Genomic DNA, 103,750 nt, shown 5'->3' on the forward strand with positions numbered 1-103,750 from the left:
TCAGCGGCCTCGCCGGCAACGACACCCTGGACGGCGGGGCCGGTGCCGACACCCTGGCCGGCGGCGCCGGCAATGACACCTATATCGTCGACACCCTGACCGACCAAATTGTTGAGGCCGCTGGGGATGACAGCGACACCGTACAGGCCAGCGTGTCCTTCGTCTTGGCCACCGATCTCGAAAACCTGACCCTGACTGGCAGCGCCAACCTGAGCGGCACGGGCAATGCGGTGCACAACGTGCTCACGGGCAACAGCGGCGCCAACCTGCTCAGCGGCTTGGACGGCAACGACAGCCTGAACGGCGGCGCGGGCAGTGACACCCTGGACGGTGGTGTCGGCAATGACAGCCTGGTGGGTGGCGCGGGCGATGACACCTACATCGTCGACGCCGTCGGCGACAGCCTGGTCGAAGCCGCCAGCGAAGGCAACGACACCGTGCAAGCCAGCGTGAGTTTCACCCTGGGCGCCAACTTTGAAAATTTAGAGCTGCAAGGCTCTGCCAACCTGGATGGTTCGGGCAACAGCGCCGACAACCGCATCAGCGGCAACAGCGGCAAGAACATCCTCAGTGGCGGCAGCGGCGCCGACACCTTGGCCGGCGGCTTGGGCAACGACACCTACGTGGTGGACTCAACGCTGGACGTGATTCAAGAGGCCGAAGGCCAGGGCCAAGACACGGTGCTCAGCAGCGTGGCCTGGGTGCTGGCCGACGGGCTGGAGAACCTCACACTGACGGGCAGCAGCAACATCAACGGCGGCGGCAATGCCGCAGCCAATGTGCTGTTGGGCAATAGCGGCGCCAATGCGCTCAGCGGCGGCGCGGGCGACGACCAACTGGACGGCGGTGCCGGTGCCGACACCCTGACGGGCGGCAGTGGCGACGACAGCTACAGCGTTGACAACGCAGGCGATGTCATCACTGAGTCCACTGGCGAAGGTAACGACAGTGTGCAGAGTTCGGTCAGTTGGGCCTTGGGCGCCAACGTCGAGCATCTGACCCTCACCGGGGCCAGCGCCATTGACGGCACAGGCAATGCCTTGGCCAATCAATTGCTTGGCAATAGTGCCGCCAACACACTGGATGGCGGTGCTGGTGCTGACACCTTGAGTGGTGGCGCGGGTGACGACACCTATGTGGTCGATGACGCGGGCGATGTGGTGCAGGAGGCAGCCTCGCAAGGCCAAGACACGGTCATCGCCTCGATCAGCCTGAGCTTGGTCAATGACGTCGAAAGCCTCACCCTCACCGGCACGGCCAACCTCAACGCTACGGGCAACAGCGCCGCCAATGTGCTGACGGGCAACAGCGGCAACAACACCTTGGACGGCCTAGCCGGTGCGGACACCCTGATCGGTGGTCTGGGCAACGATGTGTACGTGGTGGACAACACGGGCGATGTGGTCACCGAAGCCGCCGCCCAAGGCACCGACACCGTGCAAGCCAGCGTCAGCTATAGCTTGGCTGCCAACGTCGAGAACCTCACCCTGACGGGCGCAGCGGCCATCAACGCGACGGGCAACACCCTGGGCAATGTGCTGATGGGCAACCAGGCCGCGAACACTTTGGACGGCGACAGCGGTGGCGACACCCTGCAAGGCGGGCTGGGCGACGACACCTATGTGGTGCACAGCCTGGCCGATGTCATCACCGAGAACGCCGACGAAGGCACTGACACCGTGCGCAGCAGCCTCAACTGGACGCTGGGAGCCACGCTGGAGAATCTGGTGCTCACCGGCACGTCCAACCTGTCGGGCACCGGCAATGCCGCGACCAACCAGATCACCGGCAACAGCGGCGCCAACCTATTGAGCGGCTTGGCCGGTAACGACACCCTCAGCGCTGGCGCGGGCAACGACACGCTGGACGGTGGCAGCGGCAACGACAGCCTGGTGGGCGGCGCTGGTGATGACCTGTATGTGCTGGATGCTGCTGGCGACAGCGTGCTTGAAGCCGCGAATGAGGGCAACGACACCGTGCAGGCCAGCGTCAGCCACAGCCTAGGCGCGAACGTCGAAAACCTGCAGCTGCAAGGCAACAGCAACCTGGATGGCACGGGCAACAGCGGCAACAACGTGCTGACCGGCAACCGAGGCGATAACCGATTGGACGGCGGCGCCGGAGCAGACACTCTGAGCGGTGGCCTGGGCAATGACACTTATGTGGTGGACAGCGCTGGCGACCAAATCGTCGAAGGCGCAGGCCAAGGCACTGACAGCGTGAAAGCCAGCGTCAGCTGGAACCTGGGCGCCAACTTGGAGAACCTGACCCTGACCGACAATGCCAATCTGCAGGGCCAGGGCAACACGCTGAACAACGTGCTGACCGGCAACAGCGGCAACAACGACCTGGTCGGGGGCGGCGGCGTAGACACCTTGCTCGGTGCAGAGGGCAATGACAGCCTGACCCTGGCCAGTGCAGGCAATATCGGCCAAGTCGATGGTGGCAGCGGTTATGACACCCTGACCCTGCTGACGCCAGAGTCCTCCATCGACCTGTCTGCCTGGGTGGGCCAGGTCAGCAATGTGGAGCAGATCCTGCTGAGCGATGGCACCGGTGCCGACAACGTGACGGTGGACCTCAACGCCCTGCTGGGTCTGACGGATGCCAACCACCACCTGAACATCGAGCTCGATTCGGGTGACAACCTGCTGTTGAACGGCGAGCACGACGACGGCACCGTCAGCGTGGACGGCAATGGCTACACCACCGTGCTCTACCAGGTCTATGCCGACGCCAGCCGCAGCACGGTGGCCAGCACCCTAGAGGTGCATTACCGGCCCGACCCGGGCGGGGGCGCCTGAGACTCCCTTCCCATGTCGAAATGCCCGTGGTTTTGGCCGTAGTTCACACGATGGCCCGATCTCAGCCCTTCTTAGACTGACAGAGCCCCGCTCTGCCCGCTTGCTGCGGGTGGGCGGGCCCTGTTGCTGATGTTGTGCTGATGGAGACCCCATGTTTCAGCCCCTGCTGCTTTTTGTCCGTGCCAACCGTCGCCACCTGCTGGCGATGGCGGTCGCCAGCGCGCTGATCAATGTGTTCTTCTTGGCCATGCCGCTGTTCACCATGTTGGTGTATGACAAGGCCATGGGCAATGCCATCCACGACACCCTTTGGGCCCTGTGCGTCGGCATGGGCCTGCTGCTGGGGCAAGAGCTGTTGCTGCGCCTGGCCCGAGTGCAGGTGGTGGAACATGCGGGCGCGCGCTGGGACATGTTCTTGGACGAACGCCTCTGCCGAGGCCTGCTGCAAGCCCCTCTGACCGAGCGCTTGGCGCCGGGCGAGGTGCTGTCGCGCTATCGCGAGGTGGGCCATGCCCGCGAGGTGCTCGGGTCCAGCATGATGCTGGCCCTGATCGACCTGCCCTTTGCGCTGCTGTTTCTGGGGGTTCTGGTGCTCATCGGCGGGCCGCTGGCCTGGGTGCCTGCGCTCTTTGCGCTGGGGGTTCTGGCCTTGGGCCTGGGCACCCAGGCGCTGGCCACCCGCTGCCAAAAGCCCATGGCCGAAGCCCAAAAACAGCGCTTGACCAGCATCATCGACGTGCTCTCCGCCCGCGAAGGCCTGATGGGCACCGGCGCCCAACGCCACTTCAAGCAGCGCTTTGGGCATGCGGCCAACCAAGCCGCCCGGCACGGCGCCCGTGTGCGCTGGTGGCAGCAGGTCGGGCAGCAAGCCACGCCCATTTGGCTGTCGCTGGCCACCGTGGCCCTGATGGCCTGGGGCGTGCTGCGGGTGGAAGAGCAGGCCTTGTCGGTCGGCGGGCTGATCGCCCTCAACCTGCTGGCCGGTCGCTTCTTGTCGATTGTCGTGGCCATCGCCCCACTGGCCCACCGGGGGCGGGAGTTCCAGCACAGCCTGCTGGCCTTGGCCGATGCCGTCCGCCTGTCCGCCACCCCCCCCGCCACAGAAGTGGCCCCCGCCACCGCGCTGGCCACTGAGGGCTTGCGGCTGGAAAATGTGGCCTTTCGCTATGCCCAGGCCCACCGCCCCACCTTGCAGGGCTTGAGCCTGCATCTGCCGGCCACCGGCCTGGTGGCCGTGCTGGGCAACTCTGGCGCGGGCAAGTCCAGCTTGCTCAAGGTGTTGGCCGGACTGATGGCCCCGCAAGAAGGGCGTTATCAGTTTGCGGGCCAACTCATCAGCAGCGACGCCGACCGCGACTGGCTGCGCCATCACCTGGCCTACAAATCGCAAGACCCCCACTGCCTGCCGGGCACTGTGCGGCAAATCGTCACCGACTGGGCCGACAACGTGGATGATGAGCCTGTGGTCGCCGCCTTGCGCTTGGCGGGCCTGGGGCCCCAACTTGAGCGCAATGAACTAGGCCTGAACACAGCCGTCGGCACCAATGGCGACGGATTGTCGGGGGGGCAGCGCCAAATGCTGGCCTTGGCGGCCGCCTTTTACAGCCCGGCCCCGGTGTTGCTGCTGGATGAGCCCACCTTGGGGCTGGACAGAGCCGCCCAAGCCAGCCTGATGGCCGGGCTGGTGGAGCTTTCCAAACAGCGCTTGGTCTGCGTGAGCACCCACGCCACCGAGCTGATTCGCTTGACACAAAGAGTGTTGGTGTTGGACCAAGGCCGCATCGTGCTTGACGGGCCTCCTGCACTGCTGCTAGAAGCCAAACCGGGCGCAGCCAAAGCGGCTCGCCCTACACCACAGTCACAAACACCGCCGTCACCACCCAAAGCCGTGGTGCACGAGCCCAAGGAGATCCTGCAATGAGGCCCATGCCCTCCACCGTCACGTCCATCCGCTCGCCACTGCCCTTTCGCCGCAGCTGGCTGGCCTTGAGCCTTGCCGCCTTAAGTTCTGCGTCAAGCAGCGCCTGGGACCTGAGCTTTGACATGGGCGACGGCCTGCCCCCTGTGTTCATACAGGCCTTCACACCGGGCGTTCAGGTGGCGGGCATGAGCAGCGGCCGCACCGTCTTGGCCACCCTGGCCGGGGCCCTGGCCAGCGCGGTGCAACCCCAGCGCCCGATCCAGATCCTGCAGCTGTCTGAACTGCTGAAGATCCCCGCGCAACTGCCCTTGGATGGTGTCAGCCAGCCCAGCAAGTCAATGACCCTGGAGCAGGCGATTGCCCTGGGCGTCCAAAACAGCCTGGAGGTGCAGGCCAATGCCGCCCGCGCCGACTCCTTTGCCCACACCAGCCGTGCCGCACGCGGCGCGCTGCTGCCCCACCTGGACGGCCGCGCCGCCGTGGGTCGAGGCCGCCTGGAAAGCGACGCACTCCAGCCACTGACCGACCGCCGCGAAGGCACGCTGACCCTGCGCCAGCCCTTGTTTGATGCGGGGGCCTACCTGGAGTGGCGCCGCCAAGGCCAGCTCTCCGACGCCGCCGCGCGCCAGTTGGACGCAGCCATGAACGACGCCGCGCTGGAGACGGCCTCGGCCTATCTGCAAGCCTTGCAGGCCCGCATGGTGATGGAGCTGAGCCGCGATTACGAACGTCTGCTGCAAGAGCTGCTGGATCACATCACCGCCCGCGCAGCTGGTGGTGGCGCCAGCGTGGCCGAGCGCGACCGCGTGCGTGCCCGTGCCGCCAATGCCCGGGCCCAGATTGCCGACAGCCGGGCCAACCTGAGCGCAGCCCTGCGCAACCTCAGCACGCTGACGGGCGTCAGCCCTGATGCGCTGGAGCTGAACATTGCCGCAAGCTTGGGGGCCCCCTCCACGTTGGACATGGCGGTGGACCGCGCCAACCAAGCCAACCCTGAACTGCTGGCGGCGCGCTTGGAAACGGACGCCGCCAAGCTCGAAACCCAGTCGCTCTACGGCCGCTTCTTGCCCCGCGTGGACCTGGAACTGAGCCACACCCGCAATGTGAACGGCTCGGGCACGCTGAGCTACCAACGTGACTCCAAGGCCATGGTGGTAGTGAATTGGTCGCTGCTCAATGGCTCGGCCGACTACTACCAGAGCCGTGCGGCCCAGGCGCGCCAGCAAGAAAAGCTGGCTCGGGCCAGTGATGTGCAGCGCAAGCTGCGTCAACAGTTTGACGGGGCCTATGCCAGCTTGGACGCGATTGCCGAACGCATTGGCGCGCTGCGTGAAGAGGTCGGCGCCAACACCTCGGTGGTGGAGGCCTTTCGCTCGCAACTGGGCGTGGGCAACCGCTCGCTGCTGGACGTGCTGGACGCCTGCCAGCGCCTGCACCAAAGCCGCCTGGATGTGGCCGGCCTGATGATGAGCGAGTTGCAAAACCACCTGAAGGTGGCCCACCTCACCGGACGACTGGCCGACAACACGCCAGACGCCCCCACCCAGCCCTGAGGAGCCGCACACACCATGGAATCGGGAAAAGGCGGCGGCAACTCCTACTGGCCAGGGTATGTGGACGCCCTGACCAATGTGATCATCGCCATGATCTTTGTGGTGGTGGTGCTGGCCATTGCGCTGTCTTTTGCAGCTCAGTTGATGGGCAAGCGTGTGGCCGACAAGATGATCAGTGAATACAAAGCGGCGGCTGCGGCTTCCGCAGCGTCCGCCGCAGCCGCGGGCCCCCAAGCCCAGGTCGCGGCCGCCTCGCCCGAAGTGCCCCCCGTACCAGAGTCCAAGCTCTTGGGCCGCACGGTCATCAATGTCAAGGGCAACGAGGCCGCCTCAGCCGCCAAGAGCCCGCAAGTCACACCGGCTCGCAATGTGCTGCAACTCAAGTACGTGCCCGGGGCCATCACTTTGGACGAAGCCGCCATCAAGGCTTTGGGCGAGGCCGTCAAAGCCCTGCCCGAATCTGCCCGCGACAAGCCTGTGGTGCTGGTGGCCACCGGCCCCTCTATGGTGCTCAGCGACAACCAACGCAATGCCTTCATGCGGCTGATGGACGTGCGCAACGCCCTGATTGCGCAGGGCTATCCGGCCACCAGCATCACCACCCGCATTGATGCCAACAGCGACGCCGCCGTGCCCATGGTCAGCGTTGCCTTCACGGAGAGCCCATGAGCGCCATCGCCACCGCCCAGCCCAGCGCCCTGGACGCCCTGTGCCGCCACTTTGAGCAAAGCCTGGGCCAGCACCGCCGCTTGCAGGTCTCGCGCAGCTTGATTTGGGGCGTGGCCCTCAGCACCGTGGCCCTCGGCGTGTGGATGGCCGTGGCCGAGGTCGACCGCGTCGTTCACACCCAGGGCCGCATCATTCCCTCGGGCAAGCAACAACTGGTGCAGCACTTGGAGGGCGGCATCGTCTCTAAGGTCTTTGTGAAAGAAGGCGACACGGTGCAGGCTGGTCAAAGCTTGATCGCCGTCTCTGACCTGCTGGCCAATTCCTCGCGCGGTGAAAAGCGCGCCCACCTGGAGGGCTTGCTGGCCCGCGCTGCCCGCCTGCAAGCCGAGGCCGAAGGCACGCGCTTTGCCGCGCCGACGGGGGTGGACGCCAACTCCCCCGCCATGAGCAATGAGCTGGACGCCTTCACGGCCCGGCAGGCCAAGCTGTCGCAAACACTGCGCGTGTTGGACGAGCAGATCACCCAGCGCCGCCAAGAGTTGGTCGAGCATGAGGTGCGCGCCAAGGGCTTGACGGGCGAGTTGGATGTGGCCCGACAACAGCTGAGCTTGGTGACGGCCATGCATGCCAAGAACGCCGCCTCGCAACTGGAGCTGTTGGAGGCCAAAGCCAAGCACGAGCGCCTCAGCACCCAGATCCGCGAGGCCGAAGCCGCCCTGCCCCGCCTGCGCGCCGGGGCCCAAGAGTTGCAAGCCCGCCATGCCGAGGTGGCAGCACAGTTCCGTAGCGAGGCCCGCAGCGGACTCTCCGACACCCGCATCGAGCTGGAGCGTTTGCAGCAAGAGCTGGGCGCCGAGGACGACCGGGTGCGCCGCACCGTCATCAACGCTCCCATGTCGGGCACCGTCAACAAGGTCTTCTTCAACACCGTGGGCGGGGTGGTCAAACCCGGTGACACCTTGATGGAGCTGACCCCCTCACAAAGCAATGTGGTGATCGAGGCCCGTGTCTCGCCCTCCGAGCGCGGCGCCATGCAAGTGGGCCAGCGCACGGTGGTCAAGGTGGCTGCCTTTGACTACACCACCTACGGCACCTTGGAGGGCAAGGTCACCGAGATCAGTGCCGACTCGCTGCCCGACGAGCGCGGTGAGCGCTACTTCCGCGTGGGCATCGACGTAGACCCCGCCAGTGCCCAACAGTTTGGCCAGGCCTTGACACCGGGCATGACGGTGATGGCTGATGCCGTCACCGGCCAGCGCACCGTCTTGCAGTATCTACTTTCGCCGATTCGGGGCTTGAACAGCACCGCCTTCAGGGACCGCAAATGATGGAACTCTCCACTTCCCCCAAGCCTGTGGTGGCTGCCGACAAAGGCAGTTTGAGCCGCGTCTACGCGGTGATGATTTGGTCGCCGATGTTGGCGGTGGTGGCCGGGGCGGCGGCGTTCTGGCACTTTGTGAGCTTTGCCTTCGTCTCCAACCCGGCGCTCAACGGCTTGATCTTTGCCGTCATGCTCTGGGGGGCCGTGACCATGCTCTTGCATGTGCGCGAAACCTACAAGGAAGACCGCGTCTTCTTCTCGGGGGTGGACTGGCTCAAGCGCGGCGTCTGGAGCGATGAGCCCCCGCCGCGACTGGGCCCCAAGGCCTATGTGCAGGGCATGCTGGAGCGGCTGGAAAAGCTGGGCTTGGGCCACCAGGTCTATGTGCAAAGTGCGGCCATGGAGCCTGAGCTGGAAGCCTTGGGCCACCACTTTGAAAAGAAGCAAGAGCTGTCGCAGTTTTTGGTGGGCTTGATGGTGGGCTTGGGCCTGTTGGGCACCTTCATCGGCCTGCTTGAAACCCTGATCGCCACTTCCGGCCTGATCGCCACCATTGCCAACGGCGTGGGCGGCTCGGGCGGCGGCGGTGGCATGGAAAGCGAGTTTGCCCGCATTGTGGGCGGCCTGCAAAAGCCGCTGGAGGCCATGGGCACGGCCTTCTCGGCGTCGATGTTCGGCTTGGTGGGCTCCATCATGCTGGGCTTCCAGATGATTGTGGTGCGCAAGACCGAGGCCGCCTTGATCGACAACATCCGTGAAGAGGTGCTGTCCCTGGCCGAGAAAACCAAGGTCAATGCCAATGTTGAGATCACCGAACGCTTTTTGGCCAACCTGCTGGCCGACGTGATGGAGCAGCACCGCAAGTCCGAAGAAAGCATGCTGCTGATCACCGACAAACTCACCGCCCTGTTGCCGCGCATTGAACAGGCCTCCGAGGTCAACAGCACCCTGGCGCGGGCCATGCTGAAGCAAGTGGAGGCTGCCGACAAAACCAGCGCCGTCTTGAGCCAGTTCACCCAGGCCGTGCCGCTGATGGCCCAAGTCGCCCAAGCCTCGCAAGCCGTGCATGCTGAAGTGCTTCAAACCCGCACCATGTTGGACGATATGGCGGCGCACCTGCCCGGCCAAGAAGACCTGAGCGCCAAGCTCTCGCTCAACCTGCGCGCCGTGCAAGAGATGGCGGCCAACTTGGGCAAGTCGCAATCTGCGCTGCGCGACCTGACCACCGAGGTTCGCCTGCAAGGTGACGTGGCCAAACGCCTGGACGCCACGCTCTGGAACTCTGAGAAGAACGCTCTCAAAACCATGCTGGACAAAGCCACATCATGACTGTCACCATTGCCAACCCCAACGCCACGCCCCTGGGCTTTATTGACGATGTGCTGACCGGGCGCATCACGCTGCCCATGGTGCCCCGGGTGGTGGAGCAGGTGCTACAAAGCTTGCGCCGCGACGACTTCAGCACCCATGATGTGGCCGAGCAAATTGCCCAAGACCCGGTGCTCTCTTCGCGGGTGCTGCGCTTGGCCAACTCGGGCTACTACGCTCGGGGACGACAGCTGAGCTCGATCGCCGAGGCCATCTCCATCATCGGGGTCAAAGCCTTGCAGACCTTGGTGGCCGTCAGCGGCTCCATGGCCGCCTTTGTGGACACGCCCGGGGTCAACCTGCGGCACTTTTGGCTGCGCGCTGTGATCACCGGCAATGCAGCCCGCCAATTGGCCGCGCGCAGTGGCAACAATCCCGATGCGGCCTATAGCGGCGGCCTGCTGCAAGGCATTGGCCACCTGATCTTGTGCCAATGCCACCCTGACAAAGCCCGCCAAGGCTTCTCGCCCTTTGTGAACGAGTGGGGCCTGAAGCTCGCCGCCCGTGAGGTCAGCGTATTTGGCATTGCCCACCCCGAGATCAGCGCCCTGTGGGTGGACAACCTGGGCATGCCCCAACTGGTGGCCGACGCCGTGCTGACCTCGCTCTACCCCGTTGAAGTGGCCGCCCCACCACTGGCGCGCATTTTGCGGCTGGCCTGCATCGTGGCCGACGCCGTGGCCGAAGGCCGCAGCCTGGACACGGCCCTGGCCGAGCTGGAGCCCAGCTTGGTGGACCAACTCGGTTTGAACGACTACGTCGGCAGCGAAGAGTTCTCCACCGACTTTGCCGAGCTGCAAACCCTGCCCGGCCCGCTATGAGCTCCCGCCGCACCTCACTGCCCAGGAGGCCTTCATGTCTGTGATCCGCTGGTCTTACGCCTGGGTCGTGCTGATGGCTGCGCTGTGCATGTCGGCCAATGCCCTCTGGTGCTTGTGGAGCCCGCATGACGACCGACTGGTGCTGCTGGGCGGTGTGCTGGCCATCGTGGCGGTATGCGGCGCGCTGACGGTGGGCGGGCTGATGCTGCTGGTGAGCCAAGCCAAGGCGCCGCTGCGGTCTTTCAAGACCCAGATCCGGGCGCTGAGTGACCGCCAGTTCATCGAGCTGCAAGAGCCCAAAGTCATCGAGTGGGTCACGCTTTCCAAAGCGCTGAATGTGATGGTGGCGCGGGTACAGATGATGTTGAGCGAGCGCGATGATGAGGTTGAGCGCATGAAGCGCAAAGCCGGCCAAGACGCCCTGACTCAGCTGGCCTCGCGCCAGCGCCTGATGGAAGTGATGGCCCAGGCAGTGCGCCATGAAGGCCCCGGCGGCGCTGTGGCCATCTTCCGACTGCAAGACCTGGACGGGCTGAACAAGCGCCTGGGTCGGCAACGCGCCGATGACCTGCTGGTGGCCGTGGCCACGGCGCTCAATGCCCGACTGCTGCTGGACAAGCAAGCCGCCGAAAGTGCCGTGCTGGCCCGGCTCAATGGCTCCGAATTTGGCCTGCTCTTGCCGGCCTATAGCGTAGAGCCCCTGGCGCATTTGCTGACCGCCATGTCCAACACCATGGCCCAGTTGAGCATTGATGGCTTGGCCGACATGCCCTTGGTGGTGCGCATTGGGGCCACCCTGTTTCGGGCGGGCGAAGAAACCTCTGACGTGTTGTTGCGGTCTGATGCCGCCGTCAGCCGGGCCGAGTTTGAACAAAAGGCCATGGTCATCAGCGAGCCTTCTCCCAAGCACCAAACCTTGGCCGTGGCGCAGTGGCGAGTGATCATTGAGTCGGCCTTGGACAACGGCCACCTGAGCCATGTGTTTTACCCAGTCACCAATCGTGAAGGTCAGGTCTTGCACCAAGAGGCCTTTTTGCGCCTCAAAGAGCCGCATGGCGTGGTGTATGAGGCGGGCGAGTTCTTGCCCCCTGCGGTGCGTTGTGGCCGCTCGATGGAATTGGATTTGCGCGCTGTGGCCTTGGGCTTGGCCCACATTGCCCAGCAGGGTCAGCCTGTGGCGGTGAACTGTGCGTTGCAATCCACGCAGCACCCCATGTTCATGCGCCGCCTGGACGAGATCCTGACCCAGCACGCCGCTCAAGCCCCCCTGCTGTGGGTGGAGGTACGCGACCCCGACGTAGCCGCCGTGGCCCTGCCCAGCCTGATGGGCCTGGGCCAACTGCTGCAGCGCCACGGCTGCCAGTTTGGTTTGGACAATATGGGCTGGTCCTATTCGCTGCGCCAAGCCATCAGCATTGAAGGCCTGCAGTACATCAAGCTGGCCTCCGACCTCTGCCGCGCCGCCTGCCAAAGCGTGCGCGCCCGCAGCCTGGTGGAAGTGATGGTGGCCTGGGCCAAACGCAGCCAGTGCGTGCTGGTCGCTTGCGGCCTTGAGGACGAGGCCCAACTCCAGGCACTGCAAGCCCTGGGCCTGCAGTACTTCAGCGGGCAAGCGGCCACCGAACTCAGCCAAGCCACTGCGCGTGCGGTGGCCGAGACCGCCGAGGCTTGACCTCCCCCTTCCACGGGCCCCCAAGGATGTTCAGGTGACCGCCTTCTTTGCGCAACTGCTGTCGGGCGACGTTCAACTGCCCACCATGCCCCGGGTGATCCGAGAGCTGTTGCAAGCGCTGCGCGACGAGAGCGCCAGCGTGTCGCAGGTGGCCGCCCAGGTGGCGCTGGACCCGGTGTTGACCTCGCGCGTTTTGCAGATGGCCAATTCGGCGCATTACGCCAGTGAGCGGCCACTGGCCTCGGTGCGAGACGCTGTGGCCGTGATGGGCCTGCGGGCCTTGGAGGGCGTGCTGCTGCTGCATGGCTCGGTGGGGGCCTTTGGCAACATCAAAGGCGTGGACCTGCCCGCCTTTTGGCGCCGTGCCGTCGTCACTGGCACCTGTGCACGGCAATGGGCCCGGCGCTGGGGTGCACCGGAAGACCAGGCCCAAAGCGCCGGCTTGTTGCAAGGCATGGGCCACATCATCTTGTGCCATTGCCTGCCCGAGCAAGCCCACCGCGCCTTTGGTGCCATGTCTAGCCAAATGGCCCTGTGCAGCAGCCAAGAGATGGCGCAGCGCGAACTCGACGCCTTTGGCGTGGCCCATCCTGAGGTCTCGGCGTGGTGGGCGGCGGAGATCGGCCTGCCCGACAGCGCGGTAGAGGCCATTGAGCATTCACTGCAGGCCCCCGACATGAAGGCCCCGGCCTTGACCCGCGCTCTGATGGCTGCTTGCCTGATGAACACCTTGTTGGAACGCGGTGTGACTGCCGATCAAGCCATGGTGGAGGTCGAGCAACTGTTTGCAGGTGAGACCCAGGAAGCGCCAGACCTGAGCGACTGAGGCCCATCGCACAGTGCGGACTCAAGTCTGACGGCCGTGTACCGAAAGCCATAGAGCCACGGGTATCTACATGTCCCTCAACCGCCTGCACGTTCACCGCCCACCTTCAAAGGGCTTCACCCTGATCGAGCTGATCACCGTGATCGTGATCCTCGGTGTGCTGGCCGCTACCGCCTTGCCCAAGTTCCTGAACTTCGGCAAAGAGGCGCGCGAGGCCGCCTTGCAGGGTTTGGCGGGAAGCCTCAGATCAGCCGCCAACTTGGGCCGCGCGAAGTGTGCGTTGGCAGTGAGCACTTGCAGCCTCACCGCTGGCGCCGGCAGCTTGCCCAATTACATCGATGGCGGCACCACCGTCTGGACCCACTATGGATGGCCCACGGCCATGGGGCGAATATTTGTGGACAACTGGGCAGGGTCCATCGACAACCTGATCAACCGGTCGGCGGAGTTTGAACGCATGCCCCATGTGCCGGGTAGTTGGGCGGGTGTCTACCAATTCAAAGGGGCACCAACCCCGGCCAATTGCAAGGTGACCTACCAGATGAATGGCACCTCAGACGCGCTCACCGTCGTGGTGGACAGCAGCGGTTGCTGATCACAGCAGCACGATGTCGTACTGCTCCGGGTTCATGCTGGGCTCGGCCGACAGCGAAATAGGCTTGCCGATGAAGGCGGAGAGATCGGCCAGGTGGGCGCTTTCTTCGTCCAGCAGCATCTCCACCACGGCGGGGCTGGCCACGACGCGGAAGTCTTTGGGGTCGAACTGCCGGGCCTCGCGCAGGATCTCTCGCAGGATGTCATAGCACACGCTGCGGGCTGTTTTGACTTGGCCACGGCCTTGGCAAGTGGGGCAGGGTTGGCACAGCATGTGGGCCAAAGACTCGCGCGTGCGCTTGCGCGTCATCTCCACCAAACCGAGCTGCGTGAAGCCACTGACGGTGGTGCGGGTGCGGTCGCGCGAGAGCTGTTTGCGGAACTCAGCCAGCACGGCGTGTTGGTGTTCTTCGCGCACCATGTCGATGAAGTCGGCAATGATGATGCCGCCCAGGTTGCGCAAGCGCAGTTGGCGGGCAATGGCGAGTGCGGCTTCGAGGTTGGTCTTGAAGATGGTGTCGTCAAAGTTGCGCGCACCCACGTAGCCGCCGGTGTTCACATCAATGGTGGTCAGGGCCTCGGTCTGGTCGATGATGAGGTAGCCGCCTGACTTCAAATCAACCCGGCGCGCCAAGGCGCGGGCGATTTCTTCTTCCACGCCATAGAGGTCAAAGATGGGCCGCTCGCCCTTGTAGTGCTCCAGCCGGGCAATCGAGGTGGGGGTGTAGGCCTCACCAAAGGCAGTCAACTGGTCGAACTGCATTTTGGAGTCGACGCGGATGTGCTGGGTTTGCTCATTGGCCAGGTCTCGCAGCACGCGCTCGGCCAGCGAGAGGTCTTGGTGCAGCAAGGTGCCAGCGGGTTGCTTCAGCCCGCCTTGTTTGATGCGGGCCCAGGTGCGGCGCAGGTAGGCAATGTCATCGGCCAGTTCTTGGTCGCTGGCTTCTTCGGCATTGGTGCGCAAGATAAAGCCACCGCCGCCGCCGTCTTCGGGCTTGCCCACCAGGGCTTGCATGCGGGCGCGCAGTTGCTCGCGGGCCTCGGGCGAGCCGATTTTTTGCGAGATGCCGATGTGGTTGTCTTGCGGCAAGAACACCAGCATGCGCCCGGCAATGCTGACCTGGGTAGAGAGCCGCGCGCCCTTGGTGCCTATCGGGTCTTTGATGACCTGCACCATCAGGGTCTGGCCTTCAAAGACCTGCTTCTCAATGGGTACCAGGGTTTGGCTCTCGCCGCGCACGCCGTGCGGTGTGGTGTGCAGGTCGGCCACATGCAAGAAGGCTGCGCGTTCTAGGCCAATGTCGATGAAGGCGCTTTGCATGCCGGGCAGCACCCGAGCCACCTTGCCCAAGTAGACATTGCCCACCAAGCCGCGCTCTAAGGTGCGTTCGATGTGCAGCTCTTGCACGGCCCCGTTTTCAATGATGGCGACGCGGGTCTCTTGAGGAGCCCAGTTGATCAGAATGTCGTGCATAGGTGCGCAGTGTTGCCAGTACCACTGCCTGCACTCATGTTGGCGTTAGGGCCATGCGCACACGTGCTTGCCGCAGCAGTTGGGTGGTCTCGTGGAGGGGCAAACCCATGATACCGGAGTAGCTGCCCTTGATCTGGGCGATCCACCCCCCAAAGGCGCTCTGCACCGCATAGGCGCCGGCCTTGCCAAAGGGCTCGCCGCTGGCCACATAGGCGGCAATGACCTCGGGCGGCAGCAGCGCCACCTGCACGGCAGAGCGCGACAGCGCCACGCGGGTGCGGCGCCCGTCGTAAACGGCCACCGCCGTCAGCACTTGGTGGGTGCGGCCCGACAAGGCCTCCAGCGTCTGGCGTGCCTGTTCGGCATCGGCGGGCTTGCCCAAGATGCGGGCGCCCAGCGCCACCGTGGTGTCCGAGCACAGCACCGGGGCCTGGGGCCAGCCCCGGCGCGCCAGGCGCTCGCGGGCCGCCAGCAGCTTGGCGCGGGTCACCCGCAACACATAGTCCTCGGGCGGCTCGCCGGGCTGCTCGGCCTCTAGGCGCTCGGCATCTTCGTTGTCGTCGGGCAGCAGCAGCTCATGGGCCACGCCCAATTGATCCAGCAGTTGCGCACGGCGCGGGCTTTGAGAGGCGAGGTAGAGATAGGGGTGCAGGCTCATGGCGGGTGCATTGTGCATGGCACACGCCCCTCATGTCGTTGAAAGCGCAGTTCAACCGATAGAGCGCCCAGCCGTGGCGGGCACGCGTTGAAATGGCAGACTCACATCTGGCCCGATGACCGACCTACCTCGCCTCTCCTACCCCGCCATGCGCACCCTGGCCGTGCGCGCTGCCCTGCGCTCGGCCTTGCTGCGCTGGGGCGCCTGGGTGTTGATGGCGCTGGGCTTGCTGGCCGCCGTGGGCAACACGCCTGAGGTGGCGCTGGCCGGGGTCGCCAGCCTGTTGGCCCCCCTGTGGTGGGCATCTGGGCAAGGCGGCTGGCGGGGCACTTTGCAATGGGCGGGTGTCAGCCTGCTGTATGCGCTGCTGGGCATGGCTTGGTTGCGGGCCTGGCGGCCTGCGCTGTGGCCGGCACATTGGCGCGATGTGGAAGCCACCTTGCCGCTGCCCGCCGCTGTGCTGCGCCGCAGCGACCAAGCCGTACTGCGCTGGGTGCTGGCGCCCTGGGCCGCGCTGCTGTGCACGGCCTGGGGCTTGCTGCTGTGGTGGCAGCCCGGCCCGGTGTGGGCCCAAGCCAGCCGAGCCGCCGTGGGTTTGCTTGCGGCACTGGGCACGAGCCTGCTGGTCGGCCAATGGGGCTTGAGCCGCTGGCGACACCCCACCGCGCCCAGGTGGAAAGGGGCTTGCAACGCACGCAGCGAGCGGCCTGCTTGGCGGCGCGTTCACCCCGTGTGGGCGTTGGTGCTGGCGCCGGTGTGGCGCGGCCAAGCGCCACAGAGCCGGTGGGTTTTGAGCACAGGCTTGCTGATGCCTGCGTTGGCGCTGGTGGCTCTGTGCGTAACGCATCGCTGGATCACCGCCTGGCTGTGCGCAGCCACCACCGTCGCACTCATTGGCACCAGCTTGGCGGTGCAACGCCTACAACGCGAAGGCGCCCGCCTGCAAGCCGCCAGCCTTCACCTGCCCTTGCCCCAAAGCCATCTGCAAGGCTGGCAACGCGCCCTGGCTTTGGGCCCTGTGCTGGGCTTGGTGCTGGGCTTGGCGGTGACCCTGTCGCTGTGTGCTCTACCGCTTCACCCATTGCCCACACTGGGCTTGGCCCTGAGCTTGGCCTGCGCTGGGGGCTTGGAAACCCACTGGCCGGTGAGAAAACCCGACCACCACGCCAGCCGCTGGCTCTTGATGCTGTGCATCTGCCTGGCATTTGCGAGCGAAATCAACCCTGCTTGAGACCCCCATGCCCACGCCTGTCTTGAACGTTACCCACTTGGTGTTTGGCTATGCCCATCGCCTCTTGTTTGCAGACTGGTCTTGCAGCTTTGAGCCTGGGCTGACCTGGGTGCAGGGTCCGAACGGCTGTGGCAAGTCCACCTTGCTGCGCCTGATGGGCGGGGCGCTGGCGCCACTCAAGGGCACGTTGAGTCTCTCGGGCTGCGACGCACAGAACGATCCGCTGGCCTACCGTCAGCAGGTGCTGTGGCTGGGGCCGGACCGCATTGCTTTTGACCACCTCACACCCTTGGAGTACGCCGGTTTCATGGCCGGGCTCTATCCAGGCTTTGACCGCCACGCCTTCGAGCAGCACTGGCAGGCCTTTGCGCTCGCGCCCCACCAGCATCAGCGCATTGCGGCACTCTCCACCGGCACCCAGCGCAAGCTGGCTTTGGCGGTGGCTCTGGCGGCCCAAACCCTAGCGCTGCTGCTGGATGAGCCTTTGTCAGGCTTGGACGCCGCTGCGCTCATCCACGCACAGCAGGTCTTGGCCGAGCGCGCGCAGTCTGCGAAGGGGGTCACGGTGGTGGCCAGCCATGAGGCGCTGCACGCGACCGAGGCCCGTGTGCTGAGCTTGTGAAGGTGTGCGGGGGCGGCTGAGCAGCCCGGCCGTCGGCGAGCGCGATGGCTCGCTATTCCCGGTGATAGGGATGGCCGTTGCGCAGGGTCCAGGCGCGGTAGAGCGCCTCGGCCAGCATCACGCGCACAAAGGCGTGGGGCAGGGTCAGGTCAGAGAGGCGCAGGGTCTCGTCGGCCGTGGCCTTGAGGCTGGGGTGCAGGCCGTCCGGCCCACCGATGAAGAAGGCCACATCGCGGCCATCACCCAGCCAAAACTCCATGCGCTCGGCCAATTGCACCGTGGTCATGCGGGTGCCGCGCTCGTCCAGCACCACCCGGCGCACGCCTTTGGGCACGGCGGTCTCTAGGCGCTGGGCTTCGGCGGCCATCATTTGCTCGGCCGAGCGTGAGCCGCGCGGCTCGGCTTTGACGGCCTTGAGCACCAAACGCGCTTCAGCGGGGAAGCGCTTGGCAAAGTCGTCATAAGCGGCGTCAGCCCAGGCGGGCTGACGCTGACCCACAGCGGCGAGGATGATCTGCATGAGGCGTTCTCGCGGACCGTGGGTTCAGGCTGAGGGCCTTGAGGGGCCTATCGCCGATCAGGCCTTGCGCTTGGGCGCCAGCTTGCCAGCCGTGACGGTGACGGCCTTGCGAGCAGCCGTCTTGGCCGGAGCTTTGGCCGCAGCTTTAGGAGCAGCCTTGGGCGCCGCTTTGGCGGCTGCCGACTTGGTGGCGGCAGGCCGGGCGGCGGGGCGCGCCGTGCCGGTCTTGGCAGCGACCTTGGCAGCAGCCGCCTTGAGCGGCGCCTTGGAGGCCGACTTGGTTACCTTCTTGCCGCTGGCCAGCACGACCACGGTGGTCACGGGCTCGGCGGCCTTGCGGCGGGTGGCCGGGGCCTTGGCGGCGGCCGTTTTGGCGGCAGCCGTGGTGCCCACGCTGACCTTGCGCGGTGCGCTGGGCTTGGCGGCCACTTTGGCGGCAGCCTTGGCCGGTGCGGCCTTGCCTGCGGCAGTCTTGGCAGCGGTTTTGCCCGCTGTCTTGCTGGCCGGGGCTGCCAGCGCCGCCTTGCCCGCAGCCGACTTGGCGGTGGACACAGCCTTACCCGGCTTGGCGGCTTTGGCGTTGAGTGTCTTGCGCGCCACTTTCTTGGCGGGCTTGGCGTCTTCCTCGTCGTCTTCAGCGTCTTCCGCCTTCACCAGGCCCTTGGTGACACCGAGCTTGACGTTGACGGGCTTGCCGCCCCAGATTTCTTCGAGGTTGTAATAGGCGCGGATGGCCGGCTGCATGATGTGCGCCACGGCCGCGCCGCAGTCCACAATGATCCACTCACCGTTATCTTCGCCCTCGGTGCGCAGGATCTGCAGGCCCCGGCCCTTGACCGTCTCGCGCACGCTGGAGGCCAGCGCTTTGGTCTGACGGTTGCTGGTGCCCGAGGCGATGATCACGCGCTCGAAGAGCGCCGAGAGGTGCTCGGTGTTGTAGACGACGATGTCTTGCGCCTTGACGTCTTCGAGAGCGTCGACGATAGCGCGTTGGAGTTTACGGATGTCCATTCAGGGTGTGCCCTGGTAAAGGTGGTGTTGGTCAATATAGCGCGCAACTCGGGTGCCGACCAGCGAATCCACCGGCTCGCCAGCCTTAACCCGCGCGCGGATCTGGGTTGAACTGATATCCAGCCTGGGCAAAGGCAGGGGCATGATGCGGTGCGGCAAACCTGCCAGCACCTCGGAAGGTTCGGGGCTTTGCCCCTCGCGGCCCGCCACGGCCAGGGTCACCGCAGCCAGCAATTCGGCCGCGCCATGCCAGGTGTGAAGCCGGGCATATTGGTCTTGGCCGATGATGAGCACGATCTCCGCACCGGGGTGTTCAGCCTGCAATTGTCTGACAGTCACCAAGGTGTAGCTGGGGCCGCTGCGTTGGATCTCGCGCTCATCGAGCACAAAGCCGGGCTCCCCCGCGATCAACTCGGCCACCATGGCCGCCCGGTGCGGGCCGTGCGAGACCTCTTGGCCGGCCTTTTGCCAAGGCTGGCCAGCGGGCATCCACAAGACCTGGGCCAGGCCCAAGCGCTCAAAAGCCAAGCGAGCCAGGGCCAGGTGCGCCAGATGCGGCGGGTTGAAGCTGCCACCGAACAAGCCAATCGGCTGCACGGGGCCGTCCTCCAGCCCCGTCTCGGGTGCCAGCCCCAGTGACTCTGTCATGCGTCAGGGGCCCAGGCCGCCCAATCACGGGGCCGCAGAAAGTCGGTGTAGAGCCGGGCCTCTGGCGTGCCGGGCTCTGGCGCCCATTGGTAGCGCCACTTCACCTCGGGCGGCATGGACATCAAAATGGCCTCGGTGCGCCCGCCCGACTGCAGGCCAAACAAAGTGCCGCGGTCGAACACCAGGTTGAACTCGACATAGCGGCCGCGCCGATAGGCTTGGAAGTCACGCTCGCGCTCGCCATAGGGCGTGTCGCGGCGCGCTTCAGCAATGGGCACCCAAGCGTCCAAGAAGGCGTCGCCCACGGCGCGGGTCATGGCAAAGCTGCCCTCGGTGCCCAGCTCCGCAAAGTCATCAAAGAACACGCCGCCAATGCCGCGCGGCTCCTGGCGATGTTTCAAGAAGAAGTACTCGTCGCACCAGGTCTTGAAGCGCGGGAACAGGCCCTCGCCAAACGGTGCCAAGGCGGCCTGGCAGGTGCGGTGGAAGTGAGCGGCGTCTTCTTCTTGGCCGTAGTAGGGCGTGAGGTCCATGCCGCCGCCAAACCACAGCACAGGCTCACGGCCTGCGGGCTTGGCCAAGAAGCAGCGTACGTTCATGTGCACGGTGGGCACATAGGGGTTGCGCGGATGAAAGACCAGGGACACGCCCATGGCTTCAAAGGGCGCCCCCGCCAACTCGGGCCGGTGTTGGGTGGCCGAGGGCGGCATGGCGGGGCCGCGCACATGGCTGAAGTTGCAGCCGCCGCGCTCCAGCAGGCCGCCGTTTTCGACCAGGCGGGTGATGCCATCGCCTTGCAGGCGCTCTTCGGGGCCACGCGTCCAGGCGTCGGTCACAAAGGGCGTGCCGTCCAGGGCTTCAGCCCGGCTGACGATGCGCTCTTGCAGGCCCAAGAAATAAGCGCGCAGCGCAGAAGAATCAAAACTCACATCAGCCTCGCAAAGTCAGGCGGGTTCATTTGAATCGCACCGGCCCCGCCAACTCGGGCCGCTTGCCTTGCACATCGGCGTAGTAGGCGGCGATGAGCGGCAGGTCGATGTCGGGGTTGCCACACAGGCGCAAGAAGTGATCAACGCCCACGCGCTTGCGCTTGAAGTCAAACACCACCAAGCCCACCGGCACCTGAGCTTGCACCGCCACTTGGTAGAAGCCGGACTTCCAGTAGGGCACATAGCTGCGTGTGCCTTCGGGGGTGACGGCCAACCACAGGCGTTGGTCTTGGGCCTTGGCCGCCAGAAAGCGGTCGACCATGGAGCCGACCATGCCGTTGGCGCTGCTGCGGTCCACCGGCAGGCCGCCGAGCCAGCGCAGCCAAGCGCCCAACAAGGGCACTCTGAACAGGCTGTCTTTGGCCCAGAAGTTGGCCTGCATGCCCGAGCCCCACTTCAGCAGCACAGCGATCACAAAATCCCAGTTGGAGGTGTGCGGGTAGCCCAGGAACACCCCTTGTTGGCTGGGCAGACCTGTCCAGACCAACTCCCAGCCCGCGAGCTTGAGCACGGCGCGCGCCAAACCCACCCCCTTGGTCTGAAAGGGCCGCTCCGTCAACCACGGCGAAACCGCCACGGCCTGCTCGGTACCGGCTGAGGCAGCGCGATCAGCGCTTGATGATGGCGCGGTGTCCAATGTCTGTGCGCCACTGCGCCCCGTTGAATTGAATGGGGGCCAGCGCGGCATAAGCATGCTGCTGGGCGGCTTTGACACTGTCGCCCAAGGCGGTCACACACAACACGCGGCCGCCGCTGACGGCGAGTACGCCGTCTTGCAGCGTGGTGCCTGCATGAAACACCATGGTGTCTTCAGTACCTGCCGCTTGGGTCGGTAAGCCCGTGATGACATCGCCCTTGCGCGGCGCGGCAGGGTAGCCCGCAGCAGCCATCACCACGCCCAGCGCCACGCGGCGGTCCCATTGCAGCTCGACCTGGTCCAGCGTGCCGTCGGTGGCGTGCAGCAGCACGTCCACCAAGTCGCTCTTCAAGCGCATCAAGATGGGCTGGGTTTCGGGGTCGCCCATGCGGGTGTTGAACTCCAGGGTCTTGACCTGGCCTTCGGGCGAGATCATCAAACCGGCATAGAGGAAGCCCGTGAAGGGCACGCCGTCTTTGGCCATGCCGGCGATGGTGGGCAAGATGATCTCTTGCATGGCCCGCGCATGCACATTGGGCGTGACCACCGGAGCGGGGGAATAAGCTCCCATGCCGCCGGTGTTGGGGCCGGTGTCGCCGTCGCCAATACGCTTGTGGTCTTGGCTGGTGGCCAAGGGCAGCACGTTCTTGCCGTCGCACAGCACGATGAAGCTGGCTTCTTCGCCCTGCAAAAATTCTTCGATCACCACCCGCGCGCCGCCCGCGTTGTGCACCACGCCCAAGGTGTTGTCTTCCAGCATGAAGCGCACGGCCTCATGGGCTTCGTCCAGGCTCATGGCCACGACCACGCCCTTGCCCGCAGCCAGGCCATCGGCCTTGACCACGATGGGTGCGCCGATCTTGTCGATGTAGGCATGGGCCTCAGCCGGATCAGAGAAGGTGCCGTAGGCCGCGGTCGGGATGCCGTGGCGCTCCATGAAGGCTTTGGCAAAGGCCTTGGAGCTTTCAAGCTGGGCGGCCGCCTTGGTGGGGCCAAAGATGCGCAGGCCCCGAGCCCGGAAGATGTCGACCACGCCTTGCGACAGCGGCGCTTCGGGGCCGACCACCGTCAGGGCGACTTTGTTCTCGACCGCAAAGTCGGCCAGCAGGTGCGGGTCGGTGAGGGCCAGGTTGCTCAGGCGCTTGTCCAGCGCGGTGCCACCGTTGCCCGGCGCCACATAAACATGCTGGACTTTGTCGCTGGCAGCGAGCTTCCAGGCCAGGGCGTGCTCACGGCCGCCACTGCCGATGACAAGAACATTCATGCGGGTTGACTCACTCGTCGATCTCTGCGTTGTGGAACACATCCTGGACATCGTCCAAGTCTTCAATCACGTCCAAGAGCTTTTGCATGCGAGCCGCGTCGTCGCCGGTCAAGGCAATCGTGTTCTCGGCGCGCATGGTGACTTCGGCGATTTCGGCCGCGAGCCCGGCCGACTCAAGCGCCTTTTTCACCGCCTCAAAGTCGGATGGTGCGCACAGCACTTCAATGGAGCCATCGTCGCCGGTGACCACGTCTTCGGCGCCGGCTTCCAGGGCCACTTCCATGACCTTGTCTTCCGAGGTGCCGGGCGCAAACACCAACTGGCCGCAGTGCTTGAACTGGAAGGCCACCGAGCCTTCGGTGCCCAGGTTGCCGCCGTGCTTGCTGAAGGCGTGGCGCACTTCGGCCACGGTGCGGACGCGGTTGTCCGTCATGCAATCCACAATGATGGCGGCGCCACCAATGCCATAGCCTTCGTAGCGAATTTCCTCGTAGGTCACGCCGTCGAGGTTGCCCGTGGCCTTGTCCACATTGCGCTTGATGTTGTCGGCCGGCATATTGGCCGCCTTGGCTTTGTCAATGGCCAAACGCAAACGTGGGTTCATGGCCACATCGCCGCCACCTTGGCGGGCGGCGACGATGATTTCACGGGTGATGCGGGTCCAGACCTTGCCGCGCTTTTCGTCTTGGCGGCCTTTGCGGTGTTGGATATTGGCCCATTTGGAATGCCCTGCCATGGCGTTTTTCTCCTGCCAGCGCCCGGGGGCCTGGCGATGCAGTGTTCTTGGATAGACTTCGATTTTCTCATTCTTTCAGCCTGGAGACTGCTTGTGGCCGATCCGATCCTTGTCGCCCAGCATGGCGATGTCGCCTGCCATCTCTTGCCGCAACTGGCCAACCGCCATGGCCTGATCACCGGGGCCACGGGCACCGGCAAGACCATTTCGCTGCAAAACCTGGCCGAGAACTTCTCCAAGCTGGGCGTGCCGGTGTTCCTGGCGGACGTCAAGGGCGACCTGACCGGCATCTCGCAGCGTGGCAGCATCTCTGAAAAGCTGGCCGGCATCCTCAAAGAGCGCGGCCTGCCCACCCCCGAGCCCGTGGCCTGCCCCACCACCTTGTGGGACGTGTTCGGCGAAGCCGGCCACCCGGTGCGCGCCACCATCTCCGACATGGGGCCGCTGCTGCTGGCCCGCATGCTGGCCCTGAACGAAACCCAGGCCGGCGTGTTGAGCCTGGTATTCAAGGTGGCCGACGACAACGGCCTGCTGCTGCTGGACCTCAAAGACCTGCGCGCCATGCTGCAGTACGTGGGCGACAACAGCAGCCAGTTCACCACCGAGTACGGCAACATCAGCCCGGCCAGCGTTGGTGCCATCCAGCGCGGCTTGTTGCAGATCGAAGAGCAAGGCGGCGACAAGTTCTTTGGCGAGCCCATGCTCAACATCGCCGACTTCATGCAAACGGTTCAAGGCCAGGGTGTGATCAACATCCTGACGGCCGACAAGCTGATGAACGCGCCGCGCCTCTACGCCACCTTCTTGCTGTGGATGCTGTCGGAGCTGTTCGAGACCCTGCCCGAGGTCGGCGACCTGGACAAGCCCAAGCTGGTGTTCTTCTTTGACGAAGCCCACCTGCTGTTCAAAGATGCCCCGGCCGCCCTGGTCGAGCGCATTGAGCTGGTGGTGCGCCTGGTGCGCTCCAAGGGCGTGGGTGTCTACTTTGTGACGCAAAACCCGCTGGACGTGCCCGACACGGTGCTCGGCCAGTTGGGCAACCGCGTGCAGCATGCGCTGCGGGCCTTCACGCCGCGCGACCAAAAGGCCGTCAAGAGCGCGGCCGAAACCATGCGCGCCAACCCTGGCCTGGACATTGCCACCGTCATCACCGAGTTGGGCGTGGGCGAAGCCCTGATCAGCTTCTTGGACGCCAAGGGCCGCCCCAGCGTGACGGAGCGCGTGTTTGTGCTGCCCCCGGGCAGCCAGATCGGCCCCATCACCGCCGCCCAGCGCCAGCAATTGATCCAAGAGTCGCTGGTGGCCGGCGTCTACGAAAAGACACTCGACCGCGAATCAGCCTACGAAAAGCTCAAGGGTGGTGCGACCACGAGCGCCGGCGCCAGCGGCGGCCTGGCCCAAGAGGCAGCCAATGCCACCAAGGGCGGCATGATGGACGCCGCCAAGGGTGCCGCCGACGAAGCCAGCGGCGGCCTGATGGGCGGCTTGAGCGACCTGCTGTTTGGCTCCACCGGCCCGCGCGGCGGCCAGCGCGACGGCCTGGCCCAGATGGCGGCCAAATCCGCCATTCGCACCATGGGCACGGCCGTGGGCCGCGAGATCATCCGCGGCGTGCTGGGCGGCATTTTGGGCGGCGGCAGCAAGCGGCGTTAAGGCGCTTGGCGCCTGATCGGGCCAGGGTGGCGCCAGCGGGCGGCCATTGATCGCAGCGCGGGTGCGCTGCGGCAGAGGCCTGTGGCACCATCGCCCCGATGCTGCCTGACCCCCGCTCCACCCACCCACTGGGCTTCTGGCCCGACTTCATCAAGGGCCTGCCGGCCACCCAAGCCTTGTGCTTGGTGGTGGCCGTGGTGCTGACCCTGCTGGGCACACCGTGGTGGCCTGCGGCGCTGTATTCGCTGCTGATCGGCAACCTCTGCGCCCTGTTCATCAACCTGGGCTTGCGCGGCATCAGCCTCTACCGGGTGCGGCGCGGGCACACCGCCCATGAGGGCTGGCCCAATGCACTGACCACCGGCGTGGTGATCGTGGTCAGCGTGCTGGGCGGCATGCTCATGGGCTCACGGGTGGGCGACTTGCTGCTGGGCCACCACACCGACTGGTTCAACCCCAATCTGCACACCTGGGCGGTGATCTTTGCCATCTCCTTGCTGCCCTCGATGGCGGGCACGTGGTTGTTTCGCAGCCGCGCTCGGCTGGCCGCCGCGCAGGCTGAAGCCGAGCAAGCCCTGCGCCACGCCACTGAAGCCAAGCTGCGCCTGCTGGAAAGCCAGTTGGAGCCGCACATGCTTTTCAACACCCTGGCCAATCTGCGCGCCTTGATCGGGCTGGACCCGCCCCAGGCCCAGCACATGCTGGACCGACTCATCGACTACCTGCGCGCCACTCTCAACGCCAGCCGCAGCCCGGCGCACCCGGTGTCGGCCGAGTTTGCCCGGCTGCAAGACTATTTGGCCTTGATGCAGATCCGCATGGGATCACGGCTGACGGTGGAGTTTGAGCTGGCCCCCGACGACGCCGCCCTGCCCATGCCGCCCTTGCTCTTGCAGCCCTTGGTGGAGAACGCCATCAAGCATGGCCTGGAGCCGCATCGCCCGGGCGGGCTGCTGCGGGTGTCGGCCCACCGCGAGGACGGGCTGCTGCGCTTGCGCGTCGAAGACTCAGGCGCGGGCCTGGCTGCAGCGCGCCCCCCCGAACCCGGTTCAGGCTTTGGCCTGACCCAAATTCGCGAACGCCTGGCCACCCTGCACGGCGCCGCCGCCCACTTCAGCCTGCAGCCGCGTGACGGTGGCGGCACTGTGGCCCAGATTGACCTCCCCATCACCCCGACATGACGCACACCGCCCTGATTGCCGAAGACGAGCCGCTGCTCGCCCGTGCCTTGCAAGCCGAATTGGCCCGGGCTTGGCCCGAATTGCGCCTGGTGGCCCTGGCCCAAGATGGCGACGAGGCCGTCAGCTTGGCGCTGCAGCACTTGCCCACGGTGTTGTGGCTGGACATTCGCATGCCAGGGCGCGACGGCCTGGACGCCGCCCAAGCCATCGTGGAGGACTGGCCGCAAGGCCATGCGCTGCCGCTGATCGTCTTTGTGACCGCCTACGACCACTATGCCCTGCAAGCCTTTGAGCGCGCGGCGGCAGACTATCTGCTCAAGCCGGTGCAGCCTGAGCGCTTGCAGGCCTGCTGCCAGCGTCTGCAGGCCCGCTTAGCCGGGCCAGAGGCGGCCGCCAACGCGAGCACCGGGCCAACATGCCCGCCAACCGAGGACGCCGCCCTGCTGGCCCGCCTGCGCGACTTGCTCAGCCCTGCACCCACCCCAGAAAGGCTGCAGGTGTTGCAGGTTTCACAAGGTGCACACATTACCCTGGTACCCGTAGACGAGGTGATTTACTTCGAGGCCGCTGACAAATATGTGCGCGTCATGACAGCGGCGAAGGAGCATCTGATCCGTTTGTCGCTGCGGGAGCTGTTAAGTCAGTTAGATCCACAACAGTTTTGGCAAATTCATCGGGGCACGGTCGTGCAGTGGCGCGAAGTGGCGCAAGCCTTGCGCGATGAGACCGGCAAGATCACGCTTTGCCTGCATCGGCGCCCAGAGCGCTTGGCGGTGAGCCGGGTCTACGCGGGGCGCTTCAAAGCGCTCTGAGCCGGGGTTACAACTGGGTCTTTGGGCCGCGAGAGCCCACTCAACCGCTCAGCACCGGGCAGGCACCGCTCGTCGACCCAAGCCCTTGAAGCTCTCATTCAGCAGAGCTTAACTGGCGCATTCGAACAAAAATCTGAAGTTAACTCGCGGTGATTGGAAATTAGATTCAATGCACTCGGTTGCGAGAGTAATTTTTATATCGCTACTCCTGCTAAATATTTACGCTTTGCCACACAAATAACCCTCCATCTGGAATCAGGGCTTTCGATAATCTATGTGGGCCTGCCAATGGGCGGGCCACAGCGATACGGAGTCAATCATGGGGTGGTCAAAGTCTGCAGTTCTCAAGGGAGTGCGTTGGACCGTGGGCATTGCGAGCTGCGGCATGTTGGCGTGGGCGGTCGCCCAAAGCCAAGTCAAGTCGCCGCTGGGCAGCTACCTAGAGATCAACGGGCAGGTGATTGCGCCCAGTACCTCCAAGGCCATCAACAGCACCTTCGACCTCGAACCCTTTGACACGGTGCGGTGGACCACCTCGTTCAACACCCGCATTGCCAGCCCCTTTGAGTCAGAAGGCCTGCTGACGCTGCCCCCAGGCCACTCCTGGGTGGCAGGCTCGGTGCGCAAACCGGCCAATACCACCTTGCAATGGCAAGTCAACGGCAACTGGACAGAAACCGAGCCCGCCAACGGCGCGTCTGTGACCGCCGTCAAGTGGATGTTGAGCTACAAGTTCAAAGGCTCCACCAGCACCGTCAACAAAGCCGTGAACTTCAGCGGCACGGGCGACGGCTATCGCATCATCCCTTACAGCGACGGACTGTTCGTGGTCAACCACCACAACTACGGCACCGTGCTCAAGTGCCGTAGCGCCACAGATGGCCAGACCTGCAAGGGCTGGAACGCCAACGGCTACGCCTTGAACGGCAGCAATGGTGCTGCCTTGACGCAGTCAGGGCCTTACTACACACCCAACCTGCCTATTGAGGCCCTGAACTACAACACCGGTGAGTTGTTTGTGGGCGTCGATGGCCCCTCGGGCCCGACCATCGTTTGCACTGACCTCGACACCATCACCTCTTGCGGATCCTGGGTGTTGGGTGGTACGGCCGGCCCCGGCAACACCATGGGCCTGACCTCGGTGGGTGACCAGTACTTTGTCATCACCAGCAGCAGCACGGTGTGGTGCTTCGACATCAACACCCGCAACACTTGCGGGTCCACCAACTACCCCGGCGCCTGGTTTTCCGGTGCTGGCGGAACGACTTCGGTAACCCTGGGCAACAAGCTTTACTTCGCCAACAACACGGGTCGGGTGTTCTGCCACGACCCGGCGATCAAGAGCACTTGCGCGGGTTGGTCCAACACAGGCCTCACCATCGGTGGCAACGGCATCTACCCCTACCTAGAAGCCAATGGCACGCCCAAAGGGGTGTGCACCATGAACAGCAGCACCTGTGCGGCCATCAATGGCACGACCTTTCTCTCACACCCCAACTTTCAGAGCTTTGTCACCACGTATGGCTTGTTCCCTGCGGTGTTCGCGGGCTACCACTATCACAACCTCTCCGCCATCATCGGCACCAAGATCTATGGCGCCAAAACCAGTCAAGCGGGCTGCTATGACTTTGCGACCAACAGCATGTGCGGCACATGGACTATCGGTTCCCTCTACCCCTACTCCTCGATCATTGACCCGACGCGGCCCAATTGTTTGATGATCATTGGTGACGATGCCAATGCCGCCATCTTTGACCCTAGTACACCAGCGGGCGGTGAGTGCAAGAACGGCATTCCGGCCAAGCTGCCCGACTTCGTGTTCAACCCGATCGCAGACTACTTCCAGTGCGACGGCAGCCGCGCCAATGTCACCAAGTGGGGCAAGCTGCGCTTGAGCCCAAGCCTGCCCTGGGGCGGCGCCAACGGCCTGGACCGCGTAACGGCCACCCTCAAAGACGGCAATGGCAACCAGTTGCCAGACGCGCTGAGGCCCGTGCGCAATTTCGCCACAAACAGCTATCAGCTGGACATCTCAGACATCAAGTACGCAGATTACCCCGTGCTCAAGATCGGTCTCGAACTGCACAGCCCCTCGCTGCTTCCTGCCACGGCCGTGTTTGGCATTGACCTGACCTACGAGGGCGACCCCATCCAAGTGTGTGTGGCCACCAAAGCCCCGGGTGCGCCCGACTGCCAAACGGGCGCAACTGTGGTGCTGAAGAGCCGCGCCATTGACCAAGTGGGCGAAGGCTTCTCTGAAGAGCAAACGGCGACCAAGATCATGTCTCCCGGCGGCCTGACCACCGGCTGCGCGGCCTTCCCCTCGTCCACCACTGCACGCTTGAACAACACCACTTTGGGCCCACGCGACCCTCGCACCCAAATCGTGCAAGGGCGTTGGTCTTTGCAGTACTTCAGTGGCGACCTCTGGGCCTTTAACGTGAACCAGAGCGGCCAGCTCATCGGCAGCCCCTTCCAGTCCGCGCAAAGCAGCACCTTGGTGCCATCGCAGCGCAAGATTTTCACTGCGCAACCCACGGACAATGTCCAGACGAAGGCCGTGACCGACCTGAACTGGGCCAATCTGGCGGATGTGCAGCGCGAGGTTCTGAACCTGGACCACAACGGTGTGAGGGACAACCAAGGTGTGGCGCGGCTGAGTTATCTGCGCGGCACCGATGCCGGAGCGTTCCGAGGCCGCAATGGCTTCACCTTAGGCCCGGTCATCAATTCGGCCCCGGTCATCTTGCCCAACTGGGCCTCCGAGTCGCGCCCTGAAGCCAACTTCCCCGGCTTCTCCGACTACCGCAAGACCCTGCCGCGCGCCTTTCCCTTGGCCATATACGGCGGCAATGATGGTGCTCTGCATGCCTACGAAACCAAGGGCGAATCACTGAGCGAGGCTTGGACGTTTGTGCCCGACGTGATGTTGCGCCGAGCCGCGCATTACAGCGACCTCAACCCCGCCGAGATCCGCAGCAAGCCCTATTTTGTGGACAACGTGCCCATCGTCGGCCACACCAACATCCGTTCTGAAGCCAACCCAGACTGGCGCGCCGTGGCCGTCATTCTCTATGGCCGCGGGGCCCGGGCCATCACCGCCTTGGATGTCAGCCAAACCGACTTGAAGCAAGGCAGTGGCGTGCTTTTCGAGTACACCAACACCAGCGCGCCAGACCTCAAGGACCTGGGCTACATCATCAGCCAACCCGACACTGGCGCTGGCATCAGCTCTGCGCAACTGGTCAAGTTGGCCGACAAGCGCAGCGCTGTGTTGGTGGGCAATGGCATTGAAAGCAATGATGGCAAGTCCGGCACGCCCGCCGATAGCGGCACGGGCACGCCGGTGCTCTACGCCTTCTACCTCGACAAGGCCGATGCCGCCACCAAGTACCGCGCTTGGTCTATCGGCGACAAGAACGTGTGGTCCGGCATTGAGACCGAACCCGAGGTGGCCTTTGACAACGGCCTGAGCACACCCACACCCGTGGACATCGACCACAACGGCACCATCGATGTGGTTTACGCCGGTGACTTGAAGGGCAATTTGTGGCGCTTCGACGTGAGCACGCCCAGCGCCGTGAAGGCCACTCGCCTGTTCAAGACCGATGTGAACCAGCCCATCACCCAGGCCCCCTTTGTCAGTGTGAACACGCTGGCCAAGAACTGTGGGGCAGACAATGCCCCAGCCAACGCCAAGCGCTGCTGGCAGGTGGTGTTCTCGACTGGCGCGGCCATCTCCCCGCTGATCGGCTCACCCAATGTGTCCACTCAGTCGATTTACGGCATCCTGGACAAGGGCAAGGGGCGATCCGTGGAATTGGGCAACCTCACCACCATCAACTACGAGACCAACCGCGTGATCAACGGCGTGGAGTACCGCGCCTTGAAGCCGACCACCGTGAACTACAACAACGACGCGGTCTTGGGCTGGCGCGCGAACCTGCAGGCCTTTGAGCACGGCGTGGGCGCACCGCGCGTGCAACCCACGGGCTTGGTCATGTTCTCGTCGGTGCGACCGACCACGCCGAACCAGGCCACCAACATTTGCATTGGCCCGCGCTCTTGGCTCAATGAGCTGGACCCGCTGCACGGCTACAGCCCCATCGTCGCTTTTGACACCAATGGCGACGGCAATATCGACGGCCAAGACCGCTTTGATCCCAACTCCAGCAACCCCATCTCGCCCACGAGCATGGCGGTCAGTGGCTCGCAGTTTGGCCCGCCGACCATTCTGCGGTCAGCGTCCACGCAGTCCCAGCAGATGTCCTTGCTGCTGCCCAGCTTGGGCCAAGACACCGGGCAGTCCAATTCTTGGTCGGGTGGCAATAGCGGTGGGGGCGGCAGCCCTGCCCCCGGCTCCAACAGCAAAGCCCTGACCCATTCCAACAAGGCTAATCTGGGTCGCATGACCTGGCGCGAAAAGTACTGACCGAAAGGTACAGCCCGTTCACGCCCTGGGCTGGCCATTGGCGCCCCCTACAGACGCCTCGTCGCACACCCCGCGACGAGGCGTTTGCTTTGGCGCACCATGCAGGCACTGACTGATTGATTGATTGATTGATTCACCTCACCCCAGGAGCCCGCCATGACCACCACAACCTCCACCGACCTCTACGCCCAAGCTGAAGACCGGGTGAACCGCAAGATCGGCCTGATGACCCATGCGGCCGTCTATGTGCTGGTCAATCTGGGCCTCTATGTTCTGGCCCAGCAGCGCGACGCGCACTGGAACCTCTTTCCCCTGCTGGGCTGGGGCGTGGGCCTGTTCTTTCACGCCCTGGGCACCTGGCTGAGCCTGAGCCGCGACGGCTGGCGCCAACGCATGGTGGACGCCGAAGCCGCCAAGCTGCGCAGCCCACGCTGAGAGCCGCCTAGACGCTGGGCAGCGCACCTGCGGGCACAGGGGCGCTGGCTACAATCAGCGCTCACTTCAAAGACCGCCGGGCCACCCCCGGCACGCCTCCTATGAGCGACCATCGCCCCACCGACGCTGCGGCCAAGCCCGCCCCTGCCAATTTCTTGCGCGCCATCATCGAGCGCGACCAGCAGGCTGGCACCTACGAGCAGCGTCGCTTTGCGGGCAGCCCGGGCGATGCCGCCCACCATGAAGCCGGTGGCATCGACCCCGCGCGCGTGCGCCTGCGCTTTCCGCCTGAACCCAACGGTTACCTGCACATTGGCCATGCCAAAAGCATTTGCCTGAACGTGGGCCTGGCGCGCGACTTTGGTGGGGTGTGCCACCTGCGCTTTGACGACACCAACCCCGAGAAAGAAGAACAAGAGTACGTGGACGCCATCGAAGAGATGGGCCGTTGGCTGGGATGGGACTGGAACTTCAATGGCACCGCCCACAAGTTCTACGCCAGCAACTACTTCGACTTCATGTACCAAGCGGCCGAGCTGCTGATCGAGCGCGGCCTGGCCTATGTCGACGAGCAAACGCCCGAGCAAATGCGCGCCAACCGGGGCGACTTTGGCAAACCCGGCGTGGACAGCCCCTTCCGGGGCCGCACCCCGGCCGAGAACCTGGCGCGCTTTCGCGAGATGCGCGACGGCGTGCACCCAGACGGCGCCATGGTGCTGCGGGCCAAGATCGACATGGCCGCGCCTAACATCAACCTGCGTGACCCGGCGCTCTACCGCATTCGCCGCGCCACCCACCACAACACCGGCGACAAATGGTGCATCTACCCGATGTACACCTACGCCCACCCGATTGAAGACGCGCTAGAGCGCATCAGCCACAGCATTTGCACGCTGGAGTTTGAAGACCAGCGCCCCTTCTACGACTGGGTGCTGGAGCGCCTGACTGAAACCGTGACCCTGCCCGACGGCCGCCAAGTGGGTGGCCTGCTGCAGCACCCGCTGCCCAAGCAATATGAGTTTGGCCGCCTGAACCTGAGCTACGTGATCACCAGCAAGCGCAAGCTCAAACAACTGGTGGACGAAGGCCATGTCAACGGCTGGGACGACCCCCGCATGCCCACCCTGGCCGGCCTGCGCCGCCGGGGCTACACGCCCGAGGCCATCCGCAAGCTGGCCGACGACAGCGGTGCCAGCAAACACAATATCTGGCTCGACTACTCGGTGCTTGAAGGCTGCCTGCGCGACGACCTGGAGCAAAAAGCCCACCGCGGCATGGCCGTGCTGGACCCGGTCAAGCTGGTGCTGAGCAACTGGGCCGAAGTCTTCGGCTCAGACGCCTACACCGAAGACTGCAGCCAACCCGCCCTGCCCCACTCGGCCATTGCCGAAGGCCAAACCCCGCCGCCCGACCGCGCCTTCAATATCGGCAAAGAGGTCTGGATCGAGCGCGAAGACTTTGAAGAAACCCCGCCCAAGGGCTACAAGCGACTCTTCCCGGGCAACCTGGTGCGCCTCAAAGGCGGCTATGTGGTGGAGTGCACCGGCTGCAGCCGCGACGCCAGCGGCCAAGTCACCGAAGTGCTGGCCAAGGTCATTGCCAACACCAAGAGCGGCACCCCGGGTGCGGACAGTGTCAAGGCCAAAGCCGCCATCACCTGGGTGGCCGTGGCCGACGGCGTGCCCGCCGAAGTGCGACTCTACGACCGCCTCTTCAGCGAAGCCCAGCCCGACGCCGGTGGCAAAGACTTCTTGGAAGCGCTGAACCCGAACAGCCTCAAAGTCATCACCGCCATCGTCGAGCCCTCCCTCGCCGCGGCCCAACCCGACCAGAAGTTCCAGTTCGAGCGCCACGGCTACTTTGTGGCCGACCGCAAGGACCACGGCGTGGGCGGCAAGGTGGTGTTCAACCGGGTGACGGGGTTGAAGGATTCGTGGGGGAAGTGAGCCTCGTGCGCCAACTTCGCCCCCGCTACACTCCACCTCATGCACCCTGCCATCGCCATCCACCAAAGCTCTATTGCTGAGCTATGCCAACGCTTCCGCATTCAGCGCTTGGAGGTGTTTGGCTCTGCAGCGCGGGGGTCGGACTTTGACCCAGCTCTCAGCGATGCGGATTTCTTGGTGGAATTCGAACCCGAGACACCGCCTGACCTACGGCGCTTCTTCGGCGCCAAGTTGGCGCTTGAGGCCTTGTTGGGCCGCAGCGTAGATTTGGTAGAGCCAAGCGCTGTACGCAACCCCTACGTGTTGGCCAGCATCAATCAAAGCCGCGAACCGGTTTATGCAGCGTGATCCCCGGGCATTTTTGTGGGATGCGCGGGAGGCTGCGCGGGACATCCAATGCTTCACACAGGGCATGAACGTAGACGCCTTTGTCGCTAGGGTCTGTTGACATATAAATCCTGCCCGCGCAGGAGTGTCCAAGGGCGCTGGAGTAGGCGCGATCCGCAGCCCGGGCTGGTGCCCGGGCAAGGAGGGCAACGCCCGCCAGCGCCCTTGGACGCACTGCCCTGAGGGTGAGTCCTACAGGCCACGCCATTCGTTGTTGCGCCGCTTGCCCGCACAGAGGTGCGGGCGGCGCAGCGCGCCTAGACTGGCATGGCCTGTAGGGCTCACGCGGGTAGGATTTATAGGTCAACAGACCCTAAACATTGCCTGGGCCGATGTCGTGATGGTCATGGAGCAAAAGCACAAGTCTCGGCTCATGGCTGACTTCTCTGAAGCGCTGCGCCACAAGCCGCTGCATGTTCTCGACATTCCCGACGAGTACGCCTATATGGACGCTGAGCTGGTGGAGATGCTGGAACAGTCCGTCACCGGCCTGCTTGGGCTAGAGTGAGCCAAGCTCTGGCCCCGTCGAACCCTCATCAATTTAGGATTTTTCCCGTGGGAACTCGCTACGGCTTTATCGCCGTCACTTCAGACCTTGACCCATTGGTCAGCGCCTTTACCGAGGTTTGGCCGAGGTACGAACTGACAGAAAGTGCCACGCTGGCTTCTGTGGACGACTATCTGTTGTGGCAGAAGCAGCATACGAAGTTCGTTTCCGCCAATGACTGGTCGCCTCAGAACACTGGAATTGAGGTGTATGGCTGCTTGCAAGACGGTGCTTGGGCGGTGCTGCTGGACAGCTCCTATGTACTTTGCGCCGACGATGCTGCGCTCGCTCGCTTGAGTGTCAAATTCGGTCAATGCCTTTCATTCGTCGTTGATTCAGGCAGCACCACGGCCAGCTTCATGTGCTTTGAAAACGGTGCGTTGGTACGCAGCATCGACAGCGTCGAAGGTCACATCCGCCTGGCCGGAGTTCCCGTTCCGGAAGAAGCCGGATTGAACATGAACGCATACGGCGCCCAAGACGCTGAAGTGTTGCAACGAAAGCTCGGTTTGCGCGTCGTGACAGAGATGCTTTCAACAACGGTGTTGGCGATGGCTGTCACCGACCGTACGGACTTTGGCGGCACGCTCGGGCCAAGCCAGGCACGTGAACAGGCTCTGCCCGACAACAAGCCTTGGTGGAAACTCTGGTAGGTGGGCTTGTCCATCTACCGTGGATCAACAAGAGCCTGTGCCGCCCCCTCTCCAGTGAGATTGAGGCAGACTGACGCTGGTCTATCTCGGCCAAACTCCAGGAGCCACCTCATACCATGACGTTTCAGATCACCCCCCAAATGGCTTGGCTCATCCTCCTCCTTGCGGGCCTGCTGGAGGTCGTCTGGTCGGTCAGCATGAAGGCTTCTGAGGGCTTCAGCAGGCACCTCTACACCACCATCACCTTGATCGCCGCCTGGCTCAGCTTTTGGCTGCTGGGCTTGGCCATGCGCCAGTTGCCGCTGGGCACCGCCTATGCCGTGTGGGTGGGCATTGGCACCGTGGGGGCCGCCTTGCTGGGGGGCTTGTTTTTTGGCGAGCAACTCACCTTGCCCCGCTTAGCCTGCATTGGGTTGATCGTGGTGGGCGTGTTGGGATTGAAGTTGCTGGGCGGGGAAGCCACCAGCTAGGCTGCTCGCGCCCTATCACCGCCACACCCAAGATGCCCCACATGCCCACTTCAACAACGCTGCACGGCGCCTGCCACTGCGGCCGCTTGCGGCTGAGCTTTGACACAGCGGTGGACGTCAGCCGCTTCAACCCCAGGGCGTGTGATTGTTCGTTTTGCACCAAGCATGGCGCGGCCTACATCTCTGACCCCCAAGGGGCATTGCGCTTGAACGTGTCGGAGGCCGCCGCACTGCACCATTACACCCAAGGCTCTGGCAGCGCCAAGTTCATGCTTTGCAGCCATTGCGGCGTCTTGATGGGCGTGGTGGTTGAGCAAGGCGAGCAGGTGTTTGGCGCTGTCAACGCCAACTGCTTGGTCGAGCGTGCCTCTCTTGGGGCTTCGCAGCCTGCCTCGCCACAGGCGCTGAGCCCAGCCGAGCCGCAGCAGCGCTGGGCCGCGCTGTGGACGCCCAAGGTGCAGATCAGCCAGGGCTGAGTGGCTGGGCATTTCAGTGCAGCGGGGTACTCTCAAGAAAGCGTCGGGCCGCTCGAAGTTTTCTTGCGCCCCTTCGAGGGGGTGGGACGGGCTAAGTCCGGCCCTTGGAACTGGACAAGGTTCGAAACCGTGCCCACGCCCAACTCGACGCTTTGATGGTGTGAGCGTACTGGGGGCAGCATCCGAGCGGCGAGCAGAAAGACAGAGACTTCGCCAAGCGCAGCACCCCTCCGCCTCAGGGTACCGCCCTACCTCATGCGAAGGAAGTCGAATCCCCCCCCGCCTTCCCAGTCGACCTCAGGCGAAATTCCGCCAAGTTCACCCTCCACTACTTGACGTAGGCGAGCCGCCGCCACGCTGGAGGCGTGTTCGCCTGCTTCAATTCCGACGAAGCGCCGATTCATCTTGAGGGCAACAGCTCCGGTCGTTCCAGAACCGAAGTACGGGTCCAAGACCAAGTCCCCGGGGTTGCTTCCAATGTGAAGAATCCTCGCGAGAAGCGCTTCAGGCTTCGGCGTATCGAACAGGGGCTCGCCTGGAAAGAGCGCGTGGATGTGCTTCTTGGCGTGGTCATTAGTACCAACCTGGTCTGCAGTCCACAGCGTTTCAGGTGTCAGACCACGGTGGGAGCTTGACAAGAACTTCTTGAGCCTTGGCACGCCGTTTCCATTCTTGCCGAACCAGACGTTGCCTTGCGCAATCTCCAACTCCATGCGCTGCTGGTTGTAAACCCAGCACCTGCCATTCGGCGGATAGTGTTTGCGGCCGTTGGGTGCGGTAACTACGTAGAACTGAGAGGCAACCGCGTGACCGGCCTGCACGTTGGCAGATACCGACTGCCAAGGACCTCTTGGGTCATCGTCATGATTGACGTAGCGCCCTTTCATATCTTCGGTCAAGGTCAATCCGTTCCGAACCTGACTGAACTTGCGCGGGTTCTTGGCATAAACAAGAACGTACTCATGGTTGTTGGAGAACACCTTTCGGTTCTCCCGAGTGGTGCGCTGTTGCCAGATGACGGTCGTGACAAAGCTTTCGCGCCCAATGACTCGGTCCACTGCCACTTTCAGGTAGTGGAGTTCATGGTCGTCGATGGAAATCCAAACGCTCCCGTCGTCACTAAGCAGTTCCCAAACTCGCCGCACCCGCGCACTGACATCCCTCAGCCACTCTTCGTGTTCTGCGTCATCGTTGTAATGCGTAAAGCGCTCTCCAGTCCGATAAGGCGGGTCCATGTAGGCACACTTAACCCGGCCGCCAATGGACTGCCCGAGCAGGGACAAAACGTCGAGATTTTCCCCATGGACCAGGAAATTTCCGGTGCCGACTGGTCCATGGGATAGGCTCTTGACACGACCGAGCCGTCGCGGAAGGACCTGGCCCATCGGGGCCGCCTGGTGGCTGAAATGCTCTAAAACACTTCGCGGTGAGAGGTCGTCCATGCGATACCTTACGATACTAAGCTTTACGCGCTCGCCCTCCGTGCCTTCCAACGAACCACCGCAACTGCAGCTCGAGCTCCGCGAAGGGGCGGAAGCAACGCCATCCGATGCACTCGAAGCGGTCGTTTTCAGGCCTATTCACTACCTTGGCAGCAAGCTTAGGCTGGCCTCAGCCATTGCTGATGCGCTTGATAGTGCAGATGCTACCCGAGGAACCGTGCTTGACCTATTCGCCGGCTCCGGGACGACGGCATTGGCCCTCGCAGGACACCGCCGCGTGATTGCTTCGGACATCCAAGAGTACTCTCGCGTCATTTGCAGCGCCCTCCTGGCAAGCCGGTCGGCCGACTCGGACATCGTTTCAACGTTCGCTGCCCGTCTGCAAGCGGGTTCACCACGACTCGACGCGTTGCGACAAGCCGTGGAGCCTTTGGTTCAGTTCGAGCGCGACGCCTTGCACGCCGCGAAACACGGCGAAACGGACGCCATCTGCTTGGTGCTGGAGCATGGCTCCATCCTTGCTGCAGAACGCGGGGTAGCCAGCGGTTCATCGGAACTGCAGAGCCGGTTGAAAGAGGTCGCGAAACGTATGAAGCTAGCCGGCTTGGCCGGCTCGCCCCTTGCGACCACCGTTCGTTACTTCGGAGGAGCCTATTTTTCTTACGCCCAAGCTGTCGAACTTGACTGCCTCGCAGCACTTGCGTACGAGGCTATGCCTTCTGCGCTCACCGATGTTTTCACTGCTGCGCTTCTGAGCACAGCAAGCGACACCGTCAACACGGTCGGAAAGCAATTCGCCCAGCCAATTCGACCGAGGAACAAGCAGGGAGTAGTGAAGCAGCACCTTCTGGCGAAGATTGACCGCGACCGCCACCTAGACGTGCGGACAAAGTACATGACCTGGCTGCAGCGATACGCGCTTCACCGCACACGAGGAACTGGGCACGTCGTGGCAAGGGCCGATTATCGCGAAGCGCTCACTCAATTCGCCGGACAGTACTCAGTGGTCTATGCGGATCCCCCCTACACCCGAGACCACTACAGTCGCTTCTATCACGTGCTCGAAACCATGGCTCGGCGAGACAACCCGTCGATAGCCCGCAGCCCCGGTTCATCCGACGATGAGTTAAGCCGAGGCCTGTATCGAGACGACCGGCATCAGTCGCCGTTCTGCATACGAAGTCAGGCGCCCGGGGCATTCCGCGACTTGTTCCGTCTCGCTTCGCAGACGGGCGCCCAGATGGTGGTCTCCTACTCGCCGTTCCAATCAGGCGCGCATCCCAGGCTAATGCAAATTGATGCGCTTCTCAGCCTAGCTCGCGACTTCTACAAGTCCGTAGAGCTGGAAAGCGTCGACGGCGTCAGCCACAGCAAGCTCAACCACTCCAGTTTGAATTTCGACATGCCTCCGGAGGCCGAGGTCCTTATCGTCTGCAGACTCAGACGGTGAGTCGACGCCAAAGTGGTGCCAGGGGCCACTCCGCAAGCACCTTGGCGGCAGGAAATACGATTCGCTTCAGGGTGCCCCCGCCAACCAGTGCCGAACGGGCAAGCAGATTCACCATTTCTTGATGGCCCGCATGGTTCGGCATGAGCAGCATGTAGACGAAGGTTCGAGCCCCCACCTTCGCGAAAACCCCGATTGGTCGGCCATCCGCTGGGTACGCCAGTCCGGATGCGGCCTCCAACTCAAAACGGTAGTTCTTACTTTGGACTGCTACGGCAGGGCGAACCTCTTGGAATCCGAGCGTTCCATCCGCGCGCAAGTGGAAGAAGTATGCGCGTCGTTTAACCGTTCGAGACGCACCGAAAAAGCCGAAAAAGGTAGCTTGGTCGAAATTTGCTTGCCCCCACCGGTTGCTTGCGCGAGGAATCTCTGCGACAAGTATTTCGGTTGCTGGCCCGATAGTCGGCAATTCATCCGCAGGCTGACCCGCTGGCGGTTCGGCCAATTCACATTCCCGAGCCACTACTGGCGCTTCTTGCGGTGGCTCTTCTCCGCCTTCGCCCGGCGTTGTGATATTGGCTTCTGTCATTGCGCGTCGGCGGGCTGCGTTGCGCTCCAAAAGAGCCACGACACGACCATCTTCGGGTTCAAGCTGGCACTCGGCGGTCAGCGCGAGGTATTCATCCCAGCGCGAACGCAAGTCAGCCATCGCAGGCGCATCCAAATGCTCGACGGCAAAAGCTTCGATGTTCCAGCGCAGACCACCGGCCGTGAGGTTACCCGAGCCGGTGACAAGCAGTCCGCCGTTGCCTGAATCAAACCACGCCACCTTTGGGTGGAAGATGGAGCGGGGATGCGAGGGCACGAAGACGCGCGCACCAATGCTCGGATGTTCCCTTCTAACCGTGGACAGCGCGTCAATGGCTGCTGTATCAGTAATGGCATCCACGCCCACGAGCAGATCGAACCGACCTCGCGCAAGGAAATCCTTGAAGATTTCATCTTTCAATAGCAGTTGCACGCCTCCAGCTGAGAGGAATGCGAACGCGCCGCCACCAATAGTCGCATCTCGGCAGGCATCTAGGAGTACGTCAACCAAATAGTCGCTGTCGGGATTGGTCGGGTCTTGGATTTGAAGCGGCATCTTCCCTCCTGCAGATATTGAGGGCTCCATCTCACCACATTGGCAGGCCTGAAAGTCAACGACAACCTCCGGTGCCCGGTGGCCCGCTACCTGGTCCGGATCTCAGTAGTGATATCTGAGCTGCGCAATCAACAGACTGCCATCCTCGACCTTGTAGACCATGCGGTGCTCGTCCGTGATGCGTCGGGACCAAAAACCCGACAAGGCGTGCTTTAGTGGCTCGGGTTTGCCCACGCCCTCAAAAGGTTGGCGTTGGGTTTCGCGGATCAGCTTGTTGATGCGATCCACCATGCGCCGGTCTTGCTTTTGCCAAAAGAGGTAATCCTCCCAAGCTTCATCCGCAAACACCAGCGTCATGGCACCAAGTCTCGCGGCGTGCCTTGGCCTGCCGACAGTTGCGCAGCGGCGGACAGCAAGCGCTTGGCATTGGCCGGGTTCCGCAACAGATAAGCGGTTTCTTCCAGCGCTTGGTAGTCCTCTAAAGAGAGCATGACCACCGACTGCTCGCCATTGCGCGTGATGATCAAGGCCTCGTGGTCATTGCAGACACGGTCCATGGTCGATGCCAGATTGGCGCGGGCGGCAGAGTAGGTGATGGCGTCCATCTGAAAGCTCCGTAGTTGTACCAATAACTGTACAACATGTACCCGAGGCTGTCGAGGCCTTGCCCCCACGCATCCACCATTCGCGCCCCTGGACCACCACTCGCGCCGCCCTTCCCCCGCTCGTCGCACAGCGGCTGCGCCCACACGCGCATCGGTTCACAGTCCGCTCATTCCGTTTCCAAATCATTCGGGTCTAGGCGCGAAGCCGAAGACAGTGCTGTCGCACGGCGAGGCGAAGCAACAACGACACGGTTGATTTGGAAGCGGAATCACCCCCACTCACTGGAGACTGACATGACCCGTTCAAAGCCCCTGATTCGACATTTCTTGGCCACCCTGACTCTCGCCGCTCTGGCCACGGGCGCGGCCCATGCCCAAGGCAGCTTGCCCGCAGGCTGTGGCCTGCAGTTGGAGATCAAGCGGGTGGCGGCGAACCAAGGCCCGGTGATGGTGGCCGTGTATGAAAGCGAAGCGCAGTTCATGAAAGAGGCGGGCGTGGCCGTGGCTGCGCAGGCCAAGGGCGAGACCTTGAGTCTGTCGCTGTGCAATCTCAGCGGTGAGGAGGTGGCGGTGATGATCTACCAAGACCTGGACCGCAACGGCAAGCTCAATACCAACTTCATGGGCATCCCCAGCGAGCCTTATGGTGCCTCGGGCGAGCCCAGCTTTGGCCCCCCGAGCTGGGCCAAGGCCAAGGTGCGGGCCGACGGCCGCAGCATCAGCATCACCCTCAACTGAACAGGGGCCATGACCATGACGCACTACCCCCTCCAACGCCGTGATTGGCTGCGCCTGATGGGCGCTGCCACCGCCACCGGCCTGGCCGCGCCTTGGGCGCTGGCCGCCAACGAGAGCGCAGCCTCGCGCTTTGCCCAGAAGGTCCAACAGAACCCGACCCTGACGCCGCTGCAAGGAATGCCCGAGCACGGCCCTGAAGCGTTGCGCTGCGATGCACTGACGGTGGAAGGCCGCTGGCCCGAGGCCTTGAAGGGGCGCTTTCATCGCAACGGCCCGGCCCTGTTCGAGCGCAACGGCCAGCGCTATCACCACTGGTTTGACGGCGACGGCATGGTGCAGCAGTTCAGCCTGAACGGCCGCCAAATCAGCCACCACGGGCGCTTTGTCAACACGCGCAAGCTGCAGGCCGAGCGGGCTGCGGGCCGCTTTGTGACGGCGGCGTTTGGCACCCCCATCAAGCTGGAAGTGCCCGTCACCGGGCCTGACAGCGTGAACGCGGCCAACACCAGCGTCATCGAGCACGGCGGCAAGCTGCTGGCCCTGTGGGAAGGCGGCTCGGCCTATGAGCTGGGCGTGGCCGACCTCAGCACGCGTGGCCCCGTGGCCTGGCAAAAAGACTGGGCCGGTGTGCCCTTCTCGGCCCACCCCAAGCTAGACCCTCAAGGTGTGCTGTGGAACATCGGCACCTGGGCCGACAAGATCGCCACCTACCAGATTGGCGCCGACGGCCAACTGCAACGCGGCCAGATCGCGACCCTGCCCTGGGCCATGGGCATGGTGCACGACATGGCCGTGACCCAGCGCTTTTTTGTGGTGCCGCTGCCGCCGCTGCGCATGGACATCGCCGCTGTCAGCCAAGGTGTGCCACTGGAGCAAGCCTTTGCCTGGCAAGCACAGCAGCCCCTGCGCATTTGGGTGGCGCCCAAAGACGATATTCAAAAGGCCCGGGTGTTTGAGTTGCCCTCTGAGTTCATCTTCCATGTGGGCAACGCCTATGAAGTGGGCGAGGAGATCGTGCTGAGCTATGTGGCCAACCCCAATGCCGACGTGTTGACGCGCAACATCCCCGCCATGATGCGCGGTGAGGCCCGGCCCACGGCCGCCGTGGGCGCGGCTTCAGTGGTGGTGCGCCTGAACCTGCGCACAGGCCAGGCCAGCCGAGTGGCGGGCACAGACCAATCCGAGTTCCCCCGCATTCACCCACGCCTGAACGGCCTGCGCCACCGCTGGCAGCTCACCGCATCCGCCTGGCGGCCACGCAGCGGCGTGAACAACAGCTTCTTCCACGGCCTGGCCCTGACGGACCAAGACAGCGGCCGCACCGAGCGCTATGACTTTGGCGAACACGCCATCGTGGAAGAGCACCTGTGGATCGCCAAACCAGGGGCCAGCGACGAGCGCGACGCCTGGCTGCTGGGCACGCACTTTGACACCCGCGCTAAGGTCACCAAGCTGAGTGTGTTTGACGCCCGCAGCTTGGCCGATGGCCCCCTGGCCGTGGCCTCATTGCCCTATTGGCTGCCGCTGGGGTTTCATGGGAATTTTCAAGAGGTGTGATGAGCGGGGTTGGGGACTTAGCGACGGCAGCTCTAGTGCCGCCCCCTGACCCAGGTGCTGGAGGAAGCCGGCCATGAATTGCCGCCAGGCAGGCTCTTGACTCTCCTGCATAAGTATCTACTTGAGTAAAGTGGACGCGAGGTTCTTACGTTTTGTCATCATGTTGGACGCCAAGCGCGCCCACCAATGCTTGAATATCTGTGCGGCTCCCGGCAGCGAATCGCATGTACCCCAAAGATCGCTCGTAGTAGAGGCCGAAGTGCCTACCGTCCCACTCAAGTTGACCTTCAATAAAGTCTTCTTGTGGTGCTTCTGGAGGCAGAATCCACTGGATGCCACCTCCGAGCAGATTGTTCATCTGGCTGAAGGCTGCTCGAAAGGAGTAGTCATCAAACGGCAAGCAGACCCAAAGTACCAAGCAAGTGACGGACCCCTTGTCTTCGATCTCCGCGGAACGCAGTAGCTCGATCCTTCGGTACTCAACGCAGAGTTAACTGGGCGAAGACAAATGGCTGCTTTGCCCGCGAGGTGCAGAATAAGCAGCAAACGAAGCGCAGGCAAGATGACCAGCAGTTGGGGCGCAGGTTGAAAGACCAGTGCCCTCACTGGATTTCTGCATTTGAGTTGCTGGATACGCCCAGGCGCCTCAGCAATGTTGTTTGACTAAGCCGACTCTCGGTGACGTGCCTAGGGTACTTGTGCGAAGCAGACGGGCTGTCCGGCCGGGCACGGTGAATACCCTTCTCAAAAAACAAGAAGACTGCCCTCTCGAGGCTACTTGATAGGTCAATGAAATCCTGTCTGATCAATGTCGCAAATTCAGGGTAGCGTTCAGAAGGGACGTCAGCTAGATGAAGGTGCAGCGTGATCAAGTAGTCCTGAACAAGCGCGACCTCTCGCTTGGCACCGGTCGTAAGCCACGAAGAGCCAACCACTTGCTCCTCCGTGAAATGGGTGAACCAGGCCTCAAAGGCCTCTTTCGACTGGAGAACGTTTGGGCCACGTTCAACTTCGCCGGATTGATCGAATCGACCAGAGGAAACCATGACCCGCATTTCTTGGGCCAAAGATAGAACGCACTCATGCGCCGCGATCTGGCGATCAACAAGCTTCGATCGGAGCTGATAGTTCAACTCGCGGCGTTTCAGAATCAGCGATGCGACAAACGAAAGCACACCGCCGCCGAGCGCGCCGAGCAAGCCGAAGATTGCGCTTGCATTCGTGTTGAGGAACTGCTCAAGTGCTGGAGACATTTGCTTTCTGACGAGTACCGAGGCTGACCATAGCCCTATTCTCGCCAGTCCGTGACTTTCTCGATGTTGTGGATCATGCAATACCGGTTTCAGTACGTGCGGGCCAAGGCTTGACACCGGTGGGCCAAACGTGTCGTGCGCTTGTTGTAACCAAGTTTGGAGAAGACTGGATCACCGAGCCAATCCATTGGCCGTGGAGCTGCCTTCCTCGGGGAAAGTCAATCGCTTAACTTGATTTTTCTGGGGTCAGCTGGATATATCACCCCGGGCAAATAGCGACAGAACTGGCACTCCGCGCCAATGGCACCCGTTGTCGGCTCATCTTCAACGTTCCAAATGGTGCTTGACTCAAAAGGAAGTCCCTGTGAGGGTTAGGCAACATTGCGGCTAGGTCCGTGTGAGTGAAGTCTTGCCTCAATCGACCTTTCAATCAGTTTGTGCAACGGCTCTCCCTTTGCTTGCAGTTCTTTCCACCCTTCGGACTGCATCCTCCAGTCTTCGGCCTCGTGGCCAGCCTCATTCGACGTCAAGGCACTCCAAAGGATCGGAAGCATCTCTGAAAACTGTTGCTTGAGCGCAGGAGGCAGGAAAAGGCCTTGAGATGCGACATAGGTCTGCAGTTCACTAACTGCCTTCTTCGCCCGCCCCATACGATGCCAGAAGATCTGAGACTGATATATCTTGTCGCGGTCTCTGGAGTCGGCGCCTCGAACTCGCGTCTTCTGTGATTCCAAAAGCTCGGAGTCTTTCAGAAATTCCTCGAGCTGATCATCCGCCATTCGGCTGACAGCAGGAAACTGCTGCAATGGTGAAATGACCCAGCCAGTCAGGGAGTACGCCTCATTGAGCTTATGCCACGCGTCGGGTAGAACGGTGAACTCTCTGTCTTGAAGCTTGAGCGCACCACTGAGGACCGATTCAACTTCGACTTTCATACGATGAAGTTCCTTGGCCTGTTCGTGCTTGAACGCTTCAAGCCGTTCGGCGAATCTTGCTTCTATCCAGCCTTTGCCAAGGTACTGGAACAAGAGAAACGCAACGGCCGCGCTCCCCCCGCCGTAAACAACGACTTCTCCGAGAAAGCGTAGGACTTGGTCAACAGCGTTCATTGAGGCGCCTAAAAATAGCGTCTATCTGCCGCGCCACGCAGGCCGGAGACCACACAGTCGCTGGTCGGGGCAGATAAATCAGGTTTGGATGAACCCATGGACTCTGTCACGCTACTCATCCCCCTCAACACCGCCTGTGCTTCAGCGCCGGCAACTGCGTCCGCACCTCCGCAATGCGCTCATGGCTGATGTCGGCCAGGACCACGCCGGGGCCTTCGGCTTGTTGGGCGAGGATCTGGCCCCAGGGGTCGATGACCATGCTTTGGCCCCAGGTGCGGCGGCCATTGTCGTGTTGGCCGCCTTGGCCGATGGCCAGCACATAGCATTGGTTCTCTACCGCGCGGGCGCGCAGCAGCAGCTCCCAGTGGGCTTGGCCGGTGGTGTAGGTAAAAGCGGCGGGCACCACCAGCACGTCGCAGGGCGGGTTCATCAGGCTGCGAAAGTGCTCGGGAAAGCGCAGGTCGTAGCAGATCGACAAGCCAAGGCGGAAGCCTTCGGCCTCAAAGGCCTGGGCTTGCGTGCCTGCCTCCAGCACGCGGCCTTCGTCATAGCTCTCGCGGCCGTTGTCAAAGGCGAAGAGGTGGATCTTGTCGTAGCGGGCCACTTGCTGGCCCTGCGGGTTCCACACCAGGGTGGTGTTGCGCACGCGGTTGGGCACTTCGGCATGCAGCGGCAGGGTGCCGCCGATCAGCCACACGCCGTGGTCACGTGCCGCCTGGGCCAAGGCCTGCTGGAGCGGGCCGCTGCCTTCGGCTTCGGCGTGGGTCAGCTTGTCTTCATCGCGCCGGCCCATCAGGCAAAAATATTCGGGCAGTGCCACCAGCTTGGCCCCGGCCGCAGCGGCCTGGGCGATGAGTTGAACAGCGTCGGCGAGGTTGCGGTCCACATCGGGCGTGGAGACCATTTGCAGAGCAGCGATTTTCATGGCTGCCAGCATACCAAGTTAGCGTGCGCCGGACGCCGCCCCCGACGCCGCACCCTGCGGCGCGGACGCCGGGCTGTCCAGCCAAGCGGGCAGGCCTTCGCCGGACTTGCGCTCGACGGCGTCTACCGTGGGCTCGCTCCAGGTGCCGCCGATGGTGAATTCGCGGGTACCGGCCTCGCGCAGCGGTTTGCGGAAGAGGTATTGAGCGATGAAGGTGCCCAGCCCCACAGCCGGGTTGACGGCGGCATAGGCCAAGGACGCACCGCCAGCGTTGATGTCGGGCACCACGAACATGCGGGCCTTGAGCGTCTCTTTTTGCAGGTGGCTGCTGCCCTCTAGCAAGACCTGGGCTTGCACGCCTTGGATGCGCAGGTTGCCGGTGCGGGCAATGCCGTTGGCCACTTTGACCTCGGCGTTCACGGTGTCGAAGCTGAAGCCTTGGTCAAACACGTCCCGGAAATCCAGCGTTAAGCGGCGGGGCAGAGACTGCAGGCTCAAGATACCGAGCAGGCGCGCGGCACCGGGCTCGGCCCGCAAGAACTGGCCTGCGCCCACATCGAGCTGGAACTGGCCACTCAGGTGCTCCCAGGGCATGTCAAGGGGTGAGCCGGGCCAGCGCAAGCTGCCTTCGATCTTGCCCTTGCCACCGCGCACCACTTTGCCCGCGCCCAAGCGCTCTAGCAGCGCCCCGGCGTCCTGCAGTTCGGCTTTGAGGTCCAGCGCCATCTGGGCTTGGGGGCCGCCTGTCCACACACCGCTGCCCACCAGGGTGGCCTCGGGCTGGGTCAGGGCTAGGCGCTGCAGGCGCCATTCACCGCCGCTGCTGCGCTCGCGGGCTTCAATCTCTAGGCGGCCCAGTTTTTTGCCGCGCATCTCAAATTGCTCCACGCGCAGGTCCAGGGCTGGCACGTGGGCAGGCAGGCCTTCCGCCTCGGCCGCAGGTGCGGCCTGGGGGTCGGCCGCAGGAAGGCTGAGGTGGGCCAGCTTGGCGGCGACTTTGGTGACTTCGCCATTGCGGGCCAAATGCCATTCAAGCTGCCCGCGCGCTTGTTCGCTGCGCACTTGGCCCCGCCACACTTGCCCGTCGGCTCGCAACTGGCGCTGCAGTTGCATGTCCACGTCCGTCCAATGCCGCTGCGCGGCCAGCAGGTCTTGGATGCGCACTTGCACCGTGCCGGGCAGGTAGGCCGTGGCCTCGTCCTCCACCGCCGGGCCTGCTGCCGATGCGCTAGTCGGCCCAGGGGTGGCTAACAGGGGCACCAAGGCTTGCTGCCAAGCTTCAAGGTGGGCCTGCGGCACCTGGACTTCGGCGCTCACGCCACTCTCCGGCAACTTGAGGGGGGCCGACGCCGCCGCACCCACCACCCAGGCACCGCGCAGCACCTTGGCGCGGCCATTGGGCCATTCGCGCTGCACTTGGCCACGCAGTCTTTCGCTCAAATCAACCGTTAAGGTCTCGCGTGCAGCGGTTGTTCCGCTGGTGGCCACGCCGCGGCTGTTGACCTTCAGGGGCCAGCTCTCGGCTGCGGCTTTGCGCAGCGGCTCGGGCAGCGCCAGCGCCAAGCCGGTCAGCGTGCTGTTCAGTTCAAACGCGGTGCCTTCGCGGCCCACATCGAGCGTGAGGCTGTAGGGTGCATCGCCGCGCATCACAGCGGCGAGTTTGGCGGGCAAGCTGAGCTGGGGCGTTTGGGCCAGGCCTTCGGCGCTGAAGCGGCCTCGCACCTCAAAGCGCAGGCGGCCGTCCGGGGCACTGCCGCCTTCCACCGTGGCGTCTCCGCCGGCCACGCGCACACTCGTCTGGCTCAGCGTGAGCTGCTGCTCGGTGAACGCCACTTGGCCTTTGGCCTGTGACAGCAAGGGCAGGTCGGGCTTGAGGCTGATCTCATGGCCGGTCAGGGTCAAGCCGCCTTTGACAGTGGTGTTTTCAGGCCGGTCCAGCGGCACGCGCAGCGCCAGTTGCAAGGCGGCGTCACCGGTGGCGGTGGTGTCGTTCAGGGCCTTTTGCGTCCAGCCATTCACCGGTGACTCGCGCACAAAGCGCAGCGCTTCGTTCAAGGGGCCGGTGATGCTGCCGCCGATCTCCAGCACCGGGGTGTGGACCAGGTCGGCAATGCGGCCATCCACGCCGCCCAAGCTCAGGCCCCACACGCGGCCGCGCGCGCCCTTGATGGCCATGGAGGTGCGGTCAAACACCAGCTCGCCGCTGACTTGGCTCAAGGCCGGCCAGGCTGATTGGGGCTGGCCAGGCTCTGGCGGCACATAGACAAAGTCCACGCCCCTCACTTGCCCGGCGATGCGGAAATCGCCCTCGCCCGAGCGCGGGTAAGGGAATTCCCAGAGGTCGCCCTTGACCTTGAAGTCCACGCCATGCACGGTGCCTGAGCGCACGGCCTGGGCCACGTAGTCTCGGGTGTGCTGGGGGATGCCCAAGGGCAGGTAGCGAGCCACTTTGGTGGCCTGGCCTTGGTGGATGCGGCCTTGCAGCTCCAGCAGCCCGGGCAGGCGCTTGCCCGTGCCAAATCCCTCGCCGGGGCCGGTGTGCCAGCGGGCCTGCAGCTCGCCTTGGGCGTCAGCGTTGGCAAACTGGGCGTCTTGCACGCGCAGCTCCACCGCCGCCGGTGCGGGGGGCTGCCCGGCCACCGCCGCCCCCGGTTTGATGGCCCAGACCAAGCGGGTAGAAAAGCGCTGCAGCGGCACCACCGGCTCTTCAAACACACCGGGGAAGATCAACTGCCCGTTGCGCATGGTCAGCTTGGCTTCGCCGCCAGTCTCATTGGCGTCCAGCTCCACATCGGCCAGGCGCCAGCCAGGGCGGCCCACGCTGCCACCGCCGGGGGCGGGCTGGGCGGCAATGGATAAGCCCGCGCCCTTGGCCTGCAAACGGTAGTGGGCCGGGGCCTCTGCCGCGCCTTGCCAGCTCAGGCGCAGGCCCTCGATGCGGCCCTCCGGTTGGGTTTCTTCCAGGCCCTGGCGCACATCGGCGGGCAGGGGCAGGCGCGCGGCCAAGCGGGCCAGCAGGGCCACATCCAGCCGGTCGGCTTCCAGGCGGCCACCAGTCACGGGTTGATCTGACAGCCAATCAGCCTGCTCAGCTTGGGCTTGATCCAAGAACAAGGCCACCCGCCCGTCGGGCCAATGCTCGCCCTCGGCGGTGGTGAAGCGCAGGCGCTCGGCGGCGGCCTCCACGCCTTTGTCGGTGCGGGCGGCGGTCAGGCGGCCCACCACCTCGCTCAGGCCCAGCGGCGCCAGGGCCGGGGCCAGGCGCATCTCCACCTCGTCCAGCGCCACGTCCAGGGCCAGTTGGCGCCAGCGGCCCCGGTTCATGTCCAGCCAGAGGCGCAGCGCGCCATTGCCCTCGCGCAGGTCAAAGGGCAGGTTGACATAGCGGCGCAGGCTGGCCACGTCGGCCAGGGGCAGGTCGGCATAGACGGTGCCCGACCAGCGCCGCCAGTCGCCCGCGCGGCTGAACAAGGGCTGGGTAAAGCGGCCACGCAGGCTGAAGCGCTGGCCCCACTCCGCAGGCGGCGTGCCGTCCAGGCGGATCTCATGCTCGCGCAGGCCATTGCGCACCACCAGGTCGGCTTGGGTCAGCTCCAGCGGCGGGGCCATGCGCTTTTCATCGACCCAGCGCACGGTGGCGTCGCGGATCACAAACTCGCGCTGCTGAAAGAACCAATCAGCGGCGGTGTGCTCCGGCACGGCGGCTTGGGCAGCCGCGTCCATTTGCAGGCCGCCCACATGCAGGCGGCCCAAGGCGTCCCGGCGCACTTCCAGCTGCGCACCCGAGAGATGCAACTGCGCAAAGATCAGCTTGAAGGCGAACAGGCTCTTGGGCGAAAGGGCGGCATCCACCCGGGGCAGGCGCAGGGTCTCGCGGCCTTGGGTGTCGCTGAGCACCACATCCGTCAGCCGCAAGGCCGGCACCCAGCTGCTGGAGGCCGCCTCGATGTGCCCAATGCGCACCGTGGCGCCCAATGCCTGGCTGGCCTGGGCTTCGATCTGGGGCCGCCATTGGTCAGCCTGCGGCAGAATCCCCCAGTGCAATGTCAGCCACCCCAGCAGCAGCACACCCCAAGCGCCCAGCACGAGCACAATCAAGGTGCGCAAGGCGGTACGCACAAAGCGCAAGGTGGCAAGACGGCGGATAAGCGGCACAGGCGGCAGGGAACAAGACTATGAGTTTGGCAATACGGCTCACCAGCCCTTGTGGGGGGGCAGGCCACCAGTGCGTCGCCCGTGCGCGGCACGTTGCCCCCGCCAAGCCCAGCCAATCTAGCACAGCCCTTTGTGCTTTCTATGGCGTGTTTGAGTCAACCTATGTCTAGCCTGCCGCATCCAGCACACGCCTTGGCCGAGCACAGCCGCTTTGTACAACGGGTTCGCCGCCGTTATGACCCCGAGCTGAGCCTGCTGCCCCCCGGCGTGCCCGACGCCGCCACCATCACCGCCCTGGTGCAACGCCTGCAAACCGAAGGCCGCGCCTTGCCCGCTGCGCTGCGGGTGGCCCGCCAGTTGGTGATGGAGCGCCTAGTGGTGCTGGATGTGGAGCAGCAAGCCCCGCTGACGGACATCACCCACACCATGACGTTTTTGGCCGAGGCCACGCTGGAGCTGGCCCTGGCCCAAGCCCGGGCCGAGGCCGACGAGCGCCACGGCGCCCCGCACACCGAAGACGGCCAGCCCATCGACTTTTGGATCGTGGGCATGGGCAAGCTGGGTGCTAGGGAGCTGAATGTCTCGTCCGACATTGACCTGATCTATGTCTATGAAGAGCAGGGCCAGACGGACGGCCCCCAGCCCGTCAGCGCCCATGAGTACTTCAGCGTGGTGGCCAAAAAGCTGTATGCGCTGATTGGCGATGTCACCGAAGACGGCTTTGTCTTCCGGGTGGACTTGGCGCTGCGGCCCAATGGCAACTCCGGCCCGCCGGTGGTCAGCTTGGCCATGCTGGAAGAATACTTTTTGGTGCAGGGCCGAGAGTGGGAGCGCTTTGCCTGGCTCAAGAGCCGGGTGGTGGCGCCGCGCGAGGGCGTCACCAGCGGCCGGGCGCTGCAACTGCGCTCGCTGGTCACGCCTTTTGTCTACCGCAAATACCTGGACTACGGGGTGTTTGAGGGCCTGCGCCAACTGCACCAAAAGATCCGCGACGAGGCCCAGCGCCGCGCCGCCGGCCGCCCCGAGCGGGCCAATGACGTGAAGCTTTCGCGCGGCGGCATCCGCGAGATCGAGTTCATCGTGCAATTGCTGCAGGTGGCGCGCGGGGGCCAGTTCCCCGAGATCCGCACCCGCTCCACCCAAAAGGCCTTGGCCAAGCTGGCCGCCGGTGGCCTGATGCGGGCCGACACCGCCCTGCGCCTGAGTGACGCCTATGCCTTTTTGCGCCAGGTGGAGCACCGCATTCAATACCTGGACGACCAGCAAACCCACCTGCTGCCCACGGCGGATACCGACCTGGCCTGGATGGCGGCCAGCTTGGCCATGGTGTGCAATGCCGAGACCTGCCAGCTGATGGACAAGCTCTGCGAGGTGCGCGAGCTGGTGGCCACCGAGTTTGACGCCCTGCTGCATGACGGCCGAGCCCCGGCGGCCAGCCCCAGCGGCGGCTGCAAGGGCTGCGGCACCGCGCCCCTGGCCCTGGACAACGAAGCCCTGCTGGACAAACTGCCGCCCGAGCTGGCCGAGCGCGTGCGCCCCTTTGCCCTGCACCCCCGCGTGCAACAACTGCGCGACGAAGCCCGGATGCGCTTGGGCAAGCTGGTGCTGCGGGCGGCCCAATGCGCCGAAGAGGGCCACTGCACCCTGGCCGCGACCCAGCGTTTCATCGACTGGCTGGAGCCCCTGCTGCGCCGCGAAAGCTATATCGCCCTGCTGGTAGAACGCCCCGAAGTGCTGCGCCGCCTGCTGCGCCTGCTGGGCCTGGCCCGCTGGCCCATGCGCTACCTGATGCTGCACCCCGGCGTGATCGACGAGCTGGCCGACGAGCGCCAAATGGCCGACCGCTTTGACCGCGCCGCCTTTGTGGCCGACCTGCAAGACCGCCACGCCGCCTGGGTGCGCTCGGGCGAGGCGGATGAAGGCGCGCTGCTGGACACCCTGCGCCGCGCCCACCATGCCGAGGTCTTCCGCACCTTGGTGCGCGATGTGGAGCAGCGCATCACCGTGGAGCAAGTGGCCGACGACCTCTCGGCCCTGGCCGACGCCGTGCTGCAAACCGGCCTGCAATGGGCCTGGGGCCACCTCAAACAGCGCCACCGCGAGGAGCCGCAGTTTGCCGTCATCGCCTACGGCAAGCTGGGCGGCTTGGAGCTGGGCTATGGCTCGGACCTGGACGTGGTGTTCTTGTATGACGATGCCGACGAGCCCGACCCCGACCGCGCCCAAGAGGTCTATGCCGCTTTTGTGCGCAAGCTGGTCAACTGGCTGACCCTGCGCACCTCGGCCGGCGAGCTGTTCGACATCGACACCGCCCTGCGCCCCAACGGCAACTCAGGCCTGCTGGTGACCTCCATCACCTCGTTTGAAAATTACCAGCGCGGCCGTGGCAGCAACACCGCCTGGACCTGGGAGCACCAGGCCATCACCCGGGCCCGCTGCTGCGCCGGGCCTGCGGCCCTGGCCCAGCGCTTTGAAGCCACCCGCCGCGCCGTGATGGCCGCCCCGCGCGATGCAGACGCCTTGCGCCAAGAGATCAGCGCCATGCGCGAAAAGGTGCGCCAAGCCCACCCCACCCGCGAAGGCCGCTTTGACGTGAAGCACAGCGACGGCGGCATGATGGACGCCGAGTTTGCCGTGCAATATCTGGTGCTGACCCACAGCGCCAGCGTCTCGCCCCTGCAAGACAACGCCGGCAACATCGCCCTGCTGCAACGCGCCGACGCCGCAGGCCTGCTGCCCGCAGGCACGGGCCAAGCGGCGGCCAACGCCTACCGCGAAATGCGCCGCGCCCAACACCGCGCCCGCCTGGACGAACAAGCCACCGTGTTTGAACCCGACTTCATGGCCGCCGAGCGCGAAGCCATTCGGGCGGTGTGGCGGGCGGTGTTTGGGGCCACGGTCTGAGCCTGGGCCGCACGCCCTCGCACGGCCGCCTGCTGTGGCTGCTGATCTGCCTGTGCGCCGCGCTGGGCAGCTTGGCGCTGCGCGAATCTGCGCCCGGCACCTGGGACTGGCAACCCGCCCTGGCCCTGCAGCAGCCCTGGCGCAGCGTCACCGGCGCGCTGGTGCATTGGACCCCGCAGCACTTGGGGCTGAACCTCATGGGCGCGGCCCTGGTGGGCCTGTTGGGCTGGCGCAGCGGGGTGACGCTGCGCGACAGCCTGGCCTGGCTGCTGAGCTGGCCGCTGACGCAATGGGGCTTGATGCTGCAACCCGAGCTGCTGCACTACGGTGGCCTCTCGGGCGTGCTGCACGGTGGCGCGGCCATTGCCGCTTGGCGCTTGAGCCAACAAACCGATGTGCGCCAGCGCTGGGTCGGGCGGCTGCTGGGCGCGGGTTTGGTGCTCAAATGCCTGAGTGAGGCGCCGTGGCAAGGCGCCCTGCAGCGCGTGGAGGGCTTTGACTTTGCGCTGGCCCCGCTGGCCCACAGCAGCGGTGTGCTCAGTGCAGGCTTGATGCTGCTGCTGCTGAACTTGCCTTCTGTGCTTTCTTCTTTGTTTGCTTCATCCCATGACCGACCGCCGCGCTCATCTTGATCTCTTCGCCATGGTCTGCTTGGTGGGCTGCGCTGCACTCTGGGGCTTGAACCAAACCGCCACCAAGATCGCGCTGGCCGAGATCCCGCCGCTGCTTCAAGCGGGCGTGCGATCGCTCTGCGCCGCCGTGCTGCTGGCGGGCTGGATCATTTACAAAAAGCTAGACCTGGCCCCCGGCGAAGGCCACTGGGCCTACACCTGGCGCGGTGGCTTGTTGACGGGCTGCTTGTTTGCCGCCGAGTTCGCCTGCATCTTCATCGGGCTGCAATACACCACGGCGTCGCGCATGGTGGTGTTTGTGTATTTTTCGCCCCTGGTCGTGGCTGCGGCCATGCCCTTGGTGGCCCCGCAAGAAAAGCTGCATGCTCGCCAAGTGCTGGGCTTGTTGGGCGCCTTCGCCGGTTTGGTATGGGCGTTTTCTGAGGGCTTCCACACCCCCACCGTGGGCGACAAGCAATGGCTGGGTGACGCTTTAGGCGCCTGCGCCGCCGTGCTGTGGGCCGGCACCACCTTGAGCATCCGTGGCAGCCGCTTGGCCACTGCGCTGCCCGAGCAGACGCTGATGTATCAGTTAGTCGTTTCGGGCGTGGCCCTGGCCGGGGCCGGCTGGCTCAGCGGCGAGCTGTGGCCCGCCCAAATCAGCGCCCTGGCCTGGGGCTCCCTGGCCTTTCAAATCGTCATCGTCACCTTTGCCAGCTACCTGCTGTGGTTCTGGCTGATCCGCCACTACGCCGCCGCCACCATCTCCGCCTTCACCCTGCTCACCCCCGTCTTTGGCCTGCTGTTCGGCGTCTGGCTGCTGAACGACCCCCTGACCGACCGCCTGCTGCTGGCGCTGGTGGCGGTGGCGGGGGGGATTGGGTTGGTGAGTTGGCCGAGAAGGGCTTGACCGAATGCACGGGTCGCCAGCCCAGCGCTTAGACTGATGGACAAAAGGGACACGTATCCCACTCAATAAGGACCCGGAGGAGCTAATGATGTTGGTTCAGAAACTCAGCATAGGTGTCGCCTTGTTGTGCAGCTTGGCTGCACCCACCACGGCCCAAGAACTCCCCAAGTGGCTGGTCGAGGCCAAGGCTCGCGAGGCCAAGTTGGGCGATTTGACGGAGGTATCAAGTACCGATGGCTGGCTCAAAACCAAGGTGCCCGGCAGCGTGGCCAGCAAGGTCACCTTGGACGACGAGGCCTATCAGATCGGCATTCAGCTCGATGGAAGCGTTCAGGTGAGTTGTGAGGTGCTGAAGGGAACAAAGGATATCGCCAGGCTGATGTCCAGAACATCCGAAATCACCTTCGAAGCGCTTCAAAAGCTGCACGGCACCATCGAGTTCAAAGCCATCGAAGCTGCAGATGCTGGCGCACTGGAGGGCATCCCGTTCATGACCCAACAGTGGATCTACCGAGCGAACCTCAACGGGGAAAAGAAGGTTGGGGGATTGAAGCAGTTTGTGGCCTCACTCGATCAAGCGGTTGTCTATTGCGCGCACGATGAGCTGGGGTTCGCCAAGACCTTCGACACAGTGTCCAAGGCACTGACCCGACATCTGACGATCCAAGGAGAGCAGGTGCCGAAGACCCACTTCCGAGATGTCAGCGTCATGAGCCTGGACGACACGCGCGTGGGTGTAGCCACTACAACCATGGCCAAAGACGCTGACGGTGACACCAAGGTGGTCACCGTGTCAGCCATGGTGATACAGACTGCTCCGGGCAAGCTGGTCACGCAAGATAAATATCGCGTCGAGTGGGTTCGTCCTGATGGCTCTTTGATCAACGCGCTCGAGTCCAAAGCGAGCAATGGTGAGTTGAGCGCAGAGGTTGCGCTCAAGCGGACGGATGGACGCTGGAAAGTCAGCGGCTCTCTTGCAGGCAAAGAGATTGAGGCGGAGTTGCCCTCTGCGCCCCGTTCTTTCTTGGAGATGGCCCGAGACCGCCGCCAGCTCATGGCCCAGGCCAACCCTGAAGGGGCCAAGACGGAAGCCATGGCCTGGATGTCGCCGGACTTCACTCGTTTGGTGTCCGTGCGTGCGACTTTGCTCAAACCTGTTGGCAGCACAGGTTTCGGCTCGCGTGAGGAGCTCAGTGGCCTCGTGATGGAGGCCGTGCTGGACAAGAGCACGGGCACGCTGATCAGCGCCAAGATGCCCATCGCCGCAAGGCAGCTTTCCGTCGACCGCGTCTTCTTGCAGGGCGAGTTCTGATGACTGCAGCGGCTCGTGGTCGCCTCTGGCGAACAGCCCTGGCCACGTTGGTACTGGCGATGCTGGTGATGCCAGTGCCGCTGTCGGCACAGTCCTTGGCGGCTGTTCCGGTCGAGGCTCTTGCCGAGCCCAATGGTGCTTCAACGTCGCCCAAGCCCCGAGTCAGGGTGTTTGCCCAAGACGCGCCCGGCTTGGCGCGCATGTGGGGGCAGGCAGACGGCCAGAGTGGGTCGAATGGCTACGTGGAGCTTGAATTGATGCTCGGCACCCACCCGAGCTTGGATGAGCCTTCAGCGGCGGCGTTATCGGCGAGCTTCATCGTGGACTTCAACGATGCCGCCGTACAGAGACTCCGTCATCAGCTCCTGACCGACCTTGGATCGCGAGTACCCACTGGCGATGATGTCGTTCGCTTTGTTGCGAGATCCATGCGCGGTGATTACGCCAGCAGTTCGCCGTATGCCTCCAAAGTCGCGCGCTCGCTGCAAGGTGACTGCACCGAGTATTCCTTGCTCACAGCCGCGCTGGCAAGGTCCGTGCAGATTCCCGCAAGAATCGTGAACGGTCTGGCCTTGGTGTACGTCGAAGAGCGTTGGCAGGCCTATGGTCACGCCTGGGTACAGACTTTCGAAGCGGGGCAATGGGTGGTGCGCGACAGTGCTTTGGCAGACCTCCCTGGCCCGGCCTTCTATGTGCCGGCTTTCTCATTCAGCGACGAAGGCCCTGGCTACCAACTCGACCAGATGCGACACATTGGCCGGATGCCTAGCCGCGTACAGATCATTGATCTAGGCCGCGCGGGCGGCATGCCCAATCGAGACTGAAGCCCAGAGCATGCCCGGGTTCACCCACACCCTGAGCGAAGGCCTGCTGTGGTTGACGCATCTAGTGTTGCCCATCAGTTGGATGCGTCTGAATGTGGACGACCCGAGGCGCTTGGAGATCACCAGCAGTCGCGGCCATGTGGTGGTAGACAGCTACCGAAGGGTCATCACCCGCCGAGGTCGGGTGATGACCCACTTCGACGAAATCAAGTTCATTGTGCTGAGCAAGGAGCGGCGCGGCGAGTACGGCATTGTGTGGGCCGTTCGTCTGCACAGGGGGCCGTTTGTACACATCAAGCTGGGCACCTGCGAAGATGACTTGGACGCGGGTCTGATCGCCGCACGCATCTCCAAGGCACTGGATGTGCCGGTGAAGTACTGGTGAGCCAGAGCCTACCTTTGGAATAGCGTTGATATGGTCAACATCCCCACTCCCGCTTTCTTCGTCGATCTAGAACACCGCCGCACCCAGGCTTTGGTGGCGCGCGACATGGCCACTGTGGAGCGCCTGCATGCTCTCGACTATGAGCTGATCACGCCCGGAGGAGTGGTGTTCAGCCGCGAGCGCTATCTGGCGGCCATTGCTGAAGGGCCGTTCTACACGGCCTGGGAGATGGGCGAGGTGCGCGTGCAGGCGACGGCCGAGATGGCGGTGCTGCGTTATCAAGCCCGCCTACACTTTCCGTCGGGCAAGGTCGTGCACTGCTGGCATACCGACAGCTATGCGCTGCTCAGCGGCCAATGGCAAGCGGTGTGGTCGCAGGCCACGTCCATTTCGACGCCCACGTCTTGAGGATTTGCATGGCTACTGTGCGCTCAGGGCATCAGCCCGTGTTGTTGATCGTGGATGTGCAAGTCGGCGTGATGGCTGAGGCTTGGCACGCTGAGCGCGTCATCGCCAACGTGCAAACGGCTGTGGCCCGAGCGCGCGCGGCCCAGGTGCCGGTGCTGTGGGTGCAGCATGGAGATGCTGAGATGCCGAGGGACTCAGCCGCGTGGCAGTGGGTGCCCGGCCTCGGGCCGCAAGGCGATGAGGTGTTGATCCACAAAGCCTTCAACTCGGCTTTTGAGCAGACGCCGCTGGAGCAAGCCTTGGCGCAGTGTGGGGCCACACATCTGTTCCTCGCCGGAGCCTCCACCAACTGGTGCATCCGAGCCACCGCCTATGCAGCCCTGGAGCGCGGCTACGACCTGACCCTGGTGCAAGACGCCCACACCACGCAGAGCATTCCTTTGGGTAAAGACAAGGTCATCGCCGCCGGAGACATCGTGCGCGAGTTGAACATCGTCATGAAGTGGCTGAGCTATCCAGGCCGACGCAACGCAGTGGCCAAGGCAGACGCCTTGGATTTCAACGCAGCAGGTGCCACCCCTGGCTGAGGCCCCCCACGTTCCCGACGCTAGAGACTCCACGGCTGCTGTTGCGCGAGGTGGTGGAGGCCGATGTCCCGGCCCTGTTTGCTATTCACAGCGACCCCAGGCGGGGCGCCTGAGTCAGCACTCCGCGCAGCCCGCTGCGCTTCACCTAGGCGACAGTCGCACCCAGATCGCTGTGGGACACTGCCCGCTCTTCGTGTTGCTTGAGGAGCTTTGCCATGATCACGCTGTGTGGATTTGCGATGTCCAACTACTACAACAAGATCAAGCTGGTCTTGCTGGAGAAGGGCATTCCCTTCACGGAGGAGTTGGTGATGACCAACAGCAAGGACGAGGCGGTGCTGTCGGCCTCTCCGCTGGGCAAGATTCCCTTCATCCGAACCCCCGACGGCGTGCTGTGCGAAAGCAGCGTGATTGCTGAATACTTGGAAGAGCTGCAGCCTCAGCCCAGCCTGCTGCCGGGCAGCGCGTTGCAGCGCGGCAAGGTGCGCGAGCTCAGCACTTTTGTGGACCTGCACCTGGAGCTGGTGGTGCGCGAGCTGTATGCCCAAGCGTTTTTTGGCGGCACGGTCAGCGAAGGCACGCAAGCCCGCGTCAAGCGCCAACTCGAGAAGAACATTCCCGCCTTCAAGCGCTTGGCCCACTTCAGCCCCTATGTCGCGGGCGACACCTTCACGCTGGCCGACTGCGCCGCTTATGTGAGCCTGCCCTTGGTGGCCATGGCCACCAAGGCGGTGCTGGGGCAAGACATGCTGGCTGAGGCCGGCGTGGATTGGAAGGGCTACGTCAAGCTTTTGGGCGAGCGGCCTAGCGTGCAGCGCGTGGCCGCAGACCGCAAAGCGGCGCAAGACGCGCAGATGGCGGCCATCAAGGCGAAGGCGGCTGCGGGCGGCTGAGCCAGCGCTGCATCAAGGCCTCTAGGGGGCCTGTTGAGTAGCGGGTCAGCCACCAACCGGCTCCCGCAACTTGGACTGCATAGATCGCGGCGGCGACGCCCAGGGTCTGCGCCAACGTGAGCTGGCCCACCCAACCCAGGCCGTAGCCGGTGAAGAGCAGGGCGCAGATCAGGGACTGGCTCAAGTAGAGCGTCAGGCTCATGCGGCCGGCCTGGGCCAAGGGCTGTAGCCAGCGCTGAGCCCCCGGATGGTCCCAGGCGCGCACCATCAGCCATAGATAGGCGGCGCTGAGCATGGGGCCTAAGGCCACCAGGGCCCAAACACCGACAAGCTGGCTTTGCCCGTCAGTGGCCACCATGCCGCGCGCATAGAGCCACGCGCCGAGGACGCCGAGGCCCCACAAGAACAACCCCCGGCTGACAGACCAGGTGCCGACGCGAGCCCTGAGGTCTCCAGATTGCGCTGCAGCACTGCCCAACAGCATCCACATCAAGGTGCTGGGCACCTGGAGCAGCAGCAAAGAGGGCAGGGCTTCTGCCCAGTCTGTCAGGCGCTGCTGGTGCATGGGCCAGCCGCCCACCTGCAGGGCCTGCTGGGCTGCTTGGGCTTGGGCCAGGGCTTGCTCCAAGCCCGAGCTGCCGAAGGCGCTGGCAGCCTCACCACCCAGCGTGAGGACCACGGGTAGGGTGCCGTACACCACGGTCAGCAACAACCACAGGCTGAAGGCCACTTTCAAGCGCCGGGCCACCGCCCAGCCGCGCCAGCGCAGCACCAGTGCGCCCAGCACACCATAGGTCAGCAGCACGTCCCCAGGGAAGAGCAGCGCCGCATGCGCCACACCCAGTGCGATCAGCGCCCACTGACGACGTTTGGCCTTGGATACCGATGTGGGTGTCTTCTCCTGGCCCAACTGCAGCACCAAGCTGTAACCAAACAAGAAAGAGAACAGGGGGTAGAACTTGCCCTCAAAGAGCAGGCTGATCAGCCAGCGACAGGCCACATCCCAATCGCCCACAAAGCTGGGCTCTGGCAGGCCGCGCCATTGGTAGGCCGATGAAAACCATTGGATGTTGACCACCAAGATGCCACCCAAGGCCAAGCCTCGCAGTGCATCCAGACCCCATTGGCGGGGGGGCGCTGCGGGCAAAACAGGGGGAGCGGGCTCGTTCATGGTGGGTCGGGCAGTGCGCAGATTCCACATGGTCGCACGACCGAGAAAGGAAATTTATGAACGGACACTGGACAAAATGAACCGTTTGGTTCTACATTTGAACTTATCAGTTCATTTGCAGACGACGGGATCAGAGATTCTTTGTCAGCAATGTGCAACTTGTCACATTTTGGAGAAGCGAGCAATGGAACTTCAGGGTAGAAACGCGGTCACACCCATGTGGGTTGGGTTTCAGCGTTCCGGCGCTGGCCCCAGTTCCAACAGTCTGACTGCTGGAACTGTCTTCCTTGAACTGCGTGGCGAGCCAGGTGATCTGGCACTCCGGGAGCGACTCTCCTCCTCCCTCCCTCCTCTTTGCGCCCCGGAGGCCACGCAGTTCCTTTCTATTCCGCGCCCAGCATGGGTGGCCCTTCCTACCGGAGGCCACCATGCTTGACGCACACCGCCGTGTCGCCATCGTCGGCTCAGGCATCTCTGGCCTGGGCGTGGCCTGGGCCGTGCGCCAGCAGGCGCCCAACACCGAGGTCGTGCTGTTTGAAGCAGGCGCTCACTTTGGGGGGCACGCCCATACTGTCGATGTCACCCTGCCTGGCCCTCAAGGGCCGGTGACGCATGGCGTCGACGTCGGCTTTCTGGTGTTCAACGAGCGCACCTACCCCCGGCTGATCCAACTGTTTGCCGACCTGGGCGTGCCCACGGCGGCGTCGGACATGTCCTTCTCGGTGCAAGCCCCGGCCGGTGGGCTGGAGTGGAGCGGCTCAAATTTGAACAGCGTGTTTGCCCAGCGCAGCAATCTGTTCAAGCCGCGCTTTTGGCACATGCTGCGCGACATCATGCGCTTCAACAGCCTGACAACGGCCCTGGCCGAGTCGGGTGAAGACGCAGCCATGGCCGAGCCCATCGAGGCCTTTTTGCAGCGCCACCGCTTTGGCCAAGCCTTCCAGCAAGGCTATCTGCTGCCCATGATTGCCTGCATCTGGTCCTGCCCCACCGAGCAAATGCTGCGCTTCCCCGTGGGCACCTTGATCCGCTTCTGCCACAACCACGGTCTGCTGCAGGTGCAAAACCGCCCGCAGTGGTTCACCGTGGCCGGGGGCTCGCGGGAGTATGTGCGCCGCATCATTGCCTCCGTGCCCGACGCACGGCTCAACTGCCCCGTGCATTCCGTGCGCCGCTTGCCGCCAGGCCAAGGCCAAGCCGGTGTGGCCGTGACGAGTGCGCGCGGCACCGAGGTGTTTGACGACGTGGTGTTGGCCTGCCATGCACCGCAAGCTCTGGCCTTGCTGACCGACGCCACCGCGCAAGAACGCGAGGTGCTGGGCGGCTTGCGCACCCAGCCCAACCGCGCCGTGCTGCACACCGACACCCAGCTGCTGCCCAAACGCGAGCTGGCCTGGGCCGCTTGGAACTACGAGCGCGGCCAGACGCCTGACCAAGAAGGCCGGCAAGTCTGCCTGCACTACCTGATCAACAAGCTGCAGCCCTTGCCGTGGCAGCAGCCCGTCGTCGTCAGCCTGAACCCCGTGCGCGAGCCGGCCCCAGAGACCGTACTGGCCGAGTTTGATGTGGCCCACCCGGTGTTTGACCTGGCCGCCATTGCCGCCCAAGCCCAAGTGCCCAGCCTGCAAGGCCAGTCGCATGTGTGGTTCAGCGGCGCCTGGACGCGCTACGGCTTCCATGAAGACGGCTTGCGTGCCTCCCAATTGGTGGCTGAAGGGCTGCTGAAGCAGTGGTCTGAACAGGCCGCACCCCGGGCCAGCGCATGAGCACCCCAGGCCGCATGCCCGTGAAAGCCCTGCTGGGCTGGGGCGAGGTCTTGCACACCCGACTGCGGCCGGTGCGGCATGCCTTTCGCTACCCGACCTTTTTTGTGATGCTGCCCATGCGGGCCTGGCGTGCGCAGGGCGAGCAGCTCAGCGCGCTGGCGCGCAACCGCAGCGCCTGGATCAGCTTTCATGACACCGACCATGGCGACGGCGGGCCTGACAGCCTGGCTTGGCTGGAGCAGTTGCTGGCCCGCGAGGGCATTGACGATGCCGATGGCGAAATCTGGCTGCAATGCTTTCCGCGCGTGCTGGGCTATGCCTTCAAGCCGGTGAGTTTTTGGTACTGCCATGCGGCCGACGGTGGCTTGCGGGCCATCGTCGCCGAGGTGCATAACACTTTTGGTGAGCGGCACAGCTATCTGCTGCATGGCGAGAGCCTGGGCTTTGGCCGGGAGATGAGCGCCCGCAAGGTGTTCCATGTCTCGCCCTTTTGCCAGGTGGAGGGCGGCTATCGCTTTGCCTTCATGCGTACCGACGTGCGCGCCAGCCAACGGCCCGAGCCACGCTGCGTGGTGCGCATCACCCATGACGACGCCCAAGGCCCGCTGGTCATCACCAGCATGAGCGGCGTGCTGCAACCGCTCACCGCCGCCGCCTTGCGCCAAGCCGTGCTGGCCATGCCGCTGCTGAGCTTAGGCATCACCGCCCGCATCCATTGGCAAGCGCTGCGCCTGTGGCTCAAGCGCGTGCCCTTTTTCAGCAAACCCGCGCCGCCGACCTCTGCCGTCACGCACATGCAGCAGGCCGCTCTTTCCACGACACACCCTTCAGTGACATCGTCATGAACACTGCCACCCAAACCAGCGCCCTTCGCGGTGGCGCTCTGCCCACGCGCATTCCCCCAGCCGCCAAGCAGGTCTTGCGCCTGCTGCAGCGGCTCTCCATCGGCACCTTGGACTTGCAAGGCCCCGATGGCGAGCAGTGGCACTTTGGCAGCGGCGCCGAAGACCAACCCCGCGCCGCCCTGCGCCTGGCCGATTGGAGTGTGTGCAGCGCCGTGATGAAGTCCGGCGATGTCGGCTTTGGCGAGGCCTATATCGACGGCCAATGGAGCACGCCCGACCTGGCCGCGCTGCTGCGCCTGTTCTTGGCCAACCGCGAGGCCCTGGAGACCGCGCTCTACGGCAGTTGGTGGGGCTCGCTGCTGCACCGGGTGCGCCACCTGCTGCGCCGCAACTCCAAGTCCGGCAGCCGCCGCAACATCCACGCGCACTACGACCTGGGCAACCCGTTCTACCGCCTGTGGTTGGACGAGACCATGAACTACTCGTCGGCCTGGTTTCAGGGCGATCACACCCGGCCCATGGCCGAGGCCCAAACCGCCAAGATGCAGCGTGCCTTGGACGAGTGCCGCCTGCAGCCCGGCCAGCGCGTGCTGGAGATTGGCTGCGGCTGGGGCGCGGTGGCTGAATTGGCCACCCAGAGCCCTGGCGTTCACCTGACCGGCGTGACGCTGTCCACCGAACAACTGGCCTTTGCCCAAGCCCGCTTGGCCGCCACCAGCCACGGCGAGCGCGCCGACCTGCGCTTGCAAGACTACCGCGACATTCCTGAAAGAGACTTCGACGCCGTGGTGTCGATAGAGATGTTCGAAGCCGTGGGCCGCGAGTACTGGCCGCAGTTCTTCGAGGCCGTGCGCAGCAAGCTCAAGGTGGGCGGCAAGGCCTGTATTCAGACCATCACCATCCGCGACGACCTGTTCGAGCGCTATGTGCGCGGCACCGACTTCATCCAGCAATACATCTTCCCCGGCGGCCTGCTGCCTTGCCCCAAAGCCTTCCGCGAAGCGGCCCAACAAGCCGGTTTGAAGGTGGTCAACGAGCTGTCCTTCGGCCCCGACTATGCCGAGACCCTGCGCCGCTGGCGGCATGACTTCTTGGCCCAAGAAGCGCCACTGCTGCAAATGGGCTATGACGCACGCTTCCAGCGCCTGTGGGAGTTTTACCTGGCCTACTGCGAAGCCGCCTTTGATGCGGGCTCCACCAGCGTCATGCAGTTCACCTTGAGCCGCGAGGCCGCCTGATGTCCGCCACGCCGCGCCATCGTCGTTGGGTCAGTGCCGGGCTGATGTTGGGCCTGATGCTCAGCGTCTTGCTGGGCGGCTTGCTGCTGTCGCCCCTGGGCGCTCGGGCGCAAGACAAGGCCGCCACCCCCGCAGAAGTGCGCCAACTCTGGCCCACGCCGCATCTGCAAGGGCAGGCGCGGCTGCGCTTCATCGGCCTGCACATCTATGACATCCGGCTGTGGCTGCAAGAACCGCTACGCGGCAGCGCCTGGGGCCAACAGCCGCTGGCCCTGGAGATTGCCTACGCCCGCAACCTGGACGGCGTGAAGATCGCCGAGCGCTCGCTGACGGAAATGAAACGCGGCGGCGCCGTAGACGAGGCCACCGCCGCGCGCTGGCTGGCCGAGATGAAGCGCATCTTCCCCGACGTCAAAGCCGGCGACCGCATCACCGGGGTGTACCAGCCAGGCCTTGCGGCTGCGTTTTTGCACAACGGCCGCCCGCTGGGTGAGGTGCGCGACACCCGCTTTGCGCAAGCCTTTTTCGGCATCTGGCTGGCACCGCACAGCTCCGAGCCCCAGATGCGCGAGCAACTGCTGGGTGCGCCATGAGCAAACCTGGTGTGGCCGCGCTGAAGCCTGGCCTCCAAGCCGCTGATGCCCCGCTGCCACTGAGCGGTGGGCAGGGCGTGGCCTACGGCGCGCTGGGCCTGCCGCTGGCTTTTGTGGCCCTGCCTTTGACCGTCCACCTGCCCGAGCACTACGCCCGCGAGCTGGGCGTGCCCCTGGCCACCGTGGGCGCACTGCTGCTGGCCGTGCGCGCCACCGACGCGGTCTCTGACCCTTGGCTCGGCCGCTGGGCCGACAACCTGCTGCGCCAAGCAAAGCCGCTGAAGCTGAGCTTGGTCTTGCTGGTGGCCGCCGCGCTGCTGGCCTTCAGCCTCTGGGGCTTGTTCAGCCCACCTGCGGTGCTGCTGGCCGCCAGTGCGCAAGGCGACACAGCGGGCCTGCTGGGCTGGGCCGCTGGCCTGCTGCTGGTGGCGTATCTGGCCTATAGCTTTTTGACCGTGCTGCACCAAGCCTGGGGCACTGGCCTGGGTGCGTCTGAGCCTGCGCAAGCGCGGGTGGTGGCCTGGCGCGAGGGCGCGGCACTCTTGGGCGTGGTGGTGGCCAGCATCTTGCCCAGCGTGTGGGGTGTGGGCGCCTTGGGGCCGGTGGTGGCCGTGCTGCTGCTGCTGGCACTGGGTGGCCTGTGGTGGGCGCCACGCCCGCAGACCGTGGCTTTGCTGAGGCAGCCCCGTGCGCTGTGGTCCCCCTGGCGCGACGCCCGCTTTCGGCGCTTGCTACTGGTCTATCTGGTCAACGGGGTGGCCAGTGCCATTCCGGCCACGCTGCTGCTGTTCTATCTGCGTGACCGGCTGCAGGCCCCCGAGGCTCAAGCCATGAGCCTGGCGCTGTACTTCTGCGCCGCCGCGCTCTCTTTGCCGCTGTGGGTCAAGCTGGTCAGCCGCATTGGCTTGGCGCAGGGCTGGCTCTTGGGCATGGGGCTGGCCATCGTGGCCTTCATCGGCGCCTCGGTGCTGGGCCCGGGCGATGTGGCGCTGTTTGGCCTGATCTGCGTGGCCAGCGGTTTGGCGCTGGGGGCCGACATCACCGCTGCCCCCGCGCTGCTGGCGCGCCTGAAGGGCCAGGCCGCCACCGAGGCCGAAGACGCCGGTTTGCGCTTTGGCTGGTGGAACCTGGTCACCAAGCTCAACCTCGCGCTGGCGGCCGGGGTGGCCCTGCCGCTGCTGCAGTGGTGGGGCTATCAGCCCGGCGTGGTCAGCGCCCAAGGTGCCACGGCCCTGGCCCTGATGTACGGGCTGCTGCCCTGCTTGCTGAAGGCCTGCGCCGCAGGCCTGCTCTACCTGCTTTGGATTCGCAAGGAATGACCATGTCCATCACCACCAGCCGTCGCTTCACGCTGGGCTTGGCCAGCCTGCCCCTGCTGGTGGCGGGCTGTGCCTCTCCCACCCCGGCCGACTACGCCAGCCAAACCCCAGTACTGGATTTACGACGTTACTTTGACGGCCCGCTCACGGCGCACGGCATCTTCACCGACCGCTCGGGCAAGGTCGTCAAGCGCTTCACCGTGGCGCTCAAAGGCAGCTGGAACGGCGCCCAAGGTGTGCTCGAAGAAGACTTTGTCTACAGCGATGGCGAAACCCAGCGCCGCGTCTGGCGCCTGACCGACCTGGGCGGTGGCCGCTGGGAAGGCCGCGCCGACGACGTGGTGGGCGTGGCCCAAGGCCAAGCCTCAGGCAATGCGCTGAACTGGCGCTACACCCTGGCCCTGCCGGTAGACGGCAAGGTCTGGGAAGTTCAATTTGATGACTGGATGTTCCTGGTGGACCAAAAAGTCATGCTCAACCGAGCCCGCATGAGCAAGTTCGGCGTCACGCTGGGGGAAGTCACCCTCAGCTTCACCAAGCCCTGATCAGCATCCGCTGCCCTTCATCGATCTTCACCTGGCGCACATCATGCCCATGAACCCCAAACTCACCGACTGGCGAGGCCGCGTGGTGTGGCTGGTCGGGGCCTCCACCGGCATTGGCCGTTCGGTGGCCAGCAGCCTGCATGCGCGTGGGGCCACGGTGATCGTCTCGGCCCGCCAAGTGGCAGCGCTGCAAGCCTTTGAAGCGGCTCACCCTGGCGCCCAAGGCCTGGTGCTGGATGTCACCGACCGCGCCGCCACCCAAGCCGCGGCAGACCAGGTGGTGCAGCAACATGGCGGCCTGGACCTGGTGCTGTTTTGCGCCGGCACCTACACCCCGATGTCTGCACGCCAACTCAACTTGGACGTGGCCTTGCGCCACGAAGCCGTGAACGTGGGTGGCGCCTGGCATGTTCTGGGCGCGGTGATGCCCACCTTGCTGGCGCAGGCCGCCCAAGGCCGCGGCGGCCACCTCAGCCTGGTGGCCAGTGTGGCGGGCTACCGGGCCTTGCCCAATGCCTTGGCGTACGGGCCCACCAAAGCGGCCCTGATCCACATGGCCGAGTCCCTACACCTGGAGTTAAGCCCCTTGGGCTTGGGCATCTCGGTCATCAACCCCGGTTTTGTGGACACGCCGCTCACCGCCCAAAACGGCTTTCGCATGCCCGCGCTCATCACCCCCGAAGAGGCGGCCAGCGAGATGCTCAAAGGCTGGGCCCGTGGCGACTTTGAGGTGCACTTCCCGCGCCGCTTCACGCTCTTGCTCAAGGCGCTGCGCATGTTCCCCCAAGCCCTTTACGAAAGCCTGGTCCGCCGCGCGACCGGGCACTGATTGCCATCGCACCCATGCCCACCTCCCATCGCCCCCGCACAGTGCTCAGCACCCGGCCGCACAGCGATCCTCGGGTCGAGCGCGTGCTGCAGTTCTACGAGAACCTGCAAGCCTCTGACCTGTCCACGCTGGACCGCGTCTACGACGAGCAATCCAGTTTCAAAGACCCGTTCAATGAGGTGCAGGGCATCCCCGCCATCCGCCACATCTTTGCCCATATGTTCGAGGCCTTGCAGGCGCCCCGATTTGTGATGCTGGACGTGATGGCCGAAGGTGATCAATGCATGCTGACCTGGGACTTCCACTTTGGCCGTGGCGGCAAGCTGTGGCTCATCCACGGCGCCAGCCACCTGCGCTTTGGCGCGGATGGTCGCGTCAGCCTGCACCGCGACTACTGGGACGCCGCCGAAGAGCTGTACGAAAAGCTGCCCGTGGTGGGCGCGCTGATGCGCTGGCTCAAGCGGCAAGCCGGGTCTTAGCCTGGGTGTGAGCCTCGCCTGGCGACACACCCAGGCTACTCAGAACAAGCTCGGCCCACTGTGCAGCGGCCGTGCTTCAAACACTTCTACCGGCGCCAAGCCCACCAGGCTGCTGGCCACCGCCACCGTGCCCTGCAGCCAAGGCGCCCAAGCCTCGGGCTCCAGCACCACCACCGAGCGCTTGTCTTGCTGGTCAGCCGGCAACTTGGGGTCGGGCTTGTGCATGCGGCTCATCAGCGGGTGCGCGTCGGCATTGAGCGTGAGCATGGTGTAGCTGTCGATCAACTCGCCACTCTGCGGGTCCGTCCAGCGCGACCATAAGCCCGCCAAGCCCCAGGGCTGCCCATCCGCCCTGGCAAAGCGCCACCACACATTGCGGCCGGTCTCCCAGCAGGGCTCCTCAAAGCTCCAGGCCGGGATGATGCAGCGCTGGCCGCGTGCCCAAGGCTGCTTGTAGCTGGCCTTTTGAGCAAGCTCCTCAAACCTGGCGTTATTGGTCGAGTAGGCCAGCCTGGCCGTCTTGGCGAACCAGGGGATCAAGCCCCACTGGCCCAACACCATCTCCGCGCCTTGCCCGTCGGCAGCTTGGCGCACAAAGGGCCCCAGCGCACGCGGGTAGACCTCTGCCTCCGCCCAAGGCTGGCCGCCGGACTTCAAATGCCAGGTGCGTTCAATCTCGGCAGCGGCGGGGGAGACGTAGCGATTGCACATGGCATGGTCCTGAAAGTGGCGGCCTCACTGCCCCGCCACCTGCCGCCGATATTCGCGCGGCGAGCGGCCCGTGACGCGGGCAAACACGCGGCTGAACAGCGAGGGGTCTTGGTAGCCGAGGGTGTAGGCAATGGAAGCCACCTGAAGATGAGTAAAGGCCAGGTGGCGGCGCGCCTCGCGCACGATGCGGGCGTCGATGAGGTGGGAGGCGGGCGCCCCGGTGGCCGAGCGCACCACCCGGCTCAGGTGGGTGGGGCTGACGGCCAGGGCGCGGGCGTAATCCGACACCCGCCAGTGCTCCTTAAAGTGCGCCTCGAGCAAACTTTCAAAGCGCTGCAGCAGGTTCGATTCAGCACTGTGGGCTTGCGGGCCAGCCTGCGCACTGGCCACCCTGGCGGCCCGGCCCAACAGCGTGGCGCACAGGCCGCGCAGCACCAGCGAGCGGGCAGGATGGGCCGGGTGGGCCGCACCAAACTCGGCGGCCAGCGGGCGCAGGGTCTGGGCTTGCAGGGCGGCGTCGGCCTCGCCCACCCAGGGCTGGGCCAGGGCACGGCGCACTTCGGGCTCGCCTTTGAGCAGCTCATCGACGGTGGTGTCGGCCAAGGTCACCACCAGGCCGTCTGAGCCGGGCTCAAAGGTGAAGGCATGCACCACGCCCAGGGGCACATTGACCAAGGCGCCGGGAGCCAGCGCCAGCTCGGCGTCGTCCAGCCGGGTCATGCCCCGCCCCTGGCTGAGCCACAAAAGCTGGTGCAGGCGGGCGTGGCGGCGCGGGGCCAGCTCCCAGGCGTGCAGCACCGAGCGCTCGGCAATGGTCTCGCAGTGCATCACGTCGGGGGCGGCGTCCACCTCGCCATAGAGGCCGTAGTGGCGCACAAGGTCGCTGGGGGCGGTCATGTTCGAATCGTACCGGTTTAGGCGGGATTCAGCCATTCCGCACCAAGCCCTCGCTCCATACGATGCGCAGCATGAAGGGCTGCCGCTTCGAGCTGCCCCCATCCACCGGAGCGAGACACCATCATGAAGACCAGCGTTTGCATCATCGGCGGCGGCCCTTCGGGGCTGATGCTTTCTCAGCTGCTGCACCTCAAGGGCATTGACACCATCGTGCTGGAGCGCCAGAGCCGCGAATACGTGCTCAGCCGTATCCGCGCCGGTGTGTTGGAGCACGGCTTTGCCAAACTGATGCGCGAGGCCCAATGCGGCGAGCGCATGGACCGCGAGGGCGAGATCCACGAGGGCTTCTTCATTGCCCACGATGGACGCATGGACCGCGTGGACATCCACCAACACAGCGGTGGCAGCTCGGTGGTGGTCTATGGCCAAACCGAGTTGACGCGCGACCTGTATGAGGCCCGCGACCGCATGAAGGGCGTGGTCATCCACAACGCTGAAGACGTGCAGCCGCACGAGCTCAAGAGCGACCAGCCCTATGTGACCTACCGCCAAGGCGACGAGATCATCCGCATTGACTGCGACTACGTGATCGGCGCCGACGGCTTTCATGGTGTCAGCCGCAAATCCATTCCCAAGGGCGTGCTGCGCGAATATGAAAAGGTCTACCCCTTTGGCTGGCTGGGCGTGCTGTCGCGCACCAAGCCGGTGTCACCCGAGCTGATTTATGCCAAGCATGAGCGCGGCTTTGCGCTGTGCTCGCTGCGCTCTCAGGTCTTGAGCCGCTACTACCTGCAAGTGCCGCTCAGCGACAAGGTCGAAGACTGGTCTGACGAGGCCTTCTGGGCCGAGCTGAAGCGCCGCCTGCCCAGCAGCGTGGCCGAGGCCCTGGTCACCGGCCCGTCGATTGAAAAGTCCATCGCCCCGCTGCGATCCTTCGTCGCTGAACCCATGCGTTACGGCAACCTGTTCCTAGCCGGTGACGCCGCCCACATCGTGCCGCCCACCGGCGCCCGGGGCCTGAACAGCGCCGCCTCTGACATCTATTACCTCTATCACGCGCTGGTGGCGCACTACCAGCACGGCGACGACAGCGGCCTGGAAAACTACTCCGCCAAAGCCCTGGCCCGCGTCTGGAAGGCCCAGCGCTTCTCATGGTGGATGACCAGCATGCTGCACACCTTCCCCGACAGCGGGGGCTACGACCAGAAACTGCAAGAGACCGAGCTGGCTTATCTGTTCTCGTCCGAGCGGGCGCTGGGGACGCTGGCGGAGAACTATGTGGGGTTGCCGTTTTAGGCGAGGGGCTACCCGGCCCGAGATGACGCCGTCGTAGGCCTAGGCGGTAGCGCATTCAGCGGCGATGAATGCGTTGATCCGTGCCCGTCAGGCGGTGAATTACTCAATCAATCAGTCAATCAATCGCAATGCTGCGAGCCGCGTAGCGATCTGGGGCATCGGTGATCGCTCGAACCAGGGCCATGGTGGCGTCCTCATCGCCGCTGGCCTGGGCAAACTCTTCAGGCGTGAGCGGGATGTTCAGCTCGAACATGCCGGTGCCGCCGCACACCACGGACAGCACAGGGCCGATGTCTGAGTCGTACAAGGTGTAGGACCAGGGCTGCTGCTTGAGGATGGATTTGTTAACCATGTTCAGCTTGGTGATGTTTGACGGGCTTCTTGGTATTGCCAAAGCCAGACGGTCTGCTCAGAACGGAAATCATCTTTTCGGCTTGGGTAGGTAGCTATGCGGCTCCGAGTTGACTCAGAAATCTACTCAGGACAGCTTTAACAGGAGCTGACCCGTGGGCCGAAAGGCGTCTTAGCCGCTCAATGGAATCCAAAGTCAAATGAACTTCGTCCTTTGAGCGCAGGCTATCAGCAGCGGCGACGACAACGTCGTCGTTTTGTGACGCCAAGAACTCAACAAGAACGTCCCTCGAAACTGGATGACTGACCAACTCCAACACTTCAGCACACCTAATCTTCCAGGGATCGGCTCTCGATAGGCATTGCTCCTTCAACTCCATCCAATCCTGCTGGGCAAACTTGCAAAGCATGCGAGATGCGATGCCTGTTCCTTCGTCATACCAATAATCGGCAAGGAACTCAAGGTTCAGATAGTCATCAAATTCTCTAAACATGACTTGTTCCTTATCACGGCTTGGGAGGCTTCGGTGTCAAGCCAAAAGTGTCCAAGGAAGTAAAGGCACCACCAGTTGGATAGGCGGCAGCAACCCGGTTGCCAATCTTGATGAGGTCTATACACCCCATTCACCGAGCCCTGGTGCAGCGTCGAACCGTCTAACAGTCGTGTAGCAACAGCATTTTGGGGCGCGCCGACAGTTTAGTCGGCGCCCTCACGCACCCAAAAACCTCCTCACCAAGCTCACCCAAAACGCACTCCCCACCGCGATGTTGTCGTCGTTGAAGTCGTAGCCGGGATGGTGGACCATGCAGCCGCCGCCGCCCAGGCGCTGGTCTAGGGCGTCGCCGGTGCCGATGAGCACGTAGCTGCCGGGCACGCGCTCGAGCATGAAGGCAAAGTCTTCGCTGCCGGTCAGGGGTGGGCCTTGCAGGGTGACTTTGTCGGCGCCCACCAGCGCCAGCGCCACCTCGCGTGCCAAGGCGGTTTGCGCGGCGTCGTTGACCAGCACGGCGTAGCCGCTGCGCCAGGCCACGTCGGCATGCAGGCCAAAGCTGTGGGCCTGCGATTGGGCTAAGGCTTTGATGCGGCCCTCCAGCAGGCTGCGCACGTCGCGGTCTAGGGCGCACACGCTCAGCTCCAGGGTGGCGGTGGCGGGGATGACGTTGTTGGCTTTGCCGGCGTTCAGCGCGCCCACGGTCACCACGGCGGCCTGCAGCGGGTCCACATTGCGCGAGACCACGGTTTGCAGGGCCATCACCAGGCTGGCAGCGGCCACCACCGGGTCGGCGGCGTGCTGGGGCATGGCGCCGTGGCCGCCCACGCCGGTGAGGGTAATGGTGGCGTAGTCGGACGAGGCCATGGCGGCCCCTTCGCGCAGCACCAAGTGGCCTTGCGGCACGCCGGGCATGTTGTGCATGGCAAAGACGGCGTCGCAGGGATAACGATCAAATAAGCCATCAGCCATCATGCGCAGCGCGCCGCCACCGCCTTCTTCGGCCGGCTGAAAGATCAGGTGCAGAGTACCGTCAAAGCTGGCGTCGGTGGCCAGGGTGTGGGCCGCCGCCAGCAGCATGGCGGTGTGGCCGTCGTGGCCGCAGGCGTGCATCAGGCCGGGGTGTTGGCTGGCCCACGCCACACCGCTCTCTTCTTGGATGGGCAGGGCGTCCATGTCGGCGCGCAGGCCCAGGCGGCGGGTGCTGCGGCCCCGCACCAGGGTGCCCACCACGCCGGTGCCGCCCACACCCCGCTCCACCGTGTAGCCCCAGTCGCTGAGCTTGGCGGCCAGCAGGGCAGCCGTGCGGTGCTCCTCAAAGGCCAGCTCGGGGTGGGCGTGAATGTCGCGCCGCAGTTGGATGAACTCGCCCACGCGGGGCGACAGGGCTTCACGCAGATAACTCATGGCGGGCCTCCATGACAGAGCGGCTCACAAAAGCCAGTGCGGCGGTTCTGGCTAGCCTGGCCGACGCAGACAGTACGCACGGTACGGCAAGGCGGCCGAACGACGCCAGAAGGCTTTTGGGTGACGCTCATTGGGCTTGCAGGTTGATCTGCTTGGCAATGGCGCGGTAACGCGCGGTCTCAGCCTCAAAGAACTTGGCCGACTCCGCCAGGCTCATGGGGGCCGAAGGCTGCTGGGTTTGGGCCGCCAGTTGGGTGCGCACGGCGGGGTCTTGCAATGATTTGGTGATGGCCGCATGCAGGCGTTGCACCACGTCTTCGGGGGTGTTCTTGGGCACCATATAGCCCGTCCAGATCTTGTAGGAGAAGTTCTTCAAGGCCTGGCCCTCGCTGGCGGTGGGCACTTGCTTGAGCAGCTCCGAGCGCTGGGCACCCAACTGGCCAATCACCTTCATGCGGCCTTGCTCGGCCAGCGCGCCCATGGCGGCGCTGTAGACCAGCACGGCAAAGTCCACTTGCCCGCCGCCCAGGTCTTGCAGCAGGGGCGCGTTGCCTTTGTAGGGCACATGCGCCAGCTTGATGCCGGTGCTGTGCTGCACTTGTTCCAAGATCAGGTGATAGAGCGAGCCAATGCCCACGCTGCCATAGGTCAAGGGTTTGTCGCCCGACTTGCGGGCCAGCGCGATCAGCTCGTCCACGCTGTTGACGGGCAGGTCTTTGCGGGTGACAAACACCATCACCGCGTCGGCCACCGGGTGGACCAGGCGGAAGTCTTCGGTCTTGAGCTTGACGGCCGCATTGGCCAGCGGCGCCAGGATCACCTCATTGGGCGAGCCCTGGAAGACATAGTGGCCATCGGCCGGAGCCGCCAGCACTTTTTGCGCTGCCAGTGCGCCGCTGACGCCGCCTAGGTTTTCCACCAGCACCTGCTGGCCCAGTTCTTTGCCCAGGGGCGTGTTGAAGATGCGGGCAATGGCGTCTGAGGGCCCGCCTGCCGGGTAGGGCACCATCAAATTGACCGGCTTGCTCGGGTAGGTCTGAGCCTGAGCCAATGGGCTGAGCAGCGCGCCCACCAGGGCGGCCAGCACGAAGGGGACGGTGAGCTTGGACATGGGCACTCCTTGAGACGCGGGCCGCGTGGGCCACAGGCAAACGGTGTGTCAATGTAGGAGCGGGTCCAACCCAAGTCCAATGCATATTGTTTTCCATTACGATGAGTTTGACGTTCACTCTTTCAGGGCTTGGGTCATGACGCTGGTGCAGTTGAAACACCTCATCTCGCTGGCAGAGACAGGCTCGTTCAGCAAGTCAGCCGGCTTGCTGTTCCTGACCCAGCCGGCGCTCAGCCGCAGCATCCGCAGCCTGGAGCAAGAGTTGGGTCAGCCCTTGTTTGACCGTGTAGGCCGCCACAGCGAGCTGACCCCGTTTGGCCAAGAGGCGCTGGCCCGCGCCCGCGAGCTGGTGCAAGCGGCTGATGAGCTGCGCCGGGCAGGCCAACGCCAGCCGGGCGAGCTGCAGGGGCGCTTGCGGGTGGGCATGGGCTCCGGCCCTGGTGCCATGCTGATGACGCCGCTGCTGCAAAAGGCGGCCCAAGACTGCCCCGGTTTGCAGGTGGAGGTGGCGCGGGCCGGCACCGACCTCTTGGTTCAGGCTTTACGGGCGCGCAGCTTGGACGCGCTGGTGGTGGATGCCCGCTCGCTGCGCCCAGCGCCTGACCTGCACACCCAGCAGGTGTGCGCCATGCGCGGGGCCTTCATGGTGCGGCGCGGCCACCCGCTGAGCAAGCGCCGTCGCGCCCTGAGCTTTGCCGACGTTCAAGCCTTTGCGCTGGCGTCTACGCCGCTGTCGGATGAGGTCTGCCGCACCCTGGTTGAGCGCTACGGCCCCGAGGCCCACCCCAGCCACAGCGTGAGCCTGCGCTGCGACGAGATCCCAAGCCTGGTGGCCCTGGCCAGCCACAGCGACGCGGTGCTGCTGGCCATCCGTGCGGCAGCGCCCGAGCTGGTGGAGCTGACGCTGACACCGCCCCTGGACAGCGAAGCCCGCTTTGCCCTCGTCACACTGGCCCGCCGCACCGAAGCGCCGGGCTTGGGGCTGGTGCGCGAGCTGATGAGCCGCTTGCTCCGGGATAATCCCTCATCCCCTACCCGGAGACCGACTTGAAAACCTACGACGTCGAGGTGCAACGCCTCAAAGCCATGCGGCATGACCACGGCATGATCGAGATCGCGGTGGATGCCCTGGTGCAGCCCCGCCCCCTGCGCGACGAAGGCACGCCCACCACCGTGGTGCGCATGCCGGTGGAGCACGCACGCTCTTTGCTGCTGCTGCTGAAGCAGCAGATCGCTGACCTGGACAAGCTCAACCCACGCAGCCGCCGCTCCGGCCGCTGCTGAGCCCGAGGCCTGCGCCATGTACACCCCCGCCCACTTTGCCCAAGGCGATATCGCCGCCTTGCACGCCTTGGTGCAAGCCCACCCCTTGGGCGTGCTGATCCACCACGGGCCGCAAGGGCTGGACGCCAACCACCTACCCTTTGACCTGGACCCGGCCACTGGGCCGCTGGGCACGCTGCACGCCCATGTGGCGCGCGCCAACCCGCTGTGGCAGGAATGCGCCGCAGGCGCCGATGTGCTGGTGGTGTTTCGCAGCGTGGCGGGCTATATCTCGCCCAACTGGTATCCCAGCAAGCACGTGGCACACCGCCAAGTGCCCACCTGGAACTACGAGGTGGTGCACGCCCATGGCCGCCTGACGGTGCGTGATGATGTGCGTTATGTGCGCGGCTTGGTGGCCCGCCTGACCCGCACCCACGAGGCCAGCCAGCCCCAACCCTGGAAGATGGGCGACGCCCCCAGCGACTACCTGGATGCGATGCTGGCCAATATCGTGGGGCTAGAGATTGCCATCACGCGGCTGGAGGGCAAGTCCAAGCTCAGCCAGAACAAAGATGCGCTGGATCGCTCCACCGCCGCAGCGGCGCTGGACGAGCGGGGCGAGGCGGGCTTGGCCCAGGCGATGCGCAAGACCTTGGATTCCTGACGGTCTTTGTTGCTGGCACTTGCTTATCTATCTGGTGATAGATAGACTTCCTCCCATCATGTCTTCACCTACTGTTGATCGCCGCTCCGAGGTGCTGGCCCATTCCCGGGCTTTGCTGCGCACGCGCGGCTTCAATGCCTTCAGCCACCGAGATCTGGCGGCCTTGGTGGGGGTCAAGTCGTCCTCCGTGCACTACTACTTTCCCTCGAAGGAAGACATCGGTCTGGCCTTGGTGGGGGAGTACCGCGCGGAGGTCATGGCCTTGTTGGCCTCGCTGGAGAGCCTACCTGTGGCACAGCGCCTGGACAGGTTTTCTCGCTTGTTCTCTGAGGCGGCGGCCAGCGGCGACCAGTGGTGTGTGGCCGGCATGCTGGCCAGCGACTTTGAGACCTTGGGCGAGACCTTGCAGGCCGAGGTGTGCCGCTTCTTCAATGAGGTGGAGGCTTGGTTGGCCGTGCAGGCGCGTCTGTTGCAGCCCCACCTCAAGCCCGCTGCGGCGCTGCGCCTGGGCAAGACGGCCATGGCCATGCTGGAGGGCGCCCTGTTGCTGGCCCGCAGCCAGGGCGAGCCTCAGCGCGTAGCCCATACAGCCGAATCGATGAAGCTTTTGCTGGGCGTTGATTGAGTCACCGCCAGGCGCCCATGCCTTCCCTTTTTTTGCCTTCATCATCTATCTATCGATAGATATCTTTTGCCTCTCGCATCAATATCCTTCCCCTCACCTGACTTAAGGAGTCATCCCATGTTGAAACGAATCACTGCAGCACTCGCCTTAACGGCTTTGGCTACCTTCGCACAGGCCCAAGACGGCCATGTCTTCAAGCTGGACCAAGTGGCCTGGCAACCCGCCGGCTTGAAGGGCGCTGAGATGGCCGTGCTGTGGGGCGACGAAGCCAAGGGCACAGCCGTTTGGGCCTTCCGTCTACAGCCGGGCGTCGCCATTCCTCCGCATCTCCACACCAAGGACTACTGGGGCTTCGCGATCCAAGGTCAATGGGCTCACATCGACGAGCATGGCCACACTGTCGTCACGGGGCAGGATGCGTACGTGCGCATCCGGGCCAACGAGCTGCACGCTGACCGCTGTGTTGGCCCACAGGCATGCATCAACATCATCCAGTTCGGCGGCGCTCGGGACATCGTCTTTCCAGAAGCCCCGAAGAAAGCACCTTGACGGGCCACGCCGTCTTTGAAGAGACCCCATCGTCTGACCCACTGGAGCAAGCCATGCCGATTGAACGGAACTTTGAGAACCAACACGTCGTGATCACTGGAGGCTCCAGTGGCATTGGCCTGTGCCTGGCCCAGGACTTGGCCCTCCGGGGCGCTCGCCTGACCCTGGTGGGGCGTGACGCCACCAAACTGGCCCAGGCGGCAGCGCAAGTCCAAGGCCCGGTCCAGGTGGCCAGTGTGGATGTGACCGACGAGCAGGCCGTGGCCGACTTCTTTGGCCAACTGAATCGGCTGGATCATCTGGTCACCGCCGCCGCCGGGACGGTGCGCGGCAACGTGGTGGACTTGCCCGTGACCCAGGCGCGGGCCTTGTTCGAGAGCAAGTACTGGGGCCAGTACCACTGCGCCAAATACGCTGCGCCGCGGCTGGCCGCACAGGGGTCCATGGTGCTGTTCTCGGGCTGGATCAGCCGCAAGCCCATGGCCGGGGTCTCGACCCTGGCGGCGGTCGACGCGGCCATCGAGGCGCTGGGCCGCACCCTGGCTCTGGAGTTAGCCCCGCACCGGGTCAACGTCGTCACGCCTGGCATGATCAACACCCCGCTCTGGAGCGCCCGCCTTGGGGCCACAGAGCAGAAGGCCCACTTCGACAAAGTCGGGCAATCGCTGCCGGTAGGCCGCGCTGGCACACCACAAGACGTGGCCCATGCCGTGCGCTTTCTGCTGGAGAACGGCTTCACCACCGGGGCGGTCATCGACGTCGATGGCGGACAGCGCTGAAACGGCGACAGCTTGAGGCGCAGGGGATCTCGGTGGAGCGCATCTGGGTGGACGAGTACACCGGCGGATGGTTCACGTTCTCTGCCCAGGCAGACGGCCAGCCGCCAGTTGTCGGCCCAGAGTGGCCCGGCGATCCTCGCCTCGATCTCCCGCCCTTTTGCGTCAACCCCATGACGACAAAGCAAATGACTACTTCTTGAGCGTCAGCTCATCGTGAATGCTGTGGACGCCCGGCACCGCACGAACCATCGCCATGGCCGCGTCAATCTGGCTCTGGGCGTCGACTTGACCGGTCAGACGAACGTCACCCTTGCTGGTGACCACGGCGATGTCGTAGGCCTTCAGGACCGGGTCCGTCACCAGAGCGGTCTTGACGCTGGTGGTCACCTCATCGTCTGACCGCTCTGGCGCGCTTTGCAGCACGGTAGAGGCATCGGGCGCTTTGTTGCAGCCCACCGTCAGCAACAGGGCAGTCGCTGCGGCGAGCACAGCGAACGAGCGAAGCAAGTGATTGAACATGGCTGATCCTCGAATGGAAGAATCAGCCCAGACTGCGCTGAGTGACGCGAGGCGTCTGTGCGGCGGCGAGCATTCACCATCGGCTCACTTTGTCGACGACACCGCTGAGGCTCAAGCTGCGTTGTGCTCTTGGGCTTCGATGAAGGCGTGCCGAAAACCCATGGGCGCCGAGATGCCGGCCAAGGGCGCATGGGCGGTTCCGGTGCCCGAAATGACCAAGGTGCCGAAGTCGAACATGCGGCCCAGCAAGCCTTGTTCAACCTGGATGCTTTCGACCTTGTTGAGGTTGATCTCTACCGTGCTGCGGCTGATGAAGCCATGTTTGACGATGACCCGCTTGGTGGTCACCGCCAGCTCGGTGGACTTGTAGCGCACATAGGCGATGCCCAGCAGCACCAGGCCCACGGCCACCGGCGTTAACAGCACGCCAAAAAAGATCAGGTGCCACATGGACCACAGGCTGATGTGGCCTTCATGCACGACCTGCTCGTCTTTGACCAGGGCGCCTTCGATATAGGACATGGGCGGGCTCTCTCGGCTTGCAAAGCGAGCGATTATGGTGCCGCCAATGGCTGGGCCGCCTAGGCCACCGAATGCAGGCCGACCTTATTGCCCTCGGTGTCCACAAAGTGCGCAAAGTAGCCAAAGTTGTTGCCGATCTCGGTCTTGGGCACCACCACCGTGCCGCCGGCCGCCACGGCCCGCGCCAGCATCGGGGCCAGGTCATCGCCACCGTTCAGGTAGACCAGTGTGCCGTTTTGCGCGGGCACACCGCCCTCGCCATACACGATGGCCCCACCCACAGACTCGTGGTCCGTGCCCAGCATGCCCATGGTCATCGGCCCCATCACCAAGGGCTCGATGTGAATGCCCAGCACCGCTTCGTAAAAGCGCTGCGCACGGGCGAAATCAGTGACGGGAATTTCAAACCAATTCAGGGCATGGGGCATGGGGGTCTCCTTTCCGGTTGAAGTCAAGGTGAGAATGATTCAGCCGATCAAGCAAGCAAGCCAGCGTAGACGGCAGCTACAGGCAAAACAAACATCAGAGCAAGCAAACCAAGGCAGCCACGACCCTGCGGTGGCGATTGACGAAGGTTGGTACGAGCATTTGACCGGTGCGCTTGTTGTTCCACGGTCCTCGGTTGATTGTTGCGCCACTGCTTGTGGCAGCCATCGCAAAACAGTCTTCTTGTCCCCTTCTCCCAGGCGGAGATTGTTCTGTTCGAGTGAAGAAACTCTCCCGAGCATCTGGTGCAAACATATCGAGCATTGCCTGGGCCGCGGGGCTTGAGTCGATCGGTGGCCCTTGACGACCGCTTGAGTGAAACCACAAGGGCGAGCAAGAGGACTGCGGCCAAGACACCACCCAAGATGAATGGCCAAGGTATGCTTTGAAGTGAGCTCATAGATCTGAAACTGGGCTACCTAGACGCGAGGCGACGGGAGGCATGATGTAGGTGACAGGTTTGGCGGAAAGCCCGACGCCAGCAGTGCTTCCAATATGTCGATCTCCCCGCCCAACCACTGCGAATTCGCCTCTTGCAGAGCGGACTTCTCGGGCTCCAACAAGGCAGGCCATTCAGGGTTGTAGGGAACAAATTCAGTCGTTGGATTCATGCGTGCTTGGTAGGCCAAGTCTCAAATCTACAGGGGGCCCTGTATCGATTAGCCCTCGGCTTGTGGCAGATATGACTTGAGCGCACTCTGAATCTGCGCCGCAAAGTTGTAAATGTCATCTGGCGATTCGAGGCTTACAACTTCCTCATCCTTCTTCTCGTTAAACAGCCCGAGCCGGAGCTTCTCGCGGTTGTTAAAGCGAAGTCGACAAATAGGCTTCCGGTTATTGTCATCAAGGAGGATCGCGCAGTAGCTCTGCGCATCACGCATGACGACACGCTTGGTTGGCACCAGTCCACGGACGATGGCGCGAACGATGTGGAAGCCTTCCAGTTCTTCCGAAGAAGTGACTATCTGCGGATCAACAGAAGGTGCAGCCGCATCAAGTTCTGCCTTCAGCTGCTGAATCGCTGGCGCAGGCTCCTGCAAGGAGATTGACTCAGGCGCCATCGCCCCCTTGAGTCGTTCGTTGATCTTCTCGCCCAAAAGTTGCTCGAAGGCGCGTCGCGTGATCAGCGTGAATTGATCGCGAATTGCGGGGGTAAACCGCTTGCTTCCGAGCAGTTCAGATGACACCAACCGGACAAAGTCTTCTGACGGACTCACCATCCATTCGTTAAGCCTAGTCTGAATGGCCCTGGTGTACTTAAGTTCATTGGCCGTAGTCAGGATCGTCTCAAGATCGAAAGCTGCCTTGGCAAACTTCTTCAGCTCCTCAACGTCTCGCTCCTTGAAATCAAGGATGTTGAACTCAAAGAACGGCTTCTCGTCCATTTTGTTCGGCTGCTCTAGGTCAGTGAAGAAGCGATAGACCAGGCCGTTTGTGAGAACGCCAAAACGCGCTTCCGTGACATGAAAATAACGGAAGAGTTGGCCAGCGTGATTGATGCTCAGGTCACCACCGGCCTTCTTGCACTCAAAAAGAATGATTGGCTTGCCATCCTTCAAGATCGCATAGTCGACTTTCTCACCCTTCTTAGTACCAACATCTGCCACCAATTCAGGTGTGACTTCAAGTGGATCGAACACGTTGTATCCGAGGATTTGGATCAACGGCATGATCATGGCGTTCTTTGTCGCCTCCTCAGTTTGAATGACTGATCGAGTATTGGCGATACGCGATGCAAGGATGCGAAGCTGATCAATGAAGTCCACGGTGTTGTCCCTTTTTTTGAGGTTCGCATTTGTATCACGGGATGTGGGAAGAGCACTAAAGCGGAGGTTCAACATGTAGCGTCTGTCTGGCGGAGCACCCCGAACGCCCGCCTAACAAACGGTCAAGGCAGAAACCCCGTCCAAGAAGAACCTTGTTGTATCGTTATCAGGCTTCTCAATGTGCATTTGGGGGGTTGTCCAGCCGCCGCCCAGCCACACAGCCCACTATGGCCAGCACGATGGGCTTCTGAATCGGTTCACCTCAGCACAGTGCGCGCTGAGACGTTGTGTTCAGGGCTCTCTAAACGCTGAACTTGAAGCCCCAGGCTCAAGGCTCCCCCTTCAACCTCGACCCATGCACCCAGCCGGTTTGGCCCTCGGGGGTGCGGACCAGCCACCAGCCGTCTTCTTCGCGCAGGCGCTCCAGGCTTTGGCCTTGGGGCAGGCGGGTGATGATGGCGCTGCGGGTGCCGGGTGCGGCGCGCAGGTTGCTGAAGCCGTCGGGGTCTTGAAGGATGGCGCGCAGTGCGGGAGAGACGCGCACGGCGGACGCTGCCTCAAAGCGAGGCGGGGTGATGCGCGGGGGTGCTGTGGGCGCTGGGGCGGCGCCCTGCGACGCAGGCGGTGCCGAGGAGGGACCGCCGCCAGCGATGGCGGGGCTGGTGGCACGCAGGGCCACGAACAGGCCGGTGGCTGCCGTTAAGACCGTGGCCAGGCCGGTCAAGATGCCGGGCAGTGAACCCCAGAAAGCATGCGCCGCGACGGCAGAGGGCCCATCGGCTTTCGCAGCCCGGGTGTCGGCGGATGGGGCGTCCTTCTCGGCGCTGTCGGCTTCGACGTCGGCAGGGGCATTGGCGTCGGGCTTGGGTGGGGTGGTGGGTGTGGGCATGGCACAGGCCTCCTCAGGCCAGAGTGATGGTGAGCGTGACCGTGGCACCCACTCGGGTCAGCAGGCCAGCGGGCGGCTCGGTGCGGCTGACGATGTGCTTGGCTTCCACCTCGGGCTTGGGGGCCTCACTCTGGAAGGCCAGCTGCAAGCCCATGGCCGAGAGGCGCGCACGCGCCTCGGGCAAGGCGAGGCCAGCCAGATCGGGCACCAAGCGCAGGTCTTCGGTGCCCGCAGGCGGGGGCACGGGCACGATCTTGAAGTTGAGCTTGGCACTGACCTGCGCGCTGTAGCCATAGCGGTTGGCAAAGCCCGCATCCACGGGGGTCACATAGGCGCGGCTGCGGCTGGCCAGCAAGGCGCCCCCGGTGGGGGCCAAGCCACGCAAGCCAGGGGCTGCAGAGGCAGCGCCGTTTTGGCTGGCCGAGTTGCCCAAGGTGAGCGAGACCGTCACCTCGCCAGTGGTCTCGGGCAGGCTGTAGAAGGTGGGCTGGTAGCCAATCTCACGCAGCATTTGCAAGCCAGCATCGCCTTGTTCGCTGTAGATGGCCAGGGTCTGGGCGAGTGAGCCTTCGTCCAAGGCGCGCTGGGCAGCGGCCACGCCTTCACCGACAGAGGCGATGACATCACCCAGGGGCGAAGCCACCACATCGGACACCAAGCTGGAAAGTGCTGAACTCATGACAATTCCTTATTGAGCAAAGACCACCAGCACGGTGCCACCGCGCACGGCTTGGCCACCGGCGGCTGGGGCTTGGCGCATGGCTTGGCCAGAGACAAAGCCTTCTTGCACGGTGCCTACCGCCGCTTCTAAGCGCAGCCCCAACGACTGCAAGACTTGACGCGCTGCGCCTTCGGTGAGGCGCGCCAGATTAGGCACGGGGACGTTCAAATCAGCCGCGCTCACCTCGGGGGCCAGCAGGCCAAAGTCCACCTCGTCCAGCACGTTGCTGGCATCGGGCTTGAGCAGGTCTTCAGCGCGGGGCAGTTGAAACTGCCCATCCGGCCCCAGCTTGCCGCGCAGCTTGATGCGCACATCGCCCAGGCGCATGCCGCTGTCTGTTTTGGCCATGCTGGCTTGGGCGCTGCTGAACTGGCTTTGCAGGTCTTGGGTCAGGCTATGCAGTTGCACGGTGTTGCCCAACACTGGGCGGATCTTGTTGGCCTCCAGCTCCTTGACGAGATCGAGGTTCCTTTTCTCTACGACCCCCTTCTGCTTGACCAAACTGTCGCGCTCTTCCTCCACCAAGTTCAGCCTTAACAGCACGCCGTCGCGGTCCTGGGTGATGCCGGTGAGGTCGAGGTCTTTGGTGGCAATCTGTTTGCGCAGGTCAATCACTGTCGGGTTGTTGTCCAGATCCACCCCCCGAATGGGCACCGTCACGGTATCGGCTAGGGTCACCCCAGGGCGGGTGATTGCCACGGTGTCGCGAAGCGGCGTGGTGGTGGCTCCCGTGGTGTGGAACAAAGGCCGTGCGGCGGCCGACACGCCCATCATCTGGGGCGAGACCACCGCTCTGAAGCGTCGATCCGCCGTGGCCGGCTGCAGCGGCACGGGCTGGGCCAAGGTGCTGAGCGTGCCGAAGTCGATGGACAGCAAGCCCGTGCGCGGCGCATAGCTGATGCGCCCACCCTCGGCCAGCACGCGCTGGGCGGGGGCAGCGGCCAAGGTCAGGCGCACTTGCGGTGCGGTGGCTTCATCCGACAGCGGCATCTCCACGCGGATGCGCAACTGGCCTTGGGCCTCGGTCTTGCCCTCGCCCATCACCACCCAGTCGGCGGCCTGCAGAGAGAAGCATTCCAGCTGCACCACGGTGCCCGCCAAGGGCTGGCCTTGCTCGGTCTGCAGCGTGGCAAAAATGTCGAGGGCTTTCATACGGTCACTACTCCTTGAGCCCTGACGGGGCCAATGCTGGCCACCACCATCAGCAAGGCGCCCGCGGGCAGCTCATCACCCAAGTCCAGCACCACCTGTGCCACGCCTTGTTCATTGGTCTGCACCACCGCCTGCTGCAGCCGAGTCTTGTTGAGCTGAGCCGGCCAGGTCAGGCCAGGGTTGAGCCGCTGGCTGGCGGCGGGGTCAATGTTCAGCTCAACGTCTTGTTGAGTGAGTCGCTCTCCAGCCGTATTGGCGGCCTCCAGCCACAAGGTCTGCTGCTTGGGCGCTTGGCGTGGCGGCAGGCTCAGGCGCAAGACCGGCAGCGGCAGGCCTTGCTGCGGCGGCACGGCCACCAAGCGGCCCTTGATGTGGCCGCTGACCTCGGTGCTTTGGCTGCCCTTGGTGGAAGGCGCCATCTTGGCCGTGAACGGCATGAGGCGGGCAATGGGGCGCCCGCCGGGCGAGGACTGCATCACCACCTTGACTTCCAAGTCAAAGTCCAGATAGGGCAGGTGATAGGTGGGCTGGGGCCGGCCATAGGCATCGACCGCAGGCACGGCGGAGAGCGCCTGCTGGGCCTCGCGCACGCCTTCGGCCAATGAGACCAGCATCTCTTCCATGGAATCGCCCACAAACTGGGCGGTAGCGGTGTCGCTCACACGGTGCTCCCTTCTTCTTGTCGGCGTTGTTGGCGGCGCTCTAGGGCGCGCTCGCGGCGAGCCTCGTCTTCGCGCTCTTGGGCTTTGTGGTCGGCACGGCGCTGTTGCAGCACTTGGCGCAGGCCGTCCATGCGTTCGCCCAGTTGGGCCACGCTGCCGGTGGCCACTTCCAGCAGGCGGTGGCGGCGCTGCTCGTAGCTTTGGGCTACACGGCTCAGGTCGGGGCCGCCAATGGCATCGCGGCGGCTTTGCCAATCGCGCTCAATGCGCTCGCCCGCAGCCAAGGCCTCACGGGCACGTTGGGAAACCTCTTGGACCTTGCGCTTGGGTTCGTCCAGCGCGCCGCGCAAGGGGGCCGTGACGCCCGAGAGCGCGTCGCGGGCTTGGGATTTGACGCGGGCGCGGTCCTCGGTGCTGAGGCCGGGCTGGCGGTCCAAGGCGTTGTCCAAGGCACGGTCGAGTTTGCGGCCGTCCAGCGCGTCGGTGCTGGCCAGGGCCTCGTCCACTTGGCGCAGAGCGCGCTGCGCGCCTTGGCGGGCGTCGCGCAGGCGGCTCCAGGCGGTGGGCGAGGTGGGCGTGCCGGGTTCGGTCACCTCAGCGGCCTCACGGCTGGGCGCACTGGCCAGACGACGGCTGCTCAGGGCCTCGCGCCCGGCCTCACGCTGGGCCAGCCATTGCTGGGCCTCGGCCCGCCGCTGGGCCGCTGGGGCCACGCTGTAGCGCGCTGCATCGCGGTCATCCCCCCCACCCACCAGGCCGCTCATGCGGCCTTCCAGGCGTTGGCGTTCGGCCATCAGTGCTTGCAGGCGGGGTGAGCTGGCGGCAGCCGGGGCCACGGCAGGCACACCGGGGACGGCAGCCACCGCGCCGGGCCTCAATGGGGACGCTGCGGATGCCGCCGCCACGCTGCGCGCCTGCTTGCGTTGAAGGTCTTGCCAGGTGGCCATGGTCGCGGGTCTCTCAGGGCACCGGCGCCGGAGCGGGCGCTGGCGCTGGCGCAGCGCTGCGCGCATTGATCATCTGGCGGATGCGCTCTTCCAACAAAGCAGGCGCAGGCAGCGGGACGATCTTGGTGCGCATCACCGAGCTGCCTTCAGCCGAGTACTGGTACTTGGAGGCGAAGCTGGCCGAGACGGAGCTGGCCGTCATGCCGCCACCAAACAGGAACCAGCCACCAGAGGCGGATACGCTGGCGGACTTGCGCTCTTGAGTGATCTCGCTGCTGGTGCTGATGGACATCTTCAGCTCGATCACCGTGTCCACATACTGATAGAAGGTGGGCGTGAAGCCCAGCTCCAACAGGCTGTATTCGGCGCCGTCCGAGAACTTGACCAGGTACTTGCGCTCGCCGTCGTCTTCGCTGCCGGGCAGCATGCTCTCGTCGTTTTCATCGACGGCATAGCCCGCCATCATCCGGGCGATCTTGAGCGAGACCATGTCCAGCTCGAACTGGGCCTCGGCAATGCCCACGCCCAGGCTTCTTACCATCTGCGGGAAGGGCACATTCAGCAGTTCGGTTCCTACGCTCATGGCGGTGGCTCCTCAGGGGGTATCAGATCAAGGAGCAGGGGCCGGCGCTGGCTTGGGCAGCTTATCGAGCCGACGCTTCTCCTCGGCATCCATCATGCGGCGGATGCGCTCTTCCAGAATGGGCGGCGGCGGCAGCGGGCTGAGCTTGGTGCGCAGCAGGCTGGAGCCCTCGGCGCTGTAGCCATATTTGGCCTGGTAGCTGGCATCAACCTGGCTGGTCTGCACCGTGTTGCGGCTGTTGTTGTTGGAGCTGCCGCCAAAGAAGCTCCAGATGCCGCCACCGCTGCTGCTCTTGCTGTTGGTTTCGGTGCGCAGGGTGTTGCTGCTCTTGGTGCCGTAGGTGGACTCGCGCGTGATCTTGATGGCGATCTTGACCTCGATGATGGTGTCCACAAACTGATAGAAGGTGGGTGTGAAGCCCAGCTCCAGCATGGACATGCGCACCGGCACGCGCACCTCGTCGGTGTCTTTGACGGCACCGCTGGCCTTCTTCAGGCGCGCCAAGGCGTCCGCCACATTGCCGCCCGACAAGGCGTCGTCGATCTTCAGGTAGGCCTCAGCCTCCTTGAGCGTCATCGTGTCGTAGCCAAAGAAGACGCGGCTGTCGTCAAAGGCCACCTCGCCTTCGTCGTTATAGACCGTCTTCAGGCCGCCCATCATCTCGGCCACCTGGATGGAGGACTCGTCGAGCTTGATCTGGGCTTCGGCGATGGCAAAGGCCATCTGGCGAATCATGTCCCCCATGGGGACGTTCAGTAGTTCTTGACCAATGGCCATGGTGTGCGCTCCTTTGAAAGGGACAGTGAGGGGTGAGGGAGATCAGGGGACAGGCTTGTCGGCCTGGCGTCGCAACAGCTCGATGAAGACATCCGGCGGCGGTAAGGACACCAGGCGTGCAGCGATGGAGCTGCTGCCCTCGGCCGAGACCGAGAACTTGCGCGCATAAGAGACATCCACGCTGGCGGCCACCATCACAAAGCCGGTGCCGCCCGAGACACTGGCGCCGACCTTGACCCCGACTTCGGTGCTCTCGTTCATGGAGAAGCTGAGTTTGGCTTCGACCGTCGCCTCGGTGAAGGCGTAGAAGGTGGGCGTGAAGCCCAGCGAGATCAGGTTGCGGGCCTCTCCGCCGATGTCCACCGTGACCTCAGACATCTCCTGGGCCAGCTTGACGGAGTTGGCGTCCAGCGCCGCCTGGGCTTGCGCAATGGAGATGCCCAGCTTCTCGATGATCTGCGGCAGCGGCGCAGACACGAGTGAGCGGGTGACTTCAACGGTCTCAGACATGGCGCATCACTCCTTGAGGAAGTCTTTGACCAAGGCCAAGAACTCCGGTGGCGCAGGGATGGACACCAGCCGTGCTGAGATGGCCGAGTTGCCGGTGACACTCTGCTCAAACTGACGGGAGCTTCGATAGTCCAGGCTCGCCCCCACTGCAATCGTGCGGTTGCCCGTGTTCTGGCTGGTGGTGTGCGTGGTGGTGCTGCGGCTGAACTGGCGCGTGACCGTCACGTCTTCGGTCGAGCTGAGTGTGATCTCGCGGTCTTCGGTGCTCACCAGTTCCAGCGCAAAGTTGTCCCCCGCCAGCGCCAGGTTGCAGACATGGCCGGTGGCCCAGGCCTTGACCTGCACCGTGGGGTGGGCGTTCACGTCCAGTGCCAAGTGGCGGGCATAAGCTTCGCCGCTGTGGGTGGCCAGGCCGTCGATGGCCGCACCGCTGAGCGGGAAGTCCACCCCACGGATCACCACCTTGCGGCCCCCGGCGCTGAGGTTGACCACCGCCGGGTCGCTGACATAGACCCAGCCATTGCCGGGGGTTGGCCCAGCGGTGTGGTCGGGCAGCACGGGCTTCAAGGTGTGGCTGTCATCGCCGTCCACAAACACATAGCGCTTGGGGTTGTCCACGAACACCAACTCCACCAAGCGGTGGGCTTCGTTCTGCTGGCCGTCGGGCGCGCCCTCTTGCGCCCAGCGTTGCTCACCGGTGCTAGTCACCGCTTGCAGTTGCGCGGCACTCACGCCTTGGGCCTGCAGATAGGCAATGGTGGCGGCCACGCGGCGGTTGCCCAGGCCCACGTTGTAGCTGCTGGGGCCAGAGCGGTCGGTGTAGCCCCGCACGCGCACGCTCAGGCCCGAGGCCTTGAGGAAGCGCGCCACGCGGCGCAGGCGCGCAGCGTCGGGCTGGTCGCGGATGAAGGAGCTGTCCAAGTCGAATTTGATGCCCGACAGCACCTGCCCGGCCTGCGTGACAAAGGCGTTGTAGCCCAGCGCATGGATCTTGGTGGCAATGTCTGCCGCATAGGCATCCAGCGTGGGCATCACGGCCGAGGTCACGACCACTCCCGCCTTGAGTTGAAACTCCTCCGGCGCGGCAGGCAGGGCCTCCACCTCAATGGCCCCCTGCTGCGCACCACCGGCCATGAAGGCCACCGCATTGGGGCTGGCCACGACTTGCTCGTGCGGGGGCTCCACCGTGGGGTTGACGGCCTGGGTGGGCGGCGTGACGGCCACGCGCGACACGCCAGTGGCCGCGTTGCCGCGCAAGGCCTGGGACAGTTGGCGAATGCGGTCTTGCGGGTTGGTGCCGGCCAAGGTCAGGTTCTGGCCATTGACCGTCAAGGCACCGGTGGTGCTGGTCTTGATGCTCAGCGCTGCGCTGCGGGTGTTGCGGCTGCTGCTGCTGCCGCTTTCGCTCTCGGCGCTGGTGTTGTCACTGCTGCCGTTGTTGCTGCTGTTGTCGCCAAAGTTGCCGTTGATGCTGAAGCCAAAGCCTTCGTCCTTGGCCACCCGCATGCTGAGCTGTAACGCGCAGCTCAGGTCCGCATGTTGGTAGTGATAGAAGGCCGGCATCAGGCCCAGGTCCAGCAGGGTGCGGCCGCCCAAGCCTTCGCGTGGCTGCACAAACTCACCCAGCTGGGCGATGGAGTTTTCGTCCAAGGCGCGTTGGGCCTCGGCAATGCCCAGGCCTAGGCGAGAGATGAAGTCCGCCACGCTGGCGTCGGCCAAGATCTCACCGGGTTTGAGTTTCTCTATGTCAGCCATGAGGGCGCTCCTTGACGTCGTTTACTGCGTTATTGAGGGGGTGAAGGCGGGCTCAGGCGAATGCGGCCTGGGGGTTCAGGCCTTTGGGCAAGGCGGCCGGGGCCACACGGGCCAAGGCCTCGTTGACGGCGCCGGGCCGCACCACAAAGTACTGGTGCCGCCGCTGCGCCTGCAGCACCTGGGCGGGGGTGCAGCTCAGGCCACGCGCCAGCCAGCCCTGCAGTTGCTCGGCCAAGGGCAGCACGCCCTTGCCGGCCAAGGCCGTGGCTTGATCCAGCGCCTGGCGGGCCGCAGGCACATCGCCTTGCTTCAGCAGCACAGCGCCCAGGCGCTCCAGCAGCGAGCCGTGGTCCTTGCGGTGCAAAGGGCTGTCCATGCCCAAGCCCTGGTAGTGGGCGTCGGCCTCTCTGCAAAAGTGCGCCACTTCATTCAACTGGCCGGTGTGCTCAAGGCTCTCCATCACGCATTGGCTGTAATGCCTGAAGAAGACCTCGGGGGCTTTGGCAGACACCGCCAAGCGGATGGCATCTCGGTAGAGCCGCAAGGCCTCGTCGTGGCGATGGGCCAGCGCGGCTTGCTTGCCCTTTTCAGCCATGGCAATGTGCATGGCATGCAAGGTGGGCTCAGCCATGGTGTTCCTCCAGGTAAGCGTCGCAGCCCAGGCCGTCCAGCAGCGCTTGCAACTGGCGCGCACGCGGGCGGCTGAGGGGCTCTGCGGTGTGGCAAGGCAGGGCGGGCAGGGGCTGGCCCGCAGGCCACGCGGCTTGCTGCACCAGCAGGCGCTGCGCGGCGGCCGGGTCGCTGGCCTGCGCCAGCTCCAGGGTGTAGCGTTTGAAGGTGCTCAAGTCCGCCTGTACGTTCAAGCCCACTCCAGCATAGGCGGCCATCAGCTCGGGCAGCTCGGCGTGGGGCACGTCCTCGTGCAGACCGATGGTCTGGACATCCAGCAAAGCGGCCAGCACATTCGGTACCATCTCAGCGGGCACACCCGCGCGCTCGGTCAGCAGGGCGGCCTGGGCCGGGCTGAAGGCTTGCAGGGGGCCATGCAGGCTCACGGTGTAGCGCAGAAAGGCGGTGTGGATCAGCCGCAAAGCGCCGGTGCGGCTATGGCGCTGCCACAGGGCCTGGGCCGTCTGGTGCGCCAGGTCAATGGCAATGATGCCTTCGCGGGCCAGCGGGGTGAGGCCCAGCTTGCGCACATCCTCCAGCACGCCACGCGCCACCATCTCGGCGCAGGGCAGCAGGTGCAGCGCGTAACGGCTGTCTTGAGGCAACACCGCCACCAGCTCCACCACGCCTTCTGGCAAGCTGGCCTTCAGGGCTTCGATGCTGGCCGCGCTGACACCCCCCAACACCACGCCGGGAGGCGTCAGCAAGGCCTCTTGCGCCGCCGAGACCGACAGGCCGGTGAAGCGCGCCAGGGCTTCGGCGGCCTCGGGCAGGCGGTGGGCATCCAGCACATGGGCGGCGGCATCCCACAGCGGAGGGGCATCGACCGCCTGCCCCTCAGGCACCGTCTGCACCTCCAGGCCGGTGGCATTGAGCAGCTCACACAGGCGCTCGGCCAATTCAGGTGCCACGCGCTGCAGCAAGGTGGCAGGGGCGCGATAGACACTGCGCACGACCGCCTCCACCGGCAGGCCCAAGCCCTTGCCGACGGCCGCCGCCAAGGCAGGGGTGGCGCGGCCTACAGAGCGGACCACCACATCACGCAGTGCGGTGCCAGGGGTTGCCACTGCCGATACAGACCCTACTGTCAAAGTGGCCGAAGTGCTCATGTCGAACCTCACCGTTGTCGAATGAGCTCAGTGTCTGCAGCATGCCCAAAGGTGCCCATGCCGCAGATGAGGGGGAGATCCCCCTAACAGCATGGGAAACTAGCCCTTCCCAGATCAAAGCCGCTTCGGAGCCTCGTGCATGCTGCGCCCCCACTTCAATCTTGTCCTGGTACTCATTGCCGCGTTGTTGTCTTCAGTGGCGCATACCGCCCTATCGGCTGAGCGTCGAGTCGGCATTGTTTTGCTGACACCCCATAACATCAGGATGACGGGTGTCGGGCTCACCGTTTTTTCCAACCGCTATGCCGAAACTGGGCAAACCGACAAGCGCATTCAGGAGGCGACCTTCAGCCTGCTTCGCAAAGAGCTTGAGTTGGAGCCTGGGACCTCAGTGCACCGCGTGGACGTGGCCGACGAGTGGGTGCGCCAGAACGGTCCTAAGGCCTATGAAGAGCGAAACCGCTTTTTCCCTTCTAAGTTCCTTGGCCTTGACGCGTCCATTGGAGATTTGTTGAAGACCTGCCAATGCACGGATCTCGTGCTGGTTTCGGATCTCATGCTCTTGGAGCATGCGGGCACCAACCAATCGGTCAGAGGCCCCAGCATTTGGGGCGGAGTGAGCGGCCAGTCCCAACTTGTGATTCCTCTCAATTTGATTCGGATTGATGCGGCTACTGCGGAGAAAGTGAACTCCACGCATATCACGTTGGTCAGTGACCGATTCAACTTTCAGTGGCCGGCAGGTGAGGCCAAGATCTTTCCCCTGGGACCCGAGGTTGTGGACAGTGCAGTTGCTGCACTGTTGCGCCGCGAAGAGGCTTTAAAGAAATGGGGGGTTTGGGGCGTTCGTGAAGGGTGGTTCAAGCTAGGGTTACGCCCTTCTTGCGCCCTGCCCGCCTACAAAGCGACCCGACCGACGCGCGGGTCGCGAAGCGACTTCGACTCACCCCCATCGGTCGCCCCAGGCGCTGATCCGCAAACCTGCCCCGTCAGCTACTGAGGCACACTGCCTCCTTTTTCCGAACTTGACACAGCGGCCCCAGCCGCTGTGCTGCTGAATGGACCTCCTCGCCCTTCAAAACACCTTGCGCCAGTTTGCCGCCGAGCGAGACTGGCAGCCGTTTCACACGCCCAAGAACCTGGCCATGGCGCTGGTGGTGGAAGCCGCCGAGCTGGTGGAGCTGTTTCAGTGGCTCACGCCTGAACAAAGTGCGTCGCTGAGCGACGATGCCGTCGTCCACGAAAAGGTGGGCGACGAGGTGGCTGATGTGCTGCTGTATTTGCTGCAACTGGCCGACCACACCCAGGTGGACTTGAAGCGTGCCGTGGGCCGCAAGCTGCAAAAGAACGCCCGCAAGTACCCGCCGGTGCGCCCCGGCCAAGTGGCAGGGCCTAGCCGCGAGGCGCCGCCTGAAACCCATGTGCTGGTGGACTATGAAAACGTGCAGCCTACCGAGGCTCAACTGCGTGAGCTGATCCCCACCGCCACCCATGTGTGGCTGTTCCACGGCCAACACCAAAAGGCCGCGCGCCTGAACTTTGCAGGCTTTGGGGATCACCTGACCCTGGTGCCCATCACCCACACCGGCAAGAACGCGCTGGACTTTCATCTCTCGTTCTACATGGGTTACATCGCCTCGCGCCACCCGGATGCGCACTTTGTGGTGCTCTCCAATGACAAGGGCTATGGCCCCATGCTGGCCCATGCCAGCGCGCTGGGTTTTGACGCGCAAGCGCTCGGCATGCCGCGTGGCAAGGCCGCAGCCAAGGTCGCCACCAAGACCCCGCGTGGCCGCAGCGCTCCTGCGAGCAAGGCGCGCGCGGAAGCCGCGCCATCTTCGGATGCCGCACCCAGCAGCCCGACGCCTGTGGCACCCAAGGCCCCGGCCAAGCCAGCCCGAAAGCCCGCCGTGAAGACGGCCCGGCAAACCGTTCGCCCTGCGCCAGAAGCCCCGGCACCCGCCGAGGAGCTTGTTGCAAAGCCCGCCGCCAAAAAGACCACGCGGCGCAAGACGGCCGCCATGGCGGAGCCCACCCCCACCCCGGTCGCCAAGCCGGGGCGCGAAAAGACCAAGGCCAACTCAGCCCCCAACACTGAAGCGGCGGCGCCCGCCAGCCCCGCGCCCAAGCGCTCAGCCAAGGCCGCGCCCAAAGTCCGAGCCGAAGATGCCGAGCCCAGCGCCGCCGCCCAGCGCAAGCTGCTGGCCACGCTGCGCCGCATGGGCGATAGCCTGCCCACCAAGCTGGCACCGCTGCAGCGCTATGTGGCCTCCACCCTGGGTGAGCAGTCCACGCCCGCGCAGGTGGACGCGCTGCTGCTGGCCTTGGCCCGTGCTGGGCACCTCAGCGTCAGCGCCAATGGCAGGGTGGAGTACGCTCTGTCATGACCCGCACGCAAGCGAATGCGGTCATGCTGACCGTGGCCGTGATCTGGGGCCTGGCCTTTGTGCCGCAGGCCTGGGGCATGGCCGACATGGGGCCGATGGCCTTTACCGGCCTGCGCTTTGCGCTGGGGGCGCTGGTGGTGGCCCCACTGGCCTGGCGCGAACACCGGCAAGCCGCTGCCAGCGAGGCAGCGTCACCGCAGCAAAACTTGCCCGGCGGCCTGTGGCTATGGACGTCTGCCCTGGGCGTGCTGATCTTTGCTGGGGCGGGCATGCAGCAGATGGGCTTGCTCAGCACCAGCGTCACCAACGCCGGCTTTTTGACCGGGCTGTATGTGCCCCTGGTGCCCATCTTGGGCTGGTGGTTCTTCAAGCGCGCACCGCACCCGGTGGTGTGGCCTGCGGCGCTGGGCTGCCTCTTGGGCACCTGGCTCTTGGCCGGGGCCAAGCAGGTCGAGATTGCTACGGGTGATTGGTGGGTGATTGCCAGTTGCATCCCCTGGGCCTTGCACATCACATTGGTGGGCTGGGTGGCCGAGCGCTGGAACGCCCCCTATCGCCTGGCCTGTGTGCAGTTCGCCATGTGCTCGGTCTTGGGCCTGGCGGCCACCTGGTGGCTAGAGCCGCTGAGCTGGGCCGCCATTCAAGCCGCCGCAGGCGCCATTGCCTACACGGGCCTCATCTCGGTAGGCGTGGGCTACACCGCCCAGGTGGTGGCCCAGCGCCACACGCACCCGGCCGATGCCGCCATCATCCTGTCCAGTGAAGCGGTGTTCGCCGCACTGTTTGGCGCCCTGCTGATGGGCGACCGCCTCAGCCTCATCGGCATGGCCGGATGCACACTGATCTTGGTGTGTATCGTGGCCGCGCAGTGGGTGCCGCTGGTGTGGCGGCGTGGGGCGAGTGTTTAGCGCGGAGGCCCGTATGCCTCATTCCATTGCCAAGTCATTCGTGCCTAGGCGCGAAGCCGAAGACAGTGCTGTAGCACGGAGAGGCGAAGCAACAACGACACGGATGACTTGGAAGTGGACTCAGCCGCGACGCTCGGGCTCGCGCATGTGCAAGAACTTGGTGTAGAGGTCGCGCGGCGGCGCCACCTCAATGCTCTTGAGCATCTGCCCCACATTGCCCCGGTGGTAGAAGCCATGGACCACGATATGGGTCAGCATCTCTTCGCGGCTCATGGTGCCGCCGTCGCCATCGGTGAAGCTGAAGTGGATGCGCTCGGCCAACTGCGCCGGGCTGAGTTGGGCCACGTAGGCCTCATACCAGCCATCGGTTTCTGCCACCTCAAACTGCAGCGTGGCCAGGTCCGGCGTGGCCTCGGTGTTGGTGGCGCTGTAGCCATGCGGCTCGCCCAGCAAGTGCGCTCGGAAGATTCGGTCCACCACATAGATATGGTTGAGCATGCGAATGGCCATGTGCACCACCTGAGGATGAGCCTGCGCATCGACCTCGGCCAGCGCATGGAACAGCTCGTTATTGGCCCAAGACTTTTGGGCGAAGAGGGCGGAGAGTGAATGGATGGACATGATGGGAGCACTCGGTGAGGGCGGACAGGCTTATGCTAAAGGGACATTGACAGCGCTGCGGCGCTCGCACTGATCAATCCCTGAGCAACTCCGCCAGCGCCTCGGCATCCAGCACCGCCGAGCCGTCTTGGTCGTTGAGCATGCTGTCGGCCAGGCTGCGTTTGTCGTGGTGCATTTGCAAGATGCGCTCTTCCACCGAGCCTTGGGTGACCAGGCGGTAGACGGTGACGGGGCGCTGCTGGCCCATGCGGTGGGCGCGGCCGCTGGCTTGGTCTTCGGCGGCCGGGTTCCACCAAGGGTCGACGATGATGACGTAGTCGGCCACGGTCAGGTTCAGGCCAAAGCCCCCCGCCTTGAGGCTGATCAAAAACACCTCGCCCTGGCCCTGCTGAAAGGCCGCCACGCGCTTGCCGCGTTCGGCTGCGGGCGTGCTGCCGTCCAGGTATTGATAGGCCACGCCGAGGGACTCCAGCCGCTCGGCCAGGAGCTTGAGGTAGTCGGTGAACTGGCTGAACACCAAGGCCTTGTGTTGGCCCGCCACCAGCTCTTGCACCAGGCGCTCAAACTCCTCGATCTTGGCACCCGACAGCCCCATCTCCGGCACCACCAAGCGGGGGTCGCAGGCGGCGCGGCGCAGCTTCATCAGCTCGGCCAGCATTCTGATTTGCGGGCCTTTCTTGTCGCGGGCGGCCTTTTCCACCTCCTCGCGAGCTTGGCGGCGCAGGGCTTCTTGCAGGGCACGTTCGGCCTCGCTGGGCTGCACCAGGTGGACGATCTCGGTGCGCGGCGGCAGGTCTTGCAAGACCTGGGCCTTAGTTCGGCGCAGCAAGAAGGGCGCAATGGTGCGGCGCAGGCGCTGGCGCACCGCCGGGTCTTGCTGGCGCTCAATCGGCCCGGCAAAGCGCTCTTGAAACTGGCTGGCCGAGCCCAGCAAACCAGGGTTCAAGATGTTCATCAGCGACCACAGTTCAGAGAGCCGGTTTTCAACGGGCGTGCCCGACAGCGCCAAGCGAAAGTCCGCTGGGATCTGGCTGACGATTTGGGCACGCTTGGTCGCGGCATTCTTCAGCGCCTGGGCCTCGTCGAGCACCAAGCTGGCCCAGGTGTGGGCCGTGAAGGCATCGCCATCTTGCTGTGCCAAGCCGTAGCTGGCCACCAGCACATGGCCGGGGCCCAGGTCTTTGAAGACTTGGGGGCGGTCGCTGGCCTCGTGATAGATGTGAACCTCCAAGCTGGGCGCAAAGCGGTGGATCTCATCGCGCCAGTTGCTGCACACCGAGGTCGGGGCCAGCACCAGGGCCGGGCCCAGCTTGGCGCGCTGCAGCAGCAGGGCCAGGGTCTGCACGGTTTTGCCCAGGCCCATGTCATCGGCCAAGCAAGCGCCCAGGCCCGAGCGCGACAAGCGTGCCATCCACTGGTAGCCTTGGCGCTGGTAGTCTCTCAACTCAGCCTGTAGAGTGCGCGGCAGGGGGGCCTCCCACTGGCTGGCTTTGGCCAGCTCATCCACGCGCTCGCGCCAGGCTTTGTCGCCTTTCAGCTCGACGCCGTCGAGCTGTTCGCTCAGCCAGGCCGCCGCAGCGTGGGGCAGTTGCAGGCCCGCCTTTTTGCTGGTTTGCGCTAAGCCGTCCAGGTCTTTGAGCTGCTGACGCAGCCGGTCACTGAGCGCCAGCACTTGGCCCTCGGCCAGGGTGACAAAGCGGCTGCTGCTGCCGCGCATCAAGCCCAAGAGTTGCTGCAGGCTGATGACGCGGTCTTCGTCGAGCTGTACCTCGCCTTCCAGCGCCAGCCAATCTCGGCCACTGCCCACGGTGATGGACATTTGCTGGCTGTGGACTTGTTGGATGTTGACAGCCCGCCCCTTGGGCCAGTCGATGGCGACCACACCGGGCAGGCCCGGCAGCCGGTCCAGTGCGCTCAGGGCTTCGTCGGGCTCGTCAAGCAGCACGGGTTGGTCAGCGCTGTGCTCGGGGTCCAGCATGGGCAGGCCTTCGAGCACGCTGGCCAGCCAACGCCGCTCTTCACCCAGGTTGCGCTCGCACCAGAGGTTGTCGCCATCGTGTACACACACCATGCGGCTGCGGCCCATGCCGGGCACCACCAAGGGGCCAAAGTCGCCAAAGGGTTGCACCACCAGGCGCAGGGTCAGGCCCTCACCGGCGGGGGCCAGTTGCGCGCGCAGGCGGCTCTCGGCCGGCATTTGGCGCCCGGTCTGGGCGTCGCCCTGCAGTTCAAAGTGCGAGGCCAAGGCTTGCAGGGCCGCGTTCAACTCGGCCTGCGCCTGGGCGGGCACGCGCCAGCCACTGGTAATGAGGTCGGCCACTTGCTGCTGGGCTGGGCTGATGTGGATGAGCTTGACCACCTCGGGGCTGACGCGGACGACGCGCCACTGGGCACGGTCGTCTTCGGCCGCGCGGCGGTCGTCGCCCCACAGCATGAAATGCTCGGGCAGGGTCGGTGCGGTCTTGAGCTTGATGGGCGGGTCGATCTCGAACACATAGTGGGCTGCAGCGCCCTCGCCCTCGCGCTTGACCAGCAAGCGGGGCTGAGCGGGCACCATCTCTAGCCACTGCTGGGGGGCCTCTTCCAGCATCAGGTGGGGGTGGCCCTTCAAGGCTTGCAGCGCGCCGGTGATATTGAGCACCGGCTGGCTGCTGTGGCTGCTGCGCGGACGTTGCAGGTGGCGCAGCACAGCGCTGTCACGCGCCGGCAGGCCTTGGCGCTTTTGGGCGGCCAGCCAACCCAAGGGCTTGAGCTTGACGGCACCGCGCGCGCCCGTGCTCATCTCCAGCATGCTCAGCTCGACGGGGCGGCCCTGCTCATCCAGGCTGAGGCTCCAGGCCCATTGCAGCGCGGCCTTGTCGGCCACCGCTGCGGTGTCAGCGGGAGCGCCAAGGTTCAGGATGGCTTGCAGGGCGTCACGCCAAGGCTCAGGCGGGGCCCCAAACAAACGCGCGGGCCGCTCGGCCACGGGGTGTGCCCATTCCGGGCCGGGCCAGCCCAGGCGCTCGCAGGCTTCCAAGGTGGGGGCCAGCAGGCTGCCCAGGCACTGGGTTTGGAGGACGGCGAAGGTCTTGGCCTGCGCATCGCCTGGAGGCGGGTCGCCCACGGGCTTGCCCAGCCAGGCCAGTTGCAGCAAGGCGTCTTCGTCAGCGGCTCGCTTGAGGTAGTCGGTGTAGTGGTTCGGCCAGGGCGTTTTGCCCAAGCGGGCATCGATGACTTGTACCCAAGCGCCGAAGGGTCCGTCGTCCACGTCGGGCAGGCGGCGGCCAGAGGCGGCCACGCAGAGCTTGCGCGCCACCTCCCAGTCTTTTCGGTCTTCGCTGTTGAGCCACGCCAGCAGCTCCAGCCGCTGCAGCCAGGGCGGCAGCAGCTCTGCCCACTTGAGCCTGGCGGCCCGCAGTGCCTTGCCGTTGGCCGCAAAGGTGGCGCGCGCACCCGGCAAGTCGCCGGCCTGCATTTGCTTCAGGGCGTGCACCGCGCTGGCCAGCTCGGGCACCACGCACCAGTCTGGGCCGAGTAAAGCGTCTGCCTGCGCGCCGCGCGCGTCACCCATCAGCGCCATGCCCAGCACCAGGCGCATGGCGGGTTCGGGCTTCAGACGCCCGGCTTGTATCTCGGCTTCTAGCCAGCGCTGGGCCAGTGGATAGTGCGGCGAGTGGGTGATGCTCAAGGTGGTGAGCAAAAGGCCCTGCAGCCAATGCGAGTCGGCTTGACCCATCAACTCGGGCAGCCAAGCTTCGCTGCAAGCCTGGGTGGCCCAGAGGCTCACATGGCCCTCCAGCCCTCGGGGCTCCAGCATGCGCCGGGCCTCAGTCTCGCTGCGGCCCAGCCACAAGTGCGCCCGCACCACGCAATAGCCCACCGCTGCCATCTCGGGCTGGAGCGACCAGGTATAGCCTTGGGCCCGTCCAAGGCGCAGCGCCAGTTTCGCCAACAGCAGTTTGGGCTGCACGGTGCTGTAGGCGCGCACCAGGCTTTCTCGGTAGCCCGGCGCGGTGGGGCTGAGCTCTTGGCGCCCGCTGTAGCCGGGCATCAGCAGGCCACGCTCTCTGAGCACCACCAAGTGGGCGCGCACGTTGGCTTCGGTCACCGGGGTGGGCCAGTCCACCAGGTCCCCGTGCTGCTTCAACACCTCGGTCATCTCCGCCGCCGTGGTGCTTTGCGCCATCAGCACCATCATGTCCAGCAGCTTTTGCACCCGCGCTTCGTCCACAGCCAGGGTGGCCACGGCCTGCTGCCGCGTGGTGAGGTCTGCGGTGCTGATGGCGCCATGCGGCCAGGGCTGGCCCGAGGGGGTGGTGAAACTCAATCCGGACGACTTGGGCTTTGGCTTGGCCACAGGGGCTCCTGGAGTAACGAGGCTGATGCGATGCGGTTCGATGTTTATGGCATTGTCTGGGATGCGAGCAAGGCCGCCGAGAATCCACGCACAATCTGCCCCGCCATGAACACCACCGAAGTCTTCCTCATCGCGATGCTCATCATCCTCACCGTGCCCTATGCGGTGTGGCGGCTGGGGCGCACCGAGCACTTTGCGCCACTGGTGGTGGTGCAGATCTTGACGGGCATTGCGCTGGGGCCCGGGGTGTTGGGGGCCGTGTTTCCTGAGTACTACCAGTTTGTGTTTTCGCCACCCGTCATCCAGTCGCTCAACGGCATTGCCTGGTGGGCGGTGAGCCTGTTTGTGTTCATGGCGGGCATTGAGCTGGACCTGCGCGCCGCCTGGAAGGACCGGCGCGAAAGCGGCATCACCGCTGGATTGGCCCTGGGCGTGCCGGTGCTGCTGGGCAGTGCAGCGGCCACACTGATGCTGGGCCAAAACGTGTGGATGGGCCCCAAGGCCACCGACTGGCAATTTGTGGCGGGTGTGGGCATGGCCTGTGCGGTGACCGCCTTGCCCATCTTGATCTTGTTCATGGACAAGCTGGCCATCCTGCGCCAGCCCCTGGGCCAGCGCATCTTGCGCTATGCCAGCCTGGACGACATCGCCATCTGGGGCGTGCTGGCCGTGATCTTGATGGACTGGCAGCGTGTGGGCAAGCAAGCGCTGTTCTTGGCCTTGTTTGCCGCGGCCGCCTGGGGCCTGAGGCGCGCCATGGCCAAGATGCCCGCCAAAGACCGCTGGTATGTGGCGCTGATCTGGCTGGTGGTGTGCGCCTTTGGCGCCGACTGGTGCGGCCTGCACTACATGGTGGGCGCCTTCTTGGCCGGTGTGGTGCTGGACGCAGAGTGGTTTGACCAAGACCAGCTTGACCTGCTGCGCCACCATGTGCTGCTGGTGATGATGCCGGTGTTCTTCCTCTCCACCGGCCTGCGCACCAGTTGGGGCGTGGGCGGCGCGGCCGTATTCTTGATGGCGGGCGTGCTGCTGGTCGCCTCAGTGGTGGGCAAGCTGGCGGGGGTGCATCTGGCCGGGCGCATCTTGGGCTGGAAGCCGGGCGAAGCTTCGCTCATCGGTTGGCTGCTTCAGACCAAGGCGCTGATCATGATCATCTTTGCCAACGTGCTGCTGGACAAACAAATCATCACCGCCGACACCTTCACCGCCCTGCTGCTGATGGCGGTGGGCAGCACCATGCTGACCATTCCGGTGGTGACGCCTAAGTTGGCGCGGTGGCGCGGCCAGCGCTGATGGATCACGCCCAAGGCAGGGCCATCCATGGTCCCGCCCGATTGATTCACCGTCACCCGATACGAACCAACCAGTAGCCCGGACGCCGACGGTGCGGCGCGACCGCCACCACGAGCAATTCCCTTTCGTCAGCGCGATACACAACGCTGAAAGGGAAGCCCTTGACCAAGACGCTTCGGGTGCCCCTTGGCGAAGGCGCGCCGCCTAAGGGGTGACGCGCGGCGCGCTCGATAGCGGCTTCTATGGCCGCTTGGAACCGTATGCCGGTGCCTGCCCTAGCGCTGGAGTAGTACTCAACTTCGTGCAGCAACTCTGCCTCGGCCTGCGGCAAGACCCGAATGGGAATCACTTCGCAACAGCCCGTGCCTTGGCAAACACGTCTTGGGCAGGAAGGGCCTCAATCTCCCCTCGGTCGTAGGCGGCAAGGCGGCGCTCGATCTCATCTGACCAAGCAGTGTCGAGTTCGGCAGCGGCTGGCTCATTCAAAGACTCCAGCAACTCGTCCACCAGTCGTTCACGATCCTCTCGGGGCAGTTGCTTGCCTCGTTGTGCAAGCTCAGCGGCGGTGTCGGTCATGGTGAACCTCCCAAAAGTGGTCGAAGTTTACTTGCAAGATCGGGCGGCGGCGTTGAGAGGGCTATCCAAGATGGCCTCCCAGTGCCGGGAGGCCATCTCCCGCGCGAAGTTTGATGGCAGCCCTTCATCGTGATCGAAGGGCGGTGCTTGGCTCAGTGAAGACCGATCAAGCGCTATGCCCACAAAGCCCTTACTCCGGCGCCGTTAAATAGGCATTTGTAATACTTATTCAAACGACATCGCCGTTTGGAGCGATGCGCTTTGGAGAACCCCACCCCATGCTCGACGACACCACCCGCGCCTTGATCAAGGCCACCGTGCCCACCCTGGCCACCCATGGCGAGGCCCTGACCCGCCACTTCTACCAGCGGCTGTTGACCCACCACCCCATGCTCAAGGAGGTGTTCAACCAAGGCCACCAGCAAACGGGCAGCCAGCAGCAGGCCCTTGCCGCCGCCGTGCTGGCCTATGCCCAACACATTGACGAGCCCAGCGCGCTGCAGCCCGTCCTGCTGCACATTGCGCACAAGCATGTGTCCTTGGGCATTCGCCCTGAGCACTATCCCCTGGTGGGCCAGCAACTGCTGGCCGCCATGCGCGATGTGATGGGCGATGAGGCCGCCACGCCTGAGCTGCTGGCCGCCTGGGCCGCCGCCTATGGCCAACTGGCCGAGGTCTTGATCAACCAAGAGCGCACGCTGTATGCCCAGGCCGCCCAGCAGCCGGGCGGCTGGACGGGTGCGCGCAGCATGCGCGTGCGCCGCAAAGCCGCGCAAGGCGAAGCCATCTGCAGCTTTGAGCTGGTGCCCACCGACGGCGGCCCGCTGCCCCACTACCGGCCCGGCCAATATGTGAGCGTGAGCCAATGGGTGCCCGACTGGGGCCTGCAACAGTGGCGCCAATACAGCCTGGTCGGCGCGCCCGGCGGCGACTGCCTGCAGATCGGCGTGAAGCGCGAGGCAAAGGCCCCCCACAGCGGCTGCCCCATGGGCCAGGTCTCCACCGCCCTGCACACCCGCGTGCAAGAGGGCGATGTGCTGACCGTCACCGCCCCGGCGGGCGACTTTGTGCTGCACGAAGACCGCAGCACGCCGCTGCTGCTGCTGAGCGGCGGCGTGGGCATCACCCCCATGATGTCCATGCTGGCCCACTTGGCGGCGCGGCGCAGCCCACGCGAGCTGCACTTCTGGCACGCCTGCCAAAGCCCCCGCCACCAAGCCTTTGCGGCCGAGATGCAAGCGCACCTGACCCAGCTTTCGAACGCCCACTGGCGTGTGGCCTTTGAAGCCGACGCGCCGGCCGAGCCTTGGGCCCAAGCCGGGCGACTGAGTGTGGGTGACTTGCCGAAGAGCCTATGGGCGGATGTGGACGTCTACCTCTGCGGGCCCCTGGGCTTTATGGCGGCGCAGCGGGAGGCTTTGTTGGCGGCGGGGTTGCCGAGTGAGCGGCTGCATCAGGAGAGTTTTGGTGGGCGTTGACCGCGCTGATGCGCCCTATAAGCGGGACGGCTTACCCAGTGTCCCCGCTACATCACTCCGGACAAAGCCACCAGCGCACCAAGCTTCGTACTCGAACTCATGGGGGAACTTGAGCAGTCGCAACGAACGGTCATGCCACAGACAAATTGCCTTGCAGGGATACGCCTTGGAACGCTCAAGAAGCCCCCGAACGCTGGACTCAGGTGCAACACCGAAGCGGGAACGCACTGCGTCACCGACCATGAGATAGAGGACATGCAGGAAGAACGCCTGCTTTGGGCAGTGCGGGTCGGCGGAGAATCTCAAGTAGTCTCGCTCGTGACCTGCCCAAGAAAGTGCGAGATCCCAGTCTTGGCATGGCTCATGCGCCGTTGCGTCATAAGCCCAGGATTGGATCTCGGTGCTTGACGGGTTCCATGGGTCGGAAAACATGGCGCTTAACACCCAAAGTAAGGAGCGCAACGATTGGCGGCACTGACCTGCGTGTCAAGCCCCGGGAGATCATTCACACGTTTTGTGAAGAGCTTGGGGTGTGAGGCGTGCCATTTTTTCAGGGCCTCGATGGGGGTCTGGTGGTTGAGGGCGCGTTGAGGAATTCGATGGTTGTAG

Annotated in this window: 99 protein-coding genes and 1 pseudogene; 56 read left to right on the forward strand and 44 right to left on the reverse strand. The window is 64.4% G+C overall.

The window, feature by feature from the left end:
• From ACIQ3Q_RS03920 to ACIQ3Q_RS03965, 10 genes are all read left to right on the forward strand, one after another.
• Window positions 1–2,804, forward strand: a 2,804-nt coding sequence (locus ACIQ3Q_RS03920; protein WP_396267673.1) for a beta strand repeat-containing protein, incomplete at its 5' end; no start/stop codon positions are given.
• Window positions 2,805–2,955: 151 nt separating this feature from the next.
• The gene (locus ACIQ3Q_RS03925) at window positions 2,956–4,725 is read left to right on the forward strand and encodes a peptidase domain-containing ABC transporter (protein ID WP_396267674.1); all 1,770 of its coding nucleotides are present in this window, start codon (window positions 2,956–2,958) and stop codon (window positions 4,723–4,725) included.
• Window positions 4,722–6,278 carry a TolC family protein gene (locus ACIQ3Q_RS03930; RefSeq protein ID WP_396267675.1) on the forward strand — a complete coding sequence of 519 codons (1,557 nt, stop codon included), beginning with the start codon at window positions 4,722–4,724 and terminating at the stop codon, window positions 6,276–6,278. The genes ACIQ3Q_RS03925 and ACIQ3Q_RS03930 overlap by 4 nt, the downstream gene beginning before the upstream one ends.
• A 15-nt stretch (window positions 6,279–6,293) precedes the next feature.
• Window positions 6,294–6,947 carry a hypothetical protein gene (locus tag ACIQ3Q_RS03935; protein WP_396267676.1) on the forward strand — a complete coding sequence of 218 codons (654 nt, stop codon included), beginning with the start codon at window positions 6,294–6,296 and terminating at the stop codon, window positions 6,945–6,947.
• Window positions 6,944–8,275 carry an HlyD family type I secretion periplasmic adaptor subunit gene (locus tag ACIQ3Q_RS03940; RefSeq protein WP_396267677.1) on the forward strand — a complete coding sequence of 444 codons (1,332 nt, stop codon included), beginning with the start codon at window positions 6,944–6,946 and terminating at the stop codon, window positions 8,273–8,275. The genes ACIQ3Q_RS03935 and ACIQ3Q_RS03940 overlap by 4 nt, the downstream gene beginning before the upstream one ends.
• On the forward strand, window positions 8,272–9,597 hold the full coding sequence (locus ACIQ3Q_RS03945; RefSeq protein WP_396267678.1) for a hypothetical protein: 1,326 nt from the start codon (window positions 8,272–8,274) through the stop codon (window positions 9,595–9,597). The genes ACIQ3Q_RS03940 and ACIQ3Q_RS03945 overlap by 4 nt, the downstream gene beginning before the upstream one ends.
• Window positions 9,594–10,457 carry an HDOD domain-containing protein gene (locus ACIQ3Q_RS03950; protein ID WP_396267679.1) on the forward strand — a complete coding sequence of 288 codons (864 nt, stop codon included), beginning with the start codon at window positions 9,594–9,596 and terminating at the stop codon, window positions 10,455–10,457. Before ACIQ3Q_RS03945 ends, ACIQ3Q_RS03950 begins: the two co-directional genes overlap by 4 nt.
• 34 nt (window positions 10,458–10,491) lie before the next feature.
• Window positions 10,492–12,129, forward strand: coding sequence for an EAL domain-containing protein (locus ACIQ3Q_RS03955; protein ID WP_396267680.1), 1,638 nt, complete (start codon window positions 10,492–10,494; stop codon window positions 12,127–12,129).
• Between the two features lie 34 nt (window positions 12,130–12,163).
• Window positions 12,164–12,955, forward strand: a complete 792-nt coding sequence (locus ACIQ3Q_RS03960) for an HDOD domain-containing protein (protein WP_396267681.1) — start codon at window positions 12,164–12,166, stop codon at window positions 12,953–12,955.
• Window positions 12,956–13,025: 70 nt separating this feature from the next.
• The gene (locus ACIQ3Q_RS03965; RefSeq protein WP_396267682.1) at window positions 13,026–13,550 is read left to right on the forward strand and encodes a type II secretion system protein; all 525 of its coding nucleotides are present in this window, start codon (window positions 13,026–13,028) and stop codon (window positions 13,548–13,550) included.
• Here ACIQ3Q_RS03965 and rng read toward each other — a convergent pair whose 3' ends face one another.
• Together rng and ACIQ3Q_RS03975 are read right to left on the reverse strand one after the other, a co-directional pair.
• Complete coding sequence (gene rng / locus ACIQ3Q_RS03970; protein ID WP_396267683.1) at window positions 13,551–15,023, reverse strand: ribonuclease G; 1,473 nt, start codon at window positions 15,021–15,023, stop codon at window positions 13,551–13,553.
• Between the two features lie 34 nt (window positions 15,024–15,057).
• On the reverse strand, window positions 15,058–15,699 hold the full coding sequence (locus tag ACIQ3Q_RS03975; RefSeq protein WP_396267684.1) for a Maf family protein: 642 nt from the start codon (window positions 15,697–15,699) through the stop codon (window positions 15,058–15,060).
• Window positions 15,700–15,796: 97 nt separating this feature from the next.
• Between ACIQ3Q_RS03975 and ACIQ3Q_RS03980 the strand changes: the two genes are divergently transcribed.
• The gene (locus ACIQ3Q_RS03980; protein WP_396267685.1) at window positions 15,797–16,912 is read left to right on the forward strand and encodes a hypothetical protein; all 1,116 of its coding nucleotides are present in this window, start codon (window positions 15,797–15,799) and stop codon (window positions 16,910–16,912) included.
• A gap of 7 nt (window positions 16,913–16,919) precedes the next feature.
• Window positions 16,920–17,534, forward strand: coding sequence for an ATP-binding cassette domain-containing protein (locus ACIQ3Q_RS03985; protein WP_396267686.1), 615 nt, complete (start codon window positions 16,920–16,922; stop codon window positions 17,532–17,534).
• Window positions 17,535–17,586: 52 nt separating this feature from the next.
• On the opposite strand, the gene rlmH is transcribed toward ACIQ3Q_RS03985, so the two are convergent.
• From rlmH to ACIQ3Q_RS04020, 7 genes are read right to left on the reverse strand one after another with little or no spacing between them, the layout of a single operon-like run.
• Window positions 17,587–18,054: a 23S rRNA (pseudouridine(1915)-N(3))-methyltransferase RlmH gene (gene rlmH / locus ACIQ3Q_RS03990; protein WP_396267687.1), complete on the reverse strand. Its 468-nt coding sequence runs from the start codon at window positions 18,052–18,054 to the stop codon at window positions 17,587–17,589.
• A 57-nt stretch (window positions 18,055–18,111) separates the two neighbouring features.
• A complete protein-coding gene (gene rsfS / locus ACIQ3Q_RS03995) occupies window positions 18,112–19,065 on the reverse strand; it encodes a ribosome silencing factor (RefSeq protein WP_396267688.1) in 954 nt (317 codons plus the stop codon).
• Entirely contained in the window at window positions 19,066–19,713 is a 648-nt protein-coding gene (gene nadD / locus ACIQ3Q_RS04000; protein ID WP_396267689.1) for a nicotinate-nucleotide adenylyltransferase, read from the reverse strand.
• Window positions 19,710–20,642, reverse strand: coding sequence for an oxygen-dependent coproporphyrinogen oxidase (gene hemF, locus ACIQ3Q_RS04005; protein ID WP_396267690.1), 933 nt, complete (start codon window positions 20,640–20,642; stop codon window positions 19,710–19,712). The genes nadD and hemF overlap by 4 nt, the downstream gene beginning before the upstream one ends.
• A 25-nt stretch (window positions 20,643–20,667) precedes the next feature.
• Complete coding sequence (locus ACIQ3Q_RS04010; protein ID WP_396267691.1) at window positions 20,668–21,279, reverse strand: 1-acyl-sn-glycerol-3-phosphate acyltransferase; 612 nt, start codon at window positions 21,277–21,279, stop codon at window positions 20,668–20,670.
• 31 nt (window positions 21,280–21,310) lie between these two features.
• Complete coding sequence (gene purD, locus ACIQ3Q_RS04015; RefSeq protein ID WP_396267692.1) at window positions 21,311–22,603, reverse strand: phosphoribosylamine--glycine ligase; 1,293 nt, start codon at window positions 22,601–22,603, stop codon at window positions 21,311–21,313.
• A gap of 10 nt (window positions 22,604–22,613) precedes the next feature.
• The gene (locus ACIQ3Q_RS04020; protein WP_396267693.1) at window positions 22,614–23,339 is read right to left on the reverse strand and encodes a YebC/PmpR family DNA-binding transcriptional regulator; all 726 of its coding nucleotides are present in this window, start codon (window positions 23,337–23,339) and stop codon (window positions 22,614–22,616) included.
• A 93-nt stretch (window positions 23,340–23,432) separates the two neighbouring features.
• On the opposite strand from ACIQ3Q_RS04020, the gene ACIQ3Q_RS04025 reads away from it, so the two are divergent.
• From ACIQ3Q_RS04025 to ACIQ3Q_RS04075, 11 genes are all read left to right on the forward strand, one after another.
• Window positions 23,433–24,992 carry a helicase HerA-like domain-containing protein gene (locus ACIQ3Q_RS04025; protein WP_396267694.1) on the forward strand — a complete coding sequence of 520 codons (1,560 nt, stop codon included), beginning with the start codon at window positions 23,433–23,435 and terminating at the stop codon, window positions 24,990–24,992.
• 98 nt (window positions 24,993–25,090) lie between these two features.
• Window positions 25,091–26,173: a sensor histidine kinase gene (locus tag ACIQ3Q_RS04030; RefSeq protein ID WP_396267695.1), complete on the forward strand. Its 1,083-nt coding sequence runs from the start codon at window positions 25,091–25,093 to the stop codon at window positions 26,171–26,173.
• Window positions 26,170–26,985, forward strand: coding sequence for a LytR/AlgR family response regulator transcription factor (locus ACIQ3Q_RS04035; protein ID WP_396267696.1), 816 nt, complete (start codon window positions 26,170–26,172; stop codon window positions 26,983–26,985). Before ACIQ3Q_RS04030 ends, ACIQ3Q_RS04035 begins: the two co-directional genes overlap by 4 nt.
• Before the next feature lie 319 nt (window positions 26,986–27,304).
• Window positions 27,305–31,417 carry a pilus assembly protein gene (locus ACIQ3Q_RS04040; protein ID WP_396267697.1) on the forward strand — a complete coding sequence of 1,371 codons (4,113 nt, stop codon included), beginning with the start codon at window positions 27,305–27,307 and terminating at the stop codon, window positions 31,415–31,417.
• A gap of 156 nt (window positions 31,418–31,573) precedes the next feature.
• Window positions 31,574–31,852 (forward strand): 2TM domain-containing protein, encoded by a 279-nt coding sequence (locus tag ACIQ3Q_RS04045; RefSeq protein WP_396267698.1) that lies wholly within the window; start codon window positions 31,574–31,576, stop codon window positions 31,850–31,852.
• 101 nt (window positions 31,853–31,953) lie between these two features.
• A complete protein-coding gene (locus tag ACIQ3Q_RS04050) occupies window positions 31,954–33,798 on the forward strand; it encodes a glutamine--tRNA ligase/YqeY domain fusion protein (RefSeq protein ID WP_396267699.1) in 1,845 nt (614 codons plus the stop codon).
• Window positions 33,799–33,837: 39 nt separating this feature from the next.
• Window positions 33,838–34,146, forward strand: a complete 309-nt coding sequence (locus ACIQ3Q_RS04055) for a nucleotidyltransferase family protein (protein ID WP_396267700.1) — start codon at window positions 33,838–33,840, stop codon at window positions 34,144–34,146.
• 412 nt (window positions 34,147–34,558) lie between these two features.
• On the forward strand, window positions 34,559–34,693 hold the full coding sequence (locus ACIQ3Q_RS04060) for a hypothetical protein (RefSeq protein ID WP_396267701.1): 135 nt from the start codon (window positions 34,559–34,561) through the stop codon (window positions 34,691–34,693).
• A gap of 47 nt (window positions 34,694–34,740) precedes the next feature.
• Window positions 34,741–35,385, forward strand: a complete 645-nt coding sequence (locus ACIQ3Q_RS04065; protein ID WP_396267702.1) for a hypothetical protein — start codon at window positions 34,741–34,743, stop codon at window positions 35,383–35,385.
• Window positions 35,386–35,525: 140 nt separating this feature from the next.
• The gene (locus ACIQ3Q_RS04070; protein ID WP_396267773.1) at window positions 35,526–35,855 is read left to right on the forward strand and encodes a DMT family transporter; all 330 of its coding nucleotides are present in this window, start codon (window positions 35,526–35,528) and stop codon (window positions 35,853–35,855) included.
• 41 nt (window positions 35,856–35,896) lie between these two features.
• The gene (locus tag ACIQ3Q_RS04075) at window positions 35,897–36,331 is read left to right on the forward strand and encodes a GFA family protein (RefSeq protein WP_396267703.1); all 435 of its coding nucleotides are present in this window, start codon (window positions 35,897–35,899) and stop codon (window positions 36,329–36,331) included.
• A gap of 248 nt (window positions 36,332–36,579) precedes the next feature.
• On the opposite strand, the gene ACIQ3Q_RS04080 is transcribed toward ACIQ3Q_RS04075, so the two are convergent.
• Window positions 36,580–37,773: a site-specific DNA-methyltransferase gene (locus ACIQ3Q_RS04080; protein WP_396267704.1), complete on the reverse strand. Its 1,194-nt coding sequence runs from the start codon at window positions 37,771–37,773 to the stop codon at window positions 36,580–36,582.
• Window positions 37,774–37,813: 40 nt separating this feature from the next.
• On the opposite strand from ACIQ3Q_RS04080, the gene ACIQ3Q_RS04085 reads away from it, so the two are divergent.
• Window positions 37,814–39,223, forward strand: coding sequence for a DNA adenine methylase (locus tag ACIQ3Q_RS04085; RefSeq protein WP_396267705.1), 1,410 nt, complete (start codon window positions 37,814–37,816; stop codon window positions 39,221–39,223).
• Here ACIQ3Q_RS04085 and ACIQ3Q_RS04090 read toward each other — a convergent pair.
• From ACIQ3Q_RS04090 to ACIQ3Q_RS04100, 3 genes are all read right to left on the reverse strand, one after another.
• The gene (locus tag ACIQ3Q_RS04090; protein ID WP_396267706.1) at window positions 39,213–40,364 is read right to left on the reverse strand and encodes a hypothetical protein; all 1,152 of its coding nucleotides are present in this window, start codon (window positions 40,362–40,364) and stop codon (window positions 39,213–39,215) included. The two genes, ACIQ3Q_RS04085 and ACIQ3Q_RS04090, sit on opposite strands and share 11 nt — an antisense overlap.
• Before the next feature lie 102 nt (window positions 40,365–40,466).
• On the reverse strand, window positions 40,467–40,721 hold the full coding sequence (locus tag ACIQ3Q_RS04095) for a Txe/YoeB family addiction module toxin (RefSeq protein ID WP_396267707.1): 255 nt from the start codon (window positions 40,719–40,721) through the stop codon (window positions 40,467–40,469).
• A complete protein-coding gene (locus ACIQ3Q_RS04100) occupies window positions 40,718–40,969 on the reverse strand; it encodes a type II toxin-antitoxin system Phd/YefM family antitoxin (protein ID WP_396267708.1) in 252 nt (83 codons plus the stop codon). Before ACIQ3Q_RS04100 ends, ACIQ3Q_RS04095 begins: the two co-directional genes overlap by 4 nt.
• A 294-nt stretch (window positions 40,970–41,263) precedes the next feature.
• Between ACIQ3Q_RS04100 and ACIQ3Q_RS04105 the strand changes: the two genes are divergently transcribed.
• Complete coding sequence (locus ACIQ3Q_RS04105; RefSeq protein WP_396267709.1) at window positions 41,264–41,707, forward strand: DUF2141 domain-containing protein; 444 nt, start codon at window positions 41,264–41,266, stop codon at window positions 41,705–41,707.
• Window positions 41,708–41,722: 15 nt separating this feature from the next.
• A complete protein-coding gene (locus ACIQ3Q_RS04110) occupies window positions 41,723–43,264 on the forward strand; it encodes a carotenoid oxygenase family protein (RefSeq protein ID WP_396267711.1) in 1,542 nt (513 codons plus the stop codon).
• A gap of 145 nt (window positions 43,265–43,409) precedes the next feature.
• Here ACIQ3Q_RS04110 and ACIQ3Q_RS04115 read toward each other — a convergent pair whose 3' ends face one another.
• The 5 genes from ACIQ3Q_RS04115 to ACIQ3Q_RS04135 form a co-directional block, all read right to left on the reverse strand.
• Window positions 43,410–43,622 (reverse strand): hypothetical protein, encoded by a 213-nt coding sequence (locus ACIQ3Q_RS04115; RefSeq protein WP_396267712.1) that lies wholly within the window; start codon window positions 43,620–43,622, stop codon window positions 43,410–43,412.
• Window positions 43,623–43,866: 244 nt separating this feature from the next.
• Window positions 43,867–44,517, reverse strand: a complete 651-nt coding sequence (locus ACIQ3Q_RS04120) for a hypothetical protein (RefSeq protein WP_396267713.1) — start codon at window positions 44,515–44,517, stop codon at window positions 43,867–43,869.
• Window positions 44,518–44,888: 371 nt separating this feature from the next.
• Window positions 44,889–45,626 carry a hypothetical protein gene (locus tag ACIQ3Q_RS04125; protein WP_396267714.1) on the reverse strand — a complete coding sequence of 246 codons (738 nt, stop codon included), beginning with the start codon at window positions 45,624–45,626 and terminating at the stop codon, window positions 44,889–44,891.
• A gap of 124 nt (window positions 45,627–45,750) precedes the next feature.
• The gene (locus tag ACIQ3Q_RS04130) at window positions 45,751–46,551 is read right to left on the reverse strand and encodes a carbon-nitrogen hydrolase family protein (RefSeq protein ID WP_396267715.1); all 801 of its coding nucleotides are present in this window, start codon (window positions 46,549–46,551) and stop codon (window positions 45,751–45,753) included.
• A gap of 18 nt (window positions 46,552–46,569) precedes the next feature.
• Entirely contained in the window at window positions 46,570–50,706 is a 4,137-nt protein-coding gene (locus ACIQ3Q_RS04135) for a YhdP family protein (protein ID WP_396267716.1), read from the reverse strand.
• A 162-nt stretch (window positions 50,707–50,868) separates the two neighbouring features.
• Between ACIQ3Q_RS04135 and glnE the strand changes: the two genes are divergently transcribed.
• The 9 genes from glnE (at window position 50,869) to ACIQ3Q_RS04180 (ending at window position 59,540) form a co-directional block, all read left to right on the forward strand.
• Window positions 50,869–53,610 carry a bifunctional [glutamate--ammonia ligase]-adenylyl-L-tyrosine phosphorylase/[glutamate--ammonia-ligase] adenylyltransferase gene (glnE, locus tag ACIQ3Q_RS04140; RefSeq protein WP_396267717.1) on the forward strand — a complete coding sequence of 914 codons (2,742 nt, stop codon included), beginning with the start codon at window positions 50,869–50,871 and terminating at the stop codon, window positions 53,608–53,610.
• Window positions 53,580–54,242: a rhombosortase gene (gene rrtA / locus ACIQ3Q_RS04145; RefSeq protein ID WP_396267718.1), complete on the forward strand. Its 663-nt coding sequence runs from the start codon at window positions 53,580–53,582 to the stop codon at window positions 54,240–54,242. The genes glnE and rrtA overlap by 31 nt, the downstream gene beginning before the upstream one ends.
• Window positions 54,217–55,131, forward strand: coding sequence for a DMT family transporter (locus ACIQ3Q_RS04150; protein WP_396267719.1), 915 nt, complete (start codon window positions 54,217–54,219; stop codon window positions 55,129–55,131). Before rrtA ends, ACIQ3Q_RS04150 begins: the two co-directional genes overlap by 26 nt.
• A gap of 88 nt (window positions 55,132–55,219) precedes the next feature.
• Window positions 55,220–56,443, forward strand: a complete 1,224-nt coding sequence (locus ACIQ3Q_RS04155; RefSeq protein ID WP_396267720.1) for a hypothetical protein — start codon at window positions 55,220–55,222, stop codon at window positions 56,441–56,443.
• Window positions 56,443–57,267, forward strand: coding sequence for a transglutaminase family protein (locus ACIQ3Q_RS04160; protein ID WP_396267721.1), 825 nt, complete (start codon window positions 56,443–56,445; stop codon window positions 57,265–57,267). Before ACIQ3Q_RS04155 ends, ACIQ3Q_RS04160 begins: the two co-directional genes overlap by 1 nt.
• A gap of 10 nt (window positions 57,268–57,277) precedes the next feature.
• Window positions 57,278–57,652, forward strand: a complete 375-nt coding sequence (locus ACIQ3Q_RS04165; RefSeq protein WP_396267722.1) for a hypothetical protein — start codon at window positions 57,278–57,280, stop codon at window positions 57,650–57,652.
• Window positions 57,653–57,682: 30 nt separating this feature from the next.
• Window positions 57,683–58,060 carry a nuclear transport factor 2 family protein gene (locus ACIQ3Q_RS04170; protein ID WP_396267723.1) on the forward strand — a complete coding sequence of 126 codons (378 nt, stop codon included), beginning with the start codon at window positions 57,683–57,685 and terminating at the stop codon, window positions 58,058–58,060.
• A gap of 8 nt (window positions 58,061–58,068) precedes the next feature.
• Window positions 58,069–58,647, forward strand: coding sequence for a cysteine hydrolase family protein (locus ACIQ3Q_RS04175; protein ID WP_396267724.1), 579 nt, complete (start codon window positions 58,069–58,071; stop codon window positions 58,645–58,647).
• Between the two features lie 215 nt (window positions 58,648–58,862).
• Window positions 58,863–59,540: a glutathione S-transferase gene (locus ACIQ3Q_RS04180; protein WP_396267725.1), complete on the forward strand. Its 678-nt coding sequence runs from the start codon at window positions 58,863–58,865 to the stop codon at window positions 59,538–59,540.
• Here ACIQ3Q_RS04180 and ACIQ3Q_RS04185 read toward each other — a convergent pair.
• Complete coding sequence (locus tag ACIQ3Q_RS04185) at window positions 59,512–60,711, reverse strand: DUF418 domain-containing protein (protein WP_396267726.1); 1,200 nt, start codon at window positions 60,709–60,711, stop codon at window positions 59,512–59,514. The genes ACIQ3Q_RS04180 and ACIQ3Q_RS04185 overlap by 29 nt on opposite strands.
• 428 nt (window positions 60,712–61,139) lie before the next feature.
• On the opposite strand from ACIQ3Q_RS04185, the gene ACIQ3Q_RS04190 reads away from it, so the two are divergent.
• Genes ACIQ3Q_RS04190 through ACIQ3Q_RS04225 form a run of 8 tightly spaced genes read left to right on the forward strand, consistent with a single transcriptional unit; the run spans window position 61,140 to window position 68,325 of the window.
• The gene (locus ACIQ3Q_RS04190) at window positions 61,140–62,477 is read left to right on the forward strand and encodes an NAD(P)/FAD-dependent oxidoreductase (protein ID WP_396267727.1); all 1,338 of its coding nucleotides are present in this window, start codon (window positions 61,140–61,142) and stop codon (window positions 62,475–62,477) included.
• A 14-nt stretch (window positions 62,478–62,491) separates the two neighbouring features.
• On the forward strand, window positions 62,492–63,322 hold the full coding sequence (locus ACIQ3Q_RS04195; RefSeq protein ID WP_396267774.1) for a DUF1365 domain-containing protein: 831 nt from the start codon (window positions 62,492–62,494) through the stop codon (window positions 63,320–63,322).
• Entirely contained in the window at window positions 63,319–64,560 is a 1,242-nt protein-coding gene (locus ACIQ3Q_RS04200) for a class I SAM-dependent methyltransferase (protein WP_396267728.1), read from the forward strand. The genes ACIQ3Q_RS04195 and ACIQ3Q_RS04200 overlap by 4 nt, the downstream gene beginning before the upstream one ends.
• Window positions 64,560–65,153 carry a chalcone isomerase family protein gene (locus tag ACIQ3Q_RS04205; protein WP_396267729.1) on the forward strand — a complete coding sequence of 198 codons (594 nt, stop codon included), beginning with the start codon at window positions 64,560–64,562 and terminating at the stop codon, window positions 65,151–65,153. Before ACIQ3Q_RS04200 ends, ACIQ3Q_RS04205 begins: the two co-directional genes overlap by 1 nt.
• Window positions 65,150–66,472, forward strand: coding sequence for an MFS transporter (locus ACIQ3Q_RS04210; protein WP_396267730.1), 1,323 nt, complete (start codon window positions 65,150–65,152; stop codon window positions 66,470–66,472). The genes ACIQ3Q_RS04205 and ACIQ3Q_RS04210 overlap by 4 nt, the downstream gene beginning before the upstream one ends.
• Window positions 66,473–66,474: 2 nt before the next feature.
• Window positions 66,475–67,017: a DUF3833 domain-containing protein gene (locus tag ACIQ3Q_RS04215; protein WP_396267731.1), complete on the forward strand. Its 543-nt coding sequence runs from the start codon at window positions 66,475–66,477 to the stop codon at window positions 67,015–67,017.
• A gap of 43 nt (window positions 67,018–67,060) precedes the next feature.
• Window positions 67,061–67,846 carry an SDR family NAD(P)-dependent oxidoreductase gene (locus ACIQ3Q_RS04220; protein ID WP_396267732.1) on the forward strand — a complete coding sequence of 262 codons (786 nt, stop codon included), beginning with the start codon at window positions 67,061–67,063 and terminating at the stop codon, window positions 67,844–67,846.
• Window positions 67,847–67,860: 14 nt separating this feature from the next.
• Window positions 67,861–68,325, forward strand: coding sequence for a nuclear transport factor 2 family protein (locus tag ACIQ3Q_RS04225; protein WP_396267733.1), 465 nt, complete (start codon window positions 67,861–67,863; stop codon window positions 68,323–68,325).
• 39 nt (window positions 68,326–68,364) lie between these two features.
• On the opposite strand, the gene ACIQ3Q_RS04230 is transcribed toward ACIQ3Q_RS04225, so the two are convergent.
• Together ACIQ3Q_RS04230 and ACIQ3Q_RS04235 are read right to left on the reverse strand one after the other, a co-directional pair.
• Entirely contained in the window at window positions 68,365–69,036 is a 672-nt protein-coding gene (locus ACIQ3Q_RS04230) for an SOS response-associated peptidase (RefSeq protein ID WP_396267734.1), read from the reverse strand.
• Between the two features lie 24 nt (window positions 69,037–69,060).
• On the reverse strand, window positions 69,061–69,933 hold the full coding sequence (locus tag ACIQ3Q_RS04235) for a helix-turn-helix domain-containing protein (protein ID WP_396267735.1): 873 nt from the start codon (window positions 69,931–69,933) through the stop codon (window positions 69,061–69,063).
• A gap of 123 nt (window positions 69,934–70,056) precedes the next feature.
• On the opposite strand from ACIQ3Q_RS04235, the gene pobA reads away from it, so the two are divergent.
• Window positions 70,057–71,229, forward strand: a complete 1,173-nt coding sequence (gene pobA, locus ACIQ3Q_RS04240) for a 4-hydroxybenzoate 3-monooxygenase (protein ID WP_396267736.1) — start codon at window positions 70,057–70,059, stop codon at window positions 71,227–71,229.
• Window positions 71,230–71,344: 115 nt separating this feature from the next.
• Here the strand turns inward: pobA and ACIQ3Q_RS04245 are convergent, their stop codons facing one another.
• The 4 genes from ACIQ3Q_RS04245 to ACIQ3Q_RS04260 form a co-directional block, all read right to left on the reverse strand.
• Entirely contained in the window at window positions 71,345–71,581 is a 237-nt protein-coding gene (locus ACIQ3Q_RS04245) for a hypothetical protein (protein WP_396267737.1), read from the reverse strand.
• Between the two features lie 94 nt (window positions 71,582–71,675).
• A complete protein-coding gene (locus ACIQ3Q_RS04250) occupies window positions 71,676–72,074 on the reverse strand; it encodes a hypothetical protein (protein WP_396267738.1) in 399 nt (132 codons plus the stop codon).
• Between the two features lie 216 nt (window positions 72,075–72,290).
• Window positions 72,291–73,478 (reverse strand): M20 aminoacylase family protein, encoded by a 1,188-nt coding sequence (locus ACIQ3Q_RS04255; RefSeq protein WP_396267739.1) that lies wholly within the window; start codon window positions 73,476–73,478, stop codon window positions 72,291–72,293.
• 127 nt (window positions 73,479–73,605) lie between these two features.
• The gene (locus ACIQ3Q_RS04260) at window positions 73,606–74,589 is read right to left on the reverse strand and encodes a tripartite tricarboxylate transporter substrate binding protein (protein ID WP_396267740.1); all 984 of its coding nucleotides are present in this window, start codon (window positions 74,587–74,589) and stop codon (window positions 73,606–73,608) included.
• A 136-nt stretch (window positions 74,590–74,725) separates the two neighbouring features.
• On the opposite strand from ACIQ3Q_RS04260, the gene ACIQ3Q_RS04265 reads away from it, so the two are divergent.
• The 6 genes from ACIQ3Q_RS04265 (at window position 74,726) to ACIQ3Q_RS04290 (ending at window position 78,472) form a co-directional block, all read left to right on the forward strand.
• Entirely contained in the window at window positions 74,726–75,640 is a 915-nt protein-coding gene (locus ACIQ3Q_RS04265; protein WP_396267741.1) for a LysR family transcriptional regulator, read from the forward strand.
• The gene (locus tag ACIQ3Q_RS04270; protein WP_396267742.1) at window positions 75,637–75,873 is read left to right on the forward strand and encodes a hypothetical protein; all 237 of its coding nucleotides are present in this window, start codon (window positions 75,637–75,639) and stop codon (window positions 75,871–75,873) included. Before ACIQ3Q_RS04265 ends, ACIQ3Q_RS04270 begins: the two co-directional genes overlap by 4 nt.
• A gap of 16 nt (window positions 75,874–75,889) precedes the next feature.
• Window positions 75,890–76,519: an FMN-binding negative transcriptional regulator gene (locus ACIQ3Q_RS04275; RefSeq protein WP_396267743.1), complete on the forward strand. Its 630-nt coding sequence runs from the start codon at window positions 75,890–75,892 to the stop codon at window positions 76,517–76,519.
• A 58-nt stretch (window positions 76,520–76,577) separates the two neighbouring features.
• Window positions 76,578–77,144: a TetR/AcrR family transcriptional regulator gene (locus tag ACIQ3Q_RS04280; RefSeq protein ID WP_396267745.1), complete on the forward strand. Its 567-nt coding sequence runs from the start codon at window positions 76,578–76,580 to the stop codon at window positions 77,142–77,144.
• Window positions 77,145–77,261: 117 nt separating this feature from the next.
• Window positions 77,262–77,693 (forward strand): cupin domain-containing protein, encoded by a 432-nt coding sequence (locus ACIQ3Q_RS04285; protein WP_396267746.1) that lies wholly within the window; start codon window positions 77,262–77,264, stop codon window positions 77,691–77,693.
• A gap of 53 nt (window positions 77,694–77,746) precedes the next feature.
• The gene (locus ACIQ3Q_RS04290) at window positions 77,747–78,472 is read left to right on the forward strand and encodes an SDR family oxidoreductase (protein WP_396267747.1); all 726 of its coding nucleotides are present in this window, start codon (window positions 77,747–77,749) and stop codon (window positions 78,470–78,472) included.
• A gap of 189 nt (window positions 78,473–78,661) precedes the next feature.
• Here ACIQ3Q_RS04290 and ACIQ3Q_RS04295 read toward each other — a convergent pair whose 3' ends face one another.
• The 15 genes from ACIQ3Q_RS04295 to ACIQ3Q_RS04365 all read right to left on the reverse strand — a co-directional run bounded on the left by ACIQ3Q_RS04295 (window position 78,662) and on the right by ACIQ3Q_RS04365 (window position 91,539).
• On the reverse strand, window positions 78,662–78,991 hold the full coding sequence (locus ACIQ3Q_RS04295) for a BON domain-containing protein (protein ID WP_396267749.1): 330 nt from the start codon (window positions 78,989–78,991) through the stop codon (window positions 78,662–78,664).
• A 111-nt stretch (window positions 78,992–79,102) separates the two neighbouring features.
• The gene (locus tag ACIQ3Q_RS04300) at window positions 79,103–79,513 is read right to left on the reverse strand and encodes a PH domain-containing protein (RefSeq protein ID WP_396267750.1); all 411 of its coding nucleotides are present in this window, start codon (window positions 79,511–79,513) and stop codon (window positions 79,103–79,105) included.
• 59 nt (window positions 79,514–79,572) lie between these two features.
• Window positions 79,573–79,941, reverse strand: coding sequence for a VOC family protein (locus ACIQ3Q_RS04305; protein ID WP_396267751.1), 369 nt, complete (start codon window positions 79,939–79,941; stop codon window positions 79,573–79,575).
• Window positions 79,942–80,658: 717 nt separating this feature from the next.
• Entirely contained in the window at window positions 80,659–81,765 is a 1,107-nt protein-coding gene (locus ACIQ3Q_RS04310; RefSeq protein ID WP_396267752.1) for a type I restriction endonuclease, read from the reverse strand.
• A gap of 328 nt (window positions 81,766–82,093) precedes the next feature.
• Complete coding sequence (locus ACIQ3Q_RS04315) at window positions 82,094–82,654, reverse strand: SH3 domain-containing protein (RefSeq protein ID WP_396267753.1); 561 nt, start codon at window positions 82,652–82,654, stop codon at window positions 82,094–82,096.
• 13 nt (window positions 82,655–82,667) lie between these two features.
• A complete protein-coding gene (locus tag ACIQ3Q_RS04320; protein ID WP_396267754.1) occupies window positions 82,668–83,333 on the reverse strand; it encodes a PASTA domain-containing protein in 666 nt (221 codons plus the stop codon).
• A 9-nt stretch (window positions 83,334–83,342) separates the two neighbouring features.
• Window positions 83,343–84,527 (reverse strand): PASTA domain-containing protein, encoded by a 1,185-nt coding sequence (locus ACIQ3Q_RS04325; RefSeq protein WP_396267755.1) that lies wholly within the window; start codon window positions 84,525–84,527, stop codon window positions 83,343–83,345.
• Window positions 84,524–85,189 carry a hypothetical protein gene (locus ACIQ3Q_RS04330; RefSeq protein ID WP_396267756.1) on the reverse strand — a complete coding sequence of 222 codons (666 nt, stop codon included), beginning with the start codon at window positions 85,187–85,189 and terminating at the stop codon, window positions 84,524–84,526. Before ACIQ3Q_RS04330 ends, ACIQ3Q_RS04325 begins: the two co-directional genes overlap by 4 nt.
• Window positions 85,186–86,136: a hypothetical protein gene (locus ACIQ3Q_RS04335; RefSeq protein WP_396267757.1), complete on the reverse strand. Its 951-nt coding sequence runs from the start codon at window positions 86,134–86,136 to the stop codon at window positions 85,186–85,188. The genes ACIQ3Q_RS04330 and ACIQ3Q_RS04335 overlap by 4 nt, the downstream gene beginning before the upstream one ends.
• A 13-nt stretch (window positions 86,137–86,149) precedes the next feature.
• A complete protein-coding gene (locus ACIQ3Q_RS04340; RefSeq protein ID WP_396267758.1) occupies window positions 86,150–86,719 on the reverse strand; it encodes a hypothetical protein in 570 nt (189 codons plus the stop codon).
• A 27-nt stretch (window positions 86,720–86,746) separates the two neighbouring features.
• Window positions 86,747–87,496, reverse strand: coding sequence for a hypothetical protein (locus ACIQ3Q_RS04345; RefSeq protein ID WP_396267760.1), 750 nt, complete (start codon window positions 87,494–87,496; stop codon window positions 86,747–86,749).
• Between the two features lie 42 nt (window positions 87,497–87,538).
• Window positions 87,539–88,006, reverse strand: a complete 468-nt coding sequence (locus ACIQ3Q_RS04350; RefSeq protein WP_396267761.1) for a hypothetical protein — start codon at window positions 88,004–88,006, stop codon at window positions 87,539–87,541.
• A 6-nt stretch (window positions 88,007–88,012) separates the two neighbouring features.
• A complete protein-coding gene (locus ACIQ3Q_RS04355) occupies window positions 88,013–89,761 on the reverse strand; it encodes an OmpA family protein (RefSeq protein ID WP_396267762.1) in 1,749 nt (582 codons plus the stop codon).
• A 52-nt stretch (window positions 89,762–89,813) separates the two neighbouring features.
• Complete coding sequence (locus ACIQ3Q_RS04360; protein ID WP_396267763.1) at window positions 89,814–90,392, reverse strand: hypothetical protein; 579 nt, start codon at window positions 90,390–90,392, stop codon at window positions 89,814–89,816.
• Complete coding sequence (locus ACIQ3Q_RS04365; RefSeq protein WP_396267764.1) at window positions 90,385–91,539, reverse strand: hypothetical protein; 1,155 nt, start codon at window positions 91,537–91,539, stop codon at window positions 90,385–90,387. The genes ACIQ3Q_RS04360 and ACIQ3Q_RS04365 overlap by 8 nt, the downstream gene beginning before the upstream one ends.
• A gap of 139 nt (window positions 91,540–91,678) precedes the next feature.
• On the opposite strand from ACIQ3Q_RS04365, the gene ACIQ3Q_RS04370 reads away from it, so the two are divergent.
• From ACIQ3Q_RS04370 to ACIQ3Q_RS04385, 4 genes and pseudogenes are all read left to right on the forward strand, one after another.
• A complete protein-coding gene (locus ACIQ3Q_RS04370) occupies window positions 91,679–92,539 on the forward strand; it encodes a hypothetical protein (RefSeq protein ID WP_396267765.1) in 861 nt (286 codons plus the stop codon).
• 58 nt (window positions 92,540–92,597) lie between these two features.
• Window positions 92,598–92,903: pseudogene (locus ACIQ3Q_RS04375) on the forward strand (nucleotide pyrophosphohydrolase); the annotation flags it as partial.
• A complete protein-coding gene (locus ACIQ3Q_RS04380; protein ID WP_396267775.1) occupies window positions 92,877–93,926 on the forward strand; it encodes a PIN domain-containing protein in 1,050 nt (349 codons plus the stop codon). The pseudogene ACIQ3Q_RS04375 and the gene ACIQ3Q_RS04380, both read left to right, overlap by 27 nt.
• Window positions 93,923–94,834 (forward strand): DMT family transporter, encoded by a 912-nt coding sequence (locus ACIQ3Q_RS04385; RefSeq protein ID WP_396267766.1) that lies wholly within the window; start codon window positions 93,923–93,925, stop codon window positions 94,832–94,834. The genes ACIQ3Q_RS04380 and ACIQ3Q_RS04385 overlap by 4 nt, the downstream gene beginning before the upstream one ends.
• A 120-nt stretch (window positions 94,835–94,954) precedes the next feature.
• On the opposite strand, the gene ACIQ3Q_RS04390 is transcribed toward ACIQ3Q_RS04385, so the two are convergent.
• Window positions 94,955–95,455 carry a DinB family protein gene (locus ACIQ3Q_RS04390; RefSeq protein ID WP_396267767.1) on the reverse strand — a complete coding sequence of 167 codons (501 nt, stop codon included), beginning with the start codon at window positions 95,453–95,455 and terminating at the stop codon, window positions 94,955–94,957.
• Between the two features lie 73 nt (window positions 95,456–95,528).
• Window positions 95,529–99,794: an SNF2-related protein gene (locus ACIQ3Q_RS04395; protein ID WP_396267768.1), complete on the reverse strand. Its 4,266-nt coding sequence runs from the start codon at window positions 99,792–99,794 to the stop codon at window positions 95,529–95,531.
• Between the two features lie 105 nt (window positions 99,795–99,899).
• Here ACIQ3Q_RS04395 and ACIQ3Q_RS04400 point away from each other — a divergent pair, with 105 nt between their 5' ends.
• Window positions 99,900–101,087 carry a cation:proton antiporter gene (locus ACIQ3Q_RS04400; RefSeq protein ID WP_396267769.1) on the forward strand — a complete coding sequence of 396 codons (1,188 nt, stop codon included), beginning with the start codon at window positions 99,900–99,902 and terminating at the stop codon, window positions 101,085–101,087.
• 52 nt (window positions 101,088–101,139) lie between these two features.
• Here ACIQ3Q_RS04400 and ACIQ3Q_RS04405 read toward each other — a convergent pair whose 3' ends face one another.
• Window positions 101,140–101,436, reverse strand: a complete 297-nt coding sequence (locus ACIQ3Q_RS04405) for a type II toxin-antitoxin system RelE/ParE family toxin (protein WP_396267770.1) — start codon at window positions 101,434–101,436, stop codon at window positions 101,140–101,142.
• Complete coding sequence (locus tag ACIQ3Q_RS04410; RefSeq protein ID WP_396267771.1) at window positions 101,433–101,663, reverse strand: addiction module protein; 231 nt, start codon at window positions 101,661–101,663, stop codon at window positions 101,433–101,435. The genes ACIQ3Q_RS04405 and ACIQ3Q_RS04410 overlap by 4 nt, the downstream gene beginning before the upstream one ends.
• A 278-nt stretch (window positions 101,664–101,941) precedes the next feature.
• On the opposite strand from ACIQ3Q_RS04410, the gene hmpA reads away from it, so the two are divergent.
• A complete protein-coding gene (gene hmpA / locus ACIQ3Q_RS04415; protein WP_396267772.1) occupies window positions 101,942–103,141 on the forward strand; it encodes an NO-inducible flavohemoprotein in 1,200 nt (399 codons plus the stop codon).
• Window positions 103,142–103,750: the final 609 nt, after the last annotated feature.

Origin of the sequence: Ideonella sp. (assembly GCF_044358605.1) — a bacterium.
In the GTDB taxonomy this organism is placed as follows: domain Bacteria; phylum Pseudomonadota; class Gammaproteobacteria; order Burkholderiales; family Burkholderiaceae_C; genus Ideonella.

Bases quoted from the DNA above. Each gene is read 5' to 3' on its own strand.
- ACIQ3Q_RS03925 (WP_396267674.1), top strand. From the start codon at position 2,956: ATGTTTCAGCCCCTGCTGCTTTTTGTCCGTGCCAACCGTCGCCACCTG.
- ACIQ3Q_RS03930 (WP_396267675.1), top strand. From the start codon at position 4,722: ATGAGGCCCATGCCCTCCACCGTCACGTCCATCCGCTCGCCACTGCCC.
- ACIQ3Q_RS03935 (WP_396267676.1), top strand. From the start codon at position 6,294: ATGGAATCGGGAAAAGGCGGCGGCAACTCCTACTGGCCAGGGTATGTG.
- ACIQ3Q_RS03940 (WP_396267677.1), top strand. From the start codon at position 6,944: ATGAGCGCCATCGCCACCGCCCAGCCCAGCGCCCTGGACGCCCTGTGC.
- ACIQ3Q_RS03945 (WP_396267678.1), top strand. From the start codon at position 8,272: ATGATGGAACTCTCCACTTCCCCCAAGCCTGTGGTGGCTGCCGACAAA.
- ACIQ3Q_RS03950 (WP_396267679.1), top strand. From the start codon at position 9,594: ATGACTGTCACCATTGCCAACCCCAACGCCACGCCCCTGGGCTTTATT.
- ACIQ3Q_RS03955 (WP_396267680.1), top strand. From the start codon at position 10,492: ATGTCTGTGATCCGCTGGTCTTACGCCTGGGTCGTGCTGATGGCTGCG.
- ACIQ3Q_RS03965 (WP_396267682.1), top strand. From the start codon at position 13,026: ATGTCCCTCAACCGCCTGCACGTTCACCGCCCACCTTCAAAGGGCTTC.
- rng (WP_396267683.1), bottom strand. From the start codon at position 15,023: ATGCACGACATTCTGATCAACTGGGCTCCTCAAGAGACCCGCGTCGCC.
- ACIQ3Q_RS03975 (WP_396267684.1), bottom strand. From the start codon at position 15,699: ATGCACAATGCACCCGCCATGAGCCTGCACCCCTATCTCTACCTCGCC.
- ACIQ3Q_RS03980 (WP_396267685.1), top strand. From the start codon at position 15,797: ATGACCGACCTACCTCGCCTCTCCTACCCCGCCATGCGCACCCTGGCC.
- ACIQ3Q_RS03985 (WP_396267686.1), top strand. From the start codon at position 16,920: ATGCCCACGCCTGTCTTGAACGTTACCCACTTGGTGTTTGGCTATGCC.
- rlmH (WP_396267687.1), bottom strand. From the start codon at position 18,054: ATGCAGATCATCCTCGCCGCTGTGGGTCAGCGTCAGCCCGCCTGGGCT.
- rsfS (WP_396267688.1), bottom strand. From the start codon at position 19,065: ATGGACATCCGTAAACTCCAACGCGCTATCGTCGACGCTCTCGAAGAC.
- nadD (WP_396267689.1), bottom strand. From the start codon at position 19,713: ATGACAGAGTCACTGGGGCTGGCACCCGAGACGGGGCTGGAGGACGGC.
- purD (WP_396267692.1), bottom strand. From the start codon at position 22,603: ATGAATGTTCTTGTCATCGGCAGTGGCGGCCGTGAGCACGCCCTGGCC.
- ACIQ3Q_RS04020 (WP_396267693.1), bottom strand. From the start codon at position 23,339: ATGGCAGGGCATTCCAAATGGGCCAATATCCAACACCGCAAAGGCCGC.
- ACIQ3Q_RS04030 (WP_396267695.1), top strand. From the start codon at position 25,091: ATGCTGCCTGACCCCCGCTCCACCCACCCACTGGGCTTCTGGCCCGAC.
- ACIQ3Q_RS04035 (WP_396267696.1), top strand. From the start codon at position 26,170: ATGACGCACACCGCCCTGATTGCCGAAGACGAGCCGCTGCTCGCCCGT.
- ACIQ3Q_RS04040 (WP_396267697.1), top strand. From the start codon at position 27,305: ATGGGGTGGTCAAAGTCTGCAGTTCTCAAGGGAGTGCGTTGGACCGTG.
- ACIQ3Q_RS04045 (WP_396267698.1), top strand. From the start codon at position 31,574: ATGACCACCACAACCTCCACCGACCTCTACGCCCAAGCTGAAGACCGG.
- ACIQ3Q_RS04050 (WP_396267699.1), top strand. From the start codon at position 31,954: ATGAGCGACCATCGCCCCACCGACGCTGCGGCCAAGCCCGCCCCTGCC.
- ACIQ3Q_RS04055 (WP_396267700.1), top strand. From the start codon at position 33,838: ATGCACCCTGCCATCGCCATCCACCAAAGCTCTATTGCTGAGCTATGC.
- ACIQ3Q_RS04060 (WP_396267701.1), top strand. From the start codon at position 34,559: ATGGCTGACTTCTCTGAAGCGCTGCGCCACAAGCCGCTGCATGTTCTC.
- ACIQ3Q_RS04070 (WP_396267773.1), top strand. From the start codon at position 35,526: ATGGCTTGGCTCATCCTCCTCCTTGCGGGCCTGCTGGAGGTCGTCTGG.
- ACIQ3Q_RS04075 (WP_396267703.1), top strand. From the start codon at position 35,897: ATGCCCACTTCAACAACGCTGCACGGCGCCTGCCACTGCGGCCGCTTG.
- ACIQ3Q_RS04080 (WP_396267704.1), bottom strand. From the start codon at position 37,773: ATGGACGACCTCTCACCGCGAAGTGTTTTAGAGCATTTCAGCCACCAG.
- ACIQ3Q_RS04090 (WP_396267706.1), bottom strand. From the start codon at position 40,364: ATGCCGCTTCAAATCCAAGACCCGACCAATCCCGACAGCGACTATTTG.
- ACIQ3Q_RS04095 (WP_396267707.1), bottom strand. From the start codon at position 40,721: ATGACGCTGGTGTTTGCGGATGAAGCTTGGGAGGATTACCTCTTTTGG.
- ACIQ3Q_RS04100 (WP_396267708.1), bottom strand. From the start codon at position 40,969: ATGGACGCCATCACCTACTCTGCCGCCCGCGCCAATCTGGCATCGACC.
- ACIQ3Q_RS04105 (WP_396267709.1), top strand. From the start codon at position 41,264: ATGACCCGTTCAAAGCCCCTGATTCGACATTTCTTGGCCACCCTGACT.
- ACIQ3Q_RS04110 (WP_396267711.1), top strand. From the start codon at position 41,723: ATGACGCACTACCCCCTCCAACGCCGTGATTGGCTGCGCCTGATGGGC.
- ACIQ3Q_RS04115 (WP_396267712.1), bottom strand. From the start codon at position 43,622: ATGAACAATCTGCTCGGAGGTGGCATCCAGTGGATTCTGCCTCCAGAA.
- ACIQ3Q_RS04120 (WP_396267713.1), bottom strand. From the start codon at position 44,517: ATGTCTCCAGCACTTGAGCAGTTCCTCAACACGAATGCAAGCGCAATC.
- ACIQ3Q_RS04125 (WP_396267714.1), bottom strand. From the start codon at position 45,626: ATGAACGCTGTTGACCAAGTCCTACGCTTTCTCGGAGAAGTCGTTGTT.
- ACIQ3Q_RS04130 (WP_396267715.1), bottom strand. From the start codon at position 46,551: ATGAAAATCGCTGCTCTGCAAATGGTCTCCACGCCCGATGTGGACCGC.
- glnE (WP_396267717.1), top strand. From the start codon at position 50,869: ATGTCTAGCCTGCCGCATCCAGCACACGCCTTGGCCGAGCACAGCCGC.
- ACIQ3Q_RS04150 (WP_396267719.1), top strand. From the start codon at position 54,217: ATGACCGACCGCCGCGCTCATCTTGATCTCTTCGCCATGGTCTGCTTG.
- ACIQ3Q_RS04155 (WP_396267720.1), top strand. From the start codon at position 55,220: ATGTTGGTTCAGAAACTCAGCATAGGTGTCGCCTTGTTGTGCAGCTTG.
- ACIQ3Q_RS04160 (WP_396267721.1), top strand. From the start codon at position 56,443: ATGACTGCAGCGGCTCGTGGTCGCCTCTGGCGAACAGCCCTGGCCACG.
- ACIQ3Q_RS04165 (WP_396267722.1), top strand. From the start codon at position 57,278: ATGCCCGGGTTCACCCACACCCTGAGCGAAGGCCTGCTGTGGTTGACG.
- ACIQ3Q_RS04170 (WP_396267723.1), top strand. From the start codon at position 57,683: ATGGTCAACATCCCCACTCCCGCTTTCTTCGTCGATCTAGAACACCGC.
- ACIQ3Q_RS04175 (WP_396267724.1), top strand. From the start codon at position 58,069: ATGGCTACTGTGCGCTCAGGGCATCAGCCCGTGTTGTTGATCGTGGAT.
- ACIQ3Q_RS04180 (WP_396267725.1), top strand. From the start codon at position 58,863: ATGATCACGCTGTGTGGATTTGCGATGTCCAACTACTACAACAAGATC.
- ACIQ3Q_RS04185 (WP_396267726.1), bottom strand. From the start codon at position 60,711: ATGAACGAGCCCGCTCCCCCTGTTTTGCCCGCAGCGCCCCCCCGCCAA.
- ACIQ3Q_RS04190 (WP_396267727.1), top strand. From the start codon at position 61,140: ATGCTTGACGCACACCGCCGTGTCGCCATCGTCGGCTCAGGCATCTCT.
- ACIQ3Q_RS04195 (WP_396267774.1), top strand. From the start codon at position 62,492: ATGCCCGTGAAAGCCCTGCTGGGCTGGGGCGAGGTCTTGCACACCCGA.
- ACIQ3Q_RS04200 (WP_396267728.1), top strand. From the start codon at position 63,319: ATGAACACTGCCACCCAAACCAGCGCCCTTCGCGGTGGCGCTCTGCCC.
- ACIQ3Q_RS04205 (WP_396267729.1), top strand. From the start codon at position 64,560: ATGTCCGCCACGCCGCGCCATCGTCGTTGGGTCAGTGCCGGGCTGATG.
- ACIQ3Q_RS04210 (WP_396267730.1), top strand. From the start codon at position 65,150: ATGAGCAAACCTGGTGTGGCCGCGCTGAAGCCTGGCCTCCAAGCCGCT.
- ACIQ3Q_RS04215 (WP_396267731.1), top strand. From the start codon at position 66,475: ATGTCCATCACCACCAGCCGTCGCTTCACGCTGGGCTTGGCCAGCCTG.
- ACIQ3Q_RS04220 (WP_396267732.1), top strand. From the start codon at position 67,061: ATGCCCATGAACCCCAAACTCACCGACTGGCGAGGCCGCGTGGTGTGG.
- ACIQ3Q_RS04225 (WP_396267733.1), top strand. From the start codon at position 67,861: ATGCCCACCTCCCATCGCCCCCGCACAGTGCTCAGCACCCGGCCGCAC.
- ACIQ3Q_RS04230 (WP_396267734.1), bottom strand. From the start codon at position 69,036: ATGTGCAATCGCTACGTCTCCCCCGCCGCTGCCGAGATTGAACGCACC.
- ACIQ3Q_RS04235 (WP_396267735.1), bottom strand. From the start codon at position 69,933: ATGACCGCCCCCAGCGACCTTGTGCGCCACTACGGCCTCTATGGCGAG.
- pobA (WP_396267736.1), top strand. From the start codon at position 70,057: ATGAAGACCAGCGTTTGCATCATCGGCGGCGGCCCTTCGGGGCTGATG.
- ACIQ3Q_RS04245 (WP_396267737.1), bottom strand. From the start codon at position 71,581: ATGGTTAACAAATCCATCCTCAAGCAGCAGCCCTGGTCCTACACCTTG.
- ACIQ3Q_RS04250 (WP_396267738.1), bottom strand. From the start codon at position 72,074: ATGTTTAGAGAATTTGATGACTATCTGAACCTTGAGTTCCTTGCCGAT.
- ACIQ3Q_RS04255 (WP_396267739.1), bottom strand. From the start codon at position 73,478: ATGAGTTATCTGCGTGAAGCCCTGTCGCCCCGCGTGGGCGAGTTCATC.
- ACIQ3Q_RS04260 (WP_396267740.1), bottom strand. From the start codon at position 74,589: ATGTCCAAGCTCACCGTCCCCTTCGTGCTGGCCGCCCTGGTGGGCGCG.
- ACIQ3Q_RS04265 (WP_396267741.1), top strand. From the start codon at position 74,726: ATGACGCTGGTGCAGTTGAAACACCTCATCTCGCTGGCAGAGACAGGC.
- ACIQ3Q_RS04275 (WP_396267743.1), top strand. From the start codon at position 75,890: ATGTACACCCCCGCCCACTTTGCCCAAGGCGATATCGCCGCCTTGCAC.
- ACIQ3Q_RS04280 (WP_396267745.1), top strand. From the start codon at position 76,578: ATGTCTTCACCTACTGTTGATCGCCGCTCCGAGGTGCTGGCCCATTCC.
- ACIQ3Q_RS04285 (WP_396267746.1), top strand. From the start codon at position 77,262: ATGTTGAAACGAATCACTGCAGCACTCGCCTTAACGGCTTTGGCTACC.
- ACIQ3Q_RS04290 (WP_396267747.1), top strand. From the start codon at position 77,747: ATGCCGATTGAACGGAACTTTGAGAACCAACACGTCGTGATCACTGGA.
- ACIQ3Q_RS04295 (WP_396267749.1), bottom strand. From the start codon at position 78,991: ATGTTCAATCACTTGCTTCGCTCGTTCGCTGTGCTCGCCGCAGCGACT.
- ACIQ3Q_RS04300 (WP_396267750.1), bottom strand. From the start codon at position 79,513: ATGTCCTATATCGAAGGCGCCCTGGTCAAAGACGAGCAGGTCGTGCAT.
- ACIQ3Q_RS04305 (WP_396267751.1), bottom strand. From the start codon at position 79,941: ATGCCCCATGCCCTGAATTGGTTTGAAATTCCCGTCACTGATTTCGCC.
- ACIQ3Q_RS04315 (WP_396267753.1), bottom strand. From the start codon at position 82,654: ATGCCCACACCCACCACCCCACCCAAGCCCGACGCCAATGCCCCTGCC.
- ACIQ3Q_RS04320 (WP_396267754.1), bottom strand. From the start codon at position 83,333: ATGAGTTCAGCACTTTCCAGCTTGGTGTCCGATGTGGTGGCTTCGCCC.
- ACIQ3Q_RS04325 (WP_396267755.1), bottom strand. From the start codon at position 84,527: ATGAAAGCCCTCGACATTTTTGCCACGCTGCAGACCGAGCAAGGCCAG.
- ACIQ3Q_RS04335 (WP_396267757.1), bottom strand. From the start codon at position 86,136: ATGGCCACCTGGCAAGACCTTCAACGCAAGCAGGCGCGCAGCGTGGCG.
- ACIQ3Q_RS04340 (WP_396267758.1), bottom strand. From the start codon at position 86,719: ATGAGCGTAGGAACCGAACTGCTGAATGTGCCCTTCCCGCAGATGGTA.
- ACIQ3Q_RS04345 (WP_396267760.1), bottom strand. From the start codon at position 87,496: ATGGCCATTGGTCAAGAACTACTGAACGTCCCCATGGGGGACATGATT.
- ACIQ3Q_RS04350 (WP_396267761.1), bottom strand. From the start codon at position 88,006: ATGTCTGAGACCGTTGAAGTCACCCGCTCACTCGTGTCTGCGCCGCTG.
- ACIQ3Q_RS04355 (WP_396267762.1), bottom strand. From the start codon at position 89,761: ATGGCTGACATAGAGAAACTCAAACCCGGTGAGATCTTGGCCGACGCC.
- ACIQ3Q_RS04360 (WP_396267763.1), bottom strand. From the start codon at position 90,392: ATGGCTGAGCCCACCTTGCATGCCATGCACATTGCCATGGCTGAAAAG.
- ACIQ3Q_RS04365 (WP_396267764.1), bottom strand. From the start codon at position 91,539: ATGAGCACTTCGGCCACTTTGACAGTAGGGTCTGTATCGGCAGTGGCA.
- ACIQ3Q_RS04370 (WP_396267765.1), top strand. From the start codon at position 91,679: ATGCTGCGCCCCCACTTCAATCTTGTCCTGGTACTCATTGCCGCGTTG.
- ACIQ3Q_RS04385 (WP_396267766.1), top strand. From the start codon at position 93,923: ATGACCCGCACGCAAGCGAATGCGGTCATGCTGACCGTGGCCGTGATC.
- ACIQ3Q_RS04390 (WP_396267767.1), bottom strand. From the start codon at position 95,455: ATGTCCATCCATTCACTCTCCGCCCTCTTCGCCCAAAAGTCTTGGGCC.
- ACIQ3Q_RS04400 (WP_396267769.1), top strand. From the start codon at position 99,900: ATGAACACCACCGAAGTCTTCCTCATCGCGATGCTCATCATCCTCACC.
- ACIQ3Q_RS04410 (WP_396267771.1), bottom strand. From the start codon at position 101,663: ATGACCGACACCGCCGCTGAGCTTGCACAACGAGGCAAGCAACTGCCC.
- hmpA (WP_396267772.1), top strand. From the start codon at position 101,942: ATGCTCGACGACACCACCCGCGCCTTGATCAAGGCCACCGTGCCCACC.